At 35.8% G+C, this 115343-nt stretch carries 89 protein-coding genes (2 of these 89 cut by a window edge); 56 read left to right on the top strand and 33 right to left on the bottom strand.

The window, feature by feature from the left end:
- A protein-coding gene (locus ACFQ0R_RS03245; protein WP_379656939.1) for a zinc-dependent metalloprotease crosses the window boundary here: on the bottom strand, nucleotides 1-1267 show its 5' portion. 1067 nt of this gene lie to the left of the window's left edge; only the first 1267 of its 2334 coding nucleotides appear in the window; the start codon lies at nucleotides 1265-1267; its stop codon lies beyond the left edge, outside the window.
- A gap of 1889 nt (nucleotides 1268-3156) precedes the next feature.
- Between ACFQ0R_RS03245 and ACFQ0R_RS03240 the strand changes: the two genes are divergently transcribed.
- The 18 genes from ACFQ0R_RS03240 (at nucleotide 3157) to ACFQ0R_RS03155 (ending at nucleotide 25812) form a co-directional block, all read left to right on the top strand.
- Entirely contained in the window at nucleotides 3157-4569 is a 1413-nt protein-coding gene (locus tag ACFQ0R_RS03240) for a UDP-glucose 6-dehydrogenase (RefSeq protein WP_379656938.1), read from the top strand.
- Between the two features lie 444 nt (nucleotides 4570-5013).
- Nucleotides 5014-6537 (top strand): MATE family efflux transporter, encoded by a 1524-nt coding sequence (locus tag ACFQ0R_RS03235; protein WP_379656937.1) that lies wholly within the window; start codon nucleotides 5014-5016, stop codon nucleotides 6535-6537.
- A gap of 50 nt (nucleotides 6538-6587) precedes the next feature.
- Nucleotides 6588-7799: a polysaccharide pyruvyl transferase family protein gene (locus ACFQ0R_RS03230; RefSeq protein ID WP_379656936.1), complete on the top strand. Its 1212-nt coding sequence runs from the start codon at nucleotides 6588-6590 to the stop codon at nucleotides 7797-7799.
- Entirely contained in the window at nucleotides 7792-8772 is a 981-nt protein-coding gene (locus ACFQ0R_RS03225; RefSeq protein WP_379656935.1) for a glycosyltransferase family 2 protein, read from the top strand. Before ACFQ0R_RS03230 ends, ACFQ0R_RS03225 begins: the two co-directional genes overlap by 8 nt.
- Nucleotides 8773-8813: 41 nt before the next feature.
- Nucleotides 8814-9767 (top strand): glycosyltransferase, encoded by a 954-nt coding sequence (locus ACFQ0R_RS03220; RefSeq protein ID WP_379656934.1) that lies wholly within the window; start codon nucleotides 8814-8816, stop codon nucleotides 9765-9767.
- A gap of 65 nt (nucleotides 9768-9832) precedes the next feature.
- A complete protein-coding gene (locus ACFQ0R_RS03215; protein WP_379656933.1) occupies nucleotides 9833-10342 on the top strand; it encodes an acyltransferase in 510 nt (169 codons plus the stop codon).
- A complete protein-coding gene (locus ACFQ0R_RS03210) occupies nucleotides 10339-11379 on the top strand; it encodes a glycosyltransferase (protein WP_379656932.1) in 1041 nt (346 codons plus the stop codon). Before ACFQ0R_RS03215 ends, ACFQ0R_RS03210 begins: the two co-directional genes overlap by 4 nt.
- Nucleotides 11294-12538: an O-antigen ligase family protein gene (locus tag ACFQ0R_RS03205; RefSeq protein WP_379656931.1), complete on the top strand. Its 1245-nt coding sequence runs from the start codon at nucleotides 11294-11296 to the stop codon at nucleotides 12536-12538. Before ACFQ0R_RS03210 ends, ACFQ0R_RS03205 begins: the two co-directional genes overlap by 86 nt.
- Nucleotides 12539-12608: 70 nt before the next feature.
- Nucleotides 12609-13526 (top strand): glycosyltransferase, encoded by a 918-nt coding sequence (locus tag ACFQ0R_RS03200; RefSeq protein ID WP_379656930.1) that lies wholly within the window; start codon nucleotides 12609-12611, stop codon nucleotides 13524-13526.
- A 7-nt stretch (nucleotides 13527-13533) separates the two neighbouring features.
- Nucleotides 13534-14544, top strand: coding sequence for a polysaccharide biosynthesis protein (locus ACFQ0R_RS03195; protein WP_379656929.1), 1011 nt, complete (start codon nucleotides 13534-13536; stop codon nucleotides 14542-14544).
- 209 nt (nucleotides 14545-14753) lie between these two features.
- Nucleotides 14754-15899: a capsular polysaccharide biosynthesis protein CapF gene (locus tag ACFQ0R_RS03190; RefSeq protein WP_379656928.1), complete on the top strand. Its 1146-nt coding sequence runs from the start codon at nucleotides 14754-14756 to the stop codon at nucleotides 15897-15899.
- A gap of 15 nt (nucleotides 15900-15914) precedes the next feature.
- Nucleotides 15915-16331, top strand: a complete 417-nt coding sequence (locus ACFQ0R_RS03185) for a sugar epimerase (RefSeq protein WP_379656927.1) — start codon at nucleotides 15915-15917, stop codon at nucleotides 16329-16331.
- Nucleotides 16332-16338: 7 nt separating this feature from the next.
- Nucleotides 16339-17493, top strand: a complete 1155-nt coding sequence (gene wecB / locus ACFQ0R_RS03180; RefSeq protein ID WP_379656926.1) for a non-hydrolyzing UDP-N-acetylglucosamine 2-epimerase — start codon at nucleotides 16339-16341, stop codon at nucleotides 17491-17493.
- Between the two features lie 3 nt (nucleotides 17494-17496).
- Nucleotides 17497-18696: a glycosyltransferase family 4 protein gene (locus tag ACFQ0R_RS03175; RefSeq protein WP_379656925.1), complete on the top strand. Its 1200-nt coding sequence runs from the start codon at nucleotides 17497-17499 to the stop codon at nucleotides 18694-18696.
- Nucleotides 18689-19294 (top strand): sugar transferase, encoded by a 606-nt coding sequence (locus tag ACFQ0R_RS03170; protein ID WP_379656924.1) that lies wholly within the window; start codon nucleotides 18689-18691, stop codon nucleotides 19292-19294. The genes ACFQ0R_RS03175 and ACFQ0R_RS03170 overlap by 8 nt, the downstream gene beginning before the upstream one ends.
- Before the next feature lie 271 nt (nucleotides 19295-19565).
- The gene (locus tag ACFQ0R_RS03165; RefSeq protein WP_379656923.1) at nucleotides 19566-20201 is read left to right on the top strand and encodes an acetyltransferase; all 636 of its coding nucleotides are present in this window, start codon (nucleotides 19566-19568) and stop codon (nucleotides 20199-20201) included.
- A 1373-nt stretch (nucleotides 20202-21574) separates the two neighbouring features.
- Nucleotides 21575-22861 (top strand): OmpA family protein, encoded by a 1287-nt coding sequence (locus ACFQ0R_RS03160; protein WP_379656922.1) that lies wholly within the window; start codon nucleotides 21575-21577, stop codon nucleotides 22859-22861.
- A 683-nt stretch (nucleotides 22862-23544) separates the two neighbouring features.
- Nucleotides 23545-25812, top strand: coding sequence for an inorganic phosphate transporter (locus tag ACFQ0R_RS03155; protein WP_379656921.1), 2268 nt, complete (start codon nucleotides 23545-23547; stop codon nucleotides 25810-25812).
- A gap of 95 nt (nucleotides 25813-25907) precedes the next feature.
- Here ACFQ0R_RS03155 and ACFQ0R_RS03150 read toward each other — a convergent pair whose 3' ends face one another.
- Both ACFQ0R_RS03150 and ACFQ0R_RS03145 read right to left on the bottom strand, forming a co-directional pair.
- A complete protein-coding gene (locus ACFQ0R_RS03150) occupies nucleotides 25908-26096 on the bottom strand; it encodes a four helix bundle protein (protein ID WP_379656920.1) in 189 nt (62 codons plus the stop codon).
- Nucleotides 26097-26112: 16 nt separating this feature from the next.
- Nucleotides 26113-26256 carry a four helix bundle protein gene (locus ACFQ0R_RS03145; protein ID WP_379656919.1) on the bottom strand — a complete coding sequence of 48 codons (144 nt, stop codon included), beginning with the start codon at nucleotides 26254-26256 and terminating at the stop codon, nucleotides 26113-26115.
- Nucleotides 26257-26881: 625 nt separating this feature from the next.
- On the opposite strand from ACFQ0R_RS03145, the gene ACFQ0R_RS03140 reads away from it, so the two are divergent.
- The 4 genes from ACFQ0R_RS03140 (at nucleotide 26882) to ACFQ0R_RS03125 (ending at nucleotide 32766) form a co-directional block, all read left to right on the top strand.
- Nucleotides 26882-27442, top strand: coding sequence for a cob(I)yrinic acid a,c-diamide adenosyltransferase (locus ACFQ0R_RS03140; RefSeq protein ID WP_379657439.1), 561 nt, complete (start codon nucleotides 26882-26884; stop codon nucleotides 27440-27442).
- A gap of 814 nt (nucleotides 27443-28256) precedes the next feature.
- Nucleotides 28257-28478 carry a DUF2795 domain-containing protein gene (locus ACFQ0R_RS03135; protein ID WP_003441576.1) on the top strand — a complete coding sequence of 74 codons (222 nt, stop codon included), beginning with the start codon at nucleotides 28257-28259 and terminating at the stop codon, nucleotides 28476-28478.
- Nucleotides 28479-28570: 92 nt separating this feature from the next.
- A complete protein-coding gene (secA, locus tag ACFQ0R_RS03130; RefSeq protein WP_379656918.1) occupies nucleotides 28571-31930 on the top strand; it encodes a preprotein translocase subunit SecA in 3360 nt (1119 codons plus the stop codon).
- Nucleotides 31931-32286: 356 nt separating this feature from the next.
- Nucleotides 32287-32766 carry a DUF4199 domain-containing protein gene (locus ACFQ0R_RS03125; protein ID WP_379656917.1) on the top strand — a complete coding sequence of 160 codons (480 nt, stop codon included), beginning with the start codon at nucleotides 32287-32289 and terminating at the stop codon, nucleotides 32764-32766.
- On the opposite strand, the gene ACFQ0R_RS03120 is transcribed toward ACFQ0R_RS03125, so the two are convergent.
- The 3 genes from ACFQ0R_RS03120 to ACFQ0R_RS03110 form a co-directional block, all read right to left on the bottom strand.
- Nucleotides 32763-33464 (bottom strand): hypothetical protein, encoded by a 702-nt coding sequence (locus ACFQ0R_RS03120; protein WP_379656916.1) that lies wholly within the window; start codon nucleotides 33462-33464, stop codon nucleotides 32763-32765. The genes ACFQ0R_RS03125 and ACFQ0R_RS03120 overlap by 4 nt on opposite strands.
- A 56-nt stretch (nucleotides 33465-33520) precedes the next feature.
- Nucleotides 33521-34285, bottom strand: a complete 765-nt coding sequence (locus ACFQ0R_RS03115; RefSeq protein ID WP_379656915.1) for a YebC/PmpR family DNA-binding transcriptional regulator — start codon at nucleotides 34283-34285, stop codon at nucleotides 33521-33523.
- 284 nt (nucleotides 34286-34569) lie between these two features.
- Nucleotides 34570-35307, bottom strand: a complete 738-nt coding sequence (locus ACFQ0R_RS03110) for a lysophospholipid acyltransferase family protein (RefSeq protein ID WP_379656914.1) — start codon at nucleotides 35305-35307, stop codon at nucleotides 34570-34572.
- A gap of 80 nt (nucleotides 35308-35387) precedes the next feature.
- On the opposite strand from ACFQ0R_RS03110, the gene trpS reads away from it, so the two are divergent.
- The 3 genes from trpS to ACFQ0R_RS03095 all read left to right on the top strand — a co-directional run bounded on the left by trpS (nucleotide 35388) and on the right by ACFQ0R_RS03095 (nucleotide 37881).
- Nucleotides 35388-36356 (top strand): tryptophan--tRNA ligase, encoded by a 969-nt coding sequence (gene trpS, locus ACFQ0R_RS03105; protein WP_379656913.1) that lies wholly within the window; start codon nucleotides 35388-35390, stop codon nucleotides 36354-36356.
- 207 nt (nucleotides 36357-36563) lie between these two features.
- Nucleotides 36564-37130 (top strand): REP-associated tyrosine transposase, encoded by a 567-nt coding sequence (locus ACFQ0R_RS03100; RefSeq protein ID WP_379656912.1) that lies wholly within the window; start codon nucleotides 36564-36566, stop codon nucleotides 37128-37130.
- A gap of 295 nt (nucleotides 37131-37425) precedes the next feature.
- Nucleotides 37426-37881: a DUF2237 family protein gene (locus tag ACFQ0R_RS03095; protein ID WP_379656911.1), complete on the top strand. Its 456-nt coding sequence runs from the start codon at nucleotides 37426-37428 to the stop codon at nucleotides 37879-37881.
- An 80-nt stretch (nucleotides 37882-37961) separates the two neighbouring features.
- On the opposite strand, the gene ACFQ0R_RS03090 is transcribed toward ACFQ0R_RS03095, so the two are convergent.
- Entirely contained in the window at nucleotides 37962-39011 is a 1050-nt protein-coding gene (locus tag ACFQ0R_RS03090; RefSeq protein WP_379656910.1) for an NAD(P)-dependent alcohol dehydrogenase, read from the bottom strand.
- Between the two features lie 228 nt (nucleotides 39012-39239).
- Here ACFQ0R_RS03090 and ACFQ0R_RS03085 point away from each other — a divergent pair, with 228 nt between their 5' ends.
- From ACFQ0R_RS03085 to mscL, 21 genes are all read left to right on the top strand, one after another.
- Complete coding sequence (locus tag ACFQ0R_RS03085) at nucleotides 39240-39821, top strand: YceI family protein (RefSeq protein WP_379656909.1); 582 nt, start codon at nucleotides 39240-39242, stop codon at nucleotides 39819-39821.
- Between the two features lie 12 nt (nucleotides 39822-39833).
- Nucleotides 39834-41096, top strand: a complete 1263-nt coding sequence (locus ACFQ0R_RS03080; protein ID WP_379656908.1) for a hypothetical protein — start codon at nucleotides 39834-39836, stop codon at nucleotides 41094-41096.
- A gap of 62 nt (nucleotides 41097-41158) precedes the next feature.
- Nucleotides 41159-41737 carry a YceI family protein gene (locus ACFQ0R_RS03075; protein ID WP_379656907.1) on the top strand — a complete coding sequence of 193 codons (579 nt, stop codon included), beginning with the start codon at nucleotides 41159-41161 and terminating at the stop codon, nucleotides 41735-41737.
- 179 nt (nucleotides 41738-41916) lie between these two features.
- Nucleotides 41917-43293, top strand: coding sequence for a sugar porter family MFS transporter (locus ACFQ0R_RS03070; RefSeq protein ID WP_379656906.1), 1377 nt, complete (start codon nucleotides 41917-41919; stop codon nucleotides 43291-43293).
- On the top strand, nucleotides 43265-46108 hold the full coding sequence (locus tag ACFQ0R_RS03065) for a helix-turn-helix and ligand-binding sensor domain-containing protein (protein ID WP_379656905.1): 2844 nt from the start codon (nucleotides 43265-43267) through the stop codon (nucleotides 46106-46108). The genes ACFQ0R_RS03070 and ACFQ0R_RS03065 overlap by 29 nt, the downstream gene beginning before the upstream one ends.
- A 235-nt stretch (nucleotides 46109-46343) precedes the next feature.
- Entirely contained in the window at nucleotides 46344-49385 is a 3042-nt protein-coding gene (locus ACFQ0R_RS03060; protein WP_379656904.1) for a SusC/RagA family TonB-linked outer membrane protein, read from the top strand.
- Nucleotides 49386-49395: 10 nt separating this feature from the next.
- Nucleotides 49396-50886, top strand: a complete 1491-nt coding sequence (locus ACFQ0R_RS03055) for a RagB/SusD family nutrient uptake outer membrane protein (RefSeq protein WP_379656903.1) — start codon at nucleotides 49396-49398, stop codon at nucleotides 50884-50886.
- Nucleotides 50887-50898: 12 nt separating this feature from the next.
- Complete coding sequence (locus ACFQ0R_RS03050) at nucleotides 50899-52482, top strand: hypothetical protein (protein ID WP_379656902.1); 1584 nt, start codon at nucleotides 50899-50901, stop codon at nucleotides 52480-52482.
- A gap of 12 nt (nucleotides 52483-52494) precedes the next feature.
- Complete coding sequence (locus tag ACFQ0R_RS03045; RefSeq protein WP_379656901.1) at nucleotides 52495-54132, top strand: family 16 glycosylhydrolase; 1638 nt, start codon at nucleotides 52495-52497, stop codon at nucleotides 54130-54132.
- A gap of 43 nt (nucleotides 54133-54175) precedes the next feature.
- Nucleotides 54176-56449 carry a beta-glucosidase BglX gene (gene bglX / locus ACFQ0R_RS03040; protein WP_379656900.1) on the top strand — a complete coding sequence of 758 codons (2274 nt, stop codon included), beginning with the start codon at nucleotides 54176-54178 and terminating at the stop codon, nucleotides 56447-56449.
- A 389-nt stretch (nucleotides 56450-56838) separates the two neighbouring features.
- Nucleotides 56839-60009 carry a glycosidase gene (locus tag ACFQ0R_RS03035; RefSeq protein ID WP_379656899.1) on the top strand — a complete coding sequence of 1057 codons (3171 nt, stop codon included), beginning with the start codon at nucleotides 56839-56841 and terminating at the stop codon, nucleotides 60007-60009.
- An 8-nt stretch (nucleotides 60010-60017) separates the two neighbouring features.
- A complete protein-coding gene (locus ACFQ0R_RS03030; protein WP_379656898.1) occupies nucleotides 60018-61958 on the top strand; it encodes an Ig-like domain-containing protein in 1941 nt (646 codons plus the stop codon).
- 12 nt (nucleotides 61959-61970) lie between these two features.
- A complete protein-coding gene (locus ACFQ0R_RS03025; protein ID WP_379656897.1) occupies nucleotides 61971-62798 on the top strand; it encodes a glycoside hydrolase family 16 protein in 828 nt (275 codons plus the stop codon).
- A 99-nt stretch (nucleotides 62799-62897) separates the two neighbouring features.
- Nucleotides 62898-66350 carry a hypothetical protein gene (locus ACFQ0R_RS03020; RefSeq protein ID WP_379656896.1) on the top strand — a complete coding sequence of 1151 codons (3453 nt, stop codon included), beginning with the start codon at nucleotides 62898-62900 and terminating at the stop codon, nucleotides 66348-66350.
- A 6-nt stretch (nucleotides 66351-66356) separates the two neighbouring features.
- A complete protein-coding gene (locus tag ACFQ0R_RS03015) occupies nucleotides 66357-67640 on the top strand; it encodes a glycosyl hydrolase family 17 (RefSeq protein ID WP_379656895.1) in 1284 nt (427 codons plus the stop codon).
- 23 nt (nucleotides 67641-67663) lie between these two features.
- On the top strand, nucleotides 67664-69157 hold the full coding sequence (locus ACFQ0R_RS03010) for a glycoside hydrolase family 30 protein (protein ID WP_379656894.1): 1494 nt from the start codon (nucleotides 67664-67666) through the stop codon (nucleotides 69155-69157).
- Between the two features lie 11 nt (nucleotides 69158-69168).
- Entirely contained in the window at nucleotides 69169-71661 is a 2493-nt protein-coding gene (locus ACFQ0R_RS03005) for an MFS transporter (RefSeq protein ID WP_379656893.1), read from the top strand.
- 3 nt (nucleotides 71662-71664) lie between these two features.
- Nucleotides 71665-72582 (top strand): glycoside hydrolase family 17 protein, encoded by a 918-nt coding sequence (locus ACFQ0R_RS03000; protein WP_379656892.1) that lies wholly within the window; start codon nucleotides 71665-71667, stop codon nucleotides 72580-72582.
- A gap of 186 nt (nucleotides 72583-72768) precedes the next feature.
- Nucleotides 72769-74124: a T9SS type A sorting domain-containing protein gene (locus ACFQ0R_RS02995; RefSeq protein ID WP_379656891.1), complete on the top strand. Its 1356-nt coding sequence runs from the start codon at nucleotides 72769-72771 to the stop codon at nucleotides 74122-74124.
- Nucleotides 74125-74192: 68 nt separating this feature from the next.
- Nucleotides 74193-75188 (top strand): LacI family DNA-binding transcriptional regulator, encoded by a 996-nt coding sequence (locus ACFQ0R_RS02990; RefSeq protein ID WP_379656890.1) that lies wholly within the window; start codon nucleotides 74193-74195, stop codon nucleotides 75186-75188.
- Between the two features lie 28 nt (nucleotides 75189-75216).
- Complete coding sequence (mscL, locus tag ACFQ0R_RS02985) at nucleotides 75217-75639, top strand: large-conductance mechanosensitive channel protein MscL (protein ID WP_379656889.1); 423 nt, start codon at nucleotides 75217-75219, stop codon at nucleotides 75637-75639.
- On the opposite strand, the gene ACFQ0R_RS02980 is transcribed toward mscL, so the two are convergent.
- Genes ACFQ0R_RS02980 through ACFQ0R_RS02965 form a run of 4 tightly spaced genes read right to left on the bottom strand, consistent with a single transcriptional unit; the run spans nucleotide 75636 to nucleotide 80192 of the window.
- Entirely contained in the window at nucleotides 75636-78338 is a 2703-nt protein-coding gene (locus ACFQ0R_RS02980) for a carboxypeptidase-like regulatory domain-containing protein (RefSeq protein ID WP_379656888.1), read from the bottom strand. The genes mscL and ACFQ0R_RS02980 overlap by 4 nt on opposite strands.
- Before the next feature lie 7 nt (nucleotides 78339-78345).
- Complete coding sequence (locus ACFQ0R_RS02975) at nucleotides 78346-79122, bottom strand: GLPGLI family protein (RefSeq protein WP_379656887.1); 777 nt, start codon at nucleotides 79120-79122, stop codon at nucleotides 78346-78348.
- Between the two features lie 29 nt (nucleotides 79123-79151).
- Nucleotides 79152-79931 carry a GLPGLI family protein gene (locus tag ACFQ0R_RS02970; RefSeq protein ID WP_379656886.1) on the bottom strand — a complete coding sequence of 260 codons (780 nt, stop codon included), beginning with the start codon at nucleotides 79929-79931 and terminating at the stop codon, nucleotides 79152-79154.
- 6 nt (nucleotides 79932-79937) lie between these two features.
- Complete coding sequence (locus ACFQ0R_RS02965) at nucleotides 79938-80192, bottom strand: hypothetical protein (RefSeq protein ID WP_379656885.1); 255 nt, start codon at nucleotides 80190-80192, stop codon at nucleotides 79938-79940.
- Nucleotides 80193-80680: 488 nt separating this feature from the next.
- On the opposite strand from ACFQ0R_RS02965, the gene ACFQ0R_RS02960 reads away from it, so the two are divergent.
- From ACFQ0R_RS02960 to ACFQ0R_RS02950, 3 genes are read left to right on the top strand one after another with little or no spacing between them, the layout of a single operon-like run.
- A complete protein-coding gene (locus ACFQ0R_RS02960) occupies nucleotides 80681-82483 on the top strand; it encodes a GNAT family N-acyltransferase (protein WP_379656884.1) in 1803 nt (600 codons plus the stop codon).
- A gap of 11 nt (nucleotides 82484-82494) precedes the next feature.
- Nucleotides 82495-82890 (top strand): HIT family protein, encoded by a 396-nt coding sequence (locus tag ACFQ0R_RS02955; protein ID WP_379656883.1) that lies wholly within the window; start codon nucleotides 82495-82497, stop codon nucleotides 82888-82890.
- Entirely contained in the window at nucleotides 82891-83358 is a 468-nt protein-coding gene (locus ACFQ0R_RS02950; protein WP_379656882.1) for a CYTH domain-containing protein, read from the top strand.
- A 14-nt stretch (nucleotides 83359-83372) separates the two neighbouring features.
- Here ACFQ0R_RS02950 and ACFQ0R_RS02945 read toward each other — a convergent pair whose 3' ends face one another.
- The 18 genes from ACFQ0R_RS02945 to panC all read right to left on the bottom strand — a co-directional run bounded on the left by ACFQ0R_RS02945 (nucleotide 83373) and on the right by panC (nucleotide 101490).
- Nucleotides 83373-84305: a class I SAM-dependent methyltransferase gene (locus tag ACFQ0R_RS02945; protein ID WP_379656881.1), complete on the bottom strand. Its 933-nt coding sequence runs from the start codon at nucleotides 84303-84305 to the stop codon at nucleotides 83373-83375.
- A gap of 160 nt (nucleotides 84306-84465) precedes the next feature.
- On the bottom strand, nucleotides 84466-85269 hold the full coding sequence (locus ACFQ0R_RS02940) for a DUF481 domain-containing protein (protein WP_379656880.1): 804 nt from the start codon (nucleotides 85267-85269) through the stop codon (nucleotides 84466-84468).
- Between the two features lie 57 nt (nucleotides 85270-85326).
- Nucleotides 85327-85611, bottom strand: a complete 285-nt coding sequence (locus ACFQ0R_RS02935; protein ID WP_379656879.1) for a hypothetical protein — start codon at nucleotides 85609-85611, stop codon at nucleotides 85327-85329.
- Nucleotides 85612-85681: 70 nt separating this feature from the next.
- Nucleotides 85682-86092, bottom strand: a complete 411-nt coding sequence (locus ACFQ0R_RS02930; protein WP_379656878.1) for a hypothetical protein — start codon at nucleotides 86090-86092, stop codon at nucleotides 85682-85684.
- A 34-nt stretch (nucleotides 86093-86126) separates the two neighbouring features.
- Nucleotides 86127-86999: a mechanosensitive ion channel family protein gene (locus ACFQ0R_RS02925; RefSeq protein ID WP_379656877.1), complete on the bottom strand. Its 873-nt coding sequence runs from the start codon at nucleotides 86997-86999 to the stop codon at nucleotides 86127-86129.
- 37 nt (nucleotides 87000-87036) lie between these two features.
- The gene (locus ACFQ0R_RS02920; protein WP_379656876.1) at nucleotides 87037-87738 is read right to left on the bottom strand and encodes a hypothetical protein; all 702 of its coding nucleotides are present in this window, start codon (nucleotides 87736-87738) and stop codon (nucleotides 87037-87039) included.
- A gap of 79 nt (nucleotides 87739-87817) precedes the next feature.
- The gene (locus ACFQ0R_RS02915) at nucleotides 87818-88477 is read right to left on the bottom strand and encodes a hypothetical protein (protein WP_379656875.1); all 660 of its coding nucleotides are present in this window, start codon (nucleotides 88475-88477) and stop codon (nucleotides 87818-87820) included.
- 3 nt (nucleotides 88478-88480) lie between these two features.
- Nucleotides 88481-89929: a hypothetical protein gene (locus tag ACFQ0R_RS02910; protein WP_379656874.1), complete on the bottom strand. Its 1449-nt coding sequence runs from the start codon at nucleotides 89927-89929 to the stop codon at nucleotides 88481-88483.
- On the bottom strand, nucleotides 89908-91074 hold the full coding sequence (locus tag ACFQ0R_RS02905) for a hypothetical protein (RefSeq protein WP_379656873.1): 1167 nt from the start codon (nucleotides 91072-91074) through the stop codon (nucleotides 89908-89910). The genes ACFQ0R_RS02910 and ACFQ0R_RS02905 overlap by 22 nt, the downstream gene beginning before the upstream one ends.
- A gap of 85 nt (nucleotides 91075-91159) precedes the next feature.
- Nucleotides 91160-91312: a hypothetical protein gene (locus tag ACFQ0R_RS02900; protein WP_379656872.1), complete on the bottom strand. Its 153-nt coding sequence runs from the start codon at nucleotides 91310-91312 to the stop codon at nucleotides 91160-91162.
- A 309-nt stretch (nucleotides 91313-91621) separates the two neighbouring features.
- On the bottom strand, nucleotides 91622-92623 hold the full coding sequence (locus ACFQ0R_RS02895) for a helix-turn-helix transcriptional regulator (protein WP_379656871.1): 1002 nt from the start codon (nucleotides 92621-92623) through the stop codon (nucleotides 91622-91624).
- A 120-nt stretch (nucleotides 92624-92743) separates the two neighbouring features.
- A complete protein-coding gene (locus ACFQ0R_RS02890) occupies nucleotides 92744-93130 on the bottom strand; it encodes a TraR/DksA family transcriptional regulator (RefSeq protein ID WP_379656870.1) in 387 nt (128 codons plus the stop codon).
- Between the two features lies 1 nt (nucleotide 93131).
- A complete protein-coding gene (ileS, locus tag ACFQ0R_RS02885; RefSeq protein WP_379656869.1) occupies nucleotides 93132-96539 on the bottom strand; it encodes an isoleucine--tRNA ligase in 3408 nt (1135 codons plus the stop codon).
- A gap of 239 nt (nucleotides 96540-96778) precedes the next feature.
- Nucleotides 96779-98140: a DNA repair protein RadA gene (radA, locus tag ACFQ0R_RS02880; protein WP_379657438.1), complete on the bottom strand. Its 1362-nt coding sequence runs from the start codon at nucleotides 98138-98140 to the stop codon at nucleotides 96779-96781.
- 4 nt (nucleotides 98141-98144) lie between these two features.
- A complete protein-coding gene (locus ACFQ0R_RS02875) occupies nucleotides 98145-99290 on the bottom strand; it encodes an alpha/beta hydrolase (RefSeq protein WP_379656868.1) in 1146 nt (381 codons plus the stop codon).
- Between the two features lie 32 nt (nucleotides 99291-99322).
- Nucleotides 99323-100285 (bottom strand): lysylphosphatidylglycerol synthase transmembrane domain-containing protein, encoded by a 963-nt coding sequence (locus ACFQ0R_RS02870; RefSeq protein WP_379656867.1) that lies wholly within the window; start codon nucleotides 100283-100285, stop codon nucleotides 99323-99325.
- A 5-nt stretch (nucleotides 100286-100290) separates the two neighbouring features.
- Nucleotides 100291-100638 carry an aspartate 1-decarboxylase gene (gene panD / locus ACFQ0R_RS02865; RefSeq protein WP_379656866.1) on the bottom strand — a complete coding sequence of 116 codons (348 nt, stop codon included), beginning with the start codon at nucleotides 100636-100638 and terminating at the stop codon, nucleotides 100291-100293.
- A gap of 3 nt (nucleotides 100639-100641) precedes the next feature.
- Entirely contained in the window at nucleotides 100642-101490 is an 849-nt protein-coding gene (panC, locus tag ACFQ0R_RS02860; protein WP_379656865.1) for a pantoate--beta-alanine ligase, read from the bottom strand.
- Nucleotides 101491-101599: 109 nt separating this feature from the next.
- Here panC and ACFQ0R_RS02855 point away from each other — a divergent pair, with 109 nt between their 5' ends.
- The 5 genes from ACFQ0R_RS02855 (at nucleotide 101600) to ACFQ0R_RS02835 (ending at nucleotide 107774) form a co-directional block, all read left to right on the top strand.
- Nucleotides 101600-102421, top strand: coding sequence for a glycogen/starch synthase (locus ACFQ0R_RS02855; RefSeq protein WP_379656864.1), 822 nt, complete (start codon nucleotides 101600-101602; stop codon nucleotides 102419-102421).
- Nucleotides 102422-102425: 4 nt separating this feature from the next.
- A complete protein-coding gene (locus ACFQ0R_RS02850; protein ID WP_379656863.1) occupies nucleotides 102426-103988 on the top strand; it encodes a DUF4270 domain-containing protein in 1563 nt (520 codons plus the stop codon).
- A gap of 14 nt (nucleotides 103989-104002) precedes the next feature.
- Nucleotides 104003-105850 (top strand): glutamine--fructose-6-phosphate transaminase (isomerizing), encoded by a 1848-nt coding sequence (gene glmS, locus ACFQ0R_RS02845; protein ID WP_379656862.1) that lies wholly within the window; start codon nucleotides 104003-104005, stop codon nucleotides 105848-105850.
- Nucleotides 105851-105971: 121 nt separating this feature from the next.
- Nucleotides 105972-107483: a F0F1 ATP synthase subunit beta gene (gene atpD, locus ACFQ0R_RS02840; protein ID WP_379656861.1), complete on the top strand. Its 1512-nt coding sequence runs from the start codon at nucleotides 105972-105974 to the stop codon at nucleotides 107481-107483.
- Nucleotides 107484-107498: 15 nt separating this feature from the next.
- Nucleotides 107499-107774 (top strand): F0F1 ATP synthase subunit epsilon, encoded by a 276-nt coding sequence (locus tag ACFQ0R_RS02835; protein ID WP_379656860.1) that lies wholly within the window; start codon nucleotides 107499-107501, stop codon nucleotides 107772-107774.
- A 70-nt stretch (nucleotides 107775-107844) separates the two neighbouring features.
- On the opposite strand, the gene ACFQ0R_RS02830 is transcribed toward ACFQ0R_RS02835, so the two are convergent.
- Both ACFQ0R_RS02830 and ACFQ0R_RS02825 read right to left on the bottom strand, forming a co-directional pair.
- Entirely contained in the window at nucleotides 107845-108498 is a 654-nt protein-coding gene (locus ACFQ0R_RS02830) for a CoA transferase subunit B (protein ID WP_379656859.1), read from the bottom strand.
- 23 nt (nucleotides 108499-108521) lie between these two features.
- Entirely contained in the window at nucleotides 108522-109217 is a 696-nt protein-coding gene (locus ACFQ0R_RS02825) for a CoA transferase subunit A (RefSeq protein WP_379656858.1), read from the bottom strand.
- 168 nt (nucleotides 109218-109385) lie between these two features.
- Between ACFQ0R_RS02825 and ACFQ0R_RS02820 the strand changes: the two genes are divergently transcribed.
- On the top strand, nucleotides 109386-111404 hold the full coding sequence (locus ACFQ0R_RS02820; protein WP_379656857.1) for a thioredoxin domain-containing protein: 2019 nt from the start codon (nucleotides 109386-109388) through the stop codon (nucleotides 111402-111404).
- A gap of 8 nt (nucleotides 111405-111412) precedes the next feature.
- Here the strand turns inward: ACFQ0R_RS02820 and ACFQ0R_RS02815 are convergent, their stop codons facing one another.
- Both ACFQ0R_RS02815 and ACFQ0R_RS02810 read right to left on the bottom strand, forming a co-directional pair.
- A complete protein-coding gene (locus ACFQ0R_RS02815) occupies nucleotides 111413-112438 on the bottom strand; it encodes an isoaspartyl peptidase/L-asparaginase family protein (RefSeq protein ID WP_379656856.1) in 1026 nt (341 codons plus the stop codon).
- 3 nt (nucleotides 112439-112441) lie between these two features.
- Entirely contained in the window at nucleotides 112442-113428 is a 987-nt protein-coding gene (locus tag ACFQ0R_RS02810; RefSeq protein ID WP_379656855.1) for a DUF1028 domain-containing protein, read from the bottom strand.
- A gap of 78 nt (nucleotides 113429-113506) precedes the next feature.
- Between ACFQ0R_RS02810 and ACFQ0R_RS02805 the strand changes: the two genes are divergently transcribed.
- Nucleotides 113507-115343: the 5' portion of a PAS domain-containing protein gene (locus ACFQ0R_RS02805; RefSeq protein WP_379656854.1), read on the top strand. Its footprint extends 1673 nt past the window's final position; only the first 1837 of its 3510 coding nucleotides appear in the window; the start codon lies at nucleotides 113507-113509; its stop codon lies beyond the right edge, outside the window.

Genomic DNA, 115343 nt, shown 5'->3' with positions numbered 1-115343 from the left:
CATGACCAACTTCGTGAGAAATCACACGGCGCATCATTTCACCGATTTCCTCTTCTGGCGTGTCGAGTGTTCTGGCTTTTGGATTGGCAGCACCGGTTTCCAAAAGGTAACGATTACGGTAAGATCTTAAATGATTATGATACCAGATGATATCCGATTCAATAATCTCACCAGTTCGCGGGTCAGAAACACTAGGTCCAACAGCATTTCGAGTTGTAGAGGCAACATACCTCACGGTAGAATAGCGTACATCTTCCGGACTGAAATCGGGATCTTCCTTTTTCGTTGGCGCTACTCTAGCCTGAATAGCATTTTTAAATCCTGCTTTTTCAAAAGCTGAATTCCAGTCTTCAATCCCCTGGATAAAATATTTTCTCCATTTTTCAGGAGTTGCGGGATCCAGGTAATACACAATCGGTTGCTTGGGCTCGGTGAGTTTACCTCTGGCATAAGCCTTTTCGTCTTTCGGTTCCAGTCTCCAGCGACGAATTAATCGTTCTTCGTCCGCCTTAAGCGCCTCAGAACTGTAATTGTATTTTCTCAAACCAAACCAGCCCACTCTCGAATCTTCATAGCGCACCTGCATTTTGTCCTCTGGCAAAGCGATGATGGAATGATTGATTTGAAACGTAAAGGTATTGGTAGAATTTCCTCTTGGCGGATTGCTGGTTGGGAAGGTAAGGGTGTGCGTAATTTCAGTATTTTCAGGAAAACTTTTCACCGAATTGATACGACTGCGCTTATCGTCTGCTTTCCCGATTTTATATTCTGATTTTAATCCGTCAGGAATAATGTTGAAGGAAGGTGAATCTGCATTGAAGAAGGAAGACACTTCAATGACGAAATCTTCTCCTTCTTCAGATTTGATCGGAAAGGAAGCCAAAATAGGGTTAAGGTTATTTTGAGCCACACTCAGACTGATGGGATCATCCTCATCGGCCACATTGGTCGTCAGAACCTGAACCAGATCTATCGATTTACCCACTTTCACAAAGTGAATCATTTGTTCAGAGGTTTTCGACCCCGCATTTCTGTAAGCCGAATAGTTAGCCGGTAACTGCTTAAGACGGGTCACCATGAGCAAATCCTTTTCCAGAATCTCTTCAGGAAATTTAAAGTAAAGCTTATCATCTTCAAAAAAAGTAGTGATCAGCCCTTCGCTTTTGGGCATTGTTTCTAAAATAGAATCTAAATCTTTAGTGTTTTTGTCCTGCGCCAAGCCCATCTGAAGGCTAAGTGCAAAGACAAGAAGTAATACGTATTTCATTTGTTGAGTTTTTTTTAAGACTAAAGATAAGGCTTAAAGTTTAAAATGGTAGGGAGTCAGAAGGCGTTGCCAGTTTTCGGTTGTCAGTTTGTAGAGTCCTGAATAGGGTTGACCAATATACTAGTTGAATAGTTCACTAACATAGCTATTATAGCAACTCAAGACCCTTTGACTAACCAACTATACGATGATACGAATATTCGATTACTCGAATCTTCGAAACGCTCAACTGAAAACAGAAAACAGACTCTTTTCCCAAACCCTAAAGGGAGCTTTTTACGTTAAGTTAATTAGTCCGTGAGTTTTTGAGTTAATGAGCTTTTTTAATTAAAAATTCTCAATTTAAAATTACGAGAAACGTCATTTCGATACATCCACCATAGGCGGACACTCAATGACCAATTTCAATTAATTTTTTAGAGCTTTTTAAAATTCAAAATGTTTAATTAATATCCAATGTAAAAAAACGGCCTACTTTTTATGGATGTAGTCAAAACAAGAAAGTGGTGATGGAAGGAAGAGGAACAGTGCCCTAGTGTAACGGTTGGCGCTGCGTGGAGGAAACACTTTCGTAGTTTTCAAAGACATAAAAATAAGCCTAGCGTTTTTTGATTCTTTTGGGCAATGCAAATCGAGGAACGAGATTCATGAACACTTAATCAGTAATAACTGGGGTGAACTAAAAAAGAATGGAAGCATTAATCACATCGAAAGCTTTTAAGTCATAAAATAAATTATAAATGACTAAGGCGGTGAACTTAAAAATGAAAACATTAACTTCATTTCGATACATCCGCCATAGGCGGACACTCAATGACCGACTTAAACTGGTGGCCGAGTGATCACGACATTTTGATTGGATCGTATCGAAGCCACAGTAGTTCATGAGTTTATGAGTCGGTTAGTTTGATAAAATTAATGCTTAAAAACGGTCAACTTATTTCAGTACCCCCCAAACGCTCAACTGTAAACAGAAAACAGTGAACCAGTCTACCAGTCAACCAGTATACCAGTCAATCAGTTCACTATTTAACTCTAGACTCCTTGACCCTCGACCCTCGACCCTTCGACTCTTGACCCTATGCTATACGAATACACGAATCCTCGAAAAACCGAAAACGAACAACTCTAAACTAACCAAAAATACTTTCCAATTCCTTTGGTTTTTTTTAAGAATTCTACCTTCTTTGCAAAACCAAATCTATATGCTACTTAACTATTGAAAAATTTATCCTATTTCTTCATGACTAAAGGCCAAATCGCAAGGCCAGCACTGACTTAGGATATCATTTTTCAACGTTGTAGTGATGTAGACAACGAGCTACGGTGCTCCCACTTATGGGACTCACCGTGGCGAAGCCGTTCCTGGAAGTGAGTATTGAGTGAAAGAGTTGTCCGTTGCCAGTTTACTGTTTATCGATAAAAAATTATCACTAGTGAAATTTATTTCTGAATTAAAAGATATGGCCTACTTTTTATGGATGTGAGAAACCGAAGAATGAGGTTCATGAACACTTAATCAATAGAAACGGGGGTGAACTAAAACAAGAAAGTGGTGAGGAAAGGCTGAAGGAGTAATGCACGAGTGAAACGGTTTGCGTTACGAGGTGGAACCACTTTTGTAGTTTTCAAAGACATAAAAATAAGCCTCCCCGATAGCTATCGGGGTTGTTGATTACTCCCGATGCTTCGGGATTGCGGCGATGAAATCGAGGTACGAGATTCACGAACACTTAAAACAATAAAGTCGCGGGTGAGCTACAAAAAGTAATGAAAGCTTCAATTTAAGAGATAACATTAAACTCAAAACTAAAAAAAGTAATCAGTTACTAATCACCAGTCACAAATCACTAGTCACTGAAACCTGTCAACCATAAACTAATAAAAAATTGAAAAACATAAAAAACATCTGTTGCATAGGAGCTGGTTACGTTGGGGGACCAACCATGTCAGTCATTGCACAAAAGAATCCACATATACAAGTGACCTGCGTAGATCTTAATGAAGCTCGGATCAGCGCCTGGAACGACGACAATTTAGATAATTTACCCATCTATGAGCCTGGACTGGCTGAGGTGGTGAAAGAAGCACGCGGGAGAAATCTTTTCTTTTCTACAGAAGTTGATGAAGCGATAGATAAAGCTGATATGATATTTATTTCGGTCAATACACCCACCAAAACCTACGGAGAAGGGAAAGGCAAAGCGGCTGACCTGAAGTATATCGAACTTTGTGCCCGACAAATTGCGCGGGTGGCTAAAGATGATAAGATCATCGTTGAGAAATCAACACTACCGGTTAAAACCGCAGAGGCTTTAAAGAGCATACTCCACAATACCGGTAACGGAGTCAGTTACCAGATTCTCTCCAATCCTGAGTTTCTTGCAGAAGGAACGGCCATACAAGATTTACAAAATGCCGATCGGGTGCTCATTGGCGGTGATGATACTGAAGAAGGACGGGAAGCCATGCAGCAGCTGGTTAATATTTATGCCAGTTGGTTGCCGAAAGAGCGTATTCTGACGACCAACGTCTGGTCTTCAGAATTATCCAAATTGGTGGCTAACGCCTTTTTGGCACAACGGGTATCGTCCATCAATGCGATCTCCGAGCTCTGTGAAGTCACCGGAGCAGACGTCTCTGAAGTAAGCCGTTCTATAGGCATGGACAGCCGTATTGGCTCCAAATTTCTGAAAGCCTCTGTGGGCTTTGGGGGCTCCTGTTTCCAAAAAGACATACTGAATTTAGTTTATATCGCAAGTTCGCTGGGTCTGCAGGAAGTCGCCGACTACTGGGAGCAGGTTATCCTTATGAACGACTACCAAAAGCACCGCTTTGCCAGGAAAATCGTAAAAACGCTGTATAATACGGTAGCTGACAAAAAAATTGCGTTTCTGGGCTGGGCATTTAAAAAAGACACCAACGATACCAGGGAGTCTGCAGCCATTTACGTGGCCGAAAAATTACTCCAGGAACAGGCCAACATCAGCATTTACGATCCCAAGGTGAAAAAAGAACAAATCATAACCGACCTGGAAAATCTGGGAACACTGGATCCGGAAGCTATCCATAAACGCATCACTGTAGTCAGTAATCCTTATGAAGCCATGAAAGAGGCCCATGCCGTAGCCATACTGACAGAATGGGACGAGTTTGCTGCTTACGACTGGCAAAAGGTATATCACAATATGATGAAGCCTGCTTTTGTATTTGATGGTCGGGGTATTTTAGACCTCAAAAATTTGACAAAAATCGGGTTTCAATTGTTTAGCCTTGGGAAAAGTAATACTGCAGTAAAGTGATATCAGTTTTTTGTGTAAGTGAAAAAGTTGAGCGTTGCCAGTTTACCGTTTATCGAAATGAAAAAAAAATTAAAATATCCAGTCACAAATCACTAGTCACTGACAACTGAAAACTGTTAACAATAAACCAATTAAAAAAATGAAAACCATCTTAGTAACAGGAGATGCAGGCTTTATTGGATACCATCTATCAAAAAACTTCTTGATATAGGTCATCAAGTGATTTGTTCAGGTATTATTCTGTCCAATTAAAAATTGATTGTTTAAAGGGGCTTGGAGTTAACGAAGTTTTTGAAGGCAAGTTAGTAAACAATAAAACCAATAAAGAAAAATTCAAGCTTATCAAATTAAATTTAAAGAAATGAAAATAACATTAAATAAGATAAATAATCATTAAAAATGTTACAATAAAAAGAATCAAGAAATTTAATATATACTATATCTGTGTTTGATAATAAGTTAATAGCTAAAAATACTATTTTCTTGTATGTAAGAATGTTGATTGTTTTAGTTGTATCTCTTTATACATCTAGAATAGTATTAATAGAACTTGGAGTTGAAGATTACGGTATTTATAGTGTTGTAGGTGGAGTTGTCATGTTTTTCGGTTTTCTCAACGGTGCAATGGTTGCAGGAACTCAAAGATTTTTATCTTTTGAAATTGGAAGGAATGACTTTTCCAGGCTTAAAGAAACTTTTAATGCAGCTTTATTAATACATATATTTCTTGCATTCACAATATTGATATTAGCAGAGACTGTTGGGCTTTGGTTCGTCCGGTTTTATTTAAAAATTCCTTCAAATCGTATTGACGCAGCATTATTTGTGTATCATTTTTCTGTGTTTTCTTTTGTCGTTTCTATCATTAAAGTTCCTTATAACGCAATTATTATAGCAAGAGAGCGCATGTATGCATTTGCTTACTTTGGCGTTTTTGAAATGGTTTTAAAGCTTATAGCTGTGTTTTTACTCATTTGGTTTTCATATGATAAACTGAAATTATATAGCTTTTTACTTTTTATAGTTTCGATTATCGTAGCTTTAGTTTACTTGATTTTCGCTAAACGTAATTTCAGCGAAACGAACTTTAAATTAATTCGGAAAAGACATATTTACAAAGAATTAATCAATTATTCAGGTTGGAACTTGCTTGGAAGTTTTTCTATGATTTCAAAAGGTCAAGGAATTAATATTCTTTCTAATATTTTTTTTGGTACAACTGTTAATGCAGCTTACGCCATTTCAAACCAAATTTATAATTCAGTTTACTCATTTGTCTCTAATTTCCAAATGGCTAGTAATCCACAAATAATCTCAAATTATGCTTCAGGGAATATATATGACATGCTTGATTTAGTTAGAAGAACTTCAAAATTTTCTTTTTATTTGATTTTTATTTTGACATTACCATTTATTTTAGAAATTAAATTTATACTTAATTTGTGGCTTGACGTTGTGCCTGAATATACAGTTATTTTTACAATATTGATTTTAATGAATTCATGGATTGATTCTTTCTCAAGTCCTTTAGTTACTTTAATACAGGCTACAGGGAGAATCAAATTTTATCAGATTTTTATAGCTACAATTTTCACATTGAATGTTCCAATTGCTTACCTGCTCTTTAAATTTGGATTTCCGCCTGAATCAGCATTTATAAGTATTATATTCATCAATTTTGTAGCACTTGGTACCAGGTTAATCTTTGTTAAAAAGAATGTGCCAGAATTTTCAATCCTAGAGTTTTTAAAAGATATATTATGGAGAAATATACCAGTAATTTTGCTTTCAGCTTCTATTCCAATTATTTTTAAATCAATTTTTGAATCAAACAGTTTATTTCAGACGCTTATAAATATGCTTATTTCATTTATACTGAGTATGACTTTCGTGTATTTTATAGGCCTTAAAAATAATGAGAGAAAGTTTGTTAAATCCCTGCTTATAAATTTCATCAATAAAAATTAAAATTTTAACACAAAATATCTTAGAATCAAAAGACTTTAAAAAACCAGAATATGAATAAAAGCATAAAAGTTGTGGGGCAGCCTATGTATAACATTGGTGATCTCGCAGCATTTAAATCATTAAATCAACTTTTGAAAGAAAAATTTGAAGCAGAAATACAATATTCCGTTTTGAGTAGTAGAAAGATAGATTTAGAATTCACTAAAGATAGTGAGATATCCTTCTTAAGCGACATTCCAGTCGTTAGTAAATACGAAAAATTGTTAGCGATTCTAAGTCCAAAATTATTAAAATTCCTTTCAATTCTATTTCCTAAATTAAAAGAGAAATATAAAGTTTTATTAAAGCCTGATTTTCTTCTTTTTGCGCCAGGAGGTTTGGAACTCGGTCTGTATAAAGAATGGGATTATTTGTGGATGATGTCAATCTTTGTAGCGTTCAAAAAGAATTTTGGTATTTACTCTAGATCAATAGGTGATTTTCAAGACAAAACTTTTTTAGACTCTTTTTTTAAAAGAAAGGTTGTAAAGTACTTGAAATACTCAAAATTTAATGGTTTGAGAGATCAAAGGAGCCAGACAGAGGCTAAGTATTTAGGAATACCTTTTTATCCTTCTATAGATGTTGTATTTTCAAACATTCCTGATTATGAAAATATTGATAAAGAAATATTAATCGAACATTATGGGAGTAATTACATGGTATTTACACCTTCTGCATTTGAATGGCATCCAAGATTTTCAAATTATTCTTCAGAAACATTTGTGGAATTATATTTAGAAATAATAAATATTATTATAGAAAAGACAGATTTTGATATTGTAATGTTACCACATATATATAAAGATAATAAGGACACCGATTATTTTAATTCTTTAAAGAGTAAGTGCAGTAATCCGAAACGTATATATATATTAGAAAATAATCCCGATTCAGATTTATATCAATACATAATAAGTAAATCAAAATTTACAGTCGTGTCCAGGTTGCACCAGACTATTTTTTCCATCAATAATCATACTCCTTTTTTATCGATAAGCTATGAACACAAGATGGAAGATATGATGAAGATTTTAGACCTGGATGATTATGTCGTAAGATTGCAAGACATACTTGATGGGAAAATTGATATATCCAAGACATTGCATTCTTTTTTACTAGATGAGTTTGATCAGAATAGACTTATTGAAGCTCAGACAAAAGCAAATCAAATTGCTTTAAATAGCTTTGAAAAATTATCGCAAAGAATATCTGATGTTTGAAAGTATGGTTTCTGTTATTATACCTAACTATAATCACTTTGAGTATTTAACACAGAGAATAGATAGTGTTATATCACAAACATATAATAACATTGAGATTATTATTCTCGATGATTGCTCTTTAGACAATAGCCGAGATATTATTGAACAATATAAAAATCATCCTAAAGTATCTACTGTTGTTTATAATAAGGAGAATAGTGGTTCAGTGTTCAGGCAATGGACTAAGGGAATTAAACTAGCGAAAGGGGAATACATCTGGATTGCCGAAAGCGATGATTTTGCTGAGCCGGAATTGCTATCTAAAATGATCCCTGTCTTGGACCAGGATAAAGAAATAGGACTAATTTATTGTAATTCGAATGTCATTTACGATAAAAATAATGCAAATAAAAGATTATACACACTAAATGATTTGAGAAGATATATGTTTAAAACACCTACTTGGGATAGCTCGTTTATCATGGATGGGAAACTGTTTTTACAAAAATATCTTAGTAAAAAATGCGTTATAAATAATGCAAGTGCAGTCGTGATGAGAAAGGATGCACTAGATTTAGCTAACGTTAATTTAGAACAATTTAGATATGCAGGTGATTGGGCTGCTTATAATAATATTTCAATGAACTTCAAGATTGCATTCATAAACGAAACGTTATCGAATTATAGAGACCATGTATCCAATACTTCCAAGAAAGCATTTATCAATCATAAAATAAATTATGAGAATTACAGTATTATAAGTAAATACTATAATTATTTACTTAAAAATAAAAGTTCCACTGTCAAATATATTTATAGCGTTCGTAAGTCTTTTTTACCACTATTAATAAGGAGTAAAGACCGGAAAGAGATATATAAGAGATATAAATCAATCAACTCTAAAATGATTAACAAGGCGCTTATTTTCTTGCCTCAAGTTATGATTGAAACTTATATAAGCCGTTTATTAAATAAATATGTTAGGAAATAAAATACAGATTTTGCCCAATTACCATTTTTTCTTTTTTTCCAATGAAATTATCTATAATCATCCCTGTTTATAATACAGCCCCATTTTTAAAAAAATGCATAGAAAGTTGCATTGATCAAAATATTTCCAACAATGACTATGAAATAATTTTAATCAATGATGGAACTACTGATAATAGCCATGATATTTGTGAATCATATAAAAATGCTTACAGTAATATACATTATCTGATTCAAGAAAACAGCGGCCAAAGTGTAGCAAGAAATAATGGGGTTGATAAAGCTGTGGGCAATTATATTTGGTTTGTTGATTCAGATGACTGGGTTGAAAGTAATTGTCTTAGTTCAATATTAAATATGTGTGAAACAAACACTCTGGATATTTTAAGAATTGGATTTAAGAAAATTAATGATGAATATACAGATATTGCAAAAACTGAATTAGAACCCAAAACCCTAATCATTGCCAATAATAGAGAAATACTTAAAACTGATTTTGTTTTTGGACCGCCTCTGCATATCTTCAGAAGGGCTTTTTTGACAGATAACAGATTGTCATTTTATCCGAATATTTTTCATGAGGATAATGAGTTTACTCCTAAGGCATTGTACTATGCTAAGAGAATAGGTATTACGGAAACAATATATTATTATTATTATACAAGAATGGGTTCAACTACAAAAAGTGTAAATCCAAAGAAATGCTTTGACCTATTAATAGTATGTCATAACCTTATGGTATTGTCCGAGGAAGTAGAAGATGATATTAAACCTTATATAAATAATGTGATAAGTACATCATTTAATAGTCTTTTGTCTTATTCACGGGAAATAGATCCTTTGTCCAAAGTAAAGCTTAAGCGACAGATAGCATTAAATACTGATATATTTGACCACATGAAAAAATCAAAAAAAATCAAATTTAAAATCGAAGGTTTAATATTTTCATTATTCCCTAATAATGTTTTAAAGATATACGAATTAGTTAAAAGATAGTTTTTGTTAGACAATCTTCGAGAATTGACATACAAATTAAAAATCATTACTGTAAAATTTAAATAATGAAAATATTACTTCGGTATCTTAATAAATATATTTTCTTTTTATTGCCGGAAACAAGATGTTTCTCGTTAAAAAGGTTCATGTATAGGCTACAGGGGTATTATATAGGTTCGAACACCCAAATTTGTTCCTCAGCTAGAATATATGGGTCCGGTGATATAGTAATTGGTGATAATGTTTGGATAGGACCTGAAGTTATGATTGTATCGTCATCATTTATTAAAATTGAAAATAATGTCGATATCGCTCCTAGGGTTTATATTGGTACAGGATCTCATATTGTCGGAGATAAAGAGGAAAGAATGGCAGGTACTGGTATTGTCAAAAATGTTTTAATAAAAAAAGGCAGTTGGATTGGCTCTAATGTAATAATAATGCCTGGTGTGACTATAGAAGAAATGACAGTCGTTGGTGCTGGTGCAGTTGTAACTAAAAACTTTCAAGCATTTAGTATATTAGCAGGCGTCCCTGCAAAAATTATCAAAAGTTCAAAGAAAGTTTCAAAATGAAAGCCGTTTTTTTAATCATAGATTATGTACCTCATCAGGTATTATCAATAAAAACATTGATAGAAAGAAACAGTGCAGAAATTTTAGCCTTTCATGTGGGCAGGTTTAATATTAGCACTCCCAAGCATTTACCAGACTTTTCTACATCTCTTTACACTGAGAAACCAAAAGACCAGATCTTATCCGATATTATTCATTTTAATCCCGATGTTGTAGTTACTGCCGGCTGGATGATCCCGGAGTATAATTGGCTTTGCAAAAGGTTGAAGAAATCAAGTACAATCCCTATTGTAGCGATGACAGATACACCTTGGTATGGTAGTGTCAAACAGAAAATAAATGTCCATCTAAGTCTATTTTATATCAAAAGCGCGTTCACCCATCTTTGGGTTGCAGGCATAAGACAATATGATTATGCCAGAAAATTGGGTTTTACCAATAATCAGATAATTTTTAATTCCCTTTCAGCAGATACGAGAATTTTTCATCAAGTGGATATTATGTCTAAAGTAGTCAACTACCCCAAAAACTTCCTATATATTGGAAGATACACAGAGGTGAAGGGCTTAAGGAACTTAATGAATGCGTGGTCTTCCATAAAGGATAAAAAGGGGTGGACCTTTACACTTATCGGAGAAGGAGAGATGAAAGAAGAATTAGAGTCTACTGAAAATTTTATTGTGAAAGAGTTTATGACACAAGATAGATTATTGGAAGAAATGAAGTTAACAGGCTGTTTTGTTTTGCCTTCTTTAAAGGAGCCTTGGGCTTTGGTTATTCATGAAGCGGCAGCAGCAGGATTGCCTATCATTTGCACTGAAACCTGTGGCGCAGCACCACATTTTGTTATTAACTATTATAATGGATTTAGAATTCAAGATAATTCTATTGAAGACTTGAAAGACAAGTTAGAACTTATCATTCATACGGATGAAAATGTTCTGCTGGAATATGGAAAAAGAAGCCGAAAGTTATCGCACACCATCAATCCGGAAATTCAGATGGCCAGTTTATTGCAGCTCATCAATGGAAACTAAAAGGACTAAGATATTACAGTTTCTAGTTTTTTCTTTATTTCTAGTGGCTCCTTTTATTATGGCTTATGAGGATGTTGAAAAGGCAAGATTAATTTCAGCCCGTATTTTACCAACGTTTATTTCGACGTTTACTGGTTTATACAGATGGGCAGCTTTAGGTTTTTTGACTGTTTTAAGTATCTATTATTTAGGCAGAATAAGAAATTATAGAATCACAACACCGGTTGTTTTTATATCTACATTTTATTTCATGCAATTTCTTTATGCTTTAGTTGATGGTGAAGACTATGTGAGATTTTTTCTCATGACAGTATTTAGTTTGTTAATACCTCCAGTGATTGGTTTAGCTATAAAAAATGACAAAAAAATTATTAAATATTTTATTTTTTGTATATTTTTCTTTCTCATTATTTCTATTTTCCTGAATGGTCACTTAGTTTTAATTGGGCAAAGATTTCTTGGATTTTTAAATAACCCTAATACATACGGAATTTCAACAGTTTTTTGGTTGATTATACTTTTACTGGCAAATTATTTTCAGGTCATTAATAAAAAACTATTCACTTTCATTTTAATAGGTTTATTTTTTACAATGCTTTTTACTGGTTCGCGTAATGCTATTGCTGGGATGTCGCTAATACTTATCATCAAATATTATAACCAACTTAATAAAATGCTTGTAGGAGTTTTTTTGTTATTATCAGTATTCTTAGTAATTTCTCAATTTATAGATTTGTCATTTTTGACCAGTCGCTTTGAAAACATATTTCAAGCAGCATCTGATTCAGGTCGTTTAGATATATGGGAGCGTGCTTATTATGCAATCAATCAGAACTTTTGGTGGGGTAATGGAATGGACGCAAATTTACAAATTGCAAATACTGGCAATATGCATAATTCGTATATCCGGTTTGTTTTAAATATGGGTATAATTTTTACTATTTTTACCTTATTAATGTACCTATTTTCTATTATATCAACATATACTAAGAGAAGTAAAGTGCCTTTAATTTTAACGGGTTTTTTACTAGTTTTCGCCGTAGCAAATATTGGAGAGGATTTCTTTGTTGGGCTTGGTTCTTCTGTTTTCATTTATTTACTATTCATTTACGGTTTTATAAACTATTTCATTACCAGACAAAATGATACTTCTAGATAGTTTATACATCAACAATGGTGGAGGAAAAATTTTGCTCAACTATCTAATTGAAGAATTTGAAAGAAACCATTTGAAAGTACATTACCTTTTGGATGAGCGAATTAGAAATAATCATTCAAAAATAATCAATAATGAAGTTACTTATCTGAACCCAAGTTTACTTCAACGTCACAATTTTTATGTTAAGAATAGAACAAGTTTTTCAAAAGTACTTTGTTTCGGAAATTTGGCACCTTCTTTAAAATTAGATGTAGAAGTTTATACTTACTTTCATCAAAGAATATTTTTAAATGTACCTGAATCATTTTCAATAAAGCAAAGTTTTAATTTTAAACTGAAGAGTTATCTCTTTAGATACTTCCTTAGAAATACAAACTATATTTTATTGCAGACTGAAAGCGTTAAAGAAGAGCTTTTGAAAAAAATTAATCACATAAAATCTGATAAAGTTTTAGTTGTTCCTTTCTATCAAAATATGCAAAACCAAAACTTGAAAAAAATTAAAAATTCATTTTTATATGTGAGTAGCGGTTCTCCTCATAAGAATCATGATTTATTATTGAATGCTTTTAAGACATTTTATGATATTCATAAGAAAGGGGTTTTAACGGTTACTATAGATTCCATGCATACTAATTTATTTGAGAAAGTGAAAAATTTGATAAAAATGGGCTATCCTATTGTCAATATTGGACTTGTCTCTAGACAAGAATTGGCAAGTTATTATTCGCAAGCAGAATATATTATATATCCATCGTTATCTGAAAGTTTTGGTTTAGGTATTTTAGAAGGTTTAGATACAAATTGTAAAATTATAGGTTCGAATCTCCCCTATCTACACGCCGTTTGTGGACCTACTATGTCTTTCAATCCATATTCTGTTTCTGAAATTGCAGATTGTTTTGCAATAGCAATAAATAATAATATGAAAAAGACAAGACAAAAAGTATTTAACGAAATAGATAGTCTCATTTCATTGTTAAAATAAGACAATTATGAAAATCAAAAATAAAACCCTTCTGATTACCGGTGGAACTGGTTCTTTTGGGAATGCGGTTCTTAAACGCTTTCTGCATACCGATCATTTTTCTGAAATCCGTATTTTTTCTAGAGATGAGAAAAAACAGGATGATATGCGAAAGCTGCTCAATAACGACAAATTAAAATTTTATATCGGCGATGTTAGGCAATACGATAGTCTGGAGCGTGCTACCAGAGATGTGGATTATGTGTTTCATGCAGCAGCGCTCAAGCAAGTCCCTTCCTGCGAATTTTTTCCTTTAGAGGCAACACGAACCAATGTCTTGGGAACTCAAAATTTAATTGATGCGGCAGCTTTTAATAAAGTGAAAAAAGTCATTTGTTTAAGTACAGACAAAGCGGCTTATCCTATTAATGCTATGGGGATTTCTAAAGCCCTGATGGAAAAAGTAGCTACAGCAGCTTCGAGAAATTTAAAAGAAACTACAGTTTGTTTAACACGTTATGGCAATGTCATGGCATCAAGAGGGTCTGTGATACCACTTTTTTTAGATCAGATCAAAGCCGGTAAGGCTTTAACCGTAACAGATCCTAAAATGACACGCTTCCTAATGTCTCTAGACGAGGCTGTAGAGCTGGTTCTATTTGCTTTCGAAAATGGTAATGCAGGTGATTTATTTGTGAATAAAGCTCCAGCTGGCAATATTGGTGACCTGGCCCAAGCCGTAAAAGAATTATGTCAGGCTGATAATGAGATTAAAATCATCGGCACAAGACATGGTGAAAAGCTCTATGAAACGCTTTGTACACGAGAAGAAATGATTAAAGCTGAAGATATGGGAGATTTTTATAGAATACCGGCAGACAATAGAAACCTAAATTACGAAAAGTATTTCTCTGAAGGTGAGGAAGCCATTTCAGCCATAGAAGACTATAATTCTCATAACACAGAACAGCAAGGTGTAGAAGGCATGAAAAAGTTGCTGAAAGAGCTGCCAATAGTACAGAAAATGATGCCTAAGTAAATCTATTTCACAAGCTTTTAAAGGTATTAACCATATTACTGTAAGATAATGTTTATTTATCTGGAAAGCGGTTAGATATAAAAAATATTTTTGTCTTTCAAAGTGCAGACTAAGGCATGAACAAAAGCGTCTCGACTGCGTTCGATGTGACACTTTCAGTTTAATTTAGGTTTCATATTAGACATGAAAAAAACATTAAAAATAATAAAATGAACATACTAATAACCGGCGCCAAAGGTTTTGTTGGTAAAAATCTGGTTGCAGAACTCAATAATATTAAAGAAGGAAAGGCAAAGCATCCATTGCTTTCTAAAGACCTGCGTATTTTTGAATATGACAGAGAAACCGAGCCTTCCTTATTAGATGACTATTGCAAAGATGCCGATTTTGTATTTCATTTAGCAGGGGTAAACAGACCTAAAGACTCCAAAGAATTTATGGAAGGAAACTACGGGTTTACGAGTGAATTGCTTGAGAATCTAAAGACATATAATAACACTTGTCCCATCATGATTTCATCATCCATACAGGCGGAGTTGAATAATCCGTATGGTGAATCCAAAAAAGCAGGAGAAGATTTGTTATTGAATTATTCTAAAGAAACTTGTGCAAAAGTATTTATTTACCGTTACCCCAATGTTTTTGGTAAATGGTGTCGTCCCAATTATAATAGCGCGGTAGCTACCTTTTGTTACAATGTAGCACATAATCTTCCTATTACAGTCAATGATCCAAATGTTAACATGACGCTGATTTACATAGATGATGTGGTTCAGGAATTGATAAACTGTCTAGTTGATAAAGCCAATAAAACCGGAGACTATTACAAAGTTGAAGTAGAACATCAGATTAAATTAGGTGAGATTGTTGAATTGATCCAATTTTTTAAGGATAGCCGTTCCACATTACAGGTTCCTGATTTATCTGATGCTTTCACAAAAAAGTTATATTCAACTTATTTAAGCTATTTGCCTAAAGATCAGTTTTCTTATCCCTTAAAAATGAATGTAGATGCTAGGGGTTCATTTACTGAGTTTATTAAATCTCCGGACAGAGGTCAGGTATCCGTTAATATTTCTAAACCAGGAATTACAAAAGGAAATCACTGGCATCATACAAAAAATGAAAAGTTTCTGGTGGTGTCCGGGTCTGGGGTCATACGCTTTAGAAAGGTAGATGAACCCTCAGAAGTCATTGAATATTTTGTTTCAGGTGAAAAACTGGAAGTAGTGGATATTCCCGTAGGATACACACATAATATTGAAAATTTAGGGGATACAGACATGGTAACGGTGATGTGGGTCAATGAAATATTCGACCCTGAGCAACCGGATACGTATTTTGAAACAGTATAAAACTATTATAGTAAGATGCAGCCAAAACTAATTAAAGGAGGTCATCATGGGGATAAACGGGGTGAAATTCACTATAATAATGAATTTGACGCCTCCGATATCAAGCGAATTTATACTATTGAAAATGTAGATACTAGTCTGATAAGAGCCTGGCAGGGACATTCCATTGAAAAAAGATGGTTTACAGCTACTCAGGGTGCATTCCAAATAAAACTTATACAAATTGATAACTGGGAAAAACCGGATCCGGCATCTAAGCCATTACTATTTGAATTAAATAATGGGAGCTTAGACGTCTTATCTGTACCTCCAGGATTTGTCAGTAGTATTCAGGCACTTGAGAAAGACTCAAAGTTATTGGTCATGTCAGATTATTTACTGGGTAAAATTAGTGATGAACACAGGTTTGACAAAAATTATTTTACAAGTTAATTAAGTTATGAAAAAATTAAAAGTGATTACGGTTGTTGGGACACGACCTGAAATTATTAGGCTTTCGAGAGTATTAACTGCCCTGGACAAATCTTCTGCAATTGAGCATATTCTGGTGCATACCGGTCAGAATTACGACTACGAATTGAACGAAGTTTTTTTTGAAGATTTAGGCATACGTAAACCCGATCATTTTCTTAATGCAGCAGGATCTAATGCCACCACCACTGCCGGACAAATACTAATAAATATTGACCCTGTTTTGGAAAAAGAACACCCAGATGCCTTTTTAGTCTTAGGCGACACCAATTCCTGTTTATGTGCCATTGCTGCCAAAAAGAGAAAGATACCCATATTTCATATGGAGGCAGGGAACCGATGTTTTGACCAGCGTGTGCCTGAAGAAACCAACCGTAAAATTGTCGACCATACGGCTGATATCAATTTAACTTACTCAGATATTGCCAGAGAATATTTATTGCGAGAAGGACTTTCTGCCGACCGTATCATCAAGACGGGTTCACCCATGTATGAGGTTTTACATCACTATCTGCCTCAGATACTAGCTTCAAAGGTTCTGGGTAAACTAAAACTTGAGGAAAGGAAGTATTTTGTCGTCTCTGCACACCGCGAAGAAAACATTACCAACGATAAAAATTTCTTTGGTCTCTTAAAATCTTTAAATCAAATTGCAGTTCGTTATGCTTACCCTATCATCGTTTCTACTCACCCACGCACACGTAAACGCTTAGAAGAATTAAATAACACGCCATCATCTATCACGCTACACCCATTAATCCAATGGCAAAAACCTTTAGGTTTTCACGATTACAATGCTTTGCAAATGAAATCATTTGCCGTTTTATCAGACTCGGGAACCATTTCAGAGGAATCTTCTATTCTGAATTTCAGAGCTTTAAATATAAGGCAGGCCCACGAGCGTCCGGAAGCTATGGAAGAAGCTGCCGTAATGATGGTAGGTCTGTCTCCAGAAAGAATCATGCAGGGTTTAGTAGAAGTTCAAAACCAAAACTTGACAGATGATCGAAACTTCAGAGAAGTATCAGATTACAGTATGCCCAATGTTTCAGATAAAGTATTAAGGATTATATTAAGTTATACCGATTATATTAAGCGAGTGGTTTGGAGTGAAAGTATTTAATTTATGAAGATTTTATTTTTAACAATGGTTCAAATTACATCTCTTAATGATAGGGGGATTTACCAAGATTTAATAAATGAGCTTATTGATCGTGGTCATAAAATTAGTGTCGTTTCTCCATTAGAAAGGCGTTTAAATAAACCTACCGCTTTTAAAAAAGAGTCTAAATTTAACATGCTGAATGTAAAGACTTTAAATTTGACAAAATCTTCTATTATAGAAAAAGGAGTAGGTCAAATGATGGTTGAAAGTCAGTATTTGCGAGCTATAAAAAAACATTTTAGAGGAATACAATTTGACTTAGTGTTATATTCAACACCGCCTATTACTTTTACAAACCTTATTAAATACATTAAAAAGCGAGATAATGCTTATGCATATCTTTTATTAAAGGACATTTTTCCTCAAAATGCTGTTGATATGGGTTTTATAAAGAGCAAAAGCCTATTGCACAAATATTTTGAAAAGAAAGAGAAACGGCTATATAAGCTATCAGACAAAATTGGCTGCATGTCCAATGCTAATAAGGCATATATTTTAAAACATAACCCAGAAATTAACGCGTCTATAGTAGAAGTTAATCCAAATTCCATTAAACCAGTGTTCATTGATTATTCTGAATCTGAAAAAAAAGCAATTCGTAAAAAATATAATATTCCATTAGATAAAATAGTTTTTGTGTATGGCGGGAATTTAGGTGTTCCTCAGGGCATTGATTTTTTAATTGAAACCATTTCAAATTTACAAGAGTCAGAAGCTTACTTTCTAATTGTAGGTTCTGGGACACAGTATCATAAACTCAAAACATGGTTTAGTAAAAATAATCCTAAACAAGCAACTTTGCTCTCTGGTCTACCGAAAGATGAATATGACAAACTTGTGGCAGCTTGTGATATAGGAATGATTTTTTTAGATAATCGATTCACCATTCCTAACTTTCCTTCACGTTTATTATCCTATTTAGAAATGAAAAAACCAGTACTTGCTGCAACAGATATAAATACTGATATTGGAAAGACGATTGAAGAAGCAAAGTGTGGATTTTGGATAGAAGCTGGAAACTTGGAAGGCATTCAGCAAAATATAAAAAAGATGTGCAATGAAGACTTGAATGCTATGGGTGAAAAGTGTTGGGAGTTGTTAGAAAGAGATTTTTTAGTGCAATATAGCTGTCAACTCATTGAAGATAAGGTGAATGTATGAATCAATCCTAAAACCTTTTCTCGACTTTCTTGCTGCGCTCCTTGGGTTGCTTTTACTAAGTCCGATTTTTATCATCGTGACACTTTTGTTAGCCATTGCCAACGCTGGTAAACCCTTCTTTTTTCAAAAACGCCCAGGTCAATATGAGCATACTTTTAGGATCATCAAGTTCAAGACGATGAATGATAAAAGAGGTGAGGATGGACAATTGCTGCCAGACTCAGATCGGCTTACCGCTGTTGGTAAGTTTGTACGTAAAACCTCTTTGGATGAAGTGCCACAATTGATCAATGTGCTGAAAGGCGATATGAGCTTAGTCGGACCACGGCCTTTACTGCCCGAATATCTGCCACTTTATGATGAAGAGCAAAAAAAACGACACCAGGTGAAACCAGGCATCACCGGCTGGGCACAGGTCAATGGCAGAAACGCCTTATCCTGGAAGGGGAAATTTGAAAAAGACGTGGAATACGTCCGTAACCAAAGCTTTGTTTTGGATGTAAAAATTCTATTTTTAACCCTGAAGAAAGTGGTGAAGTCAGAAGGTATAAACCAAGGGGGCCAGGCCACCGCTCAGAAATTTGAAGGGAATGACTAAGCAGGATATTTCTAATTAAGTAAAAAAAGTAAACTATTTTTTAATATGGCCTTAGAAAAGAATACGTGAAAATTGAAGTGAAAGCCTCGTAAAATTTTAGACTGTTTGAAGCTTTTTAAAGCTGAGTTTCTAAAATTTAGAGGCTAAACGATAATTTTAGTAGAATTTTCTACAGCCTAGACTTTTTTGATTCTTTTTTGGGCGATGCAAAAAAGAATAAGGACAATTAGTTCAATTACAAATTCGATATTAAAATGTTTAACCACAGTAGATGAATAGTAAAGAATCAAGAAAAATCAACTTATACGGAGCCAGCGGTCACGCCAAAGTTATACTGGATATCATTTCTACTCTAGATGATGTGGAGGTGGCTTACATATTTGACGATGATACTTCGGTTACAACTTTATTAGATCGTGAGGTCTTGTCACCTTCAGTGCATCAGGATAAATTAAATGAGTATCCATTAATCATTAGTGTTGGCAGCAACCTTCTGCGAGAGCAACTAGTGAACCAATTGGCTTCAAGCTCATTTTCTAAAGCTTTAGTACACAGTTCTGCACAAATTTCAAAAGAAACCGACATTTTGGAAGGAAGTGTAGTCATGCCTTTGGCGGTTATAAACGCTTCTACTAAAATTGGAACACATGGCATAATAAATTCTGGGGCCGTTGTAGAACACGATTGTAGGATTGGTGATTTTGTACATATTTCTCCAAAAGCCTGTATTTGTGGAGGGGTGAGTATTGGAAACGGAACGCATATAGGTGCAGGGGCTACGGTGCTTCCTAATGTGAAAATTAGCAGCAATTGCATCATTGGAGCAGGAGCAGTAATTTTAAAAGATGTACCAGATGGAGCTAAGGTTGTAGGTAATCCTGCAAAACCTATCAAGTTCCATTTATAAATCAACTAGTTGTCATCATGTCCCGAAGCCTTGGGATCAGGATCTTTATCTATAAACCCAATAGCTTGTAGATTTTCATCATACCCATACAGAAACCTCGTCTGACCCTATAACATCAAACCACCTCTCGATACTTTTTCATTCCGTTTTACTCCATGAAAACACTCGAGGAGACATACGTCATTTCTATGCAAGTAACCTGAAAACCGTAGGTTGAACGTCCTGCCTCATGCAGATGTAACGAAGCCTCGCTATCCGATTATACCATTACACGATTACACAAATTTACGGTCAACAGAAAACTGAAAACAGATAACGACTAAATCATTACACAACTACTCCATGAACTTCCCTGATTAAAGTTTAATAACGGTCAACTTTAATCAGGGAAGTTCATCCTCTAACATCAAACCACCTCTCGATACTTTTTCATTCCGCTTTACTCCATGAAAACACTCGAGGAGACATACGTCATTTCTATGCAAGTAACCTAAAAACCGGTGGCAGAGTGAACGCTTTAAGCGGATGTATCGAAGCCACACTGAAAACGGATCATAGAATCCGACTTACTAAAAATTAATAGAAACCAAAGTAAAAATATATGTCAGGTTGAGTGGATTTCACTTTTTTTTAAAAAAGTGGAATTTGTATCGAAACCTCCTCAGATCCTCTAACATCAAACCACCTCTCGATACTTTTTCATTCCGTTTTACTCCATGAAAACACTCGAGGAGACATACGTTATTACATGTTTAAGACTAAATTTCACATAAAATACAATAGTAAATATCTAATTAGTAGAAAGCCGACTGATTTCCAGAAATACCTGTGGCTTTCGCGGAAGTGCGTTACGAAGTAACAGGCATGAAGCGGAGAAGACATCAGGGGTTTTGCGAAGAGTAACGGAGCAAAAATTTCCTTAAATCAGGCTTGACTTTTTGGTTCGTTTTTTGTCAAGAAAAAATGAACAGAAGCAATTATTTTATCTCAATCTATTAGGCTGAACCTACCTCCCAAGTTACGCAGGTTAGCTCAATAACAAACTAAAACCGGAGGTTGAGTGTCCGCCTCAGGCGGATGTATCGAAGCCCCGCTATCAGATTATACCATTACGCGATTACACAAATTTACGGTCAACAGAAAACTGACAACGGACAACTGACAACTGAAAACCGATAACAACTACACGATAAAACATCCCCCCCTTTTTAAGGTTAGAGGAAAGAAATAAGCAATTAATATATACTTGTGACAAATTAAAAACAACAACTAAATAAATTACAGAAAATACTCCACAATCCTTAAAAAATCCAATTAATTCTACATTTAATTCAAAACGAACACTTTATATTTGCTTCAATAAAATCAAGATTATGAAAAAAATTACATTATTGACTCTTATCCTGGCGGCTTTTTCATACAGTAGCTATGCCCAGGAAGCACTATCTCAAAATTATAACAAGTTCTCTATAGATTTTGGCTTGGGAGTGGCGAAAGCATCGACTCCGGTGTCAGAAAATATTCCTTTTCATACTGAGATGGAGGATTTAGCCTTTGAATTGGGAGCGCGATACATGTTCAATGATAAGTTTGGTCTTAAGTTGAGCGGACTTTATTTTGAAAGTACAAACTCAATTGAAAGCGGACCAGAAAGAAATGTTGAAATATTTCGCGGGAACCTGGAAGGAGTAGCTAATTTGGGGAACATTCTTGGATTTAGAGAATTCACGCAACGTTTCAACCTGTTATTCCATGCAGGTGCTGGTATAACCAATATTGGCTTACCTGCCAATGCTTCAGCAGCAAACCAAAGTGAAACCAATTTGAATTTTATGGGGGGGATTACACCACAAATCAGATTATCAGATCGGTTTACATTAAATTTAGATCTTTCAGTAATTGGAACATTAGACCAGGATTTAACTTTAGATGGTTTCAACAATGGTCAGACACGTAACTTTGATGGGATGATAGCTACTGCAACTGCAGGGCTTTCAATCTATCTTGGTAAGCACGATAAGCATGCAGACTGGGTGGACAACTCACCAAAGAAATTGTTTGGAGACCGTGTAGCTGAGCTGGAAAGCCAGATTGCTAAAATCGAACGTGATTTACAGGACACAGACAAGGATGGGGTTGCAGACTACCTGGATAGAGAACCAAACACAACTTCTGGTGTGGCGGTAAATACTAAAGGGGAATCTATAGATGTAAACCAAAACGGAATTCCTGATGAGCTTGAAAGTTCGTTAGAGAAAATGTATGTGACCAAAGAGTTCGCTAAAGAAACTTACTATGCTGGTGGTGTAGAAGGAGTGAAGCCTGATGCTAACGATAACTTAATCAATGTATATTTTAGATTTGACAGCACACAGCCAGAATATTACTCTCTGGATGCGATCAACCAAATTGTGAAATACATGAGAGCGCACCCTGAAGCAGAAGCTGTTTTAACTGGATATGCAGATCAGATTGGTAATACAGAATACAACAGAACATTGTCAGAAAATCGTGCTAAGAAAGTATATGACATCGTCATCGCTTCAGGTATTGAAGAATCACGCTTAAGCTACAGAGGTGGAGGTGTTGATGACTCAGTAGATAAAAATTCTGAAGAAGCAAGACAAATCGTAAGACGAGTCTCTTTCGAATTGAAATAAATGTTATTTTTTAAAAAAATTATTAAAACTCCGAAAGAGTCATCTTTCGGAGTTTTTTATGGAATAGGTTAATTTGGCAATAAGCGTAATAAGACATCAGACTTAATGCAGAATAGAGGACGTAAGTTGCAGGACACAAACAGGGTAATTTATAATTGTGAATTGAAAATTTTTAATTCTGAAAAACTCATCTCTCAGAAACCCATTAACTCAAAAACTATTTTTCCCAACACCTAAAACCTAATTGCTAGAAAAGAGATTCTTCACTCCGCTACACTGCGTTCCGCGCCTAAGGCGGGCGGGCAGAATGACAGAAAACCTTTGACCCTTGCCCAGTCTTTGTTCTATTTTATTTTCTCCTTGTTCTTATCATTTCAAATTTTTATTTTCGACTCACGACTCACGACTCACGACTCACGACTCACGACTCACGACTCACGACTATACGACAAACCACCTCTCGATACTTTTTCATTCCGTTTTACTACATGAAAACACTCGAGGAGACATAAGAAAGCCCTAAGACTTCTCGACTATTCGAATAAACGAATAAACGAATAAACGATTACTCGAAAAACTGTCAACAGATGACTGACAACAGAAGACTATCTTAATCATTTCATAACAATAGACCCTTCTGAAGACCATTAGAATGTATCATTTTTGCGGTTGATTTTTTCTGGATGGAAACGCTTTACATTTCCCTTATTGTTCTTCTGTTTTTACTTGCCATAGCCGACCTGGTTGTGGGAGTGAGTAATGATGCTGTGAACTTTCTGAACTCGGCGATAGGATCCAAAGCGGTGCCTATGCGTACAATTCTCATTGTAGCGGGACTAGGAGTGTTGGTCGGTGCCGTATTTTCATCGGGTTTAATGGAAGTAGCTCGAAAGGGCATTTTCAACCCGGAGATGTTCTTTTTCGATGAAATTATCATCATATTTTTAGCCGTACTGATCACCGATATTCTTCTTCTCGATTTCTTTAATTCCATCGGAATTCCAACGTCAACCACAGTTTCTGTTGTCTTTGAATTGCTGGGGGCTGCAGTCGTAATATCTCTGTTGAAGCTTTATGAAAGGGGAGAAGGCTTTGGAGGTTTGGAGCAATTCATCAACGTTGAAAAAGCTTCAGAAATCAGTTTTGGTATTTTGATTTCGGTGTTTATAGCCTTTGGAGTCGGGGCGGTTGTTCAGTTCATTTCAAGACTGATCTTCTCCTTCGATTACCACAAAAAATTAAAATATATAGGTGGTTTATACGGGGGTGTGTCTCTTTCAGCCATTACTTATTTTATCCTTTTAAAAGGAACCAACTCGATTACCTTTTTAGATCAAAATGTAGTAGAACAAGTTTTAGAAAACAAGCTCTGGATCATAGGTTTTAGCTTCTTGTTCTGGACAGTGATTTCTCAGATGCTGATTCAGGTCTTTCGTTTTCATATCTTAAAAGTCATTGTGGTATTAGGAACATTTGCATTGGCTTTAGCATTCGCAGGAAATGATCTGGTTAACTTTATTGGAGTGAGTATTGCTGCTTGGCAGTCATTTATATTGTGGCAGGAGGCTTTTTTAGCGTCTGGCGTACTGCCTTCGCAATTCCTGATGGACGGGTTATCGGGGGAGGTGCAAACCCCGGCCTATTTACTGGTCATTGCTGGAGCGATTATGGTCGTAACCCTTTGGTTTTCTAGTAAGGCGCAATACGTGGTTCAGACGGGAGTGAATCTTGGCAGACAGGGTGAAGGGCAGGAGCGCTTCAAGCCCAATGCCTTGTCAAGAACTGTAGTGAGGTATTCCGTTTTTGTGGGTCAGACGTTTTCACAGGTCTTGTCAGATCCTGTTCAGGATAAAATTAATAATAGATTTAGTTATCCGGAAAAGGCTTTTAGCTACAAAAAAGGAGTTGCTAAGCCAGCTTTCGATTTGTTGAGGGCTTCGGTAAATTTAGTCCTGGCAAGTATATTGATTTCGCTAGCCACAAGTTATACCTTGCCTTTATCAACGACCTATGTTACCTTTATGGTGGCGATGGGAACTTCCTTTGGGGACAGAGCATGGGGAAGAGAAAGCGCAGTGTACCGTGTAGCTGGGGTGTTCAATGTGATAGGAAGCTGGATTGCTACGGCAGCAATTGCGTTTACTGCTGCTGGATTGCTATCGCTTATCATTTGGTTTGGATCCTATTATGCGATTGCCGTACTGCTTATTCTGGCGTTGTTTTCTATTGTGAGGAGTGCGATCCGCCATTCTAAGCGAGTCAAATACGAGCGTGATCATAAGAAATTCAATAAAACGGATATCATTACCATTAATGAAATTACTAAAGAATCTTCGGAAAATATTGTAAAGATCATTTCGGGGGTCAACGATTTGTTGCTTGATGTGGTCAATAACCTGGGGTATCATGATTTAAGCCGTTTGAAGAAGAGTTTAAAAACTCAGGAAGAACTGGAGCTGATCATTGATGAACTGAAGGATAATATTTTCTATTACATCAAGTCTTTGGAAGACACCAATGTGGAAGCTTCAAAATTCTATGTACTGACTTTGGATTATCTGCAGGATATGGTGCAGTCCCTGGCTTACATTACCAGAAGCAGCCACACCCATGTGAGTAATAATCATAAAAATCTGAAGTTTAGTCAGATACGGGATCTGAAAAGCGTTCAGCGGGATCTGGATGAGGTGTATAATGAATTGGTGAAAGCCTTTCAGTCTTCAGAATTTGACAGCATTCAGACGTTGATTACCGATGAAAAAAGAGTGTTGGATAAAATATCTGACTTACTTCAAAAGCAAATTGATAGAATACGGGACACCGAAAACAGTCCAAAGAATTCAAAACTTTACTTCGGAATTCTGCTTGAGACCAAGAACCTAACCAAAACTTCCATTGCCTTACTGGAGTTGTTCAAGGAATACTACGAAGAAGCACGGCAGGAGTTTTAAATTAGTTGACTGTTCACAGTTGTCTGTTTTTTGTTCAGTTTTGATATTGTGAACTAGTATACCAGTCAACCAGTTGACTAGCTCTTGTTCTTCTTCTAAAAATAACGAATCAAATTGATAAGTTGCTTACCTAAATTTTTATTTTTCGCTTCGAGACTTTCAAAAGGTTCTTGATTTACAAAGCCTAGGTTTTTTGAAATAATAAGCTGTGTTTCTATTTCTGTATTACTCCCTAACGCGATATATAAAAACCTTATTTTTTTCTTTGATTCCTTTTCTCGCAAAGCCTTCTGAAATATTTTATGGTACAGAGATAGCAGCTCTTCTTATCTGACTTGTTAGCCCATATTGTTCTGTTTTCGGAAACTCATTAGTCTCTTTATAAAGTTCTGTAACAAAACCAATTGACTCCTTCCAAACCTCCAAATCTTTGTGTGTTTTCATAGTTCTACGTTTAAATTTGAAATAAAAAATACATTAAACTTGTGTACTTATTCTGGAAAATTTAATTTTTGACCAGTTGACCAGTTGACCAGTTGACCAGTTGACCAGTTGACGTGTATTTGTGTAATGGAATAATAGTATAGTAGTGGGAAATTAAAAGTAAATGACAATTAGAGAAAAACGGCCTACTAAAAAAACATTGAAAACCAAGGAAGCAGAAGTGGCTAAGAGATAAAAATCTGTTTGAAACCGGCGATAGGCGGTTGAGTTATTTTTTATCTGTGGCTGGGGGTTCCGTAGGGATTTCTTATGTTTTTTTAGTCAGCCTAGCGTTTTTTGGTTCTTTTTTGGGCAATGCAAAAAAGAATGAAAACATTAATTTAAATTGAAGGTATTAAAGTATAAGAAAAAACTAAGTCTATCGAATAATAAAAGATCTCCTGCCTCTCCAAGGCAAACACAGGCAGACTCGTCGAAGCAAAAAAAGGTCAACCCTATTGAGAATTCTACACTCTAAAAACAAACAACCGAAAACAAAAAGCTTCAAACGAGTCCTTCGGTTCTCAATTTGCCTCATAGTTCTCCACTCATTCAGATATCATTATATTTGAATAAAAAAGACCTTATGAAAATATATACCAAAACAGGCGATAAAGGCACCACCTCTTTATTTGGAGGGAAGCGTGTAGCAAAACATAACATAAGAATTGACAGCTACGGAACTGTAGATGAATTAAACGCTAATTTAGGTTTGGTACGAGATCAGGATCTGGATAAAGAGTCTAAATCGGGACTGATTAAGATTCAGGAAAAACTGTTTACTGTGGGAGCCATTTTAGCTTCAGATCCGGGCAAGGCATCAAACGCATCGAAAGTTCCACAACTTGACAAAGAAGACATTGAGTTTCTCGAACAGGAGATTGACAGAATGAACGAAGACCTGCCGGAAATGACACATTTTGTATTACCAGGCGGACATACAGCCGTGTCGCATTGCCACGTCGCAAGAACAGTATGCAGACGAGCAGAACGCATTTGCGCGGCGCTGTTCAATTTAGAACCTTTTGATGAAAAAGTTTTACAGTATTTAAACCGGCTTTCGGATTACCTGTTTGTGCTGGCCAGGAGCATCGCCAAACAAAAAAATGCGGACGAAGTCAAATGGATTCCCGATACTAGTAAGTAGTTGTGAGTTTCTAAAAATTTGAAATAACAAATTTGAATTTTGAAATAAAGAGGAAAGGAGTAGTTGTGAGTTTCTGAGTTGTGAGTTTCCAAAAATTTGAAACAACAAATTTGAATTTTGAAATGAAGAGAAGAGGAGTAGTGGCGAGTTTTTGAGTTGGTGAGTTGAAGTCTTAATAAACCTCCGCTCTTGCGCCATTGTGTCGCGCTGTAAGTAGTTGTGAGTCTTTGAGTTGTGAATTTCCAAAAATTTGAAATAATAAATTTGAATTTTGAAATATAGAGAAGAGGAGTAACGGTGAGTTTTTGAGTTGGTGAGTCTTGGAGTTTGTGAGTGATGAGTGAAGTCTTAATACATCTCCGCTCTTGCGCGATTGCATCGCGCTGAAACACCTCCTAGAAACACCTCAGCTCTTGCGAGATTGCATCGCGCTAGCCGTAAGTTTCCAAAAATTTGAATTTTGAAATAAAGAGGAGAGGAGTAGTGATGAGTCTTGGAGTTGGTGAGTGGTGAATGGAAGTCTTAAAACACCTCCGCTCTTGCGCGATTGCACCGCGCTAGCCAGAAACACCGAAAGGTCTTTGCTCTTTTCTCTTCTCACTTCAATTTTTCCATTTTCTAAGGCTTCAGACCTAAACCTTATACCTTAATTCCTTCACTTGGTCATCAAAATTTAAAATCTCAAATGACGAATTCAAATTTTGAAATATTTTGAAATCAGAGGCTTAGCGAAAATTTAAGGCTAAATAATCCTCAAAAATGTTGGCTATTATGCTAAAAAAATTACATTTGCAAAAATTAAAATATCCTTACAATGTATTGGACTTTAGAACTTGCTTCCTACCTAAGTGATGCGCCTTGGCCAGCAACCAAAGACGAATTGATAGATTACGCGATACGAACTGGTGCACCACTTGAGGTTGTAGAAAACCTGCAATCCATAGAAGATGAAGGTGATACTTACGACTCTATAGAGGAAATCTGGCCAGATTACCCAACAGACGATGATTATTTATGGAATGAAGACGAATATTAACTTCTTTTCTCTTACTAAAATCACACAAAAAGTCTCGTAAAGAGACTTTTTTTTTTCGTTACCTTTGAATCACTAAATTAATAAAGCCACTTATGGGTGTTTTAGATTCCGTATTAAAAGTATTTGTAGGCGATAAGACCAAGAAGGATCTTAAAGCCATTACTCCAATTGTAAACCAAATCAAAAGCTTCGAAAGTCAGTTTGAAGCTCAAAGCATAGATGAACTTCGTGGAAATACAGTCCGTTTTAAAGCTAAAATTAAAGAAGCAACAGCAGATCTTCAAACTCAGATTGATGAACTGAAGGAAGAAGCTGAAAACGAAAAAGACATCGATGTCAAAGAGAATTTCTATACTGAAATTGATGAGCTAAACGACCTGGTTTATAAAACGACAGAAGATGTTCTAAATGATATTCTTCCTGAAGCTTTTGCAACTGTAAAAGAAACAGCTAAACGGTTTTTCCATAACACGACTCTTGAAGTTTCTGCTACAGAATTTGACAGAACACTTTCTGCAGATAAAGATTATGTAACCCTCGACGGTGACAAAGCAATATGGAACAACTCATGGGATGCTGCTGGTAAACCTGTAACCTGGGATATGATTCATTACGATGTCCAGCTCATTGGTGGTATTGCGATGCATCAGGGTAAGATCGCAGAAATGCAGACGGGTGAGGGGAAAACCCTTGTCGCTACCTTGCCAATGTACTTAAACGCCCTGAGTGGACAAGGAGTGCATTTGGTAACGGTAAACGATTACTTAGCCAAACGTGATAGTGCATGGATGGCGCCTATTTTTGAGTTTCACGGCCTAAGTGTGGATTGTGTAGATTACTACAAGCCTAACTCTGCAGCCAGAAGAAAAGCTTACAATTCAGATATCATTTACGGTACCAATAATGAATTTGGGTTTGATTACTTACGTGACAACATGAGCCACTCACCAGAAGATCTGGTGCAACGTCCACATCACTTTGCTATAGTGGATGAGGTCGATTCTGTGTTGATTGATGATGCTAGAACACCACTTATTATTTCTGGTCCTGTGCCTAAAGGCGATGTCCACGAATTTGAAAACCTAAAACCTCAAATTGCTAAAATCGTTGAAGTGCAGCGTAAGCATTTAACCGGTGTTTTGGCTGAGGCCAAAAAACTTATTAGAGATGGCGATACCAAAGAAGGTGGCTTCCAGTTGCTGAGAGTTTATAGAGGTTTGCCAAAAAATAAAGCACTGATTAAGTTCCTGAGTGAAGAGGGTGTGAAGCAATTGCTTCAAAAAACGGAGAACTATTACATGCAGGATAACAATAGGGAAATGCATAAGGTCGATGCCGAATTGTATTTTACTATTGAAGAAAAAAGCAATCAGATCGACTTAACCGATAAAGGTATCGATTACCTTTCTGGAGAAGATAACAAAGACTTTTTCGTTATGCCTGAAATTGGTATGGAAATCGCCCAAATTGAAAAACAAGGCCTTTCTAAAGAAGAAGAAGCAGATAAAAAAGAAGAATTATACAGAGATTTTAGCGTCAAGAGTGAACGTATTCATACGTTGAGACAACTTCTAAAAGCTTACACGTTGTTTGAAAAGGACACCGAATATGTGGTCATGGACAATAAAGTTAAAATTGTCGATGAGCAGACGGGTCGTATCATGGATGGTCGTCGTTATTCTGACGGACTTCACCAGGCGATTGAGGCTAAGGAAAACGTAAAGATTGAAGACGCTACTCAGACGTTTGCAACCGTCACGCTTCAGAATTACTTCAGAATGTACAACAAGCTGGCTGGTATGACTGGTACAGCGATGACGGAAGCCGGTGAATTCTTGGAAATCTATAAGTTGGATGTGATGGAAATTCCAACCAACAAACCGATTGCCAGAGACGATAAGCAAGACAAGGTTTATAAAACCAAAAGAGAAAAATACAATGCCATCATCGAGGAGGTGGCTCAGCTTTCAGCTCAGGGAAGACCGATTTTAATTGGTACAACCTCTGTTGAAATTTCAGAATTGCTGAGTAGAATGCTGAAGTTACGTTCGGTTCCTCACAATGTTTTGAACGCCAAATTACACAAACGTGAAGCAGATATTGTGGCTGAAGCTGGTAAAGGTGGCATCGTGACTATCGCCACTAACATGGCAGGTCGTGGTACAGATATTAAGCTGTCCAAAGAAGTGAAAGAAGCGGGTGGTTTGGCTATTATTGGTACAGAACGTCACGATTCCAGACGTGTGGACAGACAGTTAAGAGGTCGTGCTGGTCGTCAGGGAGATCCGGGAAGTTCTCAGTTCTATGTGTCTCTGGAAGACAACCTGATGCGTCTGTTTGGTAGTGAAAAAATAGCCAAACTGATGGATAGAATGGGACTTGAGGAAGGTGAAGTGATACAGCATTCCATGATTTCTAAATCCATCGAGCGTGCTCAGAAAAAAGTGGAGGAAAATAACTTCGGAATTAGAAAGCGTTTGCTTGAATATGACGATGTCATGAATGCACAGCGGGAGGTAATTTATAAGCGTCGTTACAATGCTTTATATGGTGAGCGATTGAGAATTGATATTGCCAATATGATATTTGATACGGCTGAAGTGATTACTGCTTCCAATAACGCCACCAACGATTTTGAGAATTTTGAATTTGAATTGATTCGCTTCTTCTCCATGAATTCTCCTGTCACCAAAGCTGAATTTGAAAAGCAGCCTGTTCAAAAAACAGCGGGGAAAGTTTATAAGGAAGCTTACGAGAACTATCAAAATAAAATGATTAACAATGCTGAAGAAGCATTCCCTGTCATTAAGAAAGTTTACGAAAAGCAAGGCGAGAAGTTTGAACGTATTGCTGTTCCTTTTACGGATGGACAGAAAACACTTCAGGTGGTGACCAACTTGAAGAAGGCTTATGAAAGTGAAGGTAAAGAATTGATTACCGATTTCGAAAAGAACATTTCTCTAGCCATCATTGATGAAGCATGGAAAAACCACCTTCGTAAGATGGATGAATTGAAGCAAAGTGTACAGCTGGCAGTTCATGAGCAAAAAGACCCCTTATTGATTTATAAATTTGAAGCTTTTGAATTGTTCAAAGTGATGATTGAAGAGGTGAACAAGGATGTGATTTCGTTCTTATTTAAAGGGGAATTACCTCAGCGTGAGCCCGAGCAAATTACAGAAGCTCAGCAAAGCAGACCTAAAGAGCAACTCGAAACGACCAAAGAGGAAATCCAAAACCTTGATGAGCGTGCAGCTCAGTCAAGACAGGCGGGAGCGCAGGCAAGCCAGCAGCAGCAAGTAGTTGAAACAGTAGTAAGAGAACAGCCGAAGATTGGTAGAAACGATAAAGTAACTATCAAGCATGTAGGTTCCGGCGAAGAAAAAACGTTGAAATATAAACAGGCAATTCCTTTAATTGACAAAGGAGAATGGGTATTGATGAACCATTGATCTCAATTTCATCTTTTGGAAGTCTTAAGGTGTTATGTTAAAGTAATTAATCATACATGTTTAGCTTCGAGATTGTCTGTACTGAGCGATAGTTGAAGTATTGAGATTTAAATCGTTCTTGAGTTTAGTTTATCCTGAGCATTGTCGAAGGGCTCGACCTTGAAACAACACATTGGAAATCGATAATTTGGATATAAGCTTTATTGCTAGTAAAGCTGAGATGATGATCAATAGTTTTTATAAATAAGCCTTTATGAGGCCATTAAAATTTAGAGTAAATAGTTAATAAAGTAATTTTCAGGTTGCTGATATATAAGTATCAATTCTTTCGTCAGTAATAATTCAAAGCTAATCCTATGAAGAAATTTGAAATTGAACTAAAATGGGCTTCAGTATTTACAGCAATAAGCATTGCCTGGGTCTATTTTGAAAAGTACTTAGGCTATCATAGTACAAACGTAAGTAGTCAGGCCGTTTTTTCATTTTGGTTAATGATCCCGCAGGCTTTGATTTATGTGGTTGCTATTCGTCAAAAGCGTGAAAAATATTATGGCGGTGAAATCACCTGGCAGAAGGCGTTTATTTCTGGTGTAGTTTTGTCAGCCGTGATTGCCGGGCTTTCGCCAGCGGCTATCTACATAATGTTAGAGATAGTTTCCCCGGATTTTCTATCCAATATTGTAGAGGTAAGAGCTGAACAAGGAATGCCAAGAGAAGGGTTGAGTCAAATTTATAACCTGAATACGATGGTGATTAATGCTATATTCAACAACCTTGCAACCGGTGTTTTCTTTTCAGCCGTGATTGCTTTATTTCTGAAAAACAAAAAAGTTTAGAAAGGAAATATTAACTGTAGCCTAAATCTATTGCCAGTTTCATCTTTACTGTTGGAAACCCTGGCATAATCAGAGTCCCAGCTGGAATTGGTTATATTGATATCATAAGACAGTTGAATTCGTAAATGCTCTTCATTATCTTTGGATGAGAGAATAGAATAGCCAATTCCAGGACTGACATAAAACTGGTTATTATTTAATTTAGCCAAATCTCCAAAGCTTTCTGGATCCTCTAAATCAATAGTTTCGCTTTTATCGAAAAATTCCAGTTCAGAAGTCATATAGCTTAATCCTGCTCCTATAAAAATTTGGTTTTTATTTTCAAACTGAACAACATTTCTTAAGTACCTTAAAGTTAAATTTGCGGAGTTTACTTTATGACCAAAATTATCACGTTCGCGTTCCTGATTGTAAAATCCAACATCTAAGTCAATCCTGTTTTTGCCAAAATCTCCTGTCATTCCCAAAGAAAATTCAAAAGGGAAACGTCTGACCGTCGGTACATTGCTTTCGCTCAAATAAGGATTGATATCTAAAGCGTCTGTGTAAAGCATTCCAATACCAAAGTAATAATCTAAGCTAAAATTACTCTTCTCATTTTCTACATCAGAAGGTATAGGTTGAGATTCATTTTCATTTTGGCTAAAGCCTAATGTGAAAACCAGTAGAAGAACAAAAGTTGTATAGAGTTTTTTCATGATGAAGTGTTTTTTTTGTTTTGATTGGAGCAACTACTAGAATTTGATGTTTCAATTTATTCTTCTTCCAAAGATTCTATTAACTCATCAGTGACATCTAAAGTATGATAAACATTTTGAACATCGTCATCTTCTTCAAATTTATCAATCAGTTTTAAGATTTTAAGTCCTTGTTCAACAGGAAGTTCAATAGTGTTGAGTGGGATTCGTTGGACTTCTGCTTTTTTGGGTTCTATGTTGAGTTCTTCAAGCTTTGTGGACATTTTTCCAAAGTCAACAAAGTCGGTATAAACCGTCAAAAGCTCTTCGTCCTTGTCATTATCTAAATCTAAGGCACCCCCGTCAATCAACTCAAGTTCTAATTCTTCGTCACTAAGTTCGATACTGTTTGTTTCCAGGACAAAAACGCCTTTTCGATCAAATAGAAATTCTAAGGATCCATTGGTGCCCAGACTCCCTCCGTTTTTACTGAAAATAGAACGGATAGAAGCTACCGTTCGATTGGTATTATCTGTAGTGCATTCCACAAAAATAGCAATACCATGAGGACCATAACCTTCAAAAGTTACGAGTTCATAGGAATCAGCGTCAGCTCCGGAGGCTTTCTTTATGGCACGCTCAATGGTGTCTTTAGGCATATTCACGCCTTTTGCATTGGAAATAGCATTTCTCAAGGTTGGATTGGTTTCTGGATCTGCACTGTTCCCTTCTTTTACAGCAACAGTGATCTCTTTAATTGCTCTTGTAAATTCTTTCGCTCGCTTTTTATCTTGGGCGCCTTTTCTATGTTTAATGTTCGCCCACTTACTGTGTCCGGCCATGTATTATGAATTTAAATTTCAATCAATATAAGTAATCAAAGCAATAGTGTCAAATTTTCCTACACCATAAATACCCAATACCAAATACTGAACATCGAATACTGAATACTGAATGTGAAGTTATGATTTCAAACTTTCAAACAACCTAATCCCTGTTATTTTACTCATAAACTAAAAATCTCAACAACTATTTCAAATTTTCCTACAACCTAATCCCTACGACCTAAATCCTGTTTTTTTACTCACAAACTCAAGAACTCAAAAACTAGCCTTGCAAAATGGTTCTACCAATACAGCTCAGAAGCAATGGCTTCAGCAGTTTGTTGTTTAAGAAGTTTTCGGTTTGGGAGATTCAATTCCATCCCTTCGGTATGAATTAATGGGTGGACAATCGCCCGAAGCACACCTGGACTTCCTGAATCGAAACCATAACGAAAACGTTTTTTGCTGTCTGGAAATGAAATGGGAACAATAGGGATTTGATGCTCAATTGAGAGTCTGAAAGCTCCGTCTTTAAATGTGTCGAGCTTTTTATGGATATCGTTCGGAACACCACCTTCTGGAAATATACAGATACTCACTCCGTTTTTCAATCTGCGTTGGGCTTCTAAAAAAGCATCTTTTCTACTCCTGGCATTACCTCTGTCTACCAAAATACAAGAGCGTCTATAGATAAGACCAAAAACAGGAAGCTTAGTTAACTCACGTTTTCCAATAAATACGAAAGGAGTTTTTGACACGTAAATCATCATCATAATGTCAATCATACTGCTATGATTGGCGGTGAGCATATAGCTTTTTCGTCTGTCGAGTTTTGTATTGTAAGTGACCTTAGGGAAAAATCCCATTCCATATAAAACTATGTTGGCCCAAATTTTTCCTAAGAAAAATGTGCCAGGATACCACTTTTCTTTAGAAGTGGTTATTAAGAGAAAAGGAAGTAGAAGGATAAGCGGAGTAATGACGAGGATGTAAAACCAAATTCGCCAAACAACTATAAAAAACTTCTTAATCCATTTCATAGACGGCAAATTTAATAAATAGAATGGTTTCAGATAAACAAAACATTTATCTTTGAAGCCATTTGTAATTTATCTCAACTATGTCTAGAATTTTAACCGGTGTGCAAAGCACAGGAGTTCCTCATTTAGGAAATTTATTGGGTGCTATCATTCCCGCTATTGAAATGGCTAATTCACCTAAAAATGAATCTTTTCTTTTTATTGCGAATCTGCATTCGCTAACGCAGATAAAAGATGCTGAAGTCTTAAAAGAGAATACTTATGCTACTGCTGCCACTTGGTTAGCATTTGGTCTGGATGTAGAAAAGACCACATTTTATAGACAAAGCAATGTCCCGCAGGTGACAGAATTAACCTGGTATCTCAACTGTATGTTTCCTTACCAGCGCTTGACTTTGGCTCATTCCTTTAAGGATAAATCTGATAGATTGAGTGATGTAAATGCAGGCTTATTTACTTATCCAATGTTGATGGCTGCGGATATTTTACTCTACGATGCTGAATTTATTCCCGTTGGAAAAGATCAACTTCAGCATATAGAAATGACAAGAGATGTGGCTGAGCGTTTTCATGCCCAATACGGCGATACTTTTGTCTTACCAGAAGCTAAACTTTCTGAATCATCCAAATATGTGCCTGGAACCGATGGGGCTAAGATGAGTAAATCTAAAGGCAACACCATCAATCTGTTTCAAACCGACAAGAAACTGCGCAAGCAAATCATGCAGATTGAAACGGATAGTACGCCGCTGGAAGAGCCAAAAGACCCGGAGACTTGCAATGTGTTTCAAATCTATAAACTCATTGGCTCTGAGGCTGAAATAGCTGATTTAAAATCTAAATACCTTGCTGGTGGCTTTGGTTACGGTCATGCTAAACAAGCTTTATTTGAACTGATACGTGATACTTATAAAGAAGAACGCGAGAAGTTTGACTATTTTATGAACAACAAACCAGAAATCGATAGATTATTGGGAATTGGTGCTGGTAAAGCAAAAGATGTTGCGGATGAGGTGTTGAATAGAGTAAGGATGAAGCTGGGGTATTGATTTGGTTATAATAAGGTTTTTGAGTTGCTGTACAATTGAGTTTCGTAATAGCTTTTTAGATTTAGTTTGTTTTCTTCTTACGCGATAAAATGTGCGAGGAACATGAGTAAATTTTTATTCTAAATGTATTAAGTCTTAAGGCATACTTAGTTTTCCTTGCTCCAGCGCGATTGTATCGCGCGAGAACCCTAAAGATTAAATTTTGAAATGAGTAGGAACTATAAGTTCCACAACCCTGAAGGCTTATACTTTGTAAGCTTTGCTGTCGTGGAATGGCTTTACGTTTTTACAAAAAAAGAATACATCGATATTGTATTGGATAGCTTATCCTTTTGCCAAAAACACAAAGGAATGGAAATAGCAGCATGGTGCCTTATGACCAATCATGTACATTTGATTTTCAGAAGTATAGGGGGTCTGCATCCTGCAAATCTACTTGGCGACTTTAAGAGATTTACCAGCAAAGCCATAGTAAAATGTATAGCGAGTCATCCAAAGGAAAACAGGAAAGAATTTTTATTAGGACAGTTCAAGAAAGCTGCACAAAAAGCCTCAAACGTCAATGACTATCAGTTTTGGAGACATGATAACCAGCCTATTGAGTTGTGGAGCAATAAAGTCATTGCACAAAAAATAAACTACGTACATCAAAATCCTGTTAAAGCTGGTTTAGTCCTGAGACCCGAAAATTATAAATATAGTAGTGCCAAAGATTACTCGGGTGAAAAGGGCTTGCTGGATGATATAATGGTATTTCGAAATTTTGGAATGTGACTTGGTAATTACCTGGTAGGTGCGCGATTGCACCGCGTCACCCTACATTCCAAATTTAAGGATGTAATGAGAAAATAGTATTCTTTAGAGGTCATAAAATTTAGGAGAGTAACTATTAAGAATTGCGCGATGCAATCGTGCAATAACGTGAGTTCCTTGCGTCATTACTAAAGATAACTTCTTTCTAGTTAGTGCGCGATTGCATCGCGTCACTATTTAAAATTAAAGCCTTCTCTAATTACCACACGATAACATCGTGTGGTAAGTTAATTTTTAAAGCTTTAGTTCTTCTAAGATGCGGCATCCAAATGAAGCGAGTTCTAAAGTTCAAAGCCAACTAACTTTCCCTATTATTGATTATCTTAGAGCAAAATCAGAAGAAAAACGAAGAATGAAAAATGTATTGGGTACAGAGTTAAAAGCATGTTCATATGATCCTATGACGGGAGTGTTTAGAGATGGATTTTGTAAATATGCTGAACAGGATAATGGCTTACATATTGTAGCGGCGAAAGTGACTGAAGGTTTCCTGGAATGGAACAAAGCACGTGGAAATGATCTGGTCACGCCAAAACCACAGTGGAGTTTCCCGGGTTTGAAACCTGGAGACTGGTGGTGTGTCTGCATGGGCGTTTGGCTAAAAAGCAAGGAAGCAGGACATCCACTGTATCTTAAACTAGAAGCATGCCATGAAAAAATGCTGGAGTACGTCTCTATGGAAACCCTTAAGGAATGGGAGTATCAAGATTAGTGCTTATTTTACTAGTGTATAAAAAAACTCCCTTCTGAATTTGATTTCGAAAGGGAGTTGATAGTTAAGATGGAATGGTTTTAATTTTTTAAGGACTGCATATCAATCACAAATCTGTATTTGACATCAGAATTGACCACTCTTTCATAAGCGGTGTTGATGTTTTGCATATCGATCATTTCAATATCAGAAACGATATTGTGTTCTCCGCAGAAATCTAACATTTCTTGAGTTTCCTCAATCCCACCAATAAGTGAACCTGCCAGGCGTTTTCTTTTAACAATTAATGCACCGCCGTTAACACCTTTTAAAGGCTCAATCGCTCCAACCAAACACATGGTTTTATCTCGTTTGAGTAAGTTCAAATAAGGATTCACATCGTGTCCAACGGGTACAGTGTTCAATATAAAATCAAACGAATTGGCATGTTCTTTCATTTGCTTGTCGTCTTTAGAAATTAAGACGTCATCGGCTCCAAGTCGTTCTGCATCCTTACTTTTTTCTGGAGAGGTTGTGATCATCACTACGTGTGCTCCCAGGGCATGAGCAAATTTGATTCCCATATGACCAAGTCCGCCAAGGCCTACAACGCCAACTTTGTCTCCTTTCTGTACATTCCATTGTCTTAGTGGAGACCAGGTGGTTATGCCCGCACAAAGCAATGGTGGAACAGCTTTTATGTCTAAGTTTTCTGGAACATTCAAGACAAATTTCTCATCGACTACAATTTCTTCGGAATAGCCACCGAAAGTGTGTCCTCCGAGGTGCTCATCTGGACTGTTGTAAGTAGCTGTCATTCCATTTTCGCAAAACTGCTCAAGTCCTTCTTTGCAAGAATCACATTTTTGACAGGAATCTACCATACAGCCTACACCTACTTTCTGGCCTTTTTTGAATTTTGTGACTTCGCTGCCAACAGCGATAACGTGACCAATAATTTCGTGACCAGGTATCACTGGATATTTTGAATTTTTCCAGTCGTTTCTCACCTGATGGATGTCACTGTGACAAACTCCGCAGTAGTCTATTTCTATATGAACATCTGTAGGGAGAAGTTCTCTTCTTTTAATGTCCAATTGTTCTAAATCGGCGTCGCTTGCTTTTGCACCGTATGCTTTTACTTCACTCATATAAATTCTTTTTTCTTAAAAATAGGCTTTGGAAATGGAAAGCAAAGATGATTTGACTTCATTTTAACCTTAATGATTATTCAAATAGTTTTTAGTACTTCAAAGACGACCTTCTGTTGTTAAAATCCTTAATATATGATATTGCTCATTTTCTAAAGGGAACTTGACCTATACATTTGCATTAACAAATAATTATAAATTAGTGAACATTCTCAAATACTCTTAAATATGACACATTCAAAATTTATTTCAGCATTTATTCTACTTTTTACCTTTTCTGTAGGATTTGCTCAGTCTCAGTTTAATGCTGCCCCTGGTGATAAGAATACAATTATCATAGAAGGCACTTCAAACATTCATGATTGGGAAATCAAAGTTGAAGACTTTACAAGTAAGCTAGATTTATCTCAAGAGAGCGAGTCTGTGAAAATTGGTTCTATCAATTTAACCATTCCTGTAAAAAGTCTTAAAAGCGGAAAAAGCAAGATGGACAAAAACGCTTACGAAGCCATGGAAGCCGATTCCTACGAGATGATTTTTTTCAATTCTACGTCATCGACTTTGATGAAGGAGGTGTCACCAGGAGTTTATCAGGCAAATGTAAAAGGAGACCTGACCATATCTGGAACTACCAAACAAGTGGAAATCCCTCTTGAATTACACAAGTCTTCTGCCGGATATACCTTGAAAGCGGAAAAAGATTTAAAAATGCTCGATTTTGGCATTGAGCCGCCAACAGCCTTGTTTGGAACAATCACAACAGGCGAAATAGTCAATATAATATTTAACCTAACACATTACAAATCTTAAACTAAAACAACCATGAAAACATTAAAATTCACAATGTTATTTTGCCTAACACTGGCATTTTCACTAACAACTTTCGCGCAGAAGCGTGACTTGGACAACTTTAGACCAAGGGACCAACGAGGTATCAATGTTTTTGAGGCTCCAAAGGATACCGTAACAAATTTTGATGGAGTAAAAGTAAGAGTTGGAGGTGCATCGACTCTACAATTTCAAGCTATTGATCACGAAAACAATGGCAACGTCCCTCTTATTGCTTTAGGAGATAATTTTAACCTGGCAACAGCTAACTTAGATCTTGATGTAGCTCTTTATGATGGTGTACGTATGCACTTAAGAACTTACCTATCTTCACGTCACCACCCAGAACCTTACGTAAAAGGTGGGTATTTATTGGTGGATAAACTAGAATTTATTGGTGAAGGCTTTATGGCGGATGCGATGCAATATTTGACTTTTAAGTTTGGTCACATGGAAATTAACTATGGTGATGCGCACTTTAGACGTTCTGATAATGCAGCAACCATTTATAATCCATTTATAGGTAACTATCTGATGGATGCTTTTACTACTGAAGTTGGTTTTGAAGCATACTATAGAAGAAGCGGATGGATTGCAATGCTTGGAGTAACTAATGGTAAGCTTAACCAGTCAGTTGAAGAAACCAATACCAAGCCATCTTTTGTAGCTAAATTTGGTTATGACAAGCAGCTAAATGATGACTTAAGATTTAGATTAACAGGTTCTATGTACACTACAAGTGAATCTTCTAAAACTTGGTTATACGATGGAGACCGTGCAGGTTCTAGATACTATTTAGTAATGGAAGATGTTGAAGCTAGCTCTAGTGGTAACTTCCGTTCAGGTCGAGTTAACCCAGGACTATCTACAGAGTTAACTTCTATAATGGTAAACCCATTTGTAAAATATAAAGGATTAGAATTCTTCGGTCTTTATGAAAATGCTTCTGGTAAAGGTTTTGGTCCAAATCCTCCAAGCAGAACTTACAATCATTATGCAGCAGATTTACTCTACAGATTTGGAGCTAAAGAAGATTTTTATATTGGAGGTAGATATAGTTATATTGATGGAGAGCACTCTTCAGGACAAGACATAAGTGTTGATAGATTACAACTTGGAGCGGGATGGTTTATGACCAAGAATATTCTTGCAAAAGTAGAATATGTAAATCAATCTTATTCTGATTTTGATGCAGCAAGCATCCTTGCAGACGGACAGTTTGATGGACTTATGCTTGAGGCTGTAATAAGTTTTTAATTAGCCAAACCTTGTAAAACTTGCCCCTTTTTGGGGTGAGTTTTACTTTATAACTTTATAAGATGAAAGTAGTTAGCATTTTATTTTTAAGCCTTTTCTCATTGTTATTGCATAGAGATATTGAAAATAGAGTTGAGGTAGAAATCAAAGAAGGAAGTCATCTTTATATTAAAGGTACTTCCAATGTTAATAGATTTACCTGTGACTATCTTAAACCCATAAAACCAAATAGTTTTACGTTGTCCTATGAAGATATTAAAAACGGGTGGATTATAGAAGATGCTCAGCTGCAATTAGAATCTACGTCATTTGATTGTGGTGGTCGAAGAATAAATAAAGACTTCGAGGAGCTTGTGAAATCTAGTCAATTTCCATCCATACAAATTGAGGTTTTTGAAATTATACCTGAAAAGTCAAAACTACAAGCCAACATTAAAGTGTCTATAGCAGGGGTGACTAAATCATTACCTGTATTTGTCACTTTAGAAAAAGGTGAAGATATCACCTATACCAGTGTTTTGAAATTGAATATTGAAGACTTCAATCTTGATACTCCTACTAAAATGATGGGATTAATCAAAGTTCATGAAGAGATTTCAATTCATGTAAATCTTCGTTTGGGACTTTCGGTAAAAAGTTAGAAATCATTTAATCAAAGATAGCCTTACTTGTTTCATCTTGAATCCCATTTCTATAATCCATTATAGCAATGGGATTTTTTTATTTTTAAACCTATACAAATTAAATTAAGAAAAATATCTTTACATGTAGTGTTACTTATTTAAAATATCTTTTCTACTTTGCCTTTTTAAATTTTTGTATGAAGTCTAGAACATTCTTATTACTTATTACTTCTGTTTCCGCTCTTGGCGGTTTTTTGTTTGGTTACGATACAGGAGTTATTAACGGTGCTCAATACTTTTTAAGTCAGTATTTTTCGCTAGATCCAGTGATGAAAGGTTGGGTTGTTGGTTCAGCTCTTATTGGGTGTCTTGTAGGGGCGATAAGTGCAGGTTACTTGAGTATGAAGCTAGGGCGTAAATATTCATTGATTATTTCAGCTGCATTATTTACGATTTCAGCTTGGGGGTCAGGGCTTCCTTCTTTTCTTCCGGAATCTGTGACACTGCTTGTAGTGTTTAGAATTATTGGTGGTTTGGGTATTGGAATTGCATCCATGAGTGCTCCTATGTATATAGCAGAAATTGCTCCTTCTCATAAACGTGGAAGTCTAGTTACATTTTACCAACTGGCAATCGTTATAGGGTTTTTCCTTGTGTTTTTAGCAACTTACTTTATTGGAAAAAACTTGAGTATTGAAGAAAATATAGCTTTTGGTTGGAGAAGGATGTTTTGGTCGGAGCTCATTCCAAGTGGACTATTCCTTATACTTTTGTTTTTCGTTCCTAAGAGTCCGCGTTGGCTTTACTTGATGAGCAGAGCAGAAGAAGGTTATGGAACGCTTGTCAAAATCCATGGACCGGATTTAGCAAAGAAAGAAGCTGCACAGATACAAGATTCTATAGACCAAAACACAGAAAAGCCGAAAGTCAACTTCTTTTCCAAAGCCATTTTAGGTATTATTTTAATAGGGACCATTTTTTCTATGCTTCAGCAGTTTACGGGTATCAATGCAGTACTCTATTATGGGTCGGATATTTTTGAAAAAGCTTTGGGTTTTGGTAAAGATGATGTTTTGGAACAACAAATATTGCTTGCCTTTATCAATTTGATATTTACTTTTATAGCAATGTTTTCTGTAGACAAGTTTGGAAGAAAACCACTTGTTTATATAGGGAGTGTCGGTATGATTGTAGGGTTTGCGTTACTTGGTGTCACACTTCAGCTAGAAAGCGTGGGGATTTTATCTTTAATAGGAGTATTATTATTTATTGCATCATTTGCAATGTCTATGGGGCCCGTGGTATGGGTATTACTTTCTGAAATGTTCCCAAATCGAATAAGGAGTGTTGCTATGTCTATTGCAGTTGCGGCTCAATGGGCTTCGAATTATTTGGTTTCCCAGTTTTTTCCAGTTGTTTCTGAAAGTGAAACTAACATGAATGACTTTTGGAATGGTTCTTTACCTTATTATATTTTTATTGGATTTATAATTATAATTATAATATTTACATATAAATTTATTCCTGAAACCAAAAATAAAACCCTTGAAGAACTTGAGGACATTTGGGATTAATCCCTTAAAATACTCACTTATCTATTTAGCTTTGGCTTTTTGCTTTGCGCTAGGTGTAAAAGCGCAGGAGTTACCGCCAGTCATTACCTTCTCACCTAAAGATTATCAGGCTGATAATCAAAATTGGTCTATAACTCAAGGAGAAAACAAACATATTTATGTTGCCAACAATAAAGGACTTTTGGAGCATGACGGTGAAACCTGGAATTTATATCCATCGCCTAATCAAAGTATTTTAAGATCCGTTTTTTACCACGATGATAAAATTTATAGTGGAAGTTATCGTGAGTTTGGTTTTTGGGAAAATCAGCCTTCAGGCGAATTGAAATACCACTCGCTCTCCAATGACATTATAGATTCTATAGGAACAGATGAACAGTTTTGGAAGATTGATCGCCTTGAGAAGTGGATTATTTTTCAGTCTTTAGATCATATTTATACCTATAATTATGATGATCAAAACCTTAAGAAAGTTATTATTGATGGATCTATTACTAAAATGTATAAGCTTGGTAATGATTTATTTTTTCAAATAGCAAATCAAGGTCTTTACAAAATCCAAGATGGGAATCCTGTTTTGGTTTCTGATCATCCAATATTCCGAGAAAATTTAATTATCAATCTCTATAAACACGATACTGAAATTTTAGTTCAAACGGATACCAAAGGTATTTTTACACTAGAAAATTCGCCTAAGCAGTGGCCTCAATCCTATAATAAGATTCAGGATCTTTCGGTTTATACAAGTCTTCAAACCAAATCAGGTAAGTTCATTTTAGGTACTATTTCTCAAGGTGTTGTTTTTCTTAATAGAGATGGGTCTCTTGATAAAAAGATCTCACAGCAGGAAGCCTTATATAACAATACTGTGTTATCTATTTTTGAAGATAAAGATAAAAACATCTGGCTTGGTTTAGACAATGGTATTAACTGTGTTAATGTAGACTCTCCAATTTCTGTCTACAAGGGTGACAGAGGGATTTTAGGGACTGTTTATGCATCTGCAATTTTTGAGGATAAACTTTTTCTGGGAACAAATCAAGGCCTGTTTACCAGACCTTTGGATGATGCAAGTGCAAATTTTACTCTTGTTGAGGGATCCAGTGGTCAGGTTTGGTCCCTCAATGTTGTGGATGGAGACTTATTATGTGGCCATAATAATGGAACTTTTAGTTATAGCAATAATCAGTTCAATCAAATATCAAATATTATTGGAACCTGGTGTTTCAAACCAATACCAAATAATCCTAATTTAATTCTCCAAGGACATTATAAAGGGATGAGTATTCTTGAAAAGAAATCCGGAACATGGAGTCTGCGTAACAGTATAAATGGATTTGATGTATCATCAAAATTTATTGAATTTGTATCGCCAACAGAAGTTCTTATAGACCATGAATACAAAGGCGTTTATAAAGTTACATTAAACGAAAATTACTCTGAAGTTGAAAATATTTATCAATTTGAAAATTTTGATAAAGGCTTGTATTCAAGCCTTACTAAATTTAAGAATTCCGTCTATTACGCTCAAAGGTCTGGAGTATGGGAATATAAACCTGATAAAAATGAATTTGTAAGAAATTCTCTGTTAAGTAAATTGTATTCTCCTTCTACTTATTCATCCGGAAAACTTGCGAGTACAGCTGGTGAGATAGGTCTATGGAGTTTTAATAAAAATAGTATTGATTTTACTCTACAAGGTAAAATAGATGAAAAATTCAGACTTGCTTCAATTCCAATTACATCAGACACCAGAGAGACGATGGCTGGATATGAAAACGTTTATCAGCTTGATAAGCAACACTACCTAATGGGTTCAACACAGGGTTATCTAGTTATAGATATTGATAAATTTTTCAAGACTAATATTGATAAAACCCTTAAGATAACAACGATTAAATTCAAAGAAAATGGCGGTATATATAAAGCATTAGACCTTGAAGCTTCTCCAAATCTGAAGAATAAATTTAACAATATCTATTTCAACTTTAGTATTCCTTATTTTCAGAAATATTTTGCTTCAGAATATCAGTACAAGTTGAAAGGGTTTTTAGATGAGTGGTCTGGCTGGAAAGAAGAACATGAGGCGACCTTTAGTAATCTTCCCTCTGGAGATTATGAATTTCAGGTGAGAGCCCGTGTCGGCGATCTTTATCAAACAGAAACTCAGTCTTACTCTTTCACTATAAAGAGGCCGTTCGTTTTTTCTAATGGTATGATTGTCCTTTACATTCTATTACTATTAATAACAATTTTATTAATTCATAATGCTTATAGACGATATTATAAAAAGCAAAAAAATGAATTAAAGCGACGAGCTAATAGAGAATTAGAATTAAAAGAACTAGAAAGCCAAAAGCAACTCATTAATGTCAAGAACGAACAGCTTCAACAGGATATAGACAATAAAAGTCGTGAATTGGCAGTATCTACAATGAGTTTAATAAAGAAAAATGAGTTTTTGGGATCTATAAAAGACGAACTTCAGAAGGAAAAACCCCTGTCTAAATCCTCCCAAAACGTGATCAAGATTATCAATAAAAACATCAACAACACAGACGATTGGAGAATGTTTGAAGAAGCTTTTAATAATTCAGACAAGGACTTTTTAAAAACAATGAAATCCAAACATCCCTCTCTAACTCCCAATGACCTTAAACTATGTGCTTATTTAAGGCTTAATTTATCTTCTAAAGAGATAGCACCTTTATTCAATATATCTACAAAAAGTGTAGAGGTGAAACGATATCGTTTGCGTAAAAAAATGAGTCTCCCGCGAGAAGTTGGTTTAACTGACTATATTTTAGAAATATAAACCAATACAAAAGTCTAAAATAACCCAACATTAGCTATACAAATCCCTATTTTTCAACGTCTACAACGTAATAGTTTCAGTTTTAACAATCACTATAACTTCAATGAATTCATGGCGTAGACCATTTTTGGACAGGGAAGATGTTAATTTTTAACAGGTTGTAGTTTTTTTGTAACTAAAAATAATCTTAATAAATTTTCCTTAACATTAGTTTTACATCAAACAATTTATAGTTATGGTTAAAAACTTTATGATTACGGCTATATGTCTATTATCCATGTGGACATATTCACAAGAGATAGACATTAAAGGAAATGTCACAGATAAAGATTCTGGCACGCCTTTACTTGGCGTAAATGTCCTTGTTGAAGGAACTACTAAAGGAACAACTACAGACTTTGATGGTAATTTCATCATAACCTCAGTTCCAAGCGATGCAACCTTGGTGTTTTCCTATTTAGGTTTTCAAACTAAAAAGGTGAATGTAGCAGAAACTACAGATTTTAATATTCAATTAGAATCTGATACTCAGGCTTTAGATGATGTGGTTGTCATTGGTTATGGGGCGAGTAGCAGGCGTAAGATCACAGGTTCTGTATCTACTGTAGATGCTGAGTCTATTCAAGACTTAGAGCCCATCAATGCTGCGAATGCACTTCAAGGGACAACCGCCGGGGTGAGCGTTACGCCGCAATCTGGTTCTCCTGGAGCAGAATCCAATATCCGTATAAGGGGTATCTCAACCAATGGTAATAGTGCGCCACTTATTATATTGAATGGATTTCAATACGATGGAGGACTTAATTCAATTAATCCTAATGATATAGAGTCCATAACGGTTCTTAAAGATGCGCAAGCAGCGATTTATGGATCTGTTGGTGCAAATGGTGTCGTTTTGATAGAAACCAAAACCGGTAAACGGAATCAGGCGGCAGAAGTAACCTATAATACTTATGTAGGGTTGCAACAAACCACTAGAAAATTACCATTGCTAAATAGTAATGAATACGCATTACTCATCAACGAAAAATATGGTAATGCAGGCTTTAATTTGCCTTTTTCAGATTTATCACAAATTCAATATAATACAGACTGGCAAGACGAAGTTTTTGAACAAACCACGATTATAAGTAACAACGTTTCTGTAAGAGGAGGTTCAGAGAATACGGATTATTCTTTTAGTGCTTCTCATCTCGATCAAAAAGGTATTGTAGCTCCTGAAAAATCTAACTTCAAAAGAACAACCGCCAAGCTATCTATCAATACAGATGTTCGTGACTTTCTTAATTTAAGTGCTAATGTCATCTATACTAATAATAGATCTTCAGGAATTAATTCTTTTGGTTTAGGTTCCGTGCTTTTCAATGCTATTAATATTGCACCAACCATCAGTCCTAATCGTGATAATCTTAACGGTACCATCGATTTAGGTAATGAGGTTGTTAACCCGCTTACACAAATCAATAACACTTTTAATGATTTTGAAAGCAATAGATTAAGTGGTTCTTTTCAAGCTGAATTAGAGTATATTAAAGACTTTAAACTGACTGCTCGATATGGATTTAACTCATCCAATTTGAATAACAGAGAATTCTTTCCTGAATTTAATTTCGGTACAAATAAAGTATTCAACAGACCATTCAATCAGGTGAATTTAAACCAACAGGAATTTTATGACTATACCTTTGATTTATTTAACACCATAGAAAAGACCTTTTTTGATGATTTAGATGTCACGTTTACTCTGGGTATGACAGCCTTTAGAACTCATGGTGAAGCACTTTTTGGATCTAGAACTGGTGTTCTTCGGAATAGTTATGAATTTGCTGATTTAGATTCAGCTACTGGCTTAGGCGATAACCAAACCAATGGATCGTTTGTAAGTGAGTTTAGAAGATTGTCTTATTTCAGTCGTGTTGAATTTTCATTTAAGGACCGTTACTTATTATCTGTTATTAATAGAAGAGATACCTCCTCAAATTTTGGCCCTAATAATTCAACTGCATGGTTCCCATCGGTGACAGGAGGTTGGTTGTTAACAGAAGAAGATTTTATTGGAACAAGCGATGTATTGAATTTTGCTAAACTTAGAGCGAGTTATGGTGAGATGGGGAACGATAGAATACCTAATTTTCTGTTCTTGTCAGTCCTAAGCGGTGAAGCGACTTATGTGCTTGGTGAAGATCAGGAATTGGTTAATGGTCTAGCTTTAGGTCCACTTGCTAATCCAAATGTAAAATGGGAAACCGCAAAAAAATTCAATGTAGGTCTAGATTTAAAGCTATTCAAAAGAAGCCTTGATGTTACCCTAGAATATTATGACAATACAAGAGAGGATTTACTCATACCTGGGATTCCAACCTCTGGTATTTTCGGAACGGCTGCACCTGGAAGTTCTGCCCCTACTATAAATGCGGGAACAGTAACTAACAGTGGTTTTGAAGCTGCGCTAGGCTATAGTAAAGATATTAGTGAAGATTTCTCATTCAATATAAATTACAATGTCAGTACTATTAATAATGAAGTCACTCAAATAAATGGTGCAGATGTTATAAGAGGCGGACAATTTGGTATAGGGCAATTACCTCCAGCAAGAATGGAAGTAGGTCAGCCTATTGGTTACTTCTATGGATTACAAACCAATGGAATATTTCAGTCACAGGCAGAAGTAGACGCACATCCTTCTCAACTTCAACTTGCTGGTGTAGAAGCTAGACCAGGTGATATACGTTTTGTAGATATAAATGGAGATGGGATCGTAAATCAAGATGACAGGACAAGTATTGGTGATCCAATTCCAGATGTGACTATGGGATTGAATTTATCTTTTAATTACAAAAATTTTGAATTCAGTGCCTATTCATTTGCTAATCTTGGTAATGATATTGTAAGAAATTTTGAGCGTGATCAGCCTAACGTAAACATGATGAATCGCAGGTTGAACCGTTGGACAGGGCCGGGCTCTACAAATACAGAACCTCGAGTTTCTGCTGGTGCAACTGCAAATAAGTTGTTTTCAGATTATTTTGTGGAAGATGGGTCATTTATAAGAATACAAACCATCTCTTTAGGTTATTTTCTTCCAACGGATGCTCTGGAATCTATAGGTATAAGCTCTGTGAAACTATATGGTAAAGTTGATAACGCATTCACTTTTACTGAATATTCAGGATACGACCCAACGGCTTCTACAGGAGCTCCAATTGGAGGAGGAATAGACTTAGGGTTCTATCCTTTGCCTAGAACGTTTTCTCTTGGTTTAAATGTCAAACTTTAATAATAAAATTATGATGAGTATTATATACAGAAATTCGTTAATGGTATTAATAGCATTTGGATTGCTATCCTGTGCCGATGATTTTGTGGAAGAACAGCCTCCATATCAGCTAACTTCTGAAAACTTTTTTGAAGCTGAAGAAGATTATGAAAACGCTCTTGTTGGAGCTTATGATATACTTCAATCAACTTATCTAAATGTTCTTTTAGGTGAGATTGCATCTGATAATACACATGCAGGTGGAGAAAGCGCAACAGACGTTGTTGGATGGCAACAAGTTGATAAAATGGAACACACTCCAGTAAATGATGACATAGATGATGTTTGGGATTTTAATTTTGCAGGAGTTTATAGAGCTTCATATATCATAGAAAATGAAGCCAAAATTAGCTTTGATGGCAAAGCTCAAATCATTGCTGAAGCAAGATTTTTAAGAGCCTATTTCAATTTTGAACTAGTCAAATGGTTTGGAGCTATTCCTATTAAACCAGAAGGAAGATTTCAATTGGGAGAAGAAACGTCTATTCCAAGATCATCTGTTGAAGATGTATACGCTTACATCGAAAATGATCTGAATCTAGCAATTCCAGAAATGTCTCAGCAGCCACTTCAAGTGGGTAGAGCTTCAAAAGCTTCTGCTCAGGCTCTATTGGGAAAAGTTCACCTTTATCAGGATGAATTTACCTTAGCAGCTCCATTATTAAGTGAAGTCATTAATTCTAACCAATTTCATCTATATGGAACTGAAGGTGATGAAGACTTCTTAAATCTTTTTGAATTTGTAGCCGAAAATAGTGCTGAGTCTGTATTTGAAATTCAATACACAGGTGCAGAAGGCGCTGGTTTCGAGTGCTTACAGTGTAGTGAAGGTAATGTGATGGTTGGTTTTAGTGGAGTAAGAGGTTATGAAGGGCCAGTATATGAACCTGGTTATGGTTTTAACCTGCCAACTCAAGAGATTTACGATGCATTTGAAAGCTCAGACCTGAGAAGAGAATTGAGCATTTTGGACATTGAAGCATGGGCTTCAGACACTGGTGCAAATTACACAATAGGTAATCAAGATCCTCAAACTGGACATACAGGGTACTATAACAAAAAATACCTTCCTAGGGAAAACGAAAACTTAGGAGATCCCAACTTGACTCAGCCTAACAACTACAGAGCAATACGCTATGCAGATGTATTGTTAATGGCTGCCGAAGCTTTAAACCGTGGAAATATTGATGATGGACTTGCTTTGGATTACGTCAATCAGGTAAGAGAAAGAGCTGGACTTTCTGAAATCAATGCATCAGGGAGTCAACTTACAGATGAAATCTATAGACAAAGACGGCTAGAATTAGTTGGGGAAGGTCACCGATTTTTTGACCTCGTAAGGACTGGTAGAGCTGCAAACGCCATAGATGGATTTACTTCTAATAAAAATGAAGTTTTCCCAATACCACTAGAAGAAATTCAGTTTTCTCAAGGAAATTGGGAACAAAACACAAATTATTAAATGATAAAAATTATGAACAAACAATTTTATATACTTTGGTTATGTGTGATCTCAGTTTTTACTGTGTCATGCTCAGATGATGATGGTTTGCAAGAAGTTTCAATGGGAGCTCCAACCAATCTTGATGCAAAGATTACTATGACTCAGGATAATTCAGGTGTGGTTTCATTTCAACCAACAGCTGAAAACGCTACAGCCTTTTTATTAAATTATGGTGATGGTACTCCAGTTTCAGATACAATTGCACCAGGAGAATCACTTTCTCATAGTTATGAAGAAGGAACATATGATGTTACAATTATAGCGTCCAATATATCTGGACGAACTGAAGAATTAGCAAAACCTCTAGAAGTTTCTTTTAACCCACCATCAAACCTAGTAGTTACAGTAGAAAATGACGGTGTACAATCCAATACCGTAAATGTAACTGCGTCTGCAGATTTTGCTTCTAGCTTCGATGTTGATTTTGGAGAAGACGGGGTTGATTCCGTAATTAATGGTGGTATAGGAGAGACTGTTACCTACACTTACCAACAACCTGGTATTTATACAATCACAGTTGTTGCTATGGGAGCATCTTCAGAAACTGCTACATACACTGAAGAAGATTTTGAAGTTACAGAAGTTCTTATTCCTGTTGTGGCTGCACCTGTTCCAACAAGACCAGAACAGAATGTTATTGCAATATATAGTGATAAATACACACCTATTACAACAACTGAATTCCCAACCTCTTGGTCCGATACTGGATTTGAAGAGATACAAGTTGAAGGTGATAATATTATTAAATATACCGAACTGGCTTTTACTGGTATCGTTACAGACTATGAAAATCCAACTGATTTAACTGGAATGGACTTTATTCATTTTGATTACTGGACAACAGATGCAACTGATTTAGGCTTTAAAATTGTGAATACAACAACAGACCCTGTTCAAGAAGATATTGTAAATATAGGTACTCCAGTTCAAGGAGAATGGGTGAGTGTAGATATTCCTTTAAGTGATTATGATTTAGATAGATCTCAAATCACTCAATTGCTATTTGATACTTTAGGAAGTAGAGCAACTGTTTTCATAGACAACCTATATTTTTACACCGATGCCCCAACAGAGCCTATAGTTCCTGCACCAGTTCCTTCTGTTCCTGAAGAAAACGTTATTTCAATTTATAGTGATACATATACATCTATCACAGTTACCGAACTACCTACAACTTGGTCTGGTTCAATATACGAGGAAGTCAGTATAGATGGAAATAATGCAATGCTATTTACCAACTTCGACTTTCTAGGTATAGTAACAGATTATGAGAATCCTACAGACTTAACAGGAATGACTCATGTTCATTTTGATTATTGGTCTCCTAATGCTGAAAGTCTCGGGCTCAAATTGGTAAATACAACCTTAGACCCTGTTCAAGAAGATCTTGAGGATGTAGGTAATGTAGCTTTAGGTGAGTGGGTTAGTGTTGATATTCAATTATCTAATTTTGATATGGATCTTTCTGCTGTTACTCAATTGATCTTTGACAATTTGGAGCTTGAAGATGCGGACGATACAGTTTATATAGACAACTTTTACTTTTACAACTAAAATATTTTTTAAATGAAAAATTATAATCATTTTATTATCAGTGTTTTGACACTTATGCTTTTCATAAGTTGTCAAGATGATGACAATCAATTTGGAGCCATTGAAGCCCCTTCAAACCTTCAAATAGAACATACAATCGTTAATGCAGATGCAGAAAATGAATTTGGAGACGGAAGTGGTATGGTTAATTTTACTGCGACAGCAGATAACGCCATTAATTACAAGTTTCTCTTTGGGGATTCAAATGTAGAAAATCAAACCAATGGATCAGCTTCACATGCTTATGCATTAACAGGTGTAAATACCTATACAGTTACAGTTATTGCTTCTGGAGTTGGTGGTACTACATCTAGTGCCACTTCAGAAGTTACAGTATTAAGTTTGTTTAGTGATCAGCGAACGAAAGATTTATTAACAGGCGGAGAAGGACAATCTAAAACTTGGTATGTAGCGAAAGAAGAGTCAGGTCACTTAGGCGTTGGTCCGCTAGATAGTGCTACACCAGATTTCTTTGCTGCTCCTGCTAATGGATTGGCGGATTGTTTTTATGATGAACAAATCACTATTGCAGATACAGGAGAAAGTGCATTGTCTTTCAATCATGATAATGGTGGGGTAACTTTCTTCAATGCCGCTTTCAACTCTGTAGGAGGAGGAGGTGGTCCAGATGATCAATGTTTACCTTTTGATGTTTCTGGAGAAAAATCTTTGACCTTGTCATCAGCAAATTCTACATTACCATCAGATCTTACTGTAGGTACACAGCTTAATATAAGTGATGATGGATTTTTTAGTTATTATATCAATACGAGTTCTTACGAAGTACTTGATATTGGTGAGGATTACTTATTTCTAAGAGCTCTCTCTGGACAGGCAAATCCTTTAGCTTGGTATTTGAAATTTACTACAAACCCAGATGGAAGTATTGGTGATAGCAATTCAAACGAACTTCAAACCGAATATACGGATGAGGTCTTTTCAGAAGAATTTGATGTTAATGGAGCTCCAGATCCAAACATATGGAATCTAGAAATCGGAAACGGAGATAACGGATGGGGTAATGAAGAGCTACAATACTATACTGAAGATAATGTGATTGTGGAAGACGGGTTTTTGAAAATTACTGCGAAAAGAGAGCAAACCAATGGGTTTGACTTTTCTTCAACCCGAATGACTACCTTGGATAAGTTTGACTTTGAATACGGGAGAATTGAAGTTAGAGCAAAGCTTCCAGAAGGTGGTGGAACTTGGCCAGCAATTTGGATGCTTGGCTCGAACTTTCCCGAAGTGGGTTGGCCTGAAACAGGTGAAATTGACATTATGGAACATAAAGGCAATGACCCAGGTGTTGTCTATGGTTCCTTACATTTTCCAGGCAACTCTGGCGGTAATGCTGTAAGTGAAACAACTACTGTACAAAGTGTTTCTGAAGAGTTTAATAACTATACAGTGGAGTGGTCCGCAGATCGGATTCTTTTTGCAGTAAATGATGAAGTTTACCATGAGTTTACTAATACCTCAAGTACTCCATTCAACAATCCATTTTTCTTGATTTTAAACGTGGCCATGGGAGGAACATTTGGTGGTGACGTAGATCCTGCTTTTACAGAGAGTACAATGGAAGTCGATTATATAAGAGTTTATCAATAACATATAGTTGTAGTAAACCTTAAAAAACAATAAAAATAAATACATGAAATTACTTTTATTGGGTTTTGTTGCCACCTTTTTTATGGGGTGTCAGCAAAACCCTTCTTTAAATAATAATACTGACGAACCAAATAATGACCAAAAGGTGGAAGAACTTCTCGCTGAAATGACACTTGAAGAAAAAATTGGTCAAATGAATCAATATAGCGGGTTCATGGATTTTACTGGTCCAAAACCAGATAAAGGTAGAGCTGCTAAAAAATTGGAGCATATCAAACAAGGTTTGGTGGGGTCAATGCTAAATGTTCATGGCGTTGAAAATGTAAGAGCTGTTCAAAAAATAGCAGTTGAAGAATCTAGACTTGGTATCCCTCTTATATTTGGCTTCGATGTTGTACATGGCTATAAAACTATAAGTCCAATTCCTCTCGCTGAAGCCGCGAGCTGGGATCTTAAAGCCATGCAACGTTCTGCTGAAATTGCTGCAGAAGAAGCATCTGCAGCTGGTATCAACTGGACATTTGCTCCTATGGTTGATATTTCAAGAGATGCCAGGTGGGGTCGTGTAATGGAGGGAGCCGGAGAAGATCCTTATCTCGGTAGTCAAATTGCAAAAGCTAGAATAAATGGTTTTCAAGGAAAAGACCTTTCTTCGGTCCATACCGTTGCTGCAACAGCCAAGCATTTTGCTGCTTATGGTTTTGCTGAAGCTGGCAGGGAGTACAATACTGTAGATATTGGAACTTCTACACTTTATAATGTTGTTTTTCCTCCTTTTAGAGCTGCCGTAGACTCAGGTGTCAAATCATTCATGAATGCGTTTAATGTCTTAAATGGTGTTCCGGCCACTGGGGATAAATTTCTTTTAAGAGAGATATTAAAAGATAAATGGAACTTTGAAGGTTTTGTAGTTTCAGATTGGGATTCTGTTGGAGAAATGGTTGCTCATGGCTTTGTGAAAAATGGTCGTGAAGCAGCTAAACAAGCCGTAATTGCAGGATCAGATATGGATATGGAATCATACCATTACATTGAAGAGATCAAAGGATTGGTTGAAGATGGTGAGATAAATGAAGAATTGATTGATGATGCTGTGAGACGAATTCTCAAAGTAAAATATGAACTTGGCCTTTTTGACGATCCTTATAAATATTGTTCAGAAAAAAGAGAGAATGAAACTTTGTATAATCCAAAATTTAGAGAAGGTGTTTTGGATATGGCTAAAAAGTCTATTGTTTTGCTCAAAAATGAAAATGATTTACTTCCTTTAATAGCTTCTGGTCAAAATATTACTGTAATAGGAGCTTTAGCAGATGATAAAACGTCACCACTAGGAAGTTGGAGAATAGGAGCCGATGATGAAACAGCAGTTAGTGTGCTTGAAGGTTTAGAAAAGTATGATCAAAATAGATATACCTACTCAAAAGGTGCAGATGTCGTTACTGGTGAAACCTCTTTTACCAGAGAACTCAAAATAAATACCACTGATAAAAGTGGTTTTTCAGAAGCTATTTCAGCAGCAAAATCAGCTAATGTAGTAATTATGGTTTTAGGAGAACACGGTTTGCAAAGTGGTGAAGCAAGAAGTAGAACTAGGCTCGATTTGCCAGGAGTTCAGCAAGAACTTTTGGAAGAAGTTTACAAAGTCAATAAGAATATTGTTTTGGTTTTACAAAATGGAAGACCACTTGCTTTGCCTTGGGCAGATGAACATATTCCTGCTATTGTTGAAGCTTGGCATCTTGGTACCGAAAGCGGAAATGCGATTGCAGAAGTTCTTTATGGTGATTATAATCCTAGTGGTAAGTTACCAATGACCTTTCCAAGGCATGTGGGGCAGGTACCGATTTATTATAACCAAAAATCTACAGGCAGGCCTTCACTCCCATCTCCAGGAGAGGTGTTTTGGTCGCATTATACAGATGAAGAAAATTCACCTTTATATCCTTTTGGTTATGGATTAAGTTATACGACTTTCGATTTCAAAAACCTAGAGATAGAAAACACTTACGCTGAAGATGGCTCAATCTCAGTATCTGTAAAAATAACCAACACTGGTAATCGAAAGGGTAAGTCCACAGTTCAGTTATACATCAGGGATGAATTTGCAAGTGTAACCAGGCCAGTTAGAGAATTGAGAAGCTTTAAACAGGTAGAATTAAAAGCAGGTGAAAGTCAAAAGATCACATTTCAACTTACAGATAAAGACTTAGGATTTTATAACAATACTGGAAAATTTACAGTTGAAGAAGGGAGTTTTCAAGTTTTTGTGGGTGAGGATTCTCAAGCTGAACTTTCAGGTAAATTTGAGCTATAGTTTTACTAAATCAAAAACAAATAATAAAAGTGTGTTTTGTTTACTATTAGTAGACAAAAGTCTAGAATTGATGCTAAGCTATATCGATTTAGGTTAAGAGAAATGTTTACAGAAATCATCCTTACATCTTTTAGACTTTACTTATAGCGCCTTAACATTTTGGTTTAGAAACCAAACATTAACTATACAAGACTTTATTTTATTAAATCAACACATACTCTTCTGACTTGTCGGGACCCTTTTAATAAAGAGTTTTTTAAATATTTTGAGTTTATTATAAATAAAATTACTTTTTATTGCGATGTATATTTTTTGTAGTGTAATTTTTTAAGGAATTAACAACGTAATCCTTTAAGTTTGGTAATTAAGTATTTCTTAAATTTTTTAACATGAAAAAAATCTTATTGATAAGTGTTTTTGTTTTATCAGCATTTATTGGTTTTTCTCAAGCTCAAAACGTAGATGTAGTTACAAGTAGCCAAGGGGTGAAGCTACAGGTAGATGGAGAAGACTTTATAGTAAATGGAATGAATTGGGATTATTTCCCTAGAGGCACTAACTTCAGCTATAGTCTCTGGGAGCAGTCCGACGATATTATAAAAGCTGCACTTGATGCAGAGATGGGACTACTAAAAAATATGGGAGTGAATACAATTAGACTTTATACCGGTATTCAGCCCAAATGGATTAAATATATTTATGAGAACTATGGTATATATACCATGCTTAACCATTCTTTTGGTCGGTATGGGCTTACCATAGATGGGGTGTGGACGCCTGTTACAAAATATGATGATCCAGCTACCCAAGAATTGCTTCTTTCTGAAATAACTCAACTTGCAGAAGATTATAAAGATACACCTGGTTTATTACTGTTTCTTTTAGGAAATGAAAATAACTATGGTTTGTTCTGGGCAGGTGCTGCAACAGAAGATTTTCCTGATGAGGAAGATCAAATTAATGCTGTTGGAGAAAATCGCGGTAGACCAATGTATCGCTTGATGAATGAAGCTACAAAAAAAATAAAGTCTATAAGTGATTCAGTTCCTGTAGCAATTTGTAACGGTGATGTTCTTTTCCTTGATATTATTGCTGAAGAATGTCCCGATGTAGATATTTATGGAACTAATATGTACAGGGGAGAGTCATTCGGTGATGCTTTTCAAAAAGTTAAAGAAGTGTATGGTAAGCCTATCTTATTTACAGAATTTGGAGCCGATGCCTTTAATGCAATAGAGATGCAAGAAGACCAAAAGTCTCAGGCTTATTACATGGTTAATAATTGGAAAGACATTTACGCAAATGCTGCAGGTCTAGGACTTGCAGAAAACTCTATCGGAGGATTTACTTTTCAATTTAGTGATGGTTGGTGGAAATATGGCCAAACCGAGAATTTGGATGTTCATGATAGTAATGCGTCTTGGGCGAATGGAGGTTATGATAGGGATTTTGTTGAAGGTGAAAACAATATGAATGAAGAATGGTTTGGGGTTTGCGCTAAAGGTCCTACCAACGCAAGAGGTTTGTATGACTTATATCCCAGAGCGTCTTATTATGCCTTAAAGGAAGCCCATAAATTAGATCCTTACGCTGAAGGGGTCAATATAGAATTTGTCCTCAACTATTTTGATAACATATCCTTAATGGATGCAGTACTCAAAGCAAGAGGAGATAAAGCAGCTTTAGATGGCGGAGATTCAGAAAAGGTTGGAATCAGTAGACTAGCAGCACATTTATCAACTTTCTACACCGGGGGTAGCTTAATTACAACACCAGATAATCCAGATCCAAATTCAACCTCTTATCCAAATCAGCTTGGATTTGATCAAATGCAGTCATACTTTATAGGGGTTGGTGGTAAGCCTGCGGCTAATGTCATTTTTGATGTTCAATTTAATATTGTAGGTGATGTTGCAGAAAATCCAATCAACGAAATTTTTTACGAAAATAGAGCAAGACCGATAAGGGTGAATACTCCTGAAGGAGAAACGATTATTCAAGACAATAATAACTTACAAGTATATCAAGCAGAATTTGAATGGAATAATGATTTATTTGACTTAAGAGGGTTTTACAGAACCGGTCATTACCATTGGGGCTACGAAGGCGACATTTTTGGACTTTATCCGGAAGCGAACTATGGCCCCAATTTGGATATTTATGGTGGTATTATTTCAGGCATTGAAATCGACGCCAAAGGAGAACTCGAAGGTCTCAAAGCAGCTTTAGGCCCACAACTCTGGTGGGGCGCCAATCCTACCATGTTATTCAAGTATTCGAAAACCATTGCAAAGTGGGACATTACTGGTATCTACAACCGAGATGTGGAAACCGATATCGAGTTTGATGAAAATGGACGTCGAGTGCTGGATCAAAACCAGGTACGTAGTGGTGTGGTTCCTCCCTGGCCAATGGAAAGGGCTACACTCGCCTTTGAAAGAGATTTTGGCAAATTTGGATTGACCTTTGGTGGGATTTGGGCAGGACGGCCACTTAATGGAAGTACCTACCAAGATATAAATGATGCAGGTGAAGTTGTAGTGGACGTTGTAAATTCTGATGATAATTGGGGTGGTAAAGCCAAAATCACTTATGCTGGAGGTAAATTTAATTGGTATGCGCAAGGTGCCGTTATGGGCATTGTAGCTAATGGAAGTGCAGACCCTACGCTAACCTTTACTGGATGGAAATTAAAAGATACCGGAAGTGGTAACCAGTCAAACTTTTTATCCGGCTTCACTTATAATATTGGAAAATGGCAAATCGCTCCTAACTTTTTATGGCAAAAGCCTTTGGTAGACCCAATGCCGAATAATGGAGACGCTCCTGGCCGATTAAGAAATTTTATAGATGATCCCTTTGCAGTACGATGGAATCGTGAAACTACAGCAGGTGAAATTCTTTTTACATATGATCCAACTCCAGGAAGCTATATGTACAACTGGGACAATAACAAAGCAGAAGATGCAGAGTTTGCATTGAGTGCAGGTTTTGTATACAGGCATTTACCAACAACTATGGATGGGCATATTGGTTTCTTGGATACTCGGGAGTTTTTGACTTTTGCCAATTCAGTGCCAGCAGAAGATTTATGGGAAGCTCATGCTAGATTCGTCTCTCGTTTAAGCCCTGATTTGGGAATCGTTGGAACATTTTACTATGGAAATGGACAGGCCCAAGGAGATTCGGAACGACTAGTTACCGATCGTTTTGGTGCCAATTTGGACGTGAGATATAGAAAATACTGGATACAAGGTGATGTAAAAGTTAATGACTGGGGGCCTTACGATTACCATAGGGATTTCAACTTAACCTTCCCATTACAAACCATGATCGACTTATCTACAACCTTAGGCAAGCCAGAGTGGTTTATTCTCCCAACCACTCAAATAGGAATTAGAGGCATTTGGAGGTCATTAAATGAATTTTCCCCAAGATATTCACCAAATGCGACCCCTATTGGTTCTTTTGATACGGAGCCTCGAATAAGTCCAGTTGGATTTCCAGACGGTTCTGAATGGGAAATCATGACATACATTAGATTTAATATAGGTAAATAATACTCAAAATGATACATAACAAATATTTACAATTACTGGGACTAGTTATACTGTCTATAACGATGATAACAAGTTGTGAAAGAGATGTTTCTGATGACGCTGTATTAGCTACTTTTCCTACTAATGCGCAAGTGTTTAATGATGCCCCTGTAGGACTCACAGATGAGTTTTTTATATCTTTTGATCCAGCTGGTGGTGCAAATGTTAATGGTTTTGGCACAGATGATTCAGAGTCTTATGAGGGCACAACCTCCATAAGAATTGACGTCCCAGCTCCTAATGACCCAGATGGAGGTTTCATAGGTGGAATATTCAGAGATAGAGGAGAAGGAAGAAACTTAACGAGTTATGATGCTTTAACCTTTTGGGCTAAAGGCTCTACAACTGGAGTATTTGAAGCTGGCTTTGGTAGTGATTTTATAGAAGATAAATACAGAACAACCAATAGCAATTTACAATTATCAACAGATTGGAAAAAATACATTATCCCTATACCTGACCCTTCCAAATTAGTTCAGGAAAGAGGAATGTTTACGTTTTCTGCTGGAACACAAAGCACCAATGGGATGGGCTTTACGATTTGGATAGATGAAATTAAATTTGAAGACTTGGGGACTGTTGCTCAGCCTAGACCTAGAATAGAAAATGGTCAAACCACAATTGCTCAAACCTTTATAGGGGGGAATTTACAAGTAGGAGGCTTAACTCAAACTTTTAATACCACACAAGGGGATGTGACAACAAACATAACCCCGTATTATTTCGAATTTTCATCATCAAATGAAAGTGTAGCTACAGTTAATGAGCTCGGCAGAGTTGATGTCATAGGCTCGGGAACTGCTGAAATTACTGCCACATTAGGGGGTAATGAAGCAGCTGGCTCTTTGATTATTGAATCTTTAGGAGATTTTACGCCAGCTCCAGTGCCAGCAAGAGATCCAGAAAATGTAATTTCTGTCTTTAGTGACGCATACGATAACGTCCCTGTTGATTATTACAACGGCTTTTTTACTGGAGACGGTCAAACCACTCAAGGAGGTGATGGGCCAAACGGTGCAGATATTAATATAGAAGGTGACGGTATAATAAACTACACTTCTTTAAATTTTGTAGGTATAGGAACGTTCCTAAACGTGCCAACATTAGATATATCATCAATGTCACACTTGCATGTTGATATCAATGTCAATGAAGATATTGATCCTGGTGATTTTATTACACTTCAGTTGCTTAATGATGTCGGAGGAAATGAAACTTCAGGCTCAGTTACCCTAAATGCGGAGGAATTATCCACAGGTGAGTGGAGAAGTTTTGATATACCCTTGAGCGAGTTTTCTGGATTATCCAGTAGAGCCAAAATTGGATTGTTATTCTTTATATCTGACAATTCTATATCTGACATTTATGTTGATAATATCTATTATTACAAAGAGGTTGTCGACGCACAACCTAATGTAAACGATGAGGATGCTACACAGCTTCAATTACCACTTGGCTTTGAGTCAAATAATGTGAGTTATAACTTCACTAGCTTCGAGGGTGCCGATTCTGCTGTAGAAGCAAATCCTTCAGCTAGCGGTATTAATCCCACTTCCACTGTTGGTCGATATACCAAGGGCAATGGTGCTGCTTTTTTTGCTGGATCATTTTTGGATTTATCAACTCCTATTGATTTATCAAATAACCAAACCGTAAACATGAAAGTTTATTCACCTAAAGCTAACATTCCTGTAAGATTAGCTCTTGAAACAGCTGGTGGCGAAAATCAAATCTTTGTCGATACTAATACAACAACATCTAATGAATGGGAAGAACTTGAGTTTGATTTTAGTAGCGTTTATAATCCAGCTATAGACTATCAACGTGTTATTCTATTTTTTGAATTTATAGAGGGTACTCCGGGTGATGGGAGCACATATTATTTTGATGATATTCAAATAATTGATTAAAAAAAAGAAACGATGAAGAATAAAAGAATAATATTTCAGATACTAATCCTTGGCATTGGTTTAATCAGTTTTCAAGGCTGTGATCTGGACGAAAAACAAACCGTTACTACTCTCGATAATTTAGTTATGGGGGAAGAGTTTGAGGGTTCTGAGTTAGACTCCTCTTTATGGTCTTTTGAGCTTGGAGATGGTTCTGAAGAAGGTCTTCCAGGATGGGGAAATAACGAACTCCAAAACTATACCGACAGAGAAGAAAATTTAAAAGTAGAAAATGGTGTGTTAACCATAACGGCACGAGAAGAGTCTTTTGAAGGCTCAGGATATACTTCAGCACGTATAGTTACAAAAGCTAAATTTGAAAAGCAATACGGTCGTATAGAAGCACGTATGAAATTGCCATGGGGAACAGGTATATGGCCAGCGTTTTGGATGCTGGGTACAGATATAGATCAAGTAGGCTGGCCTCAGACTGGTGAAATTGACATTATGGAATACGACGGGAGTGAACCAACCGTAGTTCACGGTAGTGTTCATGGACCTGGCTATTCTGGTGGAAATGCTGTCACAAAAAGCTATGAATTTGAAAATGACAGATTGGACACAGATTTTCATACCTATGGAATAGAATGGGGTGAGGACTATATCAATTACTACGTAGATGATGTACTATACAATCAAATTACACCAGATAGCGAAGATTTGACTGGGGAATGGGTATTTAACAAGCCTTTTTATATCATCATTAATATGGCTGTCGGCGGATCTTTTGTCGGTCCACCAAATACTAACACTGTTTTTCCACAAACTTTGGAGGTGGATTATGTAAGAGTTTATGAGTAGTACACAAAGATTAAAAACACGATTATAAAAGCGGTAAACTGAAATCTTACCGCTTTTGTTTAATAAAGAGCTGAAATAAAGAAAACAAATAATTAACGGATGAACCAAGACAAGATTATTGACAATCAAACGTCTGAAACAAGTGAATTAAAACAAGTAAGATTGGAAGGTGAAAAATTTTTAAAGATCACTAATAATAATGCTATGAGGCCTTTTTTCATGAGTATTGTTAGTGATTCCAATCACTGGATGTTTATTTCTAGTAATGGAGGTTTAACGGCTGGAAGGCGAAATGCTGAATACTCTCTTTTTCCTTATTATACAGATGATAAAATTACTGAGTCTGCTCATTATACAGGAAGTAAAACAATTTTTAAAGTCCACTCAAACGATAAAATTGAATATTGGGAGCCCTTTTCAAATCGTTTCCTAGAGCAATACAAGATTACCAGAAATATCTACAAAAATATTTATGGTGACAAATTGCTTTTTGAAGAAATCAACCATAGTCTAGGCTTAAGATTTACATACAGATGGTCAACCAGTGATAAATTTGGATTTGTAAAAGAATCTCAATTACACAATGAAAATACATTCTCTTTAAAAGTTGAATTTTTAGATGGATTACAAAATATTTTACCAGCGGGTGTTGTTAGTGATTTACAAATCCAAAGCAGTAATCTAGTTGATGCGTATAAACGTAGTGAACTTGATAAAAAAACTGGTTTGGGGATCTTTGCACTTAGCGCAGTGCCTGTCGATAAAGCAGAACCTAGCGAAGCTTTGAAAGCAAATATTGCCTGGTCTTTAGATGTTGAAAACCCTACTTATTTGCTTTCATCATTACAACTAGAAAACTTTAGAACAGGTCAAAACATCACTGAAGAAACAGATGTAAAAGCTGAAAAAGGAGCCTTTTTCATCAATAAAACACTACATCTTGATGCAGAAGAAAGTCAATCATGGCATATTGTTGCAGATGTAAATTATAATCATGCTGCAGTAATAAAACTTCAACAGGAAATACAACAAGAAAACCTTTTAGAATTAATAGAAGAAGATATTAAGGCGGGGACTGAAAAGTTGATTCGACTTAATGCTGCTGCTGATGGACTTCAGCGTTCAAATGATAATTTGAGAGATATTCGTCACTATTCCAATACTATGTTTAATATCATGCGGGGTGGTATTTTTGATGACAATTATCAAATTGAACGTTGGGATTTTAAACAATATTTGAATAAGGCGAATAAGCCCCTTGCCAACAAATTCGAATCCAAAATCAATGAGTTACCAGACATTTTCTCTCTTTTTGATTTAAAAGCTTTAATCTTAAAACTAGACAATGAGGACTTTAGACGTCTCTCTATAGAATATTTACCGCTTAAATTTAGTCGCAGACATGGTGACCCAAGTAGACCATGGAATCAATTCTCAATTAACACTAAAGATGATGACGGCTCTAAGATCTTAGACTATGAAGGTAATTGGCGTGATATTTTTCAAAACTGGGAAAGCCTTTTGCATTCATACCCAGAGTTTATTGATAGTATGATTTATAAATTTTTAAACGCTACGACTTTTGATGGTTACAATCCGTATCGCGTTACCAAAGATGGGTTCGATTGGGAGACCATTGAGCCAGACGACCCTTGGTCATATATTGGATACTGGGGTGATCACCAGATCATTTATCTGCTGAAGTTTTTAGAGTTTTATGAAGATTATAAGCCAAATAGTCTAGCTGAACTATTTAATAAATCTGAATTTGTCTATGCCAACGTTCCTTATAAAATAAAATCTTATCAAGACATTTTAGATGACCCAAAAGACACTATAGAATTTGACCATGAAGCTGATGCTAAAATCAGAAAAAAACGTCACAAAATCGGTGCAGATGGAGCCTTGCTTGAAGATAAAAAGGGAGAAATCATTCACGTTAATTTCATTGAAAAAATACTAGCTACAACTTTAGCTAAACTATCTAACTTTATTCCTGAAGCGGGTATATGGATGAATACGCAAAGACCAGAATGGAACGATGCTAACAATGCCTTAGTGGGCAACGGTGTTTCCATGGTCACCTTATCTTATTTAAGACGTTTCTTAGCCTTTTTTGAATCTGTTTTTGAAAAGGTTGATGCTTCAGAAAACTTTGAGGTTTCAGAAGAATTGGCTGAGATGTTTGATAAAATGCAAACGTCTTTCAATAAGTATCAAGATATAACTGAAAGGAAATTTACAGATGTTCAGCGTAAAGAAATGTTAGATGAACTAGGCGAAGCTGCTATTATTTACAGAACCGGAGTTTACAAGTCAGGTTTCTCAGGAAGCAAAACTGAAGTTTCTGCTGGAAAGATTAATGATTTTATTAAAACCAGTTTAGTTTATCTCGAACATACTATTGAAGTAAATAAACGCACAGATAACTTATATCATGCGTATAATTTAATGACGGTAAATAAAGATGAGGTGTCTATCGATTACCTTTCTGAAATGCTCGAAGGGCAAGTAGCGGTTTTAAGCTCCGGGTATTTAAACTCAGACGAAGCTTTAAAGTTACTTGATGCCTTAAAACAAAGTGCTTTATTCAGACCAGATCAGTACAGTTACTTGCTGTATCCAAATAAAGAATTGAAAGGATTCTTGGATCGTAATAATGTTCCTGAAGCTTCTGTAAAATCATCTCAATTACTTCAAAAAATGATTGAAGAGGGAAGTAAAAAAATTATTGAAAAAGATGCTGAAGGAAATTATCATTTCAATGCCAATTTCAATAACGCTAAAAAACTGAAACAAGCTTTAAACTCACTTGAAGATGAGGCATATTCAACTTTAGCTGAAAAGGAACACGGTGATATTTTGAAGATCTATGAAGAAGTATTCAATCACAAATCTTTTACTGGGCGTTCAGGAACATTCTATGGATACGAAGGTTTAGGATCTATTTATTGGCACATGGTTTCTAAACTTCAATTATCAGTTTTGGAAACCTGTACTCAGGCCATAACTTCCGGGAACTCTGCCGAAGTTGTGGGTCGCTTATTGGAACATTATTATGAAATTAATGAAGGTATTGGTGTTCATAAATCACCAAAACTTTACGGTGCATTTCCAACCGATCCTTATTCACATACACCACAGGGGAAAGGAGCGCAACAGCCAGGTATGACTGGTCAGGTAAAAGAAGATATCCTGAGCCGATTCGGCGAATTGGGCGTAAGCATTAAAAAAGGAAGACTTCAGTTCAGGCCAGATTTATTGAGAAAAACTGAATTTCTAGACGAGGAACATATCTTTAGATACGTGGATCTTAGAAACAAAAAACATCAACATCAATTAAAGCAAAATTCTTTAGGATTCACTTACTGCCAAGTGCCAGTTATCTATTCTATCTCAACCCAGAGTAAAATTGAAGTCGAATTTTATGGAGCTGATTCAGAGATAATTGAAGGATTGCAGTTACCACGAAAAATAAGTCAGGATGTCTTTGATCGATCTGGAAAAATTAAAATGATTCATGTTCAGGTTAAAGAGTCTATTTTAAAATAATATACAATGAAGCCATTTGTACATTTCTTTCTAATAATGAGTTTAGTCTTATTGGCTTCATGTCAACAATCTAAAAAAGAGCAAAATTTAATGCAAACTAAACGCAACTTAACCGCAAAGGAAATTCTGAGTAAACCAGATTATTTAGCAATTTCATATGGTGGCTATCGTGAGAAAACGCGCGATTCCCAGCCTTCAATTACTCAGTTGAAGCAGGATCTGAAAATCCTTCACGCTATGGATATTCGTGTATTACGAACTTATAATGTGCGTTTGCCACATGCTGCTAATATTCTTAAAGCTATTAGAGAACTTAAAGAGGCAGATGCCGATTTTGAAATGTATGTTATGCTTGGTGCTTGGATAGACTGCAAAAATGCTTGGACAGAACTACCGCTTAATCACAATGAAGAAAGTGTGCACAATGCTGCCGAAATTGAACGTGCAATCGAACTAGCAAATTTATATCCAGAGATTGTTAAGATAATTGCAGTAGGAAATGAGGCTATGGTGAAATGGGCAACGGCATATTTTGTTCAGCCCCACATTATTTTAAAGTGGGTAAAATACCTACAGGAAGTAAAAAAAGAAGGAAGATTAGATAAAGATGTTTGGATTACAAGTTCAGATAATTTTGCGTCTTGGGGTGGTGGAGAAAGTGAATACCATACTCTAGAGCTTGAAGAACTTGTAAAAAGCGTAGATTATTTATCTATTCATACCTACCCAATGCACGATACGCATTATAATCCCGTGTTTTGGGGCGTACTGCATAAAGAAAAAGGTTTAAGCAATACTGAAAAAATTGATAAAGCCATGAATAGAGCGCTTAGTTATGCAGTTTCGCAGTACGATAGCGTAGCCAGTTATATCAAAACATTAGGCGTTAAAAAACCTATTCATATTGGTGAAACAGGTTGGGCAAGTTTTTCTGACAGGCATTATGGTCCTGAAGGAGCTAGAGCTACAGATGAGTACAAGCAAGCTTTGTATTACCATAAAATGAGAGAATGGACCACCCAGAATAAGATAAAATGTTTCTATTTTGAAGCTTTCGATGAGCCCTGGAAAGATGCCCAGTATCCGAATGGTTCTGAAAACTTTTTCGGATTATTCACGGTAGATGGTAAAGCCAAATATGCTTTGTGGGATGCTGTGGATAATGGAATATTTAAGGGTTTAAAACGCGGTAAAAATAAAATCACAAAAACCTACGAGGGTAAAATAACAGACCTTCTACTGGATGTACAAATGCCTCCAGTTAAAAATGAAATAATGGTAAATCATTAAGTCAATCATGAAAAACTGCAGTTATGAAAAATCTAAAATTTCTATTCTTAAACCTGATAGCTCTTATGTTGGTTAGTTCTTGTGTTGAAAAAGAAACATCTCTTAAAGTTGAAGTTGTTGAAACCTCTAGAAGTGGAAATAAGCTTTCTGAAATTGATGCTTTTAGCAATGCAGAACCTACTTCTAAAATTAGGTTAAATCCTAAAACAACTTTTCAAACCTTTACTGGATTTGGAGGTTCTTTTACTGAATCTTCCGCCTATTTATTAAACCAATTAGGCTCCGAAAATCGCAAAAAAGTTATCGATGCGTATTTCGCTGATAGTGGAGCAAGATATTCTCTCACGAGGACACATATGAATTCAAGTGATTTTTCTCTGGGGCAATATTCTTATGCACCAGTTGAAGGCGATACTTTATTAAAAAATTTCAGTATTGAGGAAGACAGAGATGATATTATCCCTATGATCAAAGATGCTATGGCAGCTTCTTCAGAAGGGTTTAATATTATATCATCGCCCTGGACAGCGCCGCCCTGGATGAAAACAAATAACGAATGGGTTGGTGGAGAATTAAAACCAGAATATTATGACACCTGGGCATTGTTCTTCTCTAAATACGCAGATGCTTATAAAGCCGAAGGTATAGATATTTGGGGGTTTACTGTTGAAAATGAACCTCACGGAAACGGTAACAACTGGGAAAGTATGCACTATACTCCAGAGCAAATGACTGAATTTGTAAGAGAACATCTCGGCCCACAATTGGAGAAAGATGGTAAAGGAGATTTGAAAATTCTAGGTTACGATCAAAACAGGGCTGGAATCAAAGAATGGGTAGATGTGATGTATAAAAATGAAGCCAATGCTAAATATTATGATGGTACAGCAATACATTGGTATGAAAGTACATTTAGAGTTTTTCCAGAAGCCCTACAATATGCTCACGAAAAAGCACCAGATAAGTACTTGATTCAAACTGAAGCTTGTGTGGACGCAGAAGTTCCTAAATGGCAAGATGACGATTGGTACTGGCAAAAAGAAGCTACCGATTGGGGTTGGGACTGGGCTCCAGAAGATCAAAAGCATTTGCATCCAAAATACCGTCCCGTTTACAGATACGCCAGAGATATCATAGGATGTATGAACAACTGGGTAGACGGTTGGGTAGACTGGAATATGGTTCTGGATCGTCAAGGCGGGCCAAACTGGTTTGAAAACTGGTGTGTAGCTCCTGTAATTGTAGATCCAGACCAGGATGAAGTTTACTTTACGCCTCTTTATTATACCATGGCGCATTTCAGTAAATTTATAAGACCAGGTGCAAAACGCATTGATTTTGAATCCAACAATAAAGATTTGCAAGTAAGTGCAGCAACCAATCCTGATGGTAGTCATGTTGTTATTGTGTTTAACCCTTCAGAAGAAGAAAAAGTATTTGATCTAGAACTGGACGATGTTTCTAAAAGGATTTCAATTAGCCCGCAGGCTATTCAAACGATAACTCTCATTGACTAACTCTTTTTTGTATGTCTGAAATAAAAACTCCAGAAAAGGATAAAGTGCCAGTAGGTCAGAAGGCTGCTTTTGGAGCAGGTCATTTTGTTTTAAACCTTTTACCAGGAGTCTTGGGAGTTTACTTGCAGGTATTTATCCTTACAGCTTTTGGCATGGACCCAGTGTGGGCAGGGCTTTTAGGTGGTTTGCCAAGAATCTTCGACGCCCTTACAGATCCCATCATGGGTTTTATTTCTGATAATACAAAATCAAGATATGGAAGACGACGGCCTTATATTTTTACAGGAGCGATTATAAGTGGAATATTATTCATCTTAATGTGGCAATTGGATGAAAATGCATCTATGACCTATAATTTTTGGTATGTGATGATTTTGCAAATTTTATTTCTTGTTGGGAATACTATGTTTGCGACACCTCTTGTAGGTCTTGGTTACGAAATGTCTCCAGATTATAATGAAAGAACTCGCTTGATGAGTCTTGCTAACTCCATGGGACAAATTGCATGGATTATAGTGCCTTGGCTTTATGTGATTATTCCAGATGTCAACACCTTTGATAATCCAGCAGAGGGCGTTAGAACCATGGCCTTTATAGTAGGTGGAGTCTGTATAGTTTTTGGAATATTACCAGCTCTGTTCTGTAAGGGGATAGATGTTGGTGAAATGGAAGACAGGGAGAAGATTAATTTTAAAACATTAGGCTCAAACTTGAGAGAGTTGTTTAAAGGAATTGTTCAAGTATCCAAGAACAAGCCTTTTATGAAGCTCTGTGGGGCTACTTTCTTAGTGTTTAACGGTTTTCAACTGGTAGCGGCTTTTTCAGTGTTCATTATTGTGTTTTATATGTATGAAGGTAGCTGGGAAGTAGCAGGAACATGGCCAGCTTGGTTCAATTCACTTAATGCGGTGATTACTGCTTTGATTGTTATTCCGATTGTTTCTAAAATGGCTACAAAAATTGGAAAACGAAAAGCCTTTTTGATTGCTACTTTCTTATCTATCATAGGATATATCCTAAAATGGTGGGGTTTTGATGTTGAATTGAATGAGCAATTCAATCAAACCTCTGTAGGGGAAGGGTTGACAAATGCATTAGGTTCTGTTTTTAATTTTCTTAATCCACATCTAGAAAGCATTGGAGCGACTTGGTTTACAATCGACGTTGATAATGGTGTGCCTTGGCTGATTTTCTTACCTATCCCATTTTTTGCCTTTGGAATGGGCGGTCTATTTACGCTTATGATGTCTATGACAGCCGATGTCTGTGACTTAGATGAACTTGAAAACGGATTGCCGAGAAAGGAAGGTACTTTCGGTGCCATCTATTGGTGGATGGTAAAAGTAGGTCAGGCTTTAGCTATTATATTAAGTGGTGTTATTCTTAAAATTGTAGGGTTTGATCAAAATATTACAGATCAAACTGTTGAGACAATGACAAATCTAAGAATTGCAGATATTATTGTACCTGCATCAACTGCTGCATTAGCCTTTATTGTAATGTGGCGCTATGATCTTGATGAAAAACGCGTCAGAGAGATAGGGGCTGCACTTAAGAAAAGGAAAGCCTTGCCAAAAAGAACAAGTTCTTCTTACTATGGTCAAAATCTTCTTTCTTTGATTTCCTCTAAAATCACTCCAGACGTTAAGTATGATATTGATTTTTCATCAAAATCAATGGGTGACATTAAGACTCTTTTCTCGACTACTCTAAACAGAGGTATGCATGGATTATGTTTTAGTCCTTACACAGATAAGCAGGATATAGACGATATTCTTTCTGAAGAACAAATCAGAAGACGCGTTGAAATCATAAAACCTTACACTAACTGGTTAAGGTCGTTTTCATGTACCGGTGGAAACGAACACATGCCGAAGATTGCTAAGCAAAACAACCTAAAAACTATGGTTGGAGCTTGGATAAGTGATGATAAAGCTCAGAACAGAAAAGAAATAAATCAACTTATAAAGTTGGGCAAAGCTGGTCAAGTGGATATTGCTGTGGTTGGAAATGAAGTACTACTTCGAGAAGAACTTATAGAAGAAGAGCTTTTGAGTTACATCCAAGAGGTTAAAACAGCATTGCCAAATATACCAGTGGGATATGTTGATGCTTATTCTATGTTCAATGACCGTCCATCACTCATAGAAGTATGTGATGTAATCTTAATTAACTGTTATCCCTTCTGGGAAGGTGCAGATATTGAAATTTCAACGGCCTATTTACGTGAGATGTATTCCTTAATTAAAGCTAAAGCGAAAGATAAGCCTGTGATGATTGCTGAAACAGGTTGGCCAAATCAAGGCGAAAACACCGGAAAAGCAATACCTACAGAACTTAATGCAATGAAATATTTCATAAATGTGAATAATTGGGCACAGAAGGAAAATATTAAACTATTTTATTTCTCTTCCTTTGATGAATCCTGGAAAACACGTCATGAAGGAGACGTTGGTCAACGGTGGGGAATATGGGATAAAAATGAAAAATTAAAATATAATTAAATCATGTCATATAGAAAAGAACAACAAATAACCGATCAACAAGAACAATTTTTAGCTTCTATAGAAAACACAGATTTCGTAACAGATGTTCCACCTGAAAAACTCCATGATGTATTCAATACCATCATGAAAGATGGTTTTCATGGGATTTGTTTTAGTATGTATGAAGATGGCCAAGAGCCAGGTGACAACATTACCGAAGAACAAGTGAGAAGACGAATGTCAATCCTGGAACCACATATCAAATGGGTGCGTTCGTTCTCTTGCATTGAAGGCAATGAATTTGTGCCCAAAGTCGCCAAAGAATTGGGGATTAAAACCTTAGTAGGTACATGGATTAGCGATGATAAAGAAAAAAACAGAGAAGAATTAGATGCGTTAATTGAAATGGCAAATAATGGTCTTGTCGATATTGCTGCTGTTGGTAATGAAGTTTTATATAGGGATGATATTCCGCTAGAAGAATTAAAGGAACATATACAGGAAGTAAAAGATTCCATCCCTTCACATATCCCTGTTGGTTATGTAGATGCGTATTACGAGTTTACGGTGCATCCAGATTTAACCGAAATGTGTGATGTCATTTTATCGAACTGCTATCCGTTCTGGGAGAAATGCCATCATGATTACTCCCTAACGCATATGCAACAAATGTATGGACAAGCACTGAATGCTGGAAGAGGAAAAAAAGTAATTATCACCGAAACCGGCTGGCCAAGTAAAGGGGAAAACCTAGGTGGTGCAGAGCCATCTTATGAAAATGCGCTTAAGTATTTCATAAACACACAGTTATGGTGTAAAAAAGCAGGTATTGAAAGTTTCTATTTCTCCTCTTTTGATGAGTCCTGGAAAGTTGGCGCTGAAGGCGTCGTTGGAGCCTACTGGGGTCTTTGGGATAAAGATGAAAAGCTTAAATATTAAAAAATTAACAATTATTTCTATACATTAACAATACATTGATTGAAAATATCCTTCTTGGACGCCTAAATCTATCAAAATGTTAGAATAAATAAGTGTATTAGTTTTGTAGTGTTCACATTATCAGTAATTTATTTTTTTATGTCTATATTTAGTAAACAATAAATTTATATTAACTAAAATTAAAGTATGATGAAAAAAATTACTCTTTTATTAATAATGTTGCTTATGGTGACATTTGGGTTTTCCCAAGAACTTGTGACTAATGGGGATTTTGAATCTGCTCCAAGTGGTGCTTGGTACGGTAATGCTTTTAATATTGTTGCTCAGGGTACTAATAACGTTAATCAAGCTGAGGTTGAAAATGCTTCACCAACTCAGCCCTTTTTAACAAACTTGAGTCAAGAAATAATATTAGAAAGTGGAAAAACTTATGAAATGTCTTTTGATGCTTTTACGGATGCAATAACTTCATCTAGGACTATAATAGTAGGTTTAGGTCAGGCTGGAGATCCCTTCAATGCTTTGACAGAGCAGCCTACGCTAACAGCGACCTCTCAAACGTTTACTTACCAGTTCACAGTTAATTATGGGGATGGTGTAGCAGATCGAGTTCTGTTTGATATGGCGGCTGAAACAGGATTTGTGTTTTTAGATAATGTTTCAGTTATAGAAGTCCAAACGACTTGTGATAATGGTGTACAGGATGGAGATGAGACAGGAGTAGATTGTGGTGGTTCTTGTGCTCCATGTACGAATCCTCCATCAGGACCTCCAACAACACCACCTAACAGAAATGCTTCAGATGTAGTTTCTGTTTATAGTAATGCTTATACTCAAGCTCCAACTGATGGTTTCCAAACTTTTGGTGATGCTGTGGTTACAGAGATTGACTTTTCTCCAAATACTATTTTAAAAGTAACTACTCCAGATAATGGCTCAGGTTTACAATATCAATACTTTGGTGTTACTCCTCAGTTTTTAGATTTATCTGCTATGTCAAATATGCATGTGGATTTTTACTTTGAAGGTAATCCAACGGCAGAAGGAACTGTTTTATTAGTGATAGCACAATATTCAGATGGAACTAACATTCAGAAGAATTTTGATGTTACATCATTAGCTTCAGATACGTGGCATGAAATGGATGTGGCTTTTGCTGATTTCGATTTAAATTCTACAAACCCAAGAGATGCGATACAACAAGTGATAGTTCAAGTAGCAGGAGATGACGGTTCAGCTACAGGTCCATTTTATGTGGATAACTTATATTTCCATAATAATACAACTTTAAGCAACAATAAATTTACTCAAGCTGAATTTAAAGTTTATCCAAATCCTTCTAAAGATGACTGGAATATTAGAACAACTGAAAACATTAAAAATGTTCAGGTTTATAATATCACAGGTCGTTTAGTAAGAGATTTACAGGTAAATGGTTCGGAAGCTGTGATAAACACAAACGGTTTGTCTAGCGGAGTTTACTTAGCTAAAGTTTCGAATGATTTAGATCAGACGAAAACTATTAAATTAATAAAAGAATAAATTTATAAACTTATTTAATTAGCGTATGTTTGATATAATCAAGCATACGCTTTTTATGTTTTTTCTATATGATTACTCTAAAAGAACTTGCCAAACAACTTAATGTTTCTGTCTCAACAGTTTCTAAAGCATTACATGATGCAAAAGATATTGGTGAGGATACCAAAAAAAGAATAAAGGAAGCTGCAGAGCTTTATAATTACAGACCTAATAAAACAGCACTTGCACTCAAAGTAAACAAAACCAACACCATAGGTGTTGTAGTGCCAGATATTTTAAACCCTTTCTTCGCAAAAGTTCTTCATGGAATAGAAGAATATGCCACTACCAAAGGTTATGATACTATTATCTGTGTGAGTCACGAGCAACTTATAAAAGAGGCCAAAAGCGTAGAATTGATGTTACAAGGCAGGGTTGATGGTTTTATAATTTCACTTTCAACAGAGACTCTCTCCAAACAGGATTTTCTTCATTTAGATCAAATCAGTCTCAATAAAAAAAGCCTGGTACTTTTTGACAGAACGACTTCTGAAATTGACTGCGATAAGGTTGTAATCAATGATCAAAAGTCTATTTACGATGCGACAAGAATTTTAATTTCTAAAAACAAAACCAAAATAGCATTTGTAAGTTCAATTGAAAACCTTCCTATTGGTTTGCTCAGGAAAGGTGGCTATCAAAAAGCACTTATAGATCATGGTTTTGAGCCAAACCCGGATTTAGAATTGGATCTTACGGGATCTTCACAGCCACATAGCCTGATTAAAGCTTTTCTTTCTTTACATGAATTTGACGCTGTGATTTCTGCAGACAATACATCCTCTCTTATGTTTCAAAGCATAGTTAAATCCGAAAAGCCTGAAATGATGGATGAAATTATGTTGATAGGGTTTTCAGATGAGAAGAATGCTTTGTTGAGTTATCCCAGAATAAATTACATCGACCAAAAAGCGATGAAAATAGGTGAAAAAGCTGCTGAGATGTTGATAAAGCGCATAGAGTCAAAAGACGTTAAAGACAAACCAGTAACTTTTGAGATGCCTTATGAAATTCATATTTCATAGCTTAGTTTTGGAATAAAATTTATTCATAATGAAAATAATCAAAGAATTCAAAGAGTTTGCCGTCAAAGGCAATATGTTCGACATGGCGATTGGTATCATTATCGGTACAGCCTTTAGCAAGATTGTAAACTCTCTAGTCGGCGATCTTTTAATGCCTTTATTTGGATACTTTACCGGATCTATGAATTATCAGGATTTGACATGGGTAATTCGTGAAGAGTCTGTGGCTGGAAGTTTATCGAAACCAGCAATAATTTTAAATTATGGCAAATTTATAGAGCATTCTATAGATTTTATAGTTATTGCGCTTACAATATTTTTGGTTATCAAAGCCATCAACAGATTGAAAACAAAGGCTGAAGACGAAACTAATACAAATGTCGTCACACCTAGAGATATACAACTGCTTTCAGAAATCCGAGATTTATTAAAAGAGCAGAAAAAATATTAAAATTTAAAGTCGATATTTAGCATTATAATTCTTGGTAAAAGCCTGTAACTAGTTGTGCTGGTCGAAATATCAGTAATATTGAAATTTCTAAAGGTTTGGGTGTTGAATAAATTTTTTGCACTTAAACTAAAGTTCAATTTCTTGTTTTTGGATTTATACATCGCCGATAAATCCGAGAAGTAGTACTCGTTATTGCGTTCTAAATTTCCGAAGTAATAACGTTCTGTGTTTAAGGACATATTAAATCGATCTGAAAACACATAACTTAAATCCAAAAAGCTAAAATTATCTGTATTTGAGAATGTATTGCTAAAATTAGCTTGGTTAGTTTCTACTTCAAAAGTTCTAAATTCTGATCTTAAATGATAATTAAACCCAGATAAAAACCCAGATCGTATTTCGAGACCATAAATATAGCTTTTGTTATTGATATCTCTTCGACCAGAGGCATTAACAAAATTCTCAAAATTGGTTTGACTATAATTTAGTTTTAATTTTAAATTGGATGAAATCGCCTTAATGTATCTATCTATAGTAGTATTTACAGAAATGAGTTCCTGACCCTCTATCAAAATTTTTTCAGAAAGTTGAAAATCTTGCTCAATAGTAGATCGGCTACTAAAGAAATCGTGATTTTGCACATAATTAATCGTAGCATTAGCAAAAAATTTATCTCCAAAATTGCCTAATCGATACGTCAGTAGATAATTGGAAGCATTCAGCTGTGTAGGCTCTGCAATACCACGATTGAAGCCTCGAAAATTCGTTAAAATATTATTTTGATATACATCAATAATGGATGCATTATTTGTTGAATACGTGTAGTTGCTTATCAATGTGTTTTTAGAATTAAGTTTCCATCTCAAACCTAAACTAGGCTGTAAATAGAAAAAACTTTGATTTTGCTCTTCCAAATCATTTTGAGTTAAACTATTCACTAATTGATGGGCAGATAAATTCCCTATAAATTTTAAGTCTTCTGTAATAGGATAAAGGTATTTAGCTTTTGTATAGGCATCCAATACCTTATATGTTGTTTTATTCTGAAAATCTTGAGGCAAAACGATACTATTTTCAGTTTCATCCCGAAGTTGAAATGAAGAGTTCAGGTCATCTTCACGGTAGGTAAGACCTGTAATAAACTCAATGAGCTGTTGATTGTCCTTGCGTTTTTTGTATTCAGCTTCAGTACCGTAAAAATTCATTCTATTTTTACTCAATTGACCAACCGCATCTATATCTTGAGTATTTTCAAACAAATCTTCAAAAAGAAATTGAGTATTGATATACGATTGAGGACTTTCTTCATTGATGTATCTACCGCTTAGTAAAAAAACTTCTTTTGTATTCAACTTGTGGGTGTAAAGCAATTTTTGATCGATAAGCTGGTTATCGCTTTGTAAGTTTTCTAAAGTTGAATTGCCATTAAACACTAGATTACTCTCAGAATTTCCATCACTACCATTGAAGCTTCCTGTATATTCTAGCATAATGTTATCAGCAATATCATAGGTGTAATCGAGTTTTCCAAAACCTAGAAATTTGGTCTTATTTAGAGAAAAATCTTCGATATTGGTAAAGCTTTGTTCATCTAAAGCAAACTGTGTGGTCTGGTTTCTAAAAAAGTCCTGTTCATCCCAATTGAAAAAGCCAACACTTCTAAGCTTCATCTTTTCATTAAGGTTATGAATTGCATTTATAGAGACTAAACGTGCATTGTTGAAATTAGTTCGTTCACGTTTAAGTTGAGGCACATTGGTGTTAAGACCAAGTAAGGTATTGGCTCTTTCGCCATCACCAACATTTCCAGACTGGTTGAAACGCATAGGCCATATCATCTGGCTGATGTCTCCAATAGCATCTACACCTATGTTATTAGAATTTGCTAAAAAATAGTATTTGCTTTTTTGACCAAAAGACATAAGGTTTACTCTATTTTTGTGATAGAGCTTGTCAAAACCACCAGCGCCTAAATCAGCATTTCCAAACCATTGCTGTTTATAATCTTCTTTCAGTTTAATATTCATTGCAACTCTATCGCTTTCTTCTATACCTTTCAATAAGCGGTTATTAGAATATTTATCATATATTTCTATTTTATCCACCGCATCCGAGGTCATGTTTTTACTCAAAACTTTGTAGCCTTTTTCAAACAAATCATCTCCGCCTACCATTAAGCGCTCAATTTCACGATTACCAACTTTTATGGTGCCATCGGCATCTACTTCTACTCCAGGTAAGTTTTTTAATAAATCCTCAACTACCACTTCCGTTCCACGCCTAAAACTATCGGCGTTGTATGTTACGGTGTCTTTTTTAACCGAAATAGGACGCTCGTCTTGTATAATGACTTCTTCCAGTTGAAATTCTTCTTCAAATAGGATAACATTAAGTGTAATCGACTCTTCACCGCTAATTTCAACTTGGACCTCTTTTTTGGCATAACCCATAGAGATAAACGCCAATTTAAAGATTCCTGTTTTCTCTGTAGAAAATTGGTAATCCCCATCTTGATTAGTAGACGTGAATTTTAAAATCTTATGTCCTTCTGCTTCCTGAAGCAAGACATTGGCATAGGCAATAGGTTGATTTAGACTATCTGTGACTTTGCCCTGTATTTGGGACTGAGCAAAACCAAACATTCCTATCCAAAACGATAGGAATGTAAGTAAGGTGTTAAAAGTGTACTTTTTTTTCAATAGTGGGTTAGTTTTCTTCCCATTCGTAACTTCTTTCCAATTCCCTATCTCTATGACGGACAGTTTTAATATTTCCTCCTCTCATTCCCAATTTTGAACTTCTTCTTCTTTTCTGTTCGTCATACGCTTGATTAGACATTTCTAAAGCCTCCTGATACGTCATTTCTTTAGCATCTTTAGGTATGTTAAGCTCTAAGCTGCCTTTGGGAAAGTCTTCATTTAGGCTAAGTTTAGTAAGCGTCCAGACATACTTTCTCTCTTTATCATGCATTTTTAAAATTAATCCTGGTAGGCCTTTAAGTTTCCATGGGCCAAAACCAATAGGAATTGAAGGAGCAAACCAAGCGGTAAATGTTCTACCCCTAAAGTTGGTGATAGCCTTTACCACTTGATATCCCCCAATGTTATCAATTTTATCAGTAATTTTCCAATCATAGTTCAAACCCGAATCATAAACTACAAATTTTTGATTAGCATTTTCAAGAGATTTTACGATATCTTTTGAAGTTGCTTCGTAAAACCACGTATTAGCAAACTCATTTGGTTTTTCGATTACTTCTATAATACCATCTTTATTCATGCTAGCCCCATAATTGTAATCTTGATTGAGCTCAGATTTAAAATGCACTTGTTTAGCTTTTTCTTGATTTGCAAATAGAAGTATGGTTTTGTTCTTTTTCGCTAATGAACTTTCAGATATGTGCAAATATTCAGCAATGATAGTGTTCTGGCTAAATATAAAAATAGGGTATATGATTAAATAAATAGATAATATTGACTTCATAAGATGGTTGTAAATATTTTAATATACAATTAATTTTCTTTCTCCCATTCATATTTTCTTTCCAGATTTTCTTCTCTATGGTGAACTGTTTTAAAGCTATTACCTCTTCCTCCTAATTTTGTATTTCTTATTTTGGCTTTTTCATTTCTTTGTTTTCTTGAGATTTCCAGTGCTTCTTCATAAGTCATTTTTGTAGCATCATTTTGTATAACAGGGCTTAAATCACTTTTTGGGAGTTCTACATTAATATTGATTTTCCTAACTATCCAAGTAAATTTTTTGTCTTCATCATACATTCTCAAAATTAAACCTGGTAAGCCATATAATTTCCATGGGCCAAAACCAATAGGAATTGAAGGAGCAAACCAAGCAATAAAAGTTCTACCTCTAAAATGAGTCATTGCTTTTATCACTTGGTAATTTCCAATGTTATCCACTTCATCGGTGATTTTCCAATCGTATTTAAGATTTGAATCATAAACAATTTGTTGAATATTTCCTTTTGTAACAGATTTTAAAATTTCATTCTTATTAGGATTAATGAACCAATTTATGTCTGACTCTTCAGGCTTTTCGATGATTGAAATCTCCCCATTTTCATTCATACTTGCTCCATGTTCATACTCTTGATTGAGTTGAGGCTTAAAATGAGATTGTTTTGCCATATCATTATTTGCATATAGTATAGATTTCGTATTACTTTTCATGTATCTGGTCTCAGATATTTGCACATACTCCACAATAACAGAATTCTGGCTAAATAGTAAAAATGGAAAAATATAAAGGAAAAAAGATAAAATGGGTTTCATAAGTGATTAATAATTTAAATTCATAAATCTTCTAGCTCTTGATAGACAATCCAAATTGCCAAATCCATTATTATCTACTTCACCTAAATAATGATATTCAGTATCAGTAGTATAACAATTACAAAATTCATCATACGAACTACTTGTTACAGAAACTATACAGCTTCTTATTAATTCAGTATCACTATTGTTTATATCTGCATCAGCGAAACTAGTTCCCCCAATTAATAATAATGTCAAGGTTAAAAATAAATTTTTCATTTTTTTCTATTTTATAATAATTTGAAACTCAGTTTTACAACGTAAGCAGGTTGAATCTTACTTTCTATTGAGTATTTAATTAGAAAAGTAATTCGAGTTCATCATGAAAAACTTATTTTTGTCTTGCTTAAGAGATGTGGGTTTTCCATGTCAAATTTCGGTGAGTGTTTCTACCCTTTAGGAGCATTGCCTCTTATCAATTACTATTATCTTTTGCTTTAATTTTTTATAAATGTAGGATAACAATTCTTTAATGATTACGGTTCAACCTTACTTGTGTTACGGGAAAACCGCACTTAACATTTGTTGAGGAGTTTTAAATGAAATTAATTTCTAAACTTCTTATACAATAAAATGTATTCGATTTTAAATGCATATAAATAAAAGGTAAATAGCAGATTATTCGCAGTTTATTAATCATTTTCAAGTCCAGACATTCCTAAACAAAATCCCAAACTTTAGTATATTTACTCACTAAATATATCACTATGGGATTTATCACTGCTTCTGAAATTGCCAATGGACTTAACCTGTCCAAATTTGGAATACTTGGTAACGTCATGGGCAGCTTTATCATGCAAACGACTCGAATTTCAGAATTGAATGAAATTTACGATCAATATGCACATTTAGAGGGTGTTGAGTTTATTGATGCAGTTTTGCTTCACCTTGATGTACAGTTTGAAATTCCAGAAAAAGACCTCAAGCGTATTCCAAAAACAGGCCCTTTTGTTACTGTTTCCAACCATCCGTTGGGAGCTATTGATGGATTAATTCTTCTGAAATTATTTTTGGAACAGCGACCAGATTATAAAGTCGTGGCCAATTTCCTACTTCATCGTTTAGAGCCTTTGAAGCCCTATGTCATGCCCGTAAATCCATTTGAGTCTAGAAAAGAGGCTAAGTCGAGTGTGGCTGGTATCAAGCAAGCTCTATCTCATATCCAGTTAGGAAGTCCTTTTGGCGTTTTTCCAGCTGGAGAAGTGTCCACTCATCAAGAAGGTCGAAATATTGTCGATAAGGCATGGTCCAACGAGGCAATGAGATTGATTAAAAAAGTTCAAGTTCCTGTAATTCCTGTCTATTTTCATGCTAAAAACTCACCATCATTTTACCGTTTGGCAAAACTTAATGAAAATCTCAGAACTGCCAGGCTTCCAGGTGAAATGCTTAATCAAAATCATAGACCTATTCATGTGAGAATTGGAAATTCAATCTCAGTAAAAGATCAAAGTACCTTTGAAGACCTTACAGAGTATTCAAATTTCTTAAGGCAAAAAACTTATTTTCTAGCCAACTCTTACGAAAGGAAAAAGTTACTGGGCAATATTCCAACACAAATAAAGTTTCCAATCAAAAGACAGCCTAAATCCATCGCAGATGAAATAGCTTCTGAAGCTTTGGAAAGAGAAGTTCAAGATTGTAGAGACCAATCCAGAAGACTACTTGCAAGTAACAATTACGAAGTTTTTATTGCAGAGCGGAAAGAGATTCCAAATATTGTCTTAGAAATAGGAAGACTTCGTGAAATTACTTTCAGGTCGGTAGGAGAAGGCACAAACAAAGCTTTAGATTTAGATAAATACGACGATTACTATCAGCACATGTTTCTATGGGATCACCACTCCAAAAAGATTGCTGGTGCCTACAGAATGGGATTGGGAAGCCAGATTTATAAAAAGCACGGAGTTGATGGTTTTTACTTAAACGAACTTTTTCGCTTTGAACCAGAACTTCACAGCACCTTAAGTGAATCTATTGAAATGGGTAGAGCTTTTATCACTGCAGAATATCAGCAAAAACCTATGCCTTTGTTTTTACTCTGGAAAGGTATTGTGCATTGCACGCTAAGGTTTCCTGAGCATAAATATTTGATTGGAGGTGTAAGTATTAGCAATAAGTTTTCTAACTTTTCAAAATCTATGATGATTGAGTTTATGAAATCCAATTATTATGACCCATACATGGCTCAATTTGTGAGGCCTAAAAAAGAGTTCAAAGTAAAGCTTAAAGATGCAGATAAAGACTTTGTATTTGATTCTACCAAAGCAGATTTGACTAAATTTGATAAAATCATAGACGAAATTGAACCAGGAAATTTGAGACTTCCTGTTTTAATTAAAAAATATATTAAACAAAATGCGAAAGTGGTAGCCTTCAATGTCGATCCGCTTTTTAATAACTCTGTAGATGGATTGATGTATATCCGTATCGAGGACATTCCGGAAAGCACAGTGAAACCTGTGATGGAAGAGTTACAGGCCGAATTAGAAAAACAAAACAAAATTTAAAATATAATCTTATGTCAACTATTTTTTCAAAAATTATATCAGGAGAAAAGCCATCTTATAAAGTGGCAGAAACTGATGATTTCCTTGCTATTTTAGATATCAACCCAAATACAAAAGGCCACACCTTATGTATTCCCAAAAAAGAAGTCAATAAAATATATGACCTGGATGATAAGACATATTTAGACCTAATGTCATTTTCAAAAAAAATTGCTCAGGCCCTTGAGGCTACAATTGATTGTAAGCGTGTTGGGATGGCTGTTGTAGGCTTGGAAGTACCTCACGTACATGTTCATGTTATTCCAATTAATACAATGGATGATATGCGTTTTGAAAAGAAAGATTCCTTTTCTGAAGAAGAGTTTAAGTCACTAGCTACGAGTATAGGTGAAAAAGTGAATTTATAAATGCAAGAAATCGAACGTAAATTCTTAGTGAATTCTGAAGCCTTCAAAGAAGAAGCTTATAAAAGCACTAGGATTTCTCAAGGATTTTTAAATTCCAACAAATTACGAACAGTTAGAATTCGCATCACCGATGATAAGGGCTTTCTTACCATAAAAGGAAAAAGCTCTGTATCTGGTCTTTCCAGACTGGAATGGGAAACTGAAATTTCTAAAGCAGAAGCAAAACCATTGCTTCTGCTATGTGAGCCTGGTCAAATTGAAAAAACACGATTTTACATAAATGTAGGAGAGCATATTTTTGAAGTTGACGAATTCTATGGTGAAAACCAAGGCCTCATTGTTGCTGAAGTCGAACTTTCCTCTGAAGATGAGGTGTTTGAAAAACCAGACTGGCTGGGGAAGGAGGTGACAGGAGATGTAAAATACTACAACTCCATGCTATCCAAGCAGCCTTATTCAAAATGGTAAATGCTTTCAGGAAATTATACGTCTGGACTTGCTATCATTGTCATAATCCCAAGTGATAATTTCTTTTCCATAAGTCGTTTTGGAAGAAAAGCTATCATTCCCATGATGAAAGATACAATCTCACTCTCCATGTTTTTATCCCATTCGATTTCTTTTTCTTCCATTTTACTCATCCACTCTATGAGGTAAGGGTTCATAGTTCCATAATCAAAACTGCGTTCCAATTTCCAGCCACTTTTATTGAGCATCATCTTAAGATTATTTGGCGAAAACAAAGACGTATGTCTGGGAGTGTGCCAGCCGGCCCAGTGCTTTCCGAATTTCTTTCTACTTGACGAGTCAAAATTAGGAACTTCAATGATCAGTTTTGTAGAAGATTTTGAGATGGACTTTAGATAACTTAGGTTTTCTATAGGAGAATAATCGTGTTCTAAATAATGCCACATAGTGATGATATCTGGTCTTAATTTTTTAGATAAATCCCGAACTTCACCGACCTGTAATTCTATATTTTGGTATTTATGGTTTTGGTTGCTCCAGCCTTCATTGGAGAAATCAATTCCTAAAGTTTGACAGTTAGACTTCTCTTTACTTAGTTTCAAAAAACTGGGTTGACCACAGCCCACATCGAGCAGTAAAGATGAAGAGTTGAGTTTTTGGACACTATTTACAAATTTCAATTTTCTTAAATCAAGCTTCTTGAGACTGTTATTTACCAATTTTCCATATTTACCCCATGCTTCTGCTCCACGATAAGGCAAATAATACTTTGTATAGTAATTATTAAGCTGCTCCGGCGAGACTTTTGGGTTCAAAAAGACAAATTCGCAATCTGTGCACTGGTCAAACTTAAAAACCTCCTTGTCGGAATGCATTTGCGCAGAAGTAGATATAAAATGTTGTACTTTTTCTGAACTGCAAACAGGACAGTTTTCAATTTTTCTCATGCGCACAAACTTAATCTAATACTATTCTGTATAGATTTAAACAGTTTGTAAATTCTACTTATGAATGTTTACTTTTATGCTCAATGTTATACATCTCACTAAAAAAGTTTTTAAAGGACTAGTTTGCTATTTTAAGGCTTAAATTGAGATTATTCAGATCTTAGAAAGTAAGAGTAATTCCAAAGTTTATATCATGGTATAACCTATCTATAGGCACCAATGGATCTGGGTCGTATATATTTTGATAAAGCAATCTGAGGCCCAGGAATTTTGTGATGTTGTAAGTTAATTCAAAACTACTTGCAAGCCTGTAATTTGAAAAAAAAGATGAAAAGTCCGGTTGGTAATAGCCACTTATGTCTAGATCGAACAAAGAGCCAAATTTTTGCTTAAAACTTATGTAGGAATTAGCTCGTATTTTACTTGACTCAACCGGGTCTGTATTAGGAGGTAATAATTCTTCCTTTACTCCGGAATAACCCCAACGTTCAAACTCGTAAAAGCTACCAATAGCAAAGAATAAACCTGTACTCTTTTTCTCAAGAGCTCTCCATCTAAAATTCATTCCTGAGGCATATTTCTCTTTGAGACCTCTCACTTCATTCCAATGTACCTGGAAGAAAGGTTCAAATGCAATTTTTTTATTTTGAAGATTCATATATTCTAAATATAAAAATCCACCACTTAGAATATCTTCATCACCAAAAAAACTGTATTCAACTCTGTTGGCTATCGTAAATGCATGTTTATTTATTCTTAGAGATACATCTGCAGTATTGCTTATTTCTAAAAAGTCATCTTTCAGATTACGGTACCTAAAACTTGGCGTGAAATTACCTTTTACGGTTTTAGAGGTATCAATTACAACGTTGAAGTTTTCTGTATGCAGAACCTGAGTAAATGCTTTAATATTTGACAGGAAAAGGGCTAGTATAACAGAGGCGGAGATAAGAGTTTTATTCATTTTTTTTTTTAAAAAAAAAGCGGCTATACCACGAAAGCATAGCCGACAAAAATGTTGTTAGGAAAAGAGAGATTTAATTTTAGTAAGACCGTCTTCAAATGAGTCTGAAGCAGATGAAAATGCATCTTTTGCTTCCTCCCATTTGTCTTCAGCAGCATTCTCTAGTTCAGAGTATTTATTTTCTAAGTCAGATTTCTTTGACTCTAACTCTTTAAGAGCTTCATCATAATCAGACTTTGCATCTTCTTTTGCAGATTCTCTCTCTGCTTTTACTTCATTGATTTTTGCAGAAACTTCGTCGATTTTTTGGTTTGCTTTAGCTTTGAATTCTTCTTTGTTCATGATATTAAAATTTAAGTGTTAATAAAAGTGTTTGAATTTTTTAGTCAGATACTAAATTTACTCTAATTTACTATTTTTTATTTTTCCTAAGATTTAATCTTGAAATTTCTATGCCATCCGGAAAGCACCCTCCTTCTTCGTCTTCAGCAGTAATTAATATCTCCATTGGCTGGTAAGGAAAGGATGCTGTATAAGTAGATTTTACTGCGTTTTCCTGATTAAAATGTCCTACATTTCTAAGTGTTCCTTTTTTAGACATCACCCAAATGACATAATTCTTCTTTGGCTTTTCTAATCTCTCAGGAGCAGCTAAGTTTTTTGCTTCCAGAGTTACTAAATAGTTAGGATCCTGTTGCTCTTTTATCTCAGCTGTAATGTCTGCTGCAGGTGTTACCTTTGATACCGGGAACTCGTAGGTTTCTGAACAGGAATTTAAAACGAATATTAAGGCTGCAAGTAGTGTGAATTTTATGCTTTTCATATGCTTAGTATTGACAATGCTAAATTTATAAAGTTTATTTGTCTAATTTGATTTTTAAAGAGTTTGAAGATTCATAATTTTTTAACTCAACGATAGATGCTGGCAAGCTAAAGCCCTCAGAAGTTAAGGCTGCAACCACTTTATTCATGACCTCAGAACGCACACTTTGATGTACAGAACGCTTTTTTGATTTAAATGTATCTACCCAGAATCTTATTTTTAGATTGATGGTATTAGTTGCCAACTCGTCAATAGCTATGGTAGGGTTTTTATCTCTTTTGAGGACGTCTTCGGTCTGGTTGAGAGTTTTTTCAATGATTTCAGTTGCTCTGGTAGGACTGTTTTCATAGGCAATACCCACTATAAATTCATATCTTAAAAAACCATCAATAGTGTAATTGAAAAGTGGGTTCTTTAGAATGATAGAATTCGGTAAAAAAACATCTTTCCCATCTGGTGTTTTTATGAGAGTTTCGCGAATGCTGATATCTTTAACGAAACCGACAATTTGATTTACTTCTATCAGATCATCTAGCCTGAAAGGACTTTTAAAGGCAAGAATAATCCCGGCTAAAAAGTTTTCTCCAATGTCTTTTAAAGCAAAACCGATAACGAAGGTTAACAATCCTGCACCTGCCAGAATTTTATTTGTGAAAGAATCGAGTCCAAGCAAATAAAGCGTAATCAATATCACAGCAGTTTTGATAACGAAACTGATGATTTGAGATATAAACGTAGCTGTGATTCGGTTTGGAGACTTCTTAACCAAACGTAATTTTATCCTTTGCTTTACAAAATTGGCTATCAAAAACCCTACAATTAAGAAAAGCAGGGTTAAGCCAAGATTGATGTAATTTGTCTCAAAGTAAAAAATCACATCTTCATAAAACTCCTCAGATCTATTCATAGGTTTTTAAAGAAAATTAAGTTAGACTCAAGATCCATTACTGCTGGTTTTCTTCCATTTCTTTTTTGAAAGTTGAAACACTTTTGTCTAAAGCAGATTTAAGCTGAATAACTTCAGACTTTAACTCTTCTTTTTTCTCGCCAGATGCATTTTGAAAGGCTTCTAGCTTTTTGTCCAGTTCAGTTTTTTGATTGGAAATCTCTTGTTTTTGTTCTTTGTATTTATCTTGAAGGTCATCACTTAGATTGTTGTACTTCTCTTCGGCTTCTTTGGTTCTGTCTTCAACATCATTTTTTAATTCTTCGACTTTATTGCTTAAGTCCTCCCACTTTTCTGCACTATAATCTTTAGACACCTCAATGACATCTTTCATTTCTTTCTGTACATCTTCAGATGTTGTCTTTTCATCTTTATTAGATGAATTACAGGCAACTAATAAAGTTAAAACGATAAGTATCGTAAATATTGATTTTAATTTACTCCACCCTTCTTCAAAAGAATCAAAAGCAGAAGAAAACTTTACTTTAGACTCTTCCCATTTGTCCTCTGAAGTAGTTTTCAATTCTTCAAATTTCGATTCCAGATCAGTTTTTTTAGCTTCAAATTCTGCTATTGCCTCGTCGTATTTTGTTTCAGAGTCTTCTTTAGCAGATTCTTTTTTAGCCTTCAATTCATTGATTTTTGCAGAAGCCTCATCTATAAGTTGTGCTGCCTTTGCTTTATATTCTTCTTTATTCATTGTGTATGGTTTTTAATTAATTCAGTTTAAATTTATTGAAATTAAGATAGTCAATTTTCAGATTCTAATCTTAATTTATTTATTCTTCTTCAAAATTATTGACTTCGATATCATAGTCAGAGCCTACAATATCTTCTTTGCTTATCCAGTACTTGGATGTTAACACATGATACTTATTCTTTTCAGGATTTTTTATGGTCCAGATGAATTTGTGAGCATCTTCAAATTTTACACTAGCTTCAAGTTGATCCGCGAAAAGTCTTTTTACAAGGCTTCTATTGTTGAGGGCTCCCGCAATTACTTTTGCCAGGATTTCTCTGTCTTCTCCAATTTCAATTCCATCGTCTTCCACAACTTCAAATTTTAGAAGTGTAGCTTCAGTATTAGGAAAAGTACCGTTATAAGCCTTGTATAAAAGCTGATTGATGTTGAATAAATCGTAGTGCAAACTAGGTTCGGGATATTCTTCAGCCACTTTATCGTTTGTCATTTCATGAGATATAGAGTGAATTTGGCCTTCATTCAGTTGATCGCTCAATTTGTAGGTTAGAATAATACTTGCAGCTTCGTTCGGCTCAAAATCTGAAATGGCCATGAAAAGCATTTCTCTCAAATTTTCATCCTTAACCTCATCAGCTTCGGGGAAGTCAAACTCTTTTAGTAAAGCTGAGTAATCTTCATTTGACCAATAAGAATCGAGTTCGTTTAGGGTTTTGGCTTCTAAAATCTTTACTTTCATATCTTATTTATCAATTTTAATTTGTTCATTTTCTGGCTTGATGTACACTGTAATCTCAACTCTTCGCTCTGTCGGAATAATTTCACTTGAAGCAAATCTATCTCCAAAATTCTGTACATAAATTTTATGGATAGGTACAACTTTGGCCATGAGTTCCTTTATATATTCAAGCCTTCTATCCGTCAAAGCCTTATTGATGCTTTGGTTTCCCGAAGCATCGGTATAGCCGGAAAGCATGATTTTTCCTACAGGCTTACTTTCTAGTTCAACCTTTAATTCCTTCATCACATCGTTGGAAGGTACTGTTTTACCTATATCATAAAATGCAGTAATACTTAGAGAATCAGCCTCCTTTGTTTTATAAACAGGGACTTCATTTATCTTATAAATGGTATCCGTTTTTTGTTGTAAAAGCGCCTTCTGAGTAAGCTGTTCTTTAAGTTGTTTAATCGTATCATTCTGAGAATTTAGCTTTTCGTAAACAGCTTTATCACTCTTGTTTTCTAAAACTATTGTTTCTTTTACAGGCACTTCTTTTTCGATGTAGACAGTATCTCGTTGCTGTGGAATAGTTATCAGAGGCTGGATTCTATTATTTTGTGTTCTGGCAGGTTCATACCTTACAACTTCTTTGTAAACAGACTCAAAACTTTCATCACTGCCTTTTTCTACTTCTCTAGACGGAACTTCTTTTTCTATATAAACAGGCTCCCTGTCTTGCTGAACTTTTTTTTGAGACTCTGATTTTTGAGACTCTAAGCGCTCTATTCGCTTTTTTAAATCGTCGTTTTCAGATTCGGTTTTTTCTGAAAAATTAGCGTTTGTATTCCTGTAAATTTCTTTTACAATAAAGACCGTATCCGTTTTCTGTGTCTGATTTCGGTCGGTATTCGCTTTATTATAATTTTCTGCTTCTTCCTGAGTCTTTTTTTCTCCAGATACAATCTGAAGTTTCTGTGCCCTGGTTAAAGTGAAAGTACTATCTCTAAGGTACATTGAATTTTTATCTTCGCTAAACTGTTGTTGTAGTTTTTTGAACTCTTTATTTTGTGCGTCCAGACTGATTTTGTTTAAAGAATCTTTAGTCTTAGAACCTGAAACGCTATTACCTTCTGTTGATTTTGCATCCTCTCTCATACTTTTTTTACGAGAATGATTCTTAAGTAACGAAGAGGTATTTTCGTAAATAAGTTTTTTTGAATAGACACTATCAGAAGAAATGTTCATAACTCTTTTTTGCTCATGAGGACCTACTGCTGAATCTGTAGGATCCACTTGAGTTAAATCAACTTTCTCTGGCTTTATTACTTCAGTTTCTACAGGAAATTCAAGTGCTGAGTCACTATCAATATACAATCCTGTGTAGCTCGTACTCTGAATACTGCAGGCAGTGATTGAAACGACCAGAACAAGTGAATAAACCAGTGCTTTTATTTTCTTATTCCCATCCATAGGTCAAGTTCTAAGGCTAATCCAGCCGTTGGTATGATAGATAATTTTTCAAGATTTTCGGTTCCTTTTTCTCCAAGTATGAGGATACCAGCGTTAAAACGAACCACCTTAAACATCCTGAAACCTAGGCCGGTATAGACAGGTAAATCTACTCCTGGCGTCACATATTCTGTGCCTTCAGCATCTTCGATTGGCTCAAGTAATACGCCTACAGAAAAGCCAAAAGAGTCAAAAATACGAGATTTCATTGCTAGCTTACTTTTATTGTTGAAAGGAATGGTAATGCCAACTCCAGGGGTGAAATCAATATTTTCAACAGATGAATTGTTGATATCCACAGATTTGCTCCAGGCGTACATGCCAACATTTACTGGTAAAGTGAAGCGTTCTTTATCTGTTTTTACTGATTTTATATTTACCAGCTTATAATGCTGTACAACATCACTATTGATAAAAGGAGCAAGTTCAGTGCTTATTAATTTCACAAGGTGATCTACCTTTTCTTGGATCAATTCGTTCGCTTTTTCGCTTTTCTCATCTCTGGTCGTTTTCTTAAAAAATCTACTGAATTTAAAATCATTTTGTTTTTCTAATTCCTGTAGTACCAAAGACGAAGGAGCTTCTACAGAAATCATGTTTTTAGATTCATGGTATTTTAATGATTCCTTCACCAGTTTTTCCAATTCCTCATACACGTGTTTTGGTTTTTTTACCACGACATTTTTCCCATCGTAAAACATATTATTCATCAAGAGAAAACGTATTCTGCTTTTAAGATTTTCAAGCAATTTTGACTTTTGCGAATTCGATAACAGCTTGTAGGTGATGATTTCAAAATCATATTCTGTATTCGATCTTAAAACAGGAGGAACTACTATGTTGAAGGTTTCAGAAGAGTTCCTTTCTATTCTATTCCATAGATAAGAATGCAGGGTGTAATCTTTCTCTTCGTAAGAGATATTGACTTTTACCATCTCTATATCCTTTCCAGCTTCGCCTACTATTGAGAGGGTTTCATCAAAAGGTATTCTTGGAGTGTTATAAAATGTTCCAGATTCAAAATCAATTTTAACGCTTCTTTCTTGTGAATAAGATGCTGTTAGGGAACAAAGAAGTAAAAGAGTCGTAAGTAATGTTTTGTTCATGTTTAATAGTTTATGTAAAGGGTTTATTAATTATAAAGCTTTAGTATGAGCTTCAGAATTAATTTATTTTTTTAATTGTGAATTTCTAATTTCTGCTTTTATTTTCGATAGCAAGTTTCTTTAGCATTGAAAAAATCAAACCTCCGGAAACCGCACCTAAAACATACAACAGTATGCTTGCAGCAGATAGGGGTATTTCTAGCTGCCATATGATAAATTTTAAGCTAACGGTTTCCATATTTTGGAATATGAAAATAGTAGCTGCTATTATGATTATCAATAATAAAATGGATTTAAGAGTGCGCATTAGGGGTCGATTATTAGGGGCAATTTATTTCTATTTTAAAACTTTAATTTTTTTATTTAAAAAGTCCATTTTTAAATAAAAAAATAAGTTTCAGTATTTATTCAATTGTAGAAGAGTAGATCGATAGAACTCTAGTTCTTGATTGGCATGCATTTAAATTTTTAGTAAATATATAATAGAAATACATTCAAATCTTTCTTTTTTGAAAAGTTCACCCGATTGAGATAAAAAAAAAGCTTTTTAAGAGTTTTTATATTTGCCAGGTGTAGTTCCGAAGCGTTGTTTGAACCTAGTGCTGAACATTGATGTGCTTTTATAGCCACAAAAATTAGCAATTTCTTTTATGCTTAGATCGCCATCATCTATGAGAGCTTTTGCTTTATTCAATCGTTCCAGTCTTATAATGTCAGTGAAAGTTTTGCCATATAATTTTCTAAATCCAGTTTTAAGCTTTGTTTCATTTGTGCCTATTTCTCGAGAAATTAAAGACAATGTCAGTTTTTTCTCAAGATTGTTATGAATGTATTCTTTTGCTTTTTTGATTACAGGCACATCTTGCTTTCTCAGGACTTTTTTACTGTAACCTTCAGAGGTTTCTTTGTCAAACTGTTCGGATTGAAGCCAAAGTAATTCAAGAGCTTTGGACTCCAAAAAGAATCGCTTCACCATCCCTTCTTTTTCAGTGTTTACTATTTCTGAAATAGTTTCGCTAATGTCTAAAGTGTAAAGACTGTGATAAATAAAATGATCATCCATTTTCTTATTCATCAACACATTACCTATTTGTTTAGGTAAGCTAAAAAAATCTGATTTCAAATCAATAGAAAAGCTTTGAGTTTCAACCTGCAGAAACAAGAGCTCAATATCATTCTGGACAGGGAATGTAAATAGTTGATTTTCACCACCTTTTGCTGCAACCATACAAGAAAAGTTGTCTGTAAGCCTATAACGAATATTTGGAGATACATTATGAATTAGCTCTCCTTTCCTTACAAAGAAAAATCTCAAATAATTATTTTTATCTTCTTCAAAATCAAGTTCTAGTAAAGAGCTGATATCTCCTTTTAAAATATTAAAATTAAAACCTTTGTCAAATTCATAGCTAATAAGATTGAGATCTCCTATTCCATTTGTAATTTGAGTCTTAAGCTCAAAACCTCTTTTAGAGTCAATAGTATGAAGGTTTTGATTTAATGCGGTATGTAAACCTAGGGCATTATTTTTTTCTATTTTTATTTTCATTAATAGTAAAAACTGAGTGCAAATTCAATTATTTTAATTTAATATACAAATATAGTTGTTTAAACGATCAAAGCACAGAGAGTTCTGTGCTTTGATCGTTTAAAAAATGTATGGTTTATTTTACTGCTTATTTTTTGCTTCTATGCTAAGTGTTGCATGAGGTACTAAAATCAAACGCTCTTTACGAATCAATTTTCCTGTTTCACGACAAATACCATAAGTTTTATTTTCGATACGAATCAAAGCATTTTGAAGATCACGGATAAATTTCCCCTGTCTAATAGCCAGTTGTGAGTTAGCTTCTTTACTCAAGGTGTTACTTCCATCGTCGAAAGACTTGAAGGTGGGTGCAGTGTCTTCTGTATCGTTGCTGCTGCCATTCTTGTAAGCGTCTTCATAAAGCTCTAATTGCTTCTTTGCTTTTTCGATTTTTTCTTGAATCAACTTTTTAAATTCCGCTAGATCTTCGTCAGAATAGCGCTCTTTATTATTAGTTTGTTCTGCCATTTTACTTTTGTTTTTCAATTGCTAAAACGGTGCTTACATCATCAAATTCTATCTGTAATCCGTCTTTTACGTTTGTCGTTAAATTAATATTATCGGTTAGTGTTTCCGTTTTTATATAGTCAAGATTTTGGTGAACGGCATTAGAAAGTTTATCACTTTCTTGAAGTTGAATGTTAATCCTATCGGTCACTTCCAGTCCTGAGTCTTTTCTTAGATTTTGAATTCTATTGACCAATTCTCTGGCGATACCTTCGTTGACTAGGTTTTCGTTAAGTGTTACATCCAGTGCGACTGTCAGGCCGTTTCCACTGGCAACAAGCCAGCCTTCAATATCTTGCGAACTAATTTCTACTTCTTCCAGGTTAATGCTTGTTGCTTCCCCGTTAACCTGCAATTCTATGCTTTTATTTTTTTCTAATTCTGCAATAGCCTTAGAGTCCATCTTCTGTATGGCCTGCGCCACATGCTTCATGTCCTTTCCAAAACGAGGGCCTAAAACCTTGAAGTTGGGCTTGATGTCCTTGACCAGGATTCCTGAAGTGTCATCTATAAACTCAATGGTCTTGACATTGATTTCAGACTTGATCAAGTCTGAAACTTCTCCAATTTGCTCTTTTATGTTCGGATCCAAAACAGGAATCATGATGCGTTCCAAAGGCTGTCTCACTTTGATCATTTCCTTTTTTCTTAAGGATAAAGCTAAAGAGGATATACTTTGTGCCATCTGCATTTTATGTTCCAAATCCTTATCAATTAACTCAGGATTTTGCTTTGGAAAATCGGCCAAATGTACGCTCTCTTTATGTTCCCCAGCACATGTTGATGTTAAATCTTTGTAGAGTTGGTCAGAGAAAAATGGCGCCACTGGTGCAGAAAGTTGTGCGATTGTTTTCAAACACGTGAATAAGGTTTGGTAAGCCGATATTTTATCGGTTTTGTAGTCACCTTTCCAAAACCTTCTTCTGCTGAGACGAACGTACCAGTTACTCATGTTTTCCTGAACAAATTCTGAAATGGCTCGCGTTGCCTTTGTAGGTTCGTAGTTGGCGTAATAATCATCTACGGTTTGGATAAGCGTATTCAGTTCTGAAAGTATCCAGCGATCTATCTCTGGTCGCTTTTCCCTTTCAATGTCTTCTTCTTTATACTGAAATTGATCCAGATTCGCATACATGGAAAAGAACGAATACGTATTGTAAAGCGTTCCGAAGAATTTTCTTTGAACTTCTCCAATACCTTCCAGATCAAACTTTAAGTTGTCCCAGGGGTTGGCGTTGGAAATCATATACCAGCGAGTGGCATCCGGGCCGTAAGTGCTTAAAGTCACAAATGGGTCTGCGGCATTGCCTAAACGTTTGGACATTTTCTGTCCATTTTTATCCAAAACTAATCCGTTGGAGACTACATTTTTGTAGGCCACATCATCAAAAATCATGGTGCCGATAGCATGAAGGGTGTAAAACCAGCCTCTAGTTTGATCCACACCTTCAGCAATAAAGTCTGCAGAACGCCAGGTGTCTTCTACTTTTTCTTTGTTCTCAAAAGGATAATGCCATTGCGCATAAGGCATAGATCCAGAATCGAACCACACATCTATCAAGTCTGCTTCGCGCTTCATGGGTTGACCCGAAGCGGAAACCAAAGTAATCTGATCGACCGTATTTTTATGTAAATCTACTTTATCGTAGTTGTCTTCGCTGTAATTATCCACCTCAAAGCCTTCAAATGGATCTTTATCCATCACGCCAGCGTTTACTGCTTTTTGGATTTCTTCTTTGAGTTCTTTTATAGAACCAATGATGATTTCTTCTTTACCATCTTCTGTTCTCCAGATAGGCAATGGAATACCCCAGTAACGCGATCTGGATAAGTTCCAGTCGTTGGCATTGGCGAGCCAGTTGCCAAAACGACCTTCTCCTGTTGCTGCAGGTTTCCAGTTGATGGTTTTGTTAAGCTCGTGCATTCTGTCTTTGAAGTCAGTCACTTTGATAAACCAGGAATCCAATGGGTAATATAAAATAGGCTTATCCGTTCTCCAGCAGTTGGGGTAGGAGTGCACGTATTTTTCAACCAGGAAAGCTCTGTTTTCTTCCTTCAGCTGAATGGCAATCTCCACATCTACCGATTTTTCAGGAGCTTCACCATCTTCGTAATATTCGTTTTTAACGTATTTTCCAGCTAAATTTCGAGCTTCTGGACGCAATCTGCCTTTAAGGTCGACTAAAGGCACTAAGTTGTCATTGTCATCTTTCACCAGAAGTCCTGGAACTTCGGGTTGAGCCTGTTTACAAACCATAGCATCATCTGCACCAAAGGTTGGTGCGGTGTGCACAATTCCCGTACCGTCTTCTGTAGTGACAAAATCTCCTGCAATCACTCTAAAGGCATTTTCTGGAGTTTGGTAAGGCTTAGCAAATGTCATCAATTGCTCGTATCGAGCTTCGATGAGACTTTCGCCCTTGAAGGATTGATCTATAAAATATGGGATTTTTTTATCGCCTTCTTTGTAATTCTTAAGTTCTTCTTCAGTTTCAACTTTTACAAACTTCTTTTTGAAAAGTGAAGGGATTAAGGCTTTAGCCGCAATGATATTGCTGGGCTCAAAGGTGTATTGATTGTAGGATTTCACCAATGCATACTCTATTTTTTTGCCAACGGTAAGCGCAGTGTTACTAGGTAAGGTCCAGGGTGTGGTGGTCCAGGCCAGGAAGAAAATATCACCCTCCACCTGCTGAAGGTTTTCTGTTAAGGTCTCTTTTTTGGCTTTAAACTGAGCAGTGACTGTTGTGTCCGACACATCCTGGTAAGTTCCGGGTTGGTTGAGTTCGTGTGAGCTTAAGCCAGTACCTGCTTTTGGAGAATACGGCTGAATAGTATAGCCTTTATAAATAAGGCCTTTCTTATAAATTTCTGAAAGCAACCACCAAACCGTCTCCATGTATTTGGACTTGTAAGTAACATATGGATTTTCCATATCTACCCAATAGCCAATCTTTTTGGTAAGGTCGTTCCATACGTCGGTGTAACGCATGACGGCTTCTTTACAGGCGTTATTATAGTCTTCTACAGAAATTTTGGTACCTATATCTTCTTTGGAAATGCCGAGTTCTTTTTCCACCTTAAGCTCGACAGGCAAGCCGTGAGTGTCCCAGCCCGCTTTACGCTTCACCTGAAATCCCTTCTGTGTTTTGTAACGGCAAAAAATATCCTTGATGCTTCTGGCCATAACATGGTGAATACCAGGCATGCCATTGGCAGATGGAGGTCCTTCGAAGAAAATGAAAGGCTCAGCGCCTTCGCGCTCATCCATACTTTTATCGAAAATGGCATTTTCATCCCAAAACGTTGTGATGTCTTCTGCGACTTTTGGGAGGTCAAGTCCTTTATACTCAGGAAATTTGTTGCTCATTTTTGCTCTTTTTCAAATGATTTGCGAAAATAAGGATTTATTCTAAATTGACCCTCTGTCTTGGAAAAATCTGAAATGAACTTAGCGTTAAGCTTTAATCCGTTCTTAAGCCTTAAAATTATAAAATATTTTCAGCTTTTATCAAACGTCTAATAGCATATACGTCTTAAATTAACTTACCACATAAGGCAAGCTATCGCTAAGTTTGAAAGTCAAAACCGGCAAATTCAGCTTAAGAATTAAAAAAGAGCATCTACAACGTCTTCAATTTTTGCCACACGAATCACCTTGATTTTGTAATCATTTCGGGGGAGTTTGCTCTGTTTGGAGATTAGAATCGAAGCAAAACCGAGCTTTTCGGCTTCCATAACGCGTTGTTCGACTCTGGTGACAGGACGGATTTCACCAGCCAAACCCACTTCGGCTGCGAAGCAGATGTCTTTAGGAATCGACACATCTTCGCTGGAGGATAGGATGGCAGCTACCACGGCTAGATCTATAGCGGGATCATCGATGCTGATGCCTCCTGTGATGTTGAGGAACACATCTTTGGCGCCCAAGCGAAAACCTGCTCGTTTTTCTAAAACAGCCAAGACCATATTGAGTCGTTTGAGATTATAACCCGTCGCAGAACGCTGTGGGGTCCCGTAAACCGCAGAGCTCACAAGGGCTTGTATCTCAATCATCATAGGCCGCATGCCTTCCAGAGTTGCGGCAATTGCCGTACCGCTTAAGTGCGTATCGGTTTTTGAAATAAGTAAGTCTGAAGGGTTAGACACTTCTACCAAACCTCCGGCCTGCATTTCGTATATACCTAATTCGTGCGTGGAACCAAATCTGTTTTTGTGTGCTCTTAAGATTCTGTAAGCATAGTTTTTGTCACCCTCAAATTGAAGCACAGTATCGACCATGTGTTCCAAAACTTTAGGACCAGCAATGCTTCCTTCTTTATTGATGTGACCGATGAGAATAATCGGGACATTGGTTTCTTTAGCGTATTTGATCAACTCTGACGTGCATTCCCGAATCTGAGAAACGCTACCTGGCGAACTTTCGACATAATCGGTATGAAGGGTTTGGATGGAATCTATAATTAAGATTTCGGGTTCCAAGGCCTCAATTTGAGTAAAAATGAGTTGAGTTTTGGTTTCTGAAAGTATGTAGCAATTGGACTCTTCTTTTTGGATGCGTTCTGCTCGCATTTTGATTTGCTGTTGACTTTCTTCTCCTGATACGTAAAGCACTTTTTGATTAAAACTCAGGGAAAGCTGAAGCAGTAGCGTACTTTTTCCTACCCCTGGTTCGCCTCCAAGTAAAGTGATACTTCCCGGGACGATGCCTCCTCCCAGCACACGGTTGAACTCCTGGTTGGAGGTCGGGATCCTTATCTCTTTTCCAATCTTGATGTCATTGATGCGTTGGGGTTTGGATATGCGTTTGGGCGCAGAAGAACTGGCGGGTTTCCAGGTCTTTTCTGGCTTAGTGTCAATTACTTCTTCTACTAAAGTATTCCATTCTTTACAAGCATTGCATTGGCCTTGCCATTTGGCATGTTGAGCTCCACAGTTTTGACAGAAGAAGGTTGTTTTGGTTTTGGCCATAATTTTAGTATCCGTAGGTTCTTTTGAGTTCATCTGCTTTGCCAAGAAGCACGTCGCTATTGAGATAGCCTGCGCTATCTAGTCCGTATGCAGCCTGGTATTCTTTAATAGCGCGTTTGGGCTGACCAATTTTCTCGAAATATCGGCCTTGAAAATAATTGTGCAATACTGTGTTAGAGCTCTGCTTCCTTGCTAGTCTGCTCAAGTTTTGATAATCGTCCCATAATTCCTTTTCCTCAATAGCTTCTGCTGTTTTTAGGAAATCTACAATTCTAATTGGGATTTCAATGGCGTAAAGTTCTTGAATAGTAAGGTATTTGTCTTCAAGAGTATTGGCGGGTGATTTAGCTTCAAGAAATTTTGATTCGTATTCTAGATCTGAAATTGGTCCGTAGGTAGAAAATATTGAAAGTAAAGATTTAGGTATCGCATCAGCCACAAAGCTAAAATGATCCGCATCTTCTATAATTTCATATTGATAATTGAAATTGGGATTATTGCATATAGATAAATACGAGTCCAATTCTTTGGCTTTAGTTTTCAATTCAGGGATGTCGTATTCTGATGTGGCGAGGTAATACCAAACTTTTGTATCAATTTTATCCAGCTTTTTTTTGAGACGTTCTGGAAGTTTAGAAGTTGTGTCTGGACTCAGGTTGATGTAGCCATTAAAAAGTGGGTTTTCTTTTAACAGGTAGAAGTTTGAGAAATTAGCCATATAATCTAGACCTGCAATTATCGTAAATGGAGTTGTTCTGTAATTTTCATCAATATACTTAAGTACTTCAAAACCTATAAACTCAAAGAAATCAGCACCTGTGGAAACTGGTAGTTCGTTATCTGGATCTGTATTTCCATCCTCCATTCTATATCCGGCCTGATTGATACCTACTACAATAGATTCTGGTATGATTTCCCAATAGCTGAGGTAGTCTGCATTTCCTGCGAAAGGCTCAAACAAATAATCGCCGTCCAAAACTATAATAACAGGGTATTCCTTTTTGCTTGAAGAATAATTTCTAGGAAGCTGAAGTTTGATTTGTCTGGTTTCTTTTAAGATTGAAGAATTAACTTCAATGAATTCAGTTTGGGAAAAACAAAATGAATGAAAAGAAAAAAAGCATAAAAAAGAAAATAGGGTTAGCCTCATAATTTTTGGTTTAAGTTGCTAATTTAATAAAATTATCTTCTGTTGAGGAGAGGTAAAAGCAGGAACGAAAGGCCTCCTAAAACGATAACAAGACCAGTTTGTGTTCCCCACATGACCCATCCAAATGCTTCTCCTGTTTCTGAGGAAACTCCAAACGCATTGAAAGCAATTCCAATTGCTATAGGGTAAAGTCCAATTCCACCGTTGGTAACACTCATTGCAAACGCTCCAAAAATGAAAGCTACAAAAGTAGCTTGCAGACCAAGCTCTTGAGTTTCTGGAAATGCAAACTTTAAGACATAAAACATCCCTACGTAAAGCCCCCAGATCACAAATGTGTGAAATAAGAAATAAGCTTTATTTTTCATTAAAAACACACTTTTCATTCCTTTGAAAAGTTCTACTATGAAACCTTTGATTTTTTGAAATAGTGGAAGTTTGCTATATTTTATTATTCTAAAACCTATGATGAGTAGAAGGATTAAAGTAAGAATTACCAATCCTCCGAAAAATGGGTTAATATCTTGATTTCTGAAAAAATCAAATATCTTATCACTTTGAGAAATAGAGGTAAAACCAACTATAGATAATAGCATGACCAAATCTACGAGCCGTTCTGTTATGATAGTGCCAAATGTATTTTCAAACTTAACATTTTCATAGGAAGCAAGGGTGGCGCCTCTTAAAACTTCTCCAGATCTGGGTATGCCGAGATTGGCAAGATAGCCAAGCATAAGAGAAAGAAAGCAGTTGTAAAACTTTGGAGTAATATGAACGGGTTCAAGTAGGTATTTCCATCTGTAAGATCTAGATAAATGAGATAAAATTCCCATAATAAAGGATATAATAACCCAAATGAGATCTACATTTTTGATGTTGAGCCATAATTGGTTTAATTCTTCTGAAGAAAATTTTGACAAGGAATACCAAATAAAGAAAATTCCTAAAGCCATTGGGCCGAGAGTCTTCACCCATTTTTTTATGGCTTTTTTCATAAGTGTTAATTCAGCAAATTTCTTTCGTTTGGAAAGACAAGTTTAGGCTTAAAGGATTTTGCTTCTTCCGGGGTCATTATAGCATATGCCATTAAGATGAGAATATCTCCAGGAGAAACTTTCCTTGCTGCGGCTCCATTTAGCGTGATTTCTCCACTCCCTCTTTGTCCGGGAATGGCGTAAGTCTCTAGGCGCTCTCCATTGGAATTATTGACAACTTGTATTTTTTCGCCTTCAATTATGTTTGCAGCATCCATAAGATCTTCATCTATGGTGATGCTGCCAATATAATTGAGATCTGCGCCTGTAACAGTGACGCGATGTATTTTTGATTTTATGAGGTGTATTTGCATAATTTAATAGTTGAGCGCCATGTTGTCAATTAGTCTTACTTCACCAAGAAATGCTGCTATAAACGCTCTGTATTTTTGTTTAGGTTCTTTATTTGTTGTTGGGATGAGATCATCTTCTTTTACGATAGAAAAATATTCAAGTTCAAAAGAGGGGTGAGCTTCAAACATTTTCTCAACATCATTTTCAATTTCTTTTATTGAATTTGTGTCAAACATTTTTTTCACTTTAGATAAAGCTTTATAAATCAACTCTGCTTCTTTCAATTCTGAATCAGTGAGGCGAAAATTTCTAGAGCTTTGAGCAAGACCAAATTCATTTCTACTAGTTGGGCAACCAATGATCTCAACGTCTTGACCTGTAATTTCAACTAGTTTCTTTACGACCAATAGTTGCTGGTAGTCCTTCTCCCCAAAAAACGCTTTGTCTGGTTTTACGATTTCAAAAAGTCTTTTTAAAACACTCCCGACTCCATCAAAATGTCCAGTTCTAAACTCTCCTTCCATGTAGTTAACAAAGCTTCCAAAATCAAAAGATTCAGATTCTACTTTACCACTATAAATCTCGCTTACTTCAGGAGTGAAAATAATTGTTTCAGGATTATGGGTTCTTAAGAATTCTGCGTCTTTAGTAACATCGCGAGGATATTTTTCCAAATCTGAAGCGTTATTGAACTGTGTTGGATTTACAAAAACACTAACAACAACTTTGTCGCAATGAGAGTATGCGAAATTTATTAAGGAAAGATGCCCGTCGTGTAAAGCTCCCATAGTGGGTACAAGTCCTATTATTTTTCCTTCTTTTCTAGCAATTTCTAGAGTTTCTTGGAGAGACGTCTTTGAGTTTATAACCACAAGTTGTGTATATGTATTAAGATTGCAATATTAATATTTTCGCGTGAATCCGCATAAATTTTTGTAAATTTGCAAACTTTTTGTCATTAATCTTTAATGTAAAAATTTTATGAAAGATAAACGCATACTATACGTTTCATCTGAGGTTGTTCCTTATTTGCCGGAAAATGATATTTCTTCAGCTGCTTTTGAAGCTCCAAAACTCATTAATGCAGCGGGTGGTCAAACCCGAATTTTTATGCCAAGATTTGGAAATATAAATGAGCGTAGGCATCAATTACACGAGGTTATCAGACTTTCCGGGATGAATTTGGTTATCAATGATTTAGATATGCCACTTATTATAAAAGTAGCTTCTATTCCAAAGGAAAGAATGCAGGTGTATTTTATAGATAATGAAGATTATTTCAAAAGAAAAGCAACTTTTTCTGATGAGGATGGTGAATTGTTTGATGATAATGACGAGCGTGCAATCTTTTTTGCAAAAGGAGTTATTGAAACTGTAAAGAAATTAAATTGGTCTCCAGATATTATTCATGTTCATGGATGGATGTCTTCCTTGTTGCCAATGTATTTGAGGCATTATTACGGAAATGAACCTTTGTTTTCTGATGCTAAAATTGTTACTTCTTTGTACAATCAAAGCTTTGAAGGGCCGTTAGATGATGAGATGAAAAAGAAAGTTTTATTTGATGGTATAGAAGATGATGCAGTTTTGCATTTGGACAATCCTACTCATGACAACTTATTGAAAGTTGCTATAGATAATTCTGATGGTTTAGTAATAGGGAGCGAGGAAATTTCGGATGAACTTCAAGCCTACATTGAAAACTCAGAATTACCAATATTACCATACGTGAAGAGAGAGGAGATGGCAAACGCATACCAGACTTACTACCTAAGAGATATTTTAAACGAAGAAGAAGATTAATTTTATGTCGAAATTTGCAATAAGAAGTTTAGCTTCAATTATAGTTTTAACTTTTTTATTTTCTTGCGAAAATGAATATTCAGAAGTTGGTACAGACTTTATTAACAGTATAGAAGTGCAGCCTCCCTATGAAAGCGAAAATGTAATAGCCTATAGCGAAAAGCATAACGCTATTCAAACCAATGGATTTAGAAATTATTTTATAGGACATTATTCAGATCCTGTGTTCGGTTTGTCTGAAACTAAATTACTCACCCAAGTAGGTTTAGTTCAAACTAATCCAGATTTTGGTACAAATCCAGTTATAGACTCTGTCGTCATGACGCTCCCTTTTTATAGTAGACAAGTCGAAGAAAATGAATATGAGCTAGACTCTGTATATGGAAGTGGGAGTTTTAAGCTTAATGTGTATCAATCCAATCAATTTTTGAGAGATTTAAATCCGGGACCAGATGGGGATTTTCAAGAAAGACAATTCTACTATACAAATCAGCTTGATGAGTTTAGTCCCAATATAGAATCGGAGCCTATTGTAACTTCAGAAGTTATTAAGCCTGCAGATCTTACAGATCCAGTTGTTTTGGTTGAGACGACTTTTGATGGTGGCTTAGATACACTGAATTTGTCTCCGAGAATTCGGATCAAAATGCCAACTCAATATTTTCAAGAAAAAATTATAAATGCTCCCAATAAGGAAGTTCTTTCTAGTAATTCTGCTTTCAGGAATTATTTACGAGGATTTCTTTTAGAGGCTGAACAACAACAGCCAGTGTTGAGCATGTCCATGTTCAATTTTCAAAATACCGATGCTAACATCACAATATATTACAGAAATGAAGTTGAGGAAGAAAATGCTGAGGGTGAGACAACAGTTGAGACGAGATATAACAAGTTTACTTTGAGTTTTAATGGCATAAAATTGAATCTTTACGAAAATGATTTCAATGTAGATTTATCCAGTCAAGATACAATTCAAGGCGAGGAAAACATTTATCTAAAAGGTGGTGAAGGTTCTTCAGGTATAATTGAACTTTTTTCTGGACCAGACACTGATGGTAACGGATATTCAGATGAGTTAGATGAGTTGAGATCTAATAATTGGCTTATCAACGAAGCTAATTTAGACCTTTATATAAACGAAGAAGTAGCTCCAAATTCAAAAAATAGAATCGGAAGAGTATTTTTATTTAACCTAGATGAAGAGGAAGTTTTAGAAGATTATCTAAGGGATCCTACAGCTTCAGATAACCCAAATTTATCAAGACAAGTTCACTTAGGACCTTTGTCAGAGGATGATAATGGAGACTTATTTTACAGAATTAGACTGACATCACATATCAATAACGTAATTAATAATGACTCGACTAATGTCAGGTTGGGTGTATATGTTTCACCCAATGTGAACGAACCAAGTCTTGTTAAAACTAAAAACCCTCAGTTAGGAATTTCGGAAAATGTGCTCAGGGGCATGATGGAAACTCCAAGAGGTATTGTCATCCACGGGAATCAATCTGCTACCGAATCAAAAAAGCTAAAGCTGAGAATCATTTATACTGAAACTAACTAACTAATTATTTTATCATGTGTGGAATTGTTGGATACATAGGGAAAGAACAAGCTTACCCTATTATACTAAAAGGATTAAAACGTCTTGAATACAGAGGTTATGATAGTGCTGGTATAGCGATATATGATGGTAAAGATCTTAATATTTGTAAAACAAAAGGAAAAGTCGCCGACCTTCAAAATAAGTGTGAATCTGAAATTGATCTCGTTGGAACCGTAGGTATTGGTCATACTAGATGGGCTACCCACGGAGAACCTAATGATGTGAACTCTCATCCTCATTATTCCAATTCTGGGAAATTAGCGATTATTCATAATGGTATAATAGAAAATTATGAATCCTTAAAAACTGAGCTCCAGAATAGAGGTTATAAATTTGTTTCAGATACAGATACAGAAGTTCTCGTGAACTTAATTGAGGATATAATGACCAATGAAGAGGTTAAATTGGGCAAAGCAGTCCAGATTGCCCTTAATCAGACTATCGGCGCTTATGCTATAGCAGTATTTGATAAAACTAAGCCTAATGAGATAGTAGTTGCAAGACTTGGTAGCCCTTTAGCTATTGGGGTTGGAGATGATGAATATTACATCGCTTCAGACGCTTCTCCATTTATAGAGTATACAAAAAAAGCTATTTACCTTGAAGATGGTGAAATGGCTGTTGTAAGGTTGGGCAAGCATGTGAAAGTTAGAAAAATAAAGGATGATACGCTTGTGGATCCTTATGTGCAAAAACTTCAGCTGAATCTTGACCAAATTGAAAAAGCAGGGTATGATCATTTTATGCTGAAAGAAATCTATGAGCAACCAAGTGCAATAAAAGATACTTACAGAGGTAGAATGTTAGCTGACCGAGGAATTATTAGGATGGCTGGAGTTGATGATAATCTTGAAAGATTTCTAAACGCTAAACGGATTGTAGTAGTAGCTTGTGGAACTTCTTGGCACGCTGGTCTTGTTTCTGAATATATTTTTGAAGATTTAGCAAGGATTCCTGTTGAGGTTGAATATGCGTCAGAATTCAGATACAGAAACCCTGTCATTAACAAAGACGACGTGGTAATTGCAATTTCTCAAAGTGGAGAGACAGCAGATACAATGGCTGCTATTAAGTTGGCTAAAGAAAATGGAGCTTTTGTATTTGGAGTATGTAATGTAGTAGGGTCGTCGATTTCAAGAGAAACTCATGCAGGCGCTTACACACATGCTGGTCCGGAAATAGGTGTAGCATCTACTAAAGCATTTACAACTCAGATTACGATTCTTACATTAATTGCTCTTAAACTTGGTAAAGCTAAAGGTTCTATTTCAAATTCAGATTATCATATGTATTTGAATGAGATGGAACAAATTCCTTCAAAAATAGAAAAGGCTTTAGAGTCTAATAAGCATATAATTAAGGTGGCAGAAGTTTATAAAAATGCAAAAAACTGTCTTTACTTAGGGAGAGGATATAACTTTCCTGTTGCCTTAGAAGGAGCTTTGAAGCTTAAGGAGATTTCATATATTCATGCTGAAGGTTATCCTGCAGCAGAAATGAAGCATGGCCCAATAGCACTAATTGACGAACAAATGCCGGTAGTTGTTATTGCTACGAAAAAAGGGCATTATGAGAAAGTAGTCAGTAATATTCAAGAAATAAAGTCTAGAAAAGGTAAAATTATCGCTATTGTAACCGAAGGTGATACATCTGTAAAGAATATGGCAGACCATGTGATAGAGGTTCCAGAAACGTTTGAAGCTCTTACACCGCTACTTACAACTATTCCTTTGCAACTGTTTTCCTATCATATCGCAGTGATGTTAGGTAAAAATGTTGATCAACCGAGAAATCTTGCAAAATCTGTAACGGTAGAATAGATAAAATGAATTATTTACAAAATAGCATATTGCAATAAAAGATTTATTTAAATAATATATATTTGCAAAAATTTTAAATTCGGATTTTCTTAGAAAGTCCAATAAATAAAATCCTTAGATAATGTCTAAAGTTAAAGGTAAAATCACTCAAATCATTGGTCCAGTTATCGATGTAGAATTCGAAAACACAAAAGACTTACCAAGAATCTACGATTCTTTGGAAGTCAAACGTGAAAACAAATCAGACCTCATTCTTGAAGTTCAATCTCACATTGGAGAAAACACAGTCAGAACCATTTCGATGGATTCTGCAGACGGTTTAAGCCGAGGAGTTGAAGTTCTAAGTACAGGAAACCCAATACAAATGCCCGTCGGTAAAGACATTTATGGTCGTTTATTTAATGTGACTGGAGATGCTATTGATGGACTTGGAGATCTTCCTAAAACTGAAAAAGATGGGATGTCGATTCACAGAGATGCTCCTAAATTTGAGGATTTAGCAGTTTCTACCGAAGTTCTATTTACTGGAATTAAAGTGATTGACTTAATTGAGCCTTATTCAAAAGGCGGTAAAATTGGTTTGTTTGGTGGTGCAGGTGTTGGTAAAACAGTACTTATCCAAGAATTAATTAATAACATTGCTAAAGGTCATGGTGGTCTTTCTGTTTTTGCCGGTGTTGGAGAGCGTACGAGAGAAGGAAACGACTTACTTCGTGAGATGTTAGAATCAGGTATTATAAAATACGGTGATGATTTTATGCATTCAATGGAAGAAGGTGGATGGGACTTGAAAAAAGTTGATAAAGCCGGGATGAAAGAATCGAAAGCAACTTTCGTATTTGGACAAATGAACGAACCACCTGGAGCACGTGCTAGAGTAGCTTTATCTGGTCTTACAATTGCAGAATATTTCCGTGATGGAGCTGGAGAAGCTCAAGGCAAAGATGTCCTTTTCTTTGTTGATAATATCTTTAGATTTACACAAGCTGGTTCTGAAGTTTCTGCATTACTTGGTCGTATGCCTTCTGCTGTTGGTTACCAGCCAACCTTAGCAACCGAAATGGGAGCGATGCAAGAACGTATTACTTCAACTAAGAAAGGTTCTATTACATCTGTACAAGCAGTATATGTTCCTGCAGATGACTTGACGGATCCTGCGCCTGCAACAACTTTCTCTCACTTAGATGCTACTACAGTGCTTTCAAGGAAGATTGCAGAACTTGGTATTTACCCTGCGGTTGACCCATTGGATTCTACATCAAGAATTCTGACTAGAGATATTTTAGGTGATGATCACTACGACTGTGCACAGCGCGTCAAAGAGTTACTTCAAAAATATAAAGAATTACAAGATATCATTGCTATTTTAGGTATGGAGGAATTATCTGAAGAAGATAAACTGTCTGTATCCAGAGCAAGACGTGTACAGAGATTCTTATCTCAACCTTTCCATGTAGCAGAACAGTTTACAGGGCTTAAGGGAGTTCTTGTTGATATCAAAGAAACCATTAAAGGTTTCAATATGATCATGGACGGTGAGCTTGATCACATTCCAGAATCTGCTTTCAACTTAAAAGGTTCTATTGAAGAGGCTATCGAGGCAGGAGAAAAAATGTTGAAAGAAGAAGACTAGTAAAAAATATACTCAATGCATCTAGAAATAGTAAGTCCAGAACAAATTATACTCAGTGAAGAGGTTAAATCTGTGAATGTCCCAGGTATAAATGGAGAATTCCAAATTTTGGACAATCACGCGCCTGTAGTTTCGGTACTTCAAAAGGGCACCATTAAATTAGATTCCTCTGTAACATTGCCAAAAAAATCAAAGGATAAGTTTTATGAAAAAGATTCTAAATTAAACTTTGACATTTCTGGAGGTGTAATTGAATTACAAGACAATAAAGTGGTTATACTTATCGATTAATGATTATCGATGTAAAATAAAAAAAGGGCTAATCGATTCGATTAGCCCTTTTTTTATTTTGAAAACTTATCTAAATCGACATTTCAGGAATGTCACCTTCTATGATTAAATCGCCTTCTGTTGCTTTTTGAATTTCCTCGACGCTTACTCCTGGAGCACGTTCAAGTAATCTGAATTTTTTATCTACAATATCCAAAACAGCCATGTTTGTTACGATTTTGGTAACACATTCAACTCCGGTAAGAGGAAGTGAGCAGGACTTCAATAATTTGGATTCACCAGCTTTGTTGGTGTGCATCATAGCTACGATAATATTTTTTGCTGAACCTACGAGATCCATAGCACCGCCCATACCCTTCACCATCTTACCGGGAATTTTCCAGTTGGCTATGTTTCCATTTTGAGCGACTTCCATCGCTCCTAAAATAGTAAGGTCTACATGTTGACCACGTATCATTCCAAAACTCATAGAGGAGTCAAAAAAGCTAGCTCCAGGAAGAGCGGTGATCGTTTGTTTTCCAGCATTGATAAGATCTGCATCTACCTCTTCTTCCTTAGGAAAAGGTCCCATACCTAGAATTCCATTCTCACTTTGAAATTCCAATTCTATATCGTTACGAACGTAATTGGCTACCAAAGTTGGGATGCCAATACCAAGATTGACATAAAATCCATCCTGCACTTCTTGAGCAATTCGTTTCGCGATTCCATTTTTATCTAACATAATTATAATTTCTAAAGATGAATTTATGATTGAGTGGTTCGTTGTTCAATTCGCTTTTCATAGGTTTCTCCCTGGAAAATGCGCTGAACAAATATGCCAGGTATATGAACGAAATTTGGATCAAGCTCTCTGGGTTTTACTAATTCTTCAACCTCTACTACGGTGACTTTCGCTGCGCCACACATTAAAGGATTAAAGTTACGAGCAGTCCCTTTAAAAATCAAATTACCAGCTTCGTCACCTTTCCAGGCTTTAACGAAAGCAAAATCAGCTACAAAAGCTTTTTCCATAATGTGAGGCTTACCATCAAAGTCTCGTACTTCTTTACCTTCGGCTACTTCTGTACCATAACCTGCTGGAGTATAGAAAGCAGGAATTCCATTTTGCGCTGCTCTGCAGCGCTCTGCGAGCGTTCCCTGAGGAATTAATTCTACCTCCAATTCTCCGCTCAACATTTGGCGTTCAAATTCAGCATTTTCACCTACATAAGAGGATATCATTTTCTTGATTTGTTTCTTTTTTAAAAGAAGACCAAGACCGAAATCATCCACTCCGGCATTATTAGAAATACAAGTAACGTCTTGAATGTTACGCTTCACAAGCTCTTTGATAGAATTTTCTGGAATACCACTAAGACCAAAGCCTCCTAGCATAAAAGTCATACCATCTTGAACCCCTTCTAATGCTTCAGTTACATTATTTACAGTTTTATTAATCATTGATTTTTTATTTAGGTTGAAAATACTGAATTTTAGAACGCTTTCCAATTTTAAAAATATCGAAATAAAAATTATAATGAAGTTTTAGGTTTTTTCTTAAGACATCAGATTTAAGACGACTTTAATTTCAGTAGGCATTTTAAATTGTAATTTTAAAAAAAAAGCTTCATGTCCAAGACTCAGAATAACTTAATACACGCTACAAGCCCATATTTATTACAGCATGCGGGTAATCCAGTTAATTGGGAAGAATGGAGCCCGGAAGTACTCAATCGCGCAAAGAAGGAAAATAGGCCTTTGCTTATTAGTATAGGGTATGCAGCTTGTCATTGGTGTCATGTTATGGCTCACGAATCTTTTGAAGATGAAGAGGTGGCTAAGCTGATGAATAAACATTTTATATGCATAAAAATAGATAGGGAGGAGCGACCAGACATCGATCATATATATATGGAGGCTGCTCAAATGTTGACAGGTAGAGGCGGCTGGCCTTTAAATGCTTTTGCTTTGCCAGATGGTAGGCCTTTTTATGCAGCTACTTATTTTCCGAAAGATAACTGGAAGAAAGTCTTGGCAAATGTAGCAAAGGCTTATGATAACAGCTATGACCAATTATTGGAAACCGCAGAAAAGCTTACAGAAGGCATTAAAATAGGCCAGGAGTTTTCTCCGGTTGAAGCTAACGAAAACTTCAAAGTTTCCAATTATCGTGATTTTTTAATGAACTGGCGAAAACTAGTCGACCTTCAAAATGGTGGCTTCAACGGAGCCCCAAAATTTCCCATGTCCAATTCTTGGCAGTTTTTACTTCAATACTATCAAAATACTAATGATCATTTTGCTGCGGAGGCTCTTCTGAAAACTCTGGATGAAATGGCTTTTGGAGGGATTTATGATCAGATTGGGGGTGGTTTCTCAAGATATGCAGTAGACGATAAGTGGTTTGCACCTCATTTTGAAAAAATGCTTTATGACAATGCATTGCTTGTGAGTTTATACGCCAACGCCTATAAAACATTTCCAAAACTACATTATAAAAAAGTTATTTCTGAAACGATTGATTTTATAACACGGGAATTAAAACATTCTGAAGCAGGATTTTATTCAGCATTAGATGCCGATAGCGAAGGTGAAGAGGGGAAGTATTATGTGTGGAGGTATAAGGAGCTATCTGAATTGCTTTCTGACAAAGAATTAGCTTTAGTTGAGGACTATTTCAATATAACAAAACGCGGAAACTGGGAGTCTTCAAATAATATATTGTTTACAAATCAATCGCCTCAAGAGTATGCTAAAGCTAAAAATTTGGATGTTGAATCTTTTAATAAAGATCTTGAAAATTTAAAAGAAAAACTTGATTCTCGAAGAAAAAAAAGAATCCGTCCTGCGCTCGATGACAAACTAATCACATCCTGGAATGCTATGATGATTACTGGCTTTGTGGATGCCTTTAAAGCTCTGAGAAGGGAGAAATATCTCGAATTGGCTGAGTCAACTACTCAGTATTTATTGAAAACACGAATAATTGATAATAATCAACTTTTACGTACCCATAAAAACGATAAATCGATTACAGGTTTTCTTGAAGATTATGCTTTTACCATTGAGGCGCTTATCAATTTATATCAGGTCACATTTAAAATTGATTATTTAATGAAAGCGAAAGACTTTGTAGAAGTCTGCATTAAAGATTTCAAAACTGAATCCTCTTCGATGTTTCAATTCACATCAAAAAACAGTGAAGAACTAATTTCAAAAACATATGAAGTCAATGATAATGTAATTCCAGCATCAAACTCTTCATTTGCTAAGTCACTTTTTCTGTTGGGTAAATTTTTTGATAATGATAATTACTTGGAAGCCTCCAAACGAATGCTAAATCAGGTAGAGTCAAAATTATACAAATCCGGACCTTATGCAGCAAACTGGCAAATTCTTTACGGATGGTTGACATATCCTTTTTACGAAGTCGCTATAATGGGAGAAAAAGCTCAAGATTTGAGTCTTGAGCTTCAGGCAGAATATCATAGCAATTGTATTTTTCTTGGAGGTCAAAGTGAAGATCTGTCACTTTTAGAAAACAAGCTGCCAAAAAACTCTTCAGAAACGATTATTTACGTTTGTGAGAATAAAACATGTCAACAGCCTACTTCAGATATAGAAAAAGCAAAAGAACAATTGAAGTAATAACTTAATTAATCTTTATACATTTTTATTTCAGTTTCTCCTTTCATGTTTTTAGTAGCTCGGAACATCCCAGGTGTGTTGAATTCCATCACCACTTTTCCTTTGCTGTCAATTCCAATAATTCCTCCAGTTCCACCCATGTCTGTCAGCTTTTTTTGGATGACTCGTTGAGCTGCTTTTTCCAAACTAATGCCTTGGTATTCCATCATTGCAGAAATATCATGCGCGACAACACCTCTTATAAAATACTCACCATGACCCGTAGCAGAAATCGCACAGGTTTTATTATTAGCATAAGTTCCAGCACCTATAATTGGAGAATCTCCAATTCTACCGAACTTCTTATTTGTCATTCCTCCAGTAGAGGTTCCGGCAGCTAAATTCCCTTCTTTATCCAAAGCGGCACAGCCTACAGTTCCGTATTTTTCATTACTTAGGTAAAATTCGTTGGAAGAAACACCCTGTTCTCTTGCTTTGGAGGATTCTAATGCTTTTTTTCTTCTTTCGGTAATGAAGTAAGCATTATCAACAAATTCAAGCTCGTGCAGTTTTGCAAACTCTTCCGCGCCAGATGCGCTAAGCATCACATGATCTGATTCTTCCATAACCTTTAAAGCTAAATTGATAGGGTTCTTGATGTGCTGAACTCCAGATATAGCTCCTGCATTCCTGGTTTTACCTTCCATTATGGAAGCGTCTAATTCTGCAACACCACCTGCATTCAAAACAGCGCCTTTGCCAGAATTGAAAAGTGGAGAATTTTCCATAACGTTAATAGTTTTTTGAACAGCTTCAAGAGCAGTTCCTCCTTCTGAGAGAATTTTATGTCCAACGCTGATGGCTTCTTCAAGTTTTTCTTCATAAGCTTTTTGCAAGGAGTCCGTCATGTTTTCTTTTTTGATAACACCAGCTCCACCATGAATAACAATTCCGAATTTTTGTTCCTGCGGAATATTTTTTTCTTTGCTAAGTTTTGGCGAATCGTGACATGCAATGAAAAGTAAACTAATGAGTAATAAAATTGAGTATTTCATGATTTATAGGTTTAATAAGTAATCTAAAGCAGATTTATCTATGGTTATTAAATTGGAGGAGGGTAGACGTTTCAAAAGTCTCTGCCAGCGCTCATCGTTCATAAATAAACGTTCAAATATAGGAATAGACATTTTAACTTGATCAGAATTTACAAGAGCAACAGCTTTCCAGAATTTTATTTCTTCATTATTAGGTAATAACTTTTCAGCTGTATGATAAGCTTCCAAAGCTGCTTTTGGATCTTCATTTTCCATGGCAACATCACCTTTCTCCATATATTCATAAGCCCTGTGGCTATTAAGGAGACGTGAAAGTTCTTCTACAGGAGTTTTATGGTCTTCAACTCTTAAATCTATCTTTTTATCTAGCCACGGCTGTTCCGGAGCATCTTTGCCGACAACTATAAGTGCAGAAGATTGTTTCCCTCTTATGTCACCTCCGCTTGCTTGAGCAGCTTTCATAGCAGCAACAACACGTTCTGCAAGATCAAGACCACTATTTTCTTCAAAAGCGGCTCTCATCGCGTAAACAACGTTTTCATCTTCCATCATATTGGCTTGTATGCTATAAGTGTCCTCTACAAGATGAAGAGCAGCCTCTACACATTTTTCTCCAGTAAAAGCGGCGATTGTTCCATCATTGGAAAGCATAGCTACTTGCCTAAACGCAGCACCTTCATCTTCCTTTTTTAACTTTTCTAAAGCTTCAGAAGCAGTAAGACCTTGTTCCATCAACTTTAATCCTTCATAGCCATAGCGTTGATTTACAAATGACTGAGTGGCTACAACACCAACTCCAGACTTCCCCCATGGAACAGCAGTGCCTACAGAAAACCAATGGCTCTGTACACCTACAGCCATATCGCCTGTTTTTGGATCTTGAGCTACAATCGAAAAAGTATGAGCAAATTTATCTGAGTTTGCAGGTTTCTGAGCATATGAAGCAAATTGAATAAGAAAACCGCAAAAAATTATGCATTTATAAATCATTTTTTAATTTTATATAATAATAATGAGTTTTTAATTTTAAGTTCATATCATTTTTTGAACGAAAATAAATTTCAATATATGCCAATAGATCTCTTACAGTTAAAAAAGCTTTTGGACTTTTTTGAATTGCCTAGCTTTTTAGTGTCAAATCCCAATGGTAAATTTAAAGTTATTGGATTGAATAATAAACTTAAAGTTAAGTCTGATGGAGAAAGAAAAATTAAAAATAATATAGAATTGGAGGAGTTCTTGAAAGAGAGCTTTGGATTGGAAAGGCAAATGGTTTCAAAGTTTACCAAAAAATTGAGTAAACTGAAAGTTTCAAAACCGCAAAAATCTTCGCATTTTATTGAATTTTCTCAAGATAATCAAACCCTTAAATTTGATTGCAAACTTCTTAATTTTGAAGAGCAATCCTTCTTTTTTATCAGTATTCAATATGAACGAACAGAGACTGATGAAATTGAAAATCTAGAAATCGAGTTTTTTAAAAGAATTTTTGAATCTCTTCCTCTTGGAATTGGTGTGAATACAATTGATAAATCTAAGACCGTCTATGTCAATAGTAAATTCACTCAAATTTACGGTTGGGATCAAAAGGAACTTGAAAACGTTGCCACATTCTTCAAAAAAGTATATCCAGATGAAGCTTACAGAAAGGAAGTTTCTAAAATGATAATGGATGATATTCATTCTGGAGACTCCCAAAGAATGAATTGGAAAAACCTAAAGATCACAACTAAAACTGGTGAAATAAAGATAGTTAATGCTAAAAATATTCCTCTTTATGACCAAGGTCTCATGATTTCTACAGTAAGAGATGTGACTGAAAATTATAGAATCCAAGAAGAATTAAGAAAAGCAAAAACTAAATTTGATTTAGCAGCGCAAGCTACATCCGATGCTGTGTGGGAATGGGACCTGAAGGAAGGTGAGTTGTACTGGGGAGATGGTTATGAAAGGCTGTTTGGATATAATTTAGAAAAAAACACAGTCTCTAGAGATTTCTGGGAATCCAAAATTCATCCAAATGATCTTAAGCCCTTTTTTGATAGTTTACAAGAGGCTTTGGATGACAAAACTTTATCTAAATGGACATTTGATTATAGATTTCAAAATCGTGATGGGGAATATGCCAGTGTAAGAGAAAATATCGTAATCGTAAGAAATGAAAAAGGGAAACCAACACGACTTGTTGGTGCGTTACAGGATATCACCAAACCGCTAAAACGCGAAAATCATCTTAATTTATTAGAAAAGTTAGTAGGTGGAACGAAAGATGCTATTTTGGTCACAGAGGTAAAGAGTAATAGCTTTCTAGAGTCTGAAATTGTCTATGTCAATTCTAGCTTTCAAAATTTATTTGGATTTGATGTTGCTCACATTTTAGGAAAAACTCCCCTGGAATTTTATGTAACTCCTAAAAACAGGGAAATGTTTCTAGAATTAGAAACAGAACTCGGGCAATGGAACTCTGTTGATGCTGACATCATAAGTTACACCAAAAATGATCTTGAATTTTGGAATAACCTTTCAATCACGCCCATTGTAAATGATGAAGGATGGTACACGCATTGGATGATAGTAAATAGAGATGTAAACGACCTCAAAACCAGTAGAAATAAAAGGGAGCTTTTAACCTTTACACACAAGGCTTTTCAAGGTAACGATTCTATGGAAAGTACGCTATGCAAAATTTCTTTAAAGATAGAAGATCTGGTAGGAAGTGAATTTTGTGAGTTTTGGTTAGTGGATAACTATTCAGAAGGATTGTCACAATCTTTAAGATTTAAAGAAGGTGAGCCAGTAGATCGTGCTTCTGAGCTTTTAAATTATAGATCTAAAAATTTTGCAAATGAGATTTTTGAAACTAATACATCTAAGATCTTAATTCATGAAAAAGAATCAAATTCGG

The organism is Psychroflexus salinarum, from assembly GCF_042677225.1.
Lineage (GTDB): Bacteria > Bacteroidota > Bacteroidia > Flavobacteriales > Flavobacteriaceae > Psychroflexus > Psychroflexus salinarum.
The sequence above is the reverse complement of the archived record's forward strand: the minus strand, read 5'-3'. Positions and strand labels throughout refer to the sequence as shown.

Excerpts from the sequence above, each read along its gene's own strand:
- ACFQ0R_RS03230 (WP_379656936.1), top strand. The coding sequence starts at position 6,588 with ATGAATAAAAGCATAAAAGTTGTGGGGCAGCCTATGTATAACATTGGT.
- ACFQ0R_RS03225 (WP_379656935.1), top strand. The coding sequence starts at position 7,792 with ATGTTTGAAAGTATGGTTTCTGTTATTATACCTAACTATAATCACTTT.
- ACFQ0R_RS03220 (WP_379656934.1), top strand. The coding sequence starts at position 8,814 with ATGAAATTATCTATAATCATCCCTGTTTATAATACAGCCCCATTTTTA.
- ACFQ0R_RS03215 (WP_379656933.1), top strand. The coding sequence starts at position 9,833 with ATGAAAATATTACTTCGGTATCTTAATAAATATATTTTCTTTTTATTG.
- ACFQ0R_RS03210 (WP_379656932.1), top strand. The coding sequence starts at position 10,339 with ATGAAAGCCGTTTTTTTAATCATAGATTATGTACCTCATCAGGTATTA.
- ACFQ0R_RS03205 (WP_379656931.1), top strand. The coding sequence starts at position 11,294 with ATGGAAAAAGAAGCCGAAAGTTATCGCACACCATCAATCCGGAAATTC.
- ACFQ0R_RS03195 (WP_379656929.1), top strand. The coding sequence starts at position 13,534 with ATGAAAATCAAAAATAAAACCCTTCTGATTACCGGTGGAACTGGTTCT.
- ACFQ0R_RS03190 (WP_379656928.1), top strand. The coding sequence starts at position 14,754 with ATGAACATACTAATAACCGGCGCCAAAGGTTTTGTTGGTAAAAATCTG.
- ACFQ0R_RS03185 (WP_379656927.1), top strand. The coding sequence starts at position 15,915 with ATGCAGCCAAAACTAATTAAAGGAGGTCATCATGGGGATAAACGGGGT.
- wecB (WP_379656926.1), top strand. The coding sequence starts at position 16,339 with ATGAAAAAATTAAAAGTGATTACGGTTGTTGGGACACGACCTGAAATT.
- ACFQ0R_RS03175 (WP_379656925.1), top strand. The coding sequence starts at position 17,497 with ATGAAGATTTTATTTTTAACAATGGTTCAAATTACATCTCTTAATGAT.
- ACFQ0R_RS03170 (WP_379656924.1), top strand. The coding sequence starts at position 18,689 with ATGTATGAATCAATCCTAAAACCTTTTCTCGACTTTCTTGCTGCGCTC.
- ACFQ0R_RS03165 (WP_379656923.1), top strand. The coding sequence starts at position 19,566 with ATGAATAGTAAAGAATCAAGAAAAATCAACTTATACGGAGCCAGCGGT.
- ACFQ0R_RS03160 (WP_379656922.1), top strand. The coding sequence starts at position 21,575 with ATGAAAAAAATTACATTATTGACTCTTATCCTGGCGGCTTTTTCATAC.
- ACFQ0R_RS03155 (WP_379656921.1), top strand. The coding sequence starts at position 23,545 with ATGGAAACGCTTTACATTTCCCTTATTGTTCTTCTGTTTTTACTTGCC.
- ACFQ0R_RS03145 (WP_379656919.1), bottom strand. The coding sequence starts at position 26,256 with ATGAAAACACACAAAGATTTGGAGGTTTGGAAGGAGTCAATTGGTTTT.
- ACFQ0R_RS03140 (WP_379657439.1), top strand. The coding sequence starts at position 26,882 with ATGAAAATATATACCAAAACAGGCGATAAAGGCACCACCTCTTTATTT.
- ACFQ0R_RS03135 (WP_003441576.1), top strand. The coding sequence starts at position 28,257 with ATGTATTGGACTTTAGAACTTGCTTCCTACCTAAGTGATGCGCCTTGG.
- secA (WP_379656918.1), top strand. The coding sequence starts at position 28,571 with ATGGGTGTTTTAGATTCCGTATTAAAAGTATTTGTAGGCGATAAGACC.
- ACFQ0R_RS03125 (WP_379656917.1), top strand. The coding sequence starts at position 32,287 with ATGAAGAAATTTGAAATTGAACTAAAATGGGCTTCAGTATTTACAGCA.
- ACFQ0R_RS03120 (WP_379656916.1), bottom strand. The coding sequence starts at position 33,464 with ATGAAAAAACTCTATACAACTTTTGTTCTTCTACTGGTTTTCACATTA.
- ACFQ0R_RS03115 (WP_379656915.1), bottom strand. The coding sequence starts at position 34,285 with ATGGCCGGACACAGTAAGTGGGCGAACATTAAACATAGAAAAGGCGCC.
- ACFQ0R_RS03110 (WP_379656914.1), bottom strand. The coding sequence starts at position 35,307 with ATGAAATGGATTAAGAAGTTTTTTATAGTTGTTTGGCGAATTTGGTTT.
- trpS (WP_379656913.1), top strand. The coding sequence starts at position 35,388 with ATGTCTAGAATTTTAACCGGTGTGCAAAGCACAGGAGTTCCTCATTTA.
- ACFQ0R_RS03100 (WP_379656912.1), top strand. The coding sequence starts at position 36,564 with ATGAGTAGGAACTATAAGTTCCACAACCCTGAAGGCTTATACTTTGTA.
- ACFQ0R_RS03095 (WP_379656911.1), top strand. The coding sequence starts at position 37,426 with ATGCGGCATCCAAATGAAGCGAGTTCTAAAGTTCAAAGCCAACTAACT.
- ACFQ0R_RS03090 (WP_379656910.1), bottom strand. The coding sequence starts at position 39,011 with ATGAGTGAAGTAAAAGCATACGGTGCAAAAGCAAGCGACGCCGATTTA.
- ACFQ0R_RS03085 (WP_379656909.1), top strand. The coding sequence starts at position 39,240 with ATGACACATTCAAAATTTATTTCAGCATTTATTCTACTTTTTACCTTT.
- ACFQ0R_RS03080 (WP_379656908.1), top strand. The coding sequence starts at position 39,834 with ATGAAAACATTAAAATTCACAATGTTATTTTGCCTAACACTGGCATTT.
- ACFQ0R_RS03075 (WP_379656907.1), top strand. The coding sequence starts at position 41,159 with ATGAAAGTAGTTAGCATTTTATTTTTAAGCCTTTTCTCATTGTTATTG.
- ACFQ0R_RS03070 (WP_379656906.1), top strand. The coding sequence starts at position 41,917 with ATGAAGTCTAGAACATTCTTATTACTTATTACTTCTGTTTCCGCTCTT.
- ACFQ0R_RS03060 (WP_379656904.1), top strand. The coding sequence starts at position 46,344 with ATGGTTAAAAACTTTATGATTACGGCTATATGTCTATTATCCATGTGG.
- ACFQ0R_RS03055 (WP_379656903.1), top strand. The coding sequence starts at position 49,396 with ATGATGAGTATTATATACAGAAATTCGTTAATGGTATTAATAGCATTT.
- ACFQ0R_RS03050 (WP_379656902.1), top strand. The coding sequence starts at position 50,899 with ATGAACAAACAATTTTATATACTTTGGTTATGTGTGATCTCAGTTTTT.
- ACFQ0R_RS03045 (WP_379656901.1), top strand. The coding sequence starts at position 52,495 with ATGAAAAATTATAATCATTTTATTATCAGTGTTTTGACACTTATGCTT.
- bglX (WP_379656900.1), top strand. The coding sequence starts at position 54,176 with ATGAAATTACTTTTATTGGGTTTTGTTGCCACCTTTTTTATGGGGTGT.
- ACFQ0R_RS03035 (WP_379656899.1), top strand. The coding sequence starts at position 56,839 with ATGAAAAAAATCTTATTGATAAGTGTTTTTGTTTTATCAGCATTTATT.
- ACFQ0R_RS03030 (WP_379656898.1), top strand. The coding sequence starts at position 60,018 with ATGATACATAACAAATATTTACAATTACTGGGACTAGTTATACTGTCT.
- ACFQ0R_RS03025 (WP_379656897.1), top strand. The coding sequence starts at position 61,971 with ATGAAGAATAAAAGAATAATATTTCAGATACTAATCCTTGGCATTGGT.
- ACFQ0R_RS03020 (WP_379656896.1), top strand. The coding sequence starts at position 62,898 with ATGAACCAAGACAAGATTATTGACAATCAAACGTCTGAAACAAGTGAA.
- ACFQ0R_RS03015 (WP_379656895.1), top strand. The coding sequence starts at position 66,357 with ATGAAGCCATTTGTACATTTCTTTCTAATAATGAGTTTAGTCTTATTG.
- ACFQ0R_RS03010 (WP_379656894.1), top strand. The coding sequence starts at position 67,664 with ATGAAAAATCTAAAATTTCTATTCTTAAACCTGATAGCTCTTATGTTG.
- ACFQ0R_RS03005 (WP_379656893.1), top strand. The coding sequence starts at position 69,169 with ATGTCTGAAATAAAAACTCCAGAAAAGGATAAAGTGCCAGTAGGTCAG.
- ACFQ0R_RS03000 (WP_379656892.1), top strand. The coding sequence starts at position 71,665 with ATGTCATATAGAAAAGAACAACAAATAACCGATCAACAAGAACAATTT.
- ACFQ0R_RS02995 (WP_379656891.1), top strand. The coding sequence starts at position 72,769 with ATGATGAAAAAAATTACTCTTTTATTAATAATGTTGCTTATGGTGACA.
- ACFQ0R_RS02990 (WP_379656890.1), top strand. The coding sequence starts at position 74,193 with ATGATTACTCTAAAAGAACTTGCCAAACAACTTAATGTTTCTGTCTCA.
- mscL (WP_379656889.1), top strand. The coding sequence starts at position 75,217 with ATGAAAATAATCAAAGAATTCAAAGAGTTTGCCGTCAAAGGCAATATG.
- ACFQ0R_RS02975 (WP_379656887.1), bottom strand. The coding sequence starts at position 79,122 with ATGAAGTCAATATTATCTATTTATTTAATCATATACCCTATTTTTATA.
- ACFQ0R_RS02970 (WP_379656886.1), bottom strand. The coding sequence starts at position 79,931 with ATGAAACCCATTTTATCTTTTTTCCTTTATATTTTTCCATTTTTACTA.
- ACFQ0R_RS02965 (WP_379656885.1), bottom strand. The coding sequence starts at position 80,192 with ATGAAAAATTTATTTTTAACCTTGACATTATTATTAATTGGGGGAACT.
- ACFQ0R_RS02960 (WP_379656884.1), top strand. The coding sequence starts at position 80,681 with ATGGGATTTATCACTGCTTCTGAAATTGCCAATGGACTTAACCTGTCC.
- ACFQ0R_RS02955 (WP_379656883.1), top strand. The coding sequence starts at position 82,495 with ATGTCAACTATTTTTTCAAAAATTATATCAGGAGAAAAGCCATCTTAT.
- ACFQ0R_RS02950 (WP_379656882.1), top strand. The coding sequence starts at position 82,891 with ATGCAAGAAATCGAACGTAAATTCTTAGTGAATTCTGAAGCCTTCAAA.
- ACFQ0R_RS02945 (WP_379656881.1), bottom strand. The coding sequence starts at position 84,305 with ATGAGAAAAATTGAAAACTGTCCTGTTTGCAGTTCAGAAAAAGTACAA.
- ACFQ0R_RS02940 (WP_379656880.1), bottom strand. The coding sequence starts at position 85,269 with ATGAATAAAACTCTTATCTCCGCCTCTGTTATACTAGCCCTTTTCCTG.
- ACFQ0R_RS02935 (WP_379656879.1), bottom strand. The coding sequence starts at position 85,611 with ATGAACAAAGAAGAATTCAAAGCTAAAGCAAACCAAAAAATCGACGAA.
- ACFQ0R_RS02930 (WP_379656878.1), bottom strand. The coding sequence starts at position 86,092 with ATGAAAAGCATAAAATTCACACTACTTGCAGCCTTAATATTCGTTTTA.
- ACFQ0R_RS02925 (WP_379656877.1), bottom strand. The coding sequence starts at position 86,999 with ATGAATAGATCTGAGGAGTTTTATGAAGATGTGATTTTTTACTTTGAG.
- ACFQ0R_RS02920 (WP_379656876.1), bottom strand. The coding sequence starts at position 87,738 with ATGAATAAAGAAGAATATAAAGCAAAGGCAGCACAACTTATAGATGAG.
- ACFQ0R_RS02915 (WP_379656875.1), bottom strand. The coding sequence starts at position 88,477 with ATGAAAGTAAAGATTTTAGAAGCCAAAACCCTAAACGAACTCGATTCT.
- ACFQ0R_RS02910 (WP_379656874.1), bottom strand. The coding sequence starts at position 89,929 with ATGGATGGGAATAAGAAAATAAAAGCACTGGTTTATTCACTTGTTCTG.
- ACFQ0R_RS02905 (WP_379656873.1), bottom strand. The coding sequence starts at position 91,074 with ATGAACAAAACATTACTTACGACTCTTTTACTTCTTTGTTCCCTAACA.
- ACFQ0R_RS02900 (WP_379656872.1), bottom strand. The coding sequence starts at position 91,312 with ATGGAAACCGTTAGCTTAAAATTTATCATATGGCAGCTAGAAATACCC.
- ACFQ0R_RS02895 (WP_379656871.1), bottom strand. The coding sequence starts at position 92,623 with ATGAAAATAAAAATAGAAAAAAATAATGCCCTAGGTTTACATACCGCA.
- ACFQ0R_RS02890 (WP_379656870.1), bottom strand. The coding sequence starts at position 93,130 with ATGGCAGAACAAACTAATAATAAAGAGCGCTATTCTGACGAAGATCTA.
- ileS (WP_379656869.1), bottom strand. The coding sequence starts at position 96,539 with ATGAGCAACAAATTTCCTGAGTATAAAGGACTTGACCTCCCAAAAGTC.
- radA (WP_379657438.1), bottom strand. The coding sequence starts at position 98,140 with ATGGCCAAAACCAAAACAACCTTCTTCTGTCAAAACTGTGGAGCTCAA.
- ACFQ0R_RS02875 (WP_379656868.1), bottom strand. The coding sequence starts at position 99,290 with ATGAGGCTAACCCTATTTTCTTTTTTATGCTTTTTTTCTTTTCATTCA.
- ACFQ0R_RS02870 (WP_379656867.1), bottom strand. The coding sequence starts at position 100,285 with ATGAAAAAAGCCATAAAAAAATGGGTGAAGACTCTCGGCCCAATGGCT.
- panD (WP_379656866.1), bottom strand. The coding sequence starts at position 100,638 with ATGCAAATACACCTCATAAAATCAAAAATACATCGCGTCACTGTTACA.
- ACFQ0R_RS02855 (WP_379656864.1), top strand. The coding sequence starts at position 101,600 with ATGAAAGATAAACGCATACTATACGTTTCATCTGAGGTTGTTCCTTAT.
- ACFQ0R_RS02850 (WP_379656863.1), top strand. The coding sequence starts at position 102,426 with ATGTCGAAATTTGCAATAAGAAGTTTAGCTTCAATTATAGTTTTAACT.
- glmS (WP_379656862.1), top strand. The coding sequence starts at position 104,003 with ATGTGTGGAATTGTTGGATACATAGGGAAAGAACAAGCTTACCCTATT.
- atpD (WP_379656861.1), top strand. The coding sequence starts at position 105,972 with ATGTCTAAAGTTAAAGGTAAAATCACTCAAATCATTGGTCCAGTTATC.
- ACFQ0R_RS02835 (WP_379656860.1), top strand. The coding sequence starts at position 107,499 with ATGCATCTAGAAATAGTAAGTCCAGAACAAATTATACTCAGTGAAGAG.
- ACFQ0R_RS02830 (WP_379656859.1), bottom strand. The coding sequence starts at position 108,498 with ATGTTAGATAAAAATGGAATCGCGAAACGAATTGCTCAAGAAGTGCAG.
- ACFQ0R_RS02825 (WP_379656858.1), bottom strand. The coding sequence starts at position 109,217 with ATGATTAATAAAACTGTAAATAATGTAACTGAAGCATTAGAAGGGGTT.
- ACFQ0R_RS02820 (WP_379656857.1), top strand. The coding sequence starts at position 109,386 with ATGTCCAAGACTCAGAATAACTTAATACACGCTACAAGCCCATATTTA.
- ACFQ0R_RS02815 (WP_379656856.1), bottom strand. The coding sequence starts at position 112,438 with ATGAAATACTCAATTTTATTACTCATTAGTTTACTTTTCATTGCATGT.
- ACFQ0R_RS02810 (WP_379656855.1), bottom strand. The coding sequence starts at position 113,428 with ATGATTTATAAATGCATAATTTTTTGCGGTTTTCTTATTCAATTTGCT.